The 110811-nt window shown below is 67.7% G+C and carries 109 protein-coding genes, 1 other RNA gene and 2 pseudogenes (1 of these 112 running past the window's edge); 63 read left to right on the top strand and 49 right to left on the bottom strand.

Features of this window, described 5'->3' with window-relative positions:
• Positions 1 to 16 precede the first annotated feature (16 nt).
• From AC3A6J_RS10600 to AC3A6J_RS10565, 8 genes are all read left to right on the top strand, one after another.
• A complete protein-coding gene (locus AC3A6J_RS10600; RefSeq protein WP_487859887.1) occupies positions 17 to 451 on the top strand; it encodes a winged helix-turn-helix transcriptional regulator in 435 nt (144 codons plus the stop codon).
• 96 nt (positions 452 to 547) lie between these two features.
• Positions 548 to 898: an FKBP-type peptidyl-prolyl cis-trans isomerase gene (locus AC3A6J_RS10595; RefSeq protein WP_012746856.1), complete on the top strand. Its 351-nt coding sequence runs from the start codon at positions 548 to 550 to the stop codon at positions 896 to 898.
• 141 nt (positions 899 to 1039) lie between these two features.
• Positions 1040 to 1615 (top strand): nucleotide exchange factor GrpE, encoded by a 576-nt coding sequence (gene grpE / locus AC3A6J_RS10590; protein ID WP_487859886.1) that lies wholly within the window; start codon positions 1040 to 1042, stop codon positions 1613 to 1615.
• A gap of 115 nt (positions 1616 to 1730) precedes the next feature.
• Positions 1731 to 3659, top strand: a complete 1929-nt coding sequence (gene dnaK, locus AC3A6J_RS10585) for a molecular chaperone DnaK (RefSeq protein WP_487859885.1) — start codon at positions 1731 to 1733, stop codon at positions 3657 to 3659.
• 97 nt (positions 3660 to 3756) lie between these two features.
• Positions 3757 to 4893 carry a molecular chaperone DnaJ gene (gene dnaJ, locus AC3A6J_RS10580; protein ID WP_487859884.1) on the top strand — a complete coding sequence of 379 codons (1137 nt, stop codon included), beginning with the start codon at positions 3757 to 3759 and terminating at the stop codon, positions 4891 to 4893.
• 573 nt (positions 4894 to 5466) lie between these two features.
• A complete protein-coding gene (locus AC3A6J_RS10575) occupies positions 5467 to 7389 on the top strand; it encodes a PrkA family serine protein kinase (RefSeq protein WP_487859883.1) in 1923 nt (640 codons plus the stop codon).
• A gap of 38 nt (positions 7390 to 7427) precedes the next feature.
• Positions 7428 to 8720 carry a YeaH/YhbH family protein gene (locus tag AC3A6J_RS10570; protein WP_487859882.1) on the top strand — a complete coding sequence of 431 codons (1293 nt, stop codon included), beginning with the start codon at positions 7428 to 7430 and terminating at the stop codon, positions 8718 to 8720.
• Positions 8717 to 10258, top strand: a complete 1542-nt coding sequence (locus AC3A6J_RS10565) for a SpoVR family protein (protein WP_487859881.1) — start codon at positions 8717 to 8719, stop codon at positions 10256 to 10258. The genes AC3A6J_RS10570 and AC3A6J_RS10565 overlap by 4 nt, the downstream gene beginning before the upstream one ends.
• Here AC3A6J_RS10565 and aroQ read toward each other — a convergent pair.
• Positions 10255 to 10695, bottom strand: a complete 441-nt coding sequence (gene aroQ, locus AC3A6J_RS10560) for a type II 3-dehydroquinate dehydratase (RefSeq protein ID WP_487859880.1) — start codon at positions 10693 to 10695, stop codon at positions 10255 to 10257. The two genes, AC3A6J_RS10565 and aroQ, sit on opposite strands and share 4 nt — an antisense overlap.
• Positions 10696 to 10780: 85 nt before the next feature.
• On the opposite strand from aroQ, the gene AC3A6J_RS10555 reads away from it, so the two are divergent.
• Genes AC3A6J_RS10555 through AC3A6J_RS10515 form a run of 9 tightly spaced genes read left to right on the top strand, consistent with a single transcriptional unit; the run spans position 10781 to position 17466 of the window.
• Positions 10781 to 11470 carry a Rieske 2Fe-2S domain-containing protein gene (locus AC3A6J_RS10555; RefSeq protein ID WP_487859879.1) on the top strand — a complete coding sequence of 230 codons (690 nt, stop codon included), beginning with the start codon at positions 10781 to 10783 and terminating at the stop codon, positions 11468 to 11470.
• Positions 11471 to 11477: 7 nt separating this feature from the next.
• Positions 11478 to 12344: an aromatic ring-hydroxylating dioxygenase subunit alpha gene (locus tag AC3A6J_RS10550; RefSeq protein ID WP_487859878.1), complete on the top strand. Its 867-nt coding sequence runs from the start codon at positions 11478 to 11480 to the stop codon at positions 12342 to 12344.
• Positions 12341 to 12979, top strand: coding sequence for a glutathione S-transferase family protein (locus AC3A6J_RS10545; RefSeq protein WP_487859877.1), 639 nt, complete (start codon positions 12341 to 12343; stop codon positions 12977 to 12979). Before AC3A6J_RS10550 ends, AC3A6J_RS10545 begins: the two co-directional genes overlap by 4 nt.
• Before the next feature lie 49 nt (positions 12980 to 13028).
• A complete protein-coding gene (locus AC3A6J_RS10540) occupies positions 13029 to 14147 on the top strand; it encodes an S-(hydroxymethyl)glutathione dehydrogenase/class III alcohol dehydrogenase (RefSeq protein ID WP_487859876.1) in 1119 nt (372 codons plus the stop codon).
• A gap of 17 nt (positions 14148 to 14164) precedes the next feature.
• The gene (locus tag AC3A6J_RS10535; protein WP_487859875.1) at positions 14165 to 15091 is read left to right on the top strand and encodes an alpha/beta fold hydrolase; all 927 of its coding nucleotides are present in this window, start codon (positions 14165 to 14167) and stop codon (positions 15089 to 15091) included.
• Positions 15088 to 15963: an S-formylglutathione hydrolase gene (gene fghA, locus AC3A6J_RS10530; RefSeq protein WP_487859874.1), complete on the top strand. Its 876-nt coding sequence runs from the start codon at positions 15088 to 15090 to the stop codon at positions 15961 to 15963. Before AC3A6J_RS10535 ends, fghA begins: the two co-directional genes overlap by 4 nt.
• 1 nt (position 15964) lies before the next feature.
• Complete coding sequence (locus AC3A6J_RS10525) at positions 15965 to 16459, top strand: GNAT family N-acetyltransferase (RefSeq protein WP_487860053.1); 495 nt, start codon at positions 15965 to 15967, stop codon at positions 16457 to 16459.
• A gap of 21 nt (positions 16460 to 16480) precedes the next feature.
• Positions 16481 to 16861 carry a TfoX/Sxy family protein gene (locus tag AC3A6J_RS10520; protein WP_487859873.1) on the top strand — a complete coding sequence of 127 codons (381 nt, stop codon included), beginning with the start codon at positions 16481 to 16483 and terminating at the stop codon, positions 16859 to 16861.
• Positions 16858 to 17466 (top strand): 3'-5' exonuclease, encoded by a 609-nt coding sequence (locus tag AC3A6J_RS10515; protein WP_487859872.1) that lies wholly within the window; start codon positions 16858 to 16860, stop codon positions 17464 to 17466. The genes AC3A6J_RS10520 and AC3A6J_RS10515 overlap by 4 nt, the downstream gene beginning before the upstream one ends.
• Before the next feature lie 28 nt (positions 17467 to 17494).
• On the opposite strand, the gene AC3A6J_RS10510 is transcribed toward AC3A6J_RS10515, so the two are convergent.
• Entirely contained in the window at positions 17495 to 18223 is a 729-nt protein-coding gene (locus AC3A6J_RS10510; RefSeq protein ID WP_487859871.1) for an alpha/beta fold hydrolase, read from the bottom strand.
• A gap of 124 nt (positions 18224 to 18347) precedes the next feature.
• Complete coding sequence (locus AC3A6J_RS10505) at positions 18348 to 19310, bottom strand: AraC-like ligand-binding domain-containing protein (RefSeq protein ID WP_487859870.1); 963 nt, start codon at positions 19308 to 19310, stop codon at positions 18348 to 18350.
• 118 nt (positions 19311 to 19428) lie between these two features.
• On the opposite strand from AC3A6J_RS10505, the gene gnd reads away from it, so the two are divergent.
• Positions 19429 to 20850, top strand: coding sequence for a decarboxylating NADP(+)-dependent phosphogluconate dehydrogenase (gnd, locus tag AC3A6J_RS10500; protein WP_487859869.1), 1422 nt, complete (start codon positions 19429 to 19431; stop codon positions 20848 to 20850).
• 61 nt (positions 20851 to 20911) lie between these two features.
• Here the strand turns inward: gnd and AC3A6J_RS10495 are convergent, their stop codons facing one another.
• Both AC3A6J_RS10495 and AC3A6J_RS10490 read right to left on the bottom strand, forming a co-directional pair.
• Positions 20912 to 21418 carry a gluconokinase gene (locus tag AC3A6J_RS10495; protein ID WP_487859868.1) on the bottom strand — a complete coding sequence of 169 codons (507 nt, stop codon included), beginning with the start codon at positions 21416 to 21418 and terminating at the stop codon, positions 20912 to 20914.
• Positions 21419 to 21522: 104 nt separating this feature from the next.
• Positions 21523 to 22617 carry a PA0069 family radical SAM protein gene (locus tag AC3A6J_RS10490; protein ID WP_487859867.1) on the bottom strand — a complete coding sequence of 365 codons (1095 nt, stop codon included), beginning with the start codon at positions 22615 to 22617 and terminating at the stop codon, positions 21523 to 21525.
• 114 nt (positions 22618 to 22731) lie between these two features.
• Here AC3A6J_RS10490 and AC3A6J_RS10485 point away from each other — a divergent pair, with 114 nt between their 5' ends.
• From AC3A6J_RS10485 to AC3A6J_RS10470, 4 genes and pseudogenes are all read left to right on the top strand, one after another.
• On the top strand, positions 22732 to 23331 hold the full coding sequence (locus AC3A6J_RS10485) for a GbsR/MarR family transcriptional regulator (RefSeq protein ID WP_487859866.1): 600 nt from the start codon (positions 22732 to 22734) through the stop codon (positions 23329 to 23331).
• A 55-nt stretch (positions 23332 to 23386) separates the two neighbouring features.
• Positions 23387 to 23809 carry a thiol-disulfide oxidoreductase DCC family protein gene (locus tag AC3A6J_RS10480; RefSeq protein ID WP_487859865.1) on the top strand — a complete coding sequence of 141 codons (423 nt, stop codon included), beginning with the start codon at positions 23387 to 23389 and terminating at the stop codon, positions 23807 to 23809.
• 15 nt (positions 23810 to 23824) lie between these two features.
• Positions 23825 to 24763: an SAM-dependent methyltransferase gene (locus tag AC3A6J_RS10475; protein ID WP_487859864.1), complete on the top strand. Its 939-nt coding sequence runs from the start codon at positions 23825 to 23827 to the stop codon at positions 24761 to 24763.
• Positions 24760 to 25302: pseudogene (locus tag AC3A6J_RS10470) on the top strand (DUF4166 domain-containing protein); the annotation flags it as partial. The gene AC3A6J_RS10475 and the pseudogene AC3A6J_RS10470, both read left to right, overlap by 4 nt.
• Before the next feature lie 44 nt (positions 25303 to 25346).
• Here the strand turns inward: AC3A6J_RS10470 and AC3A6J_RS10465 are convergent.
• On the bottom strand, positions 25347 to 26297 hold the full coding sequence (locus tag AC3A6J_RS10465; RefSeq protein ID WP_487859863.1) for a LysR family transcriptional regulator: 951 nt from the start codon (positions 26295 to 26297) through the stop codon (positions 25347 to 25349).
• A gap of 87 nt (positions 26298 to 26384) precedes the next feature.
• Between AC3A6J_RS10465 and add the strand changes: the two genes are divergently transcribed.
• Positions 26385 to 27491, top strand: coding sequence for an adenosine deaminase (add, locus tag AC3A6J_RS10460; RefSeq protein WP_487859862.1), 1107 nt, complete (start codon positions 26385 to 26387; stop codon positions 27489 to 27491).
• Positions 27488 to 28444, top strand: a complete 957-nt coding sequence (locus AC3A6J_RS10455) for a Bug family tripartite tricarboxylate transporter substrate binding protein (RefSeq protein WP_487859861.1) — start codon at positions 27488 to 27490, stop codon at positions 28442 to 28444. The genes add and AC3A6J_RS10455 overlap by 4 nt, the downstream gene beginning before the upstream one ends.
• A gap of 25 nt (positions 28445 to 28469) precedes the next feature.
• On the opposite strand, the gene AC3A6J_RS10450 is transcribed toward AC3A6J_RS10455, so the two are convergent.
• Complete coding sequence (locus AC3A6J_RS10450) at positions 28470 to 28910, bottom strand: CBS domain-containing protein (RefSeq protein ID WP_487859860.1); 441 nt, start codon at positions 28908 to 28910, stop codon at positions 28470 to 28472.
• Between the two features lie 146 nt (positions 28911 to 29056).
• On the opposite strand from AC3A6J_RS10450, the gene AC3A6J_RS10445 reads away from it, so the two are divergent.
• Both AC3A6J_RS10445 and AC3A6J_RS10440 read left to right on the top strand, forming a co-directional pair.
• Positions 29057 to 30367, top strand: a complete 1311-nt coding sequence (locus AC3A6J_RS10445; RefSeq protein ID WP_487859859.1) for an O-acetylhomoserine aminocarboxypropyltransferase — start codon at positions 29057 to 29059, stop codon at positions 30365 to 30367.
• Position 30368: 1 nt separating this feature from the next.
• Positions 30369 to 31184 carry an alpha/beta fold hydrolase gene (locus AC3A6J_RS10440; protein ID WP_487859858.1) on the top strand — a complete coding sequence of 272 codons (816 nt, stop codon included), beginning with the start codon at positions 30369 to 30371 and terminating at the stop codon, positions 31182 to 31184.
• 8 nt (positions 31185 to 31192) lie between these two features.
• Here AC3A6J_RS10440 and AC3A6J_RS10435 read toward each other — a convergent pair whose 3' ends face one another.
• Positions 31193 to 31576 (bottom strand): thioredoxin family protein, encoded by a 384-nt coding sequence (locus AC3A6J_RS10435; protein WP_487859857.1) that lies wholly within the window; start codon positions 31574 to 31576, stop codon positions 31193 to 31195.
• 74 nt (positions 31577 to 31650) lie between these two features.
• Positions 31651 to 32862 carry a YihY family inner membrane protein gene (locus AC3A6J_RS10430; protein WP_487859856.1) on the bottom strand — a complete coding sequence of 404 codons (1212 nt, stop codon included), beginning with the start codon at positions 32860 to 32862 and terminating at the stop codon, positions 31651 to 31653.
• Between the two features lie 67 nt (positions 32863 to 32929).
• On the opposite strand from AC3A6J_RS10430, the gene AC3A6J_RS10425 reads away from it, so the two are divergent.
• Together AC3A6J_RS10425 and AC3A6J_RS10420 are read left to right on the top strand one after the other, a co-directional pair.
• Complete coding sequence (locus AC3A6J_RS10425; RefSeq protein WP_487859855.1) at positions 32930 to 33352, top strand: DUF2069 domain-containing protein; 423 nt, start codon at positions 32930 to 32932, stop codon at positions 33350 to 33352.
• Positions 33349 to 34791, top strand: a complete 1443-nt coding sequence (locus tag AC3A6J_RS10420; protein ID WP_487859854.1) for an FAD-binding oxidoreductase — start codon at positions 33349 to 33351, stop codon at positions 34789 to 34791. Before AC3A6J_RS10425 ends, AC3A6J_RS10420 begins: the two co-directional genes overlap by 4 nt.
• 12 nt (positions 34792 to 34803) lie before the next feature.
• On the opposite strand, the gene AC3A6J_RS10415 is transcribed toward AC3A6J_RS10420, so the two are convergent.
• Entirely contained in the window at positions 34804 to 36531 is a 1728-nt protein-coding gene (locus tag AC3A6J_RS10415; RefSeq protein ID WP_487859853.1) for an N-acyl-D-amino-acid deacylase family protein, read from the bottom strand.
• Between the two features lie 17 nt (positions 36532 to 36548).
• Positions 36549 to 37553: a Bug family tripartite tricarboxylate transporter substrate binding protein gene (locus AC3A6J_RS10410; RefSeq protein ID WP_487859852.1), complete on the bottom strand. Its 1005-nt coding sequence runs from the start codon at positions 37551 to 37553 to the stop codon at positions 36549 to 36551.
• 148 nt (positions 37554 to 37701) lie between these two features.
• Here AC3A6J_RS10410 and AC3A6J_RS10405 point away from each other — a divergent pair, with 148 nt between their 5' ends.
• Positions 37702 to 38772, top strand: a complete 1071-nt coding sequence (locus AC3A6J_RS10405; protein WP_487859851.1) for a LacI family DNA-binding transcriptional regulator — start codon at positions 37702 to 37704, stop codon at positions 38770 to 38772.
• 18 nt (positions 38773 to 38790) lie between these two features.
• On the opposite strand, the gene AC3A6J_RS10400 is transcribed toward AC3A6J_RS10405, so the two are convergent.
• From AC3A6J_RS10400 to AC3A6J_RS10390, 3 genes are all read right to left on the bottom strand, one after another.
• Positions 38791 to 41037: a hypothetical protein gene (locus AC3A6J_RS10400; protein WP_487859850.1), complete on the bottom strand. Its 2247-nt coding sequence runs from the start codon at positions 41035 to 41037 to the stop codon at positions 38791 to 38793.
• A 90-nt stretch (positions 41038 to 41127) separates the two neighbouring features.
• Positions 41128 to 41850, bottom strand: a complete 723-nt coding sequence (locus AC3A6J_RS10395; RefSeq protein ID WP_487859849.1) for a nuclear transport factor 2 family protein — start codon at positions 41848 to 41850, stop codon at positions 41128 to 41130.
• A 1-nt stretch (position 41851) separates the two neighbouring features.
• The gene (locus tag AC3A6J_RS10390) at positions 41852 to 42826 is read right to left on the bottom strand and encodes a Bug family tripartite tricarboxylate transporter substrate binding protein (RefSeq protein ID WP_487859848.1); all 975 of its coding nucleotides are present in this window, start codon (positions 42824 to 42826) and stop codon (positions 41852 to 41854) included.
• A gap of 86 nt (positions 42827 to 42912) precedes the next feature.
• On the opposite strand from AC3A6J_RS10390, the gene AC3A6J_RS10385 reads away from it, so the two are divergent.
• Entirely contained in the window at positions 42913 to 43857 is a 945-nt protein-coding gene (locus tag AC3A6J_RS10385; RefSeq protein ID WP_487859847.1) for a LysR family transcriptional regulator, read from the top strand.
• Here the strand turns inward: AC3A6J_RS10385 and AC3A6J_RS10380 are convergent.
• From AC3A6J_RS10380 to nthA, 3 genes are read right to left on the bottom strand one after another with little or no spacing between them, the layout of a single operon-like run.
• A complete protein-coding gene (locus AC3A6J_RS10380; protein ID WP_487859846.1) occupies positions 43854 to 44237 on the bottom strand; it encodes a nitrile hydratase accessory protein in 384 nt (127 codons plus the stop codon). The two genes, AC3A6J_RS10385 and AC3A6J_RS10380, sit on opposite strands and share 4 nt — an antisense overlap.
• Positions 44234 to 44893: a nitrile hydratase subunit beta gene (gene nthB / locus AC3A6J_RS10375; protein ID WP_487859845.1), complete on the bottom strand. Its 660-nt coding sequence runs from the start codon at positions 44891 to 44893 to the stop codon at positions 44234 to 44236. The genes AC3A6J_RS10380 and nthB overlap by 4 nt, the downstream gene beginning before the upstream one ends.
• On the bottom strand, positions 44890 to 45528 hold the full coding sequence (gene nthA, locus AC3A6J_RS10370) for a nitrile hydratase subunit alpha (protein WP_487859844.1): 639 nt from the start codon (positions 45526 to 45528) through the stop codon (positions 44890 to 44892). The genes nthB and nthA overlap by 4 nt, the downstream gene beginning before the upstream one ends.
• Positions 45529 to 45601: 73 nt before the next feature.
• On the opposite strand from nthA, the gene AC3A6J_RS10365 reads away from it, so the two are divergent.
• The 4 genes from AC3A6J_RS10365 to AC3A6J_RS10350 all read left to right on the top strand — a co-directional run bounded on the left by AC3A6J_RS10365 (position 45602) and on the right by AC3A6J_RS10350 (position 48487).
• On the top strand, positions 45602 to 46444 hold the full coding sequence (locus AC3A6J_RS10365; protein WP_487859843.1) for a thymidylate synthase: 843 nt from the start codon (positions 45602 to 45604) through the stop codon (positions 46442 to 46444).
• Between the two features lie 16 nt (positions 46445 to 46460).
• Entirely contained in the window at positions 46461 to 46982 is a 522-nt protein-coding gene (locus tag AC3A6J_RS10360; protein WP_487859842.1) for a dihydrofolate reductase, read from the top strand.
• Positions 46979 to 48076, top strand: a complete 1098-nt coding sequence (locus tag AC3A6J_RS10355; protein WP_487859841.1) for a phosphatidate phosphatase App1 family protein — start codon at positions 46979 to 46981, stop codon at positions 48074 to 48076. Before AC3A6J_RS10360 ends, AC3A6J_RS10355 begins: the two co-directional genes overlap by 4 nt.
• Before the next feature lie 171 nt (positions 48077 to 48247).
• The gene (locus AC3A6J_RS10350) at positions 48248 to 48487 is read left to right on the top strand and encodes a hypothetical protein (protein WP_487859840.1); all 240 of its coding nucleotides are present in this window, start codon (positions 48248 to 48250) and stop codon (positions 48485 to 48487) included.
• Here AC3A6J_RS10350 and ligD read toward each other — a convergent pair.
• The 14 genes and pseudogenes from ligD to AC3A6J_RS10280 all read right to left on the bottom strand — a co-directional run bounded on the left by ligD (position 48474) and on the right by AC3A6J_RS10280 (position 63958).
• A complete protein-coding gene (gene ligD / locus AC3A6J_RS10345; protein ID WP_487859839.1) occupies positions 48474 to 51050 on the bottom strand; it encodes a DNA ligase D in 2577 nt (858 codons plus the stop codon). The two genes, AC3A6J_RS10350 and ligD, sit on opposite strands and share 14 nt — an antisense overlap.
• Positions 51051 to 51065: 15 nt before the next feature.
• Positions 51066 to 52046: a lysylphosphatidylglycerol synthase domain-containing protein gene (locus AC3A6J_RS10340; RefSeq protein WP_487859838.1), complete on the bottom strand. Its 981-nt coding sequence runs from the start codon at positions 52044 to 52046 to the stop codon at positions 51066 to 51068.
• Positions 52043 to 53593, bottom strand: coding sequence for a hybrid sensor histidine kinase/response regulator (locus tag AC3A6J_RS10335; protein ID WP_487859837.1), 1551 nt, complete (start codon positions 53591 to 53593; stop codon positions 52043 to 52045). The genes AC3A6J_RS10340 and AC3A6J_RS10335 overlap by 4 nt, the downstream gene beginning before the upstream one ends.
• Entirely contained in the window at positions 53590 to 55092 is a 1503-nt protein-coding gene (locus AC3A6J_RS10330; protein ID WP_487859836.1) for an ATPase domain-containing protein, read from the bottom strand. The genes AC3A6J_RS10335 and AC3A6J_RS10330 overlap by 4 nt, the downstream gene beginning before the upstream one ends.
• 171 nt (positions 55093 to 55263) lie before the next feature.
• The gene (locus tag AC3A6J_RS10325; RefSeq protein ID WP_487859835.1) at positions 55264 to 55446 is read right to left on the bottom strand and encodes a hypothetical protein; all 183 of its coding nucleotides are present in this window, start codon (positions 55444 to 55446) and stop codon (positions 55264 to 55266) included.
• A 78-nt stretch (positions 55447 to 55524) separates the two neighbouring features.
• Positions 55525 to 56448, bottom strand: a complete 924-nt coding sequence (locus AC3A6J_RS10320) for a cation diffusion facilitator family transporter (RefSeq protein WP_487859834.1) — start codon at positions 56446 to 56448, stop codon at positions 55525 to 55527.
• 39 nt (positions 56449 to 56487) lie between these two features.
• Positions 56488 to 56667 (bottom strand): DUF3606 domain-containing protein, encoded by a 180-nt coding sequence (locus AC3A6J_RS10315; protein WP_487859833.1) that lies wholly within the window; start codon positions 56665 to 56667, stop codon positions 56488 to 56490.
• Positions 56668 to 56766: 99 nt separating this feature from the next.
• Positions 56767 to 57909 carry an acyl-CoA dehydrogenase family protein gene (locus tag AC3A6J_RS10310; protein ID WP_487859832.1) on the bottom strand — a complete coding sequence of 381 codons (1143 nt, stop codon included), beginning with the start codon at positions 57907 to 57909 and terminating at the stop codon, positions 56767 to 56769.
• Positions 57910 to 57919: 10 nt separating this feature from the next.
• A complete protein-coding gene (locus AC3A6J_RS10305; protein ID WP_487859831.1) occupies positions 57920 to 59119 on the bottom strand; it encodes an acyl-CoA dehydrogenase family protein in 1200 nt (399 codons plus the stop codon).
• A gap of 11 nt (positions 59120 to 59130) precedes the next feature.
• Positions 59131 to 60162 (bottom strand): annotated as a pseudogene (locus AC3A6J_RS10300) (NAD(P)H-dependent flavin oxidoreductase).
• Positions 60159 to 60902, bottom strand: coding sequence for an enoyl-CoA hydratase/isomerase family protein (locus tag AC3A6J_RS10295; RefSeq protein WP_487859830.1), 744 nt, complete (start codon positions 60900 to 60902; stop codon positions 60159 to 60161). The pseudogene AC3A6J_RS10300 and the gene AC3A6J_RS10295 overlap by 4 nt, the downstream one beginning before the upstream one ends.
• Before the next feature lie 42 nt (positions 60903 to 60944).
• The gene (locus AC3A6J_RS10290; protein ID WP_487859829.1) at positions 60945 to 62171 is read right to left on the bottom strand and encodes a CaiB/BaiF CoA transferase family protein; all 1227 of its coding nucleotides are present in this window, start codon (positions 62169 to 62171) and stop codon (positions 60945 to 60947) included.
• A complete protein-coding gene (locus AC3A6J_RS10285) occupies positions 62168 to 63133 on the bottom strand; it encodes a Bug family tripartite tricarboxylate transporter substrate binding protein (protein ID WP_487859828.1) in 966 nt (321 codons plus the stop codon). The genes AC3A6J_RS10290 and AC3A6J_RS10285 overlap by 4 nt, the downstream gene beginning before the upstream one ends.
• 42 nt (positions 63134 to 63175) lie before the next feature.
• Complete coding sequence (locus tag AC3A6J_RS10280; RefSeq protein WP_487859827.1) at positions 63176 to 63958, bottom strand: TetR/AcrR family transcriptional regulator; 783 nt, start codon at positions 63956 to 63958, stop codon at positions 63176 to 63178.
• A gap of 104 nt (positions 63959 to 64062) precedes the next feature.
• On the opposite strand from AC3A6J_RS10280, the gene AC3A6J_RS10275 reads away from it, so the two are divergent.
• From AC3A6J_RS10275 to AC3A6J_RS10265, 3 genes are all read left to right on the top strand, one after another.
• Positions 64063 to 65742, top strand: a complete 1680-nt coding sequence (locus AC3A6J_RS10275) for an acyl-CoA dehydrogenase family protein (RefSeq protein ID WP_487859826.1) — start codon at positions 64063 to 64065, stop codon at positions 65740 to 65742.
• A gap of 79 nt (positions 65743 to 65821) precedes the next feature.
• Complete coding sequence (xth, locus tag AC3A6J_RS10270) at positions 65822 to 66616, top strand: exodeoxyribonuclease III (RefSeq protein WP_487859825.1); 795 nt, start codon at positions 65822 to 65824, stop codon at positions 66614 to 66616.
• Entirely contained in the window at positions 66613 to 67125 is a 513-nt protein-coding gene (locus tag AC3A6J_RS10265; RefSeq protein ID WP_487859824.1) for a hypothetical protein, read from the top strand. The genes xth and AC3A6J_RS10265 overlap by 4 nt, the downstream gene beginning before the upstream one ends.
• A gap of 20 nt (positions 67126 to 67145) precedes the next feature.
• Here the strand turns inward: AC3A6J_RS10265 and ntrC are convergent, their stop codons facing one another.
• The 13 genes from ntrC to AC3A6J_RS10200 form a co-directional block, all read right to left on the bottom strand.
• Positions 67146 to 68684 (bottom strand): nitrogen regulation protein NR(I), encoded by a 1539-nt coding sequence (ntrC, locus tag AC3A6J_RS10260; protein ID WP_487859823.1) that lies wholly within the window; start codon positions 68682 to 68684, stop codon positions 67146 to 67148.
• 25 nt (positions 68685 to 68709) lie between these two features.
• Positions 68710 to 69789, bottom strand: coding sequence for a nitrogen regulation protein NR(II) (gene glnL / locus AC3A6J_RS10255; RefSeq protein WP_487859822.1), 1080 nt, complete (start codon positions 69787 to 69789; stop codon positions 68710 to 68712).
• 2 nt (positions 69790 to 69791) lie between these two features.
• On the bottom strand, positions 69792 to 70298 hold the full coding sequence (locus AC3A6J_RS10250; RefSeq protein ID WP_487859821.1) for a hypothetical protein: 507 nt from the start codon (positions 70296 to 70298) through the stop codon (positions 69792 to 69794).
• Positions 70299 to 70428: 130 nt separating this feature from the next.
• Positions 70429 to 71844: a type I glutamate--ammonia ligase gene (glnA, locus tag AC3A6J_RS10245; protein ID WP_487859820.1), complete on the bottom strand. Its 1416-nt coding sequence runs from the start codon at positions 71842 to 71844 to the stop codon at positions 70429 to 70431.
• A gap of 147 nt (positions 71845 to 71991) precedes the next feature.
• Positions 71992 to 72792: a competence/damage-inducible protein A gene (locus AC3A6J_RS10240; RefSeq protein ID WP_487859819.1), complete on the bottom strand. Its 801-nt coding sequence runs from the start codon at positions 72790 to 72792 to the stop codon at positions 71992 to 71994.
• Positions 72789 to 73667 (bottom strand): EI24 domain-containing protein, encoded by an 879-nt coding sequence (locus tag AC3A6J_RS10235; RefSeq protein ID WP_487859818.1) that lies wholly within the window; start codon positions 73665 to 73667, stop codon positions 72789 to 72791. The genes AC3A6J_RS10240 and AC3A6J_RS10235 overlap by 4 nt, the downstream gene beginning before the upstream one ends.
• Positions 73668 to 73705: 38 nt before the next feature.
• The gene (locus AC3A6J_RS10230; protein WP_487859817.1) at positions 73706 to 74680 is read right to left on the bottom strand and encodes a sterol desaturase family protein; all 975 of its coding nucleotides are present in this window, start codon (positions 74678 to 74680) and stop codon (positions 73706 to 73708) included.
• A gap of 10 nt (positions 74681 to 74690) precedes the next feature.
• A complete protein-coding gene (locus AC3A6J_RS10225; protein ID WP_487859816.1) occupies positions 74691 to 75524 on the bottom strand; it encodes a polysaccharide deacetylase family protein in 834 nt (277 codons plus the stop codon).
• Positions 75508 to 76515 (bottom strand): YncE family protein, encoded by a 1008-nt coding sequence (locus AC3A6J_RS10220; RefSeq protein WP_487859815.1) that lies wholly within the window; start codon positions 76513 to 76515, stop codon positions 75508 to 75510. The genes AC3A6J_RS10225 and AC3A6J_RS10220 overlap by 17 nt, the downstream gene beginning before the upstream one ends.
• 79 nt (positions 76516 to 76594) lie before the next feature.
• Positions 76595 to 77326, bottom strand: coding sequence for a pseudouridine synthase (locus tag AC3A6J_RS10215; protein WP_487859814.1), 732 nt, complete (start codon positions 77324 to 77326; stop codon positions 76595 to 76597).
• A complete protein-coding gene (gene ggt, locus AC3A6J_RS10210; RefSeq protein ID WP_487859813.1) occupies positions 77326 to 79062 on the bottom strand; it encodes a gamma-glutamyltransferase in 1737 nt (578 codons plus the stop codon). Before ggt ends, AC3A6J_RS10215 begins: the two co-directional genes overlap by 1 nt.
• Positions 79063 to 79109: 47 nt before the next feature.
• Positions 79110 to 80705 carry a methyltransferase regulatory domain-containing protein gene (locus AC3A6J_RS10205; RefSeq protein WP_487859812.1) on the bottom strand — a complete coding sequence of 532 codons (1596 nt, stop codon included), beginning with the start codon at positions 80703 to 80705 and terminating at the stop codon, positions 79110 to 79112.
• Positions 80706 to 80786: 81 nt separating this feature from the next.
• Positions 80787 to 81080, bottom strand: a complete 294-nt coding sequence (locus tag AC3A6J_RS10200; protein WP_487859811.1) for a hypothetical protein — start codon at positions 81078 to 81080, stop codon at positions 80787 to 80789.
• Positions 81081 to 81209: 129 nt separating this feature from the next.
• Here AC3A6J_RS10200 and AC3A6J_RS10195 point away from each other — a divergent pair, with 129 nt between their 5' ends.
• Positions 81210 to 81623 carry a hypothetical protein gene (locus AC3A6J_RS10195; RefSeq protein ID WP_487859810.1) on the top strand — a complete coding sequence of 138 codons (414 nt, stop codon included), beginning with the start codon at positions 81210 to 81212 and terminating at the stop codon, positions 81621 to 81623.
• Between the two features lie 23 nt (positions 81624 to 81646).
• Here AC3A6J_RS10195 and ssrA read toward each other — a convergent pair.
• The 4 genes from ssrA to ompA form a co-directional block, all read right to left on the bottom strand.
• Positions 81647 to 82031, bottom strand: a transfer-messenger RNA (tmRNA) gene (gene ssrA / locus AC3A6J_RS10190).
• A gap of 18 nt (positions 82032 to 82049) precedes the next feature.
• Positions 82050 to 82712, bottom strand: coding sequence for an HAD-IA family hydrolase (locus tag AC3A6J_RS10185; RefSeq protein WP_487859809.1), 663 nt, complete (start codon positions 82710 to 82712; stop codon positions 82050 to 82052).
• The gene (gene ubiG, locus AC3A6J_RS10180) at positions 82709 to 83437 is read right to left on the bottom strand and encodes a bifunctional 2-polyprenyl-6-hydroxyphenol methylase/3-demethylubiquinol 3-O-methyltransferase UbiG (protein WP_487859808.1); all 729 of its coding nucleotides are present in this window, start codon (positions 83435 to 83437) and stop codon (positions 82709 to 82711) included. Before ubiG ends, AC3A6J_RS10185 begins: the two co-directional genes overlap by 4 nt.
• A 118-nt stretch (positions 83438 to 83555) precedes the next feature.
• Positions 83556 to 84212, bottom strand: coding sequence for an outer membrane protein OmpA (gene ompA / locus AC3A6J_RS10175; RefSeq protein ID WP_487859807.1), 657 nt, complete (start codon positions 84210 to 84212; stop codon positions 83556 to 83558).
• A gap of 225 nt (positions 84213 to 84437) precedes the next feature.
• Here ompA and gyrA point away from each other — a divergent pair, with 225 nt between their 5' ends.
• The 21 genes from gyrA (at position 84438) to mnhG (ending at position 106974) form a co-directional block, all read left to right on the top strand.
• Positions 84438 to 87083: a DNA gyrase subunit A gene (gene gyrA / locus AC3A6J_RS10170; protein WP_487859806.1), complete on the top strand. Its 2646-nt coding sequence runs from the start codon at positions 84438 to 84440 to the stop codon at positions 87081 to 87083.
• Positions 87080 to 87676: a DUF2059 domain-containing protein gene (locus AC3A6J_RS10165; RefSeq protein ID WP_487859805.1), complete on the top strand. Its 597-nt coding sequence runs from the start codon at positions 87080 to 87082 to the stop codon at positions 87674 to 87676. Before gyrA ends, AC3A6J_RS10165 begins: the two co-directional genes overlap by 4 nt.
• 70 nt (positions 87677 to 87746) lie before the next feature.
• Positions 87747 to 88814 carry a 3-phosphoserine/phosphohydroxythreonine transaminase gene (gene serC, locus AC3A6J_RS10160; protein ID WP_487860052.1) on the top strand — a complete coding sequence of 356 codons (1068 nt, stop codon included), beginning with the start codon at positions 87747 to 87749 and terminating at the stop codon, positions 88812 to 88814.
• A 26-nt stretch (positions 88815 to 88840) separates the two neighbouring features.
• A complete protein-coding gene (gene pheA, locus AC3A6J_RS10155; RefSeq protein WP_487859804.1) occupies positions 88841 to 89962 on the top strand; it encodes a prephenate dehydratase in 1122 nt (373 codons plus the stop codon).
• Positions 89963 to 89975: 13 nt separating this feature from the next.
• A complete protein-coding gene (locus AC3A6J_RS10150) occupies positions 89976 to 90860 on the top strand; it encodes a prephenate dehydrogenase (RefSeq protein ID WP_487859803.1) in 885 nt (294 codons plus the stop codon).
• A gap of 92 nt (positions 90861 to 90952) precedes the next feature.
• Positions 90953 to 92965, top strand: a complete 2013-nt coding sequence (locus AC3A6J_RS10145; RefSeq protein WP_487859802.1) for a bifunctional 3-phosphoshikimate 1-carboxyvinyltransferase/cytidylate kinase — start codon at positions 90953 to 90955, stop codon at positions 92963 to 92965.
• A 229-nt stretch (positions 92966 to 93194) separates the two neighbouring features.
• Positions 93195 to 94883, top strand: coding sequence for a 30S ribosomal protein S1 (gene rpsA / locus AC3A6J_RS10140; protein WP_487859801.1), 1689 nt, complete (start codon positions 93195 to 93197; stop codon positions 94881 to 94883).
• Between the two features lie 36 nt (positions 94884 to 94919).
• Entirely contained in the window at positions 94920 to 95282 is a 363-nt protein-coding gene (locus AC3A6J_RS10135) for an integration host factor subunit beta (protein WP_487860051.1), read from the top strand.
• Between the two features lie 51 nt (positions 95283 to 95333).
• Positions 95334 to 95672, top strand: a complete 339-nt coding sequence (locus tag AC3A6J_RS10130; RefSeq protein ID WP_487859800.1) for a LapA family protein — start codon at positions 95334 to 95336, stop codon at positions 95670 to 95672.
• On the top strand, positions 95662 to 96840 hold the full coding sequence (gene lapB, locus AC3A6J_RS10125) for a lipopolysaccharide assembly protein LapB (protein ID WP_487859799.1): 1179 nt from the start codon (positions 95662 to 95664) through the stop codon (positions 96838 to 96840). Before AC3A6J_RS10130 ends, lapB begins: the two co-directional genes overlap by 11 nt.
• Positions 96841 to 96988: 148 nt before the next feature.
• Positions 96989 to 97363 (top strand): ComEA family DNA-binding protein, encoded by a 375-nt coding sequence (locus tag AC3A6J_RS10120; RefSeq protein ID WP_487859798.1) that lies wholly within the window; start codon positions 96989 to 96991, stop codon positions 97361 to 97363.
• A 176-nt stretch (positions 97364 to 97539) separates the two neighbouring features.
• Positions 97540 to 98508, top strand: a complete 969-nt coding sequence (locus AC3A6J_RS10115; protein ID WP_487859797.1) for a TRAP transporter substrate-binding protein — start codon at positions 97540 to 97542, stop codon at positions 98506 to 98508.
• Between the two features lie 21 nt (positions 98509 to 98529).
• Positions 98530 to 99039 carry a TRAP transporter small permease gene (locus tag AC3A6J_RS10110; protein WP_487859796.1) on the top strand — a complete coding sequence of 170 codons (510 nt, stop codon included), beginning with the start codon at positions 98530 to 98532 and terminating at the stop codon, positions 99037 to 99039.
• The gene (locus tag AC3A6J_RS10105) at positions 99032 to 100333 is read left to right on the top strand and encodes a TRAP transporter large permease (protein WP_487859795.1); all 1302 of its coding nucleotides are present in this window, start codon (positions 99032 to 99034) and stop codon (positions 100331 to 100333) included. The genes AC3A6J_RS10110 and AC3A6J_RS10105 overlap by 8 nt, the downstream gene beginning before the upstream one ends.
• Positions 100334 to 100364: 31 nt before the next feature.
• Complete coding sequence (gene crcB, locus AC3A6J_RS10100) at positions 100365 to 100742, top strand: fluoride efflux transporter CrcB (protein WP_487859794.1); 378 nt, start codon at positions 100365 to 100367, stop codon at positions 100740 to 100742.
• 82 nt (positions 100743 to 100824) lie between these two features.
• Positions 100825 to 103779: a monovalent cation/H+ antiporter subunit A gene (locus AC3A6J_RS10095; protein WP_487859793.1), complete on the top strand. Its 2955-nt coding sequence runs from the start codon at positions 100825 to 100827 to the stop codon at positions 103777 to 103779.
• Positions 103779 to 104132: a Na+/H+ antiporter subunit C gene (locus AC3A6J_RS10090; RefSeq protein WP_487859792.1), complete on the top strand. Its 354-nt coding sequence runs from the start codon at positions 103779 to 103781 to the stop codon at positions 104130 to 104132. The genes AC3A6J_RS10095 and AC3A6J_RS10090 overlap by 1 nt, the downstream gene beginning before the upstream one ends.
• 22 nt (positions 104133 to 104154) lie before the next feature.
• A complete protein-coding gene (locus tag AC3A6J_RS10085; protein ID WP_487859791.1) occupies positions 104155 to 105858 on the top strand; it encodes a monovalent cation/H+ antiporter subunit D in 1704 nt (567 codons plus the stop codon).
• Positions 105855 to 106346, top strand: coding sequence for a Na+/H+ antiporter subunit E (locus AC3A6J_RS10080; protein ID WP_487859790.1), 492 nt, complete (start codon positions 105855 to 105857; stop codon positions 106344 to 106346). The genes AC3A6J_RS10085 and AC3A6J_RS10080 overlap by 4 nt, the downstream gene beginning before the upstream one ends.
• Positions 106343 to 106621, top strand: a complete 279-nt coding sequence (locus AC3A6J_RS10075; RefSeq protein ID WP_487859789.1) for a K+/H+ antiporter subunit F — start codon at positions 106343 to 106345, stop codon at positions 106619 to 106621. Before AC3A6J_RS10080 ends, AC3A6J_RS10075 begins: the two co-directional genes overlap by 4 nt.
• Positions 106618 to 106974: a monovalent cation/H(+) antiporter subunit G gene (mnhG, locus tag AC3A6J_RS10070; protein WP_487859788.1), complete on the top strand. Its 357-nt coding sequence runs from the start codon at positions 106618 to 106620 to the stop codon at positions 106972 to 106974. The genes AC3A6J_RS10075 and mnhG overlap by 4 nt, the downstream gene beginning before the upstream one ends.
• Before the next feature lie 13 nt (positions 106975 to 106987).
• Here mnhG and AC3A6J_RS10065 read toward each other — a convergent pair whose 3' ends face one another.
• Positions 106988 to 107983 (bottom strand): ABC transporter substrate-binding protein, encoded by a 996-nt coding sequence (locus tag AC3A6J_RS10065; RefSeq protein WP_487859787.1) that lies wholly within the window; start codon positions 107981 to 107983, stop codon positions 106988 to 106990.
• A gap of 111 nt (positions 107984 to 108094) precedes the next feature.
• Here AC3A6J_RS10065 and AC3A6J_RS10060 point away from each other — a divergent pair, with 111 nt between their 5' ends.
• From AC3A6J_RS10060 to AC3A6J_RS10045, 4 genes are all read left to right on the top strand, one after another.
• A complete protein-coding gene (locus AC3A6J_RS10060) occupies positions 108095 to 108775 on the top strand; it encodes a TetR family transcriptional regulator (RefSeq protein ID WP_487859786.1) in 681 nt (226 codons plus the stop codon).
• A gap of 96 nt (positions 108776 to 108871) precedes the next feature.
• Entirely contained in the window at positions 108872 to 109684 is an 813-nt protein-coding gene (locus AC3A6J_RS10055) for an ABC transporter permease (protein WP_487859785.1), read from the top strand.
• Positions 109681 to 110727 (top strand): NAD-dependent epimerase/dehydratase family protein, encoded by a 1047-nt coding sequence (locus AC3A6J_RS10050; RefSeq protein WP_487859784.1) that lies wholly within the window; start codon positions 109681 to 109683, stop codon positions 110725 to 110727. The genes AC3A6J_RS10055 and AC3A6J_RS10050 overlap by 4 nt, the downstream gene beginning before the upstream one ends.
• Before the next feature lie 4 nt (positions 110728 to 110731).
• Positions 110732 to 110811, top strand: partial view of a GNAT family N-acetyltransferase gene (locus AC3A6J_RS10045; RefSeq protein ID WP_487859783.1) — the 5' end (the start) only. The gene runs 760 nt beyond the window's last position; 80 of the gene's 840 nt are visible here — the first part of the coding sequence; the start codon lies at positions 110732 to 110734; the stop codon falls past the right edge of the window.

Genomic DNA, 110811 nt, shown 5'->3' with positions numbered 1-110811 from the left:
CGAGGAGATGATGACGATGAGTAACAAGGAAAACGCAGCCGTCAACCAGCTGCTCGCACTGCTCGAGGCGCGGTATGCAATGCGTGTGCTCTGGGCGCTGCGCGACGGCCATGCTCAGACCTTCCGGCTGCTGCAGGACAGCGTCGGCGGCATCACGCCGAACACGCTCAACACCCGCATCAAGGAACTGCGCGAAGCCGGCCTCGTGAGCCATGGCGGCGACGGCTACAGCCTTACGCTGAGCGGGCAGGACCTGCTCAAGCGGCTGTCGGACCTGCAGGCCTTTGCAGGCAAGTGGCAGCTCGGACAGGTCAAGAAGCAGGCTGCACCGGCGCCGGCGGCTTCGGAGGCGGCGGCCGCTGTGCCCGAGTCTTCCCCACCTTCCGCGCCCCCTGCCGCTCCCACCGCTTCCCCCGACACGCCTGCCCCGCCCGCCGACGTGGAGGATTGAGCGCTCGCGCGGTGACCTCCGGAGGCGTCGGTAAACTCCCCGCCTCGGTCTCTGCTTATCCATCATTCCACTCACTTGACGCAAGGAGCGTTCGACATGCCTACCACTCCCTCCGGCCTGCAATACGAAGACACCACCGTGGGCGACGGCGCCGAAGCCAAGGCCGGCCAGCACGTGCACGTGCACTACACCGGCTGGCTCTACAACGACGGCGTGCAGGGCGCCAAGTTCGACTCGAGCCGCGACCGCAACGACCCGTTCGCGTTCTCGCTGGGCGCCGGCCAGGTCATCAAGGGCTGGGACGAAGGCGTCGCCGGCATGAAGATCGGCGGCAAGCGCACGCTGATCATTCCCGCATCGCTCGGCTATGGCGCGCGCGGCGCAGGCGGCGTGATCCCGCCGAACGCCACCCTCAAGTTCGACGTCGAGCTGCTCGACGCCCACTGACCATTGCTCGCCCCTCAAGGGGGCGACCACCGCGCTCGCAGCGGCCCCGCCGGGGCCGCATTTTTTTGCTTGAAATGCCAGAAGCCAGCCCCAAGTGGCTGGCTATCGCTTGTTTCCCGGCCTCGAGCTGGTTCTTTGAAAATGTCCGATCCGCAACAACCCGAACAGAATTCCCAAATGCTGCAAGGCGAGCCGAGCCCCGAAGAACTGGAGGCCGCGCAGGCAGCCAACGAGAACGACGCGCAGAACGCCTTGGCTGCCGCCCAGTCGGAACTGGCCGCGCTGCAGGCGAAGAACGCCGAACTGGCCGACCAGTACCTGCGTGCGCAGGCCGACGTGCAGAACGCGCGCCGCCGCGCCGACGACGAGATCAGCAAGGCCCGCAAGTTCGCGGTCGAGGCCTTTGCCGAAAGCCTGCTGCCGGTGACCGACAGCCTCGAAGCCGGCCTGGCCGTGAAGGACGCCACCCCCGAACAGATGCGCGAAGGCGCCGAAGCCACGCTGCGCCAGCTCAAGAGCGCGCTCGAGCGCAACAAGGTGCTCGAAGTGGCCCCCGAACCGGGCGCCAAGTTCGATCCGCACCAGCACCAGGCCATCTCCGTGGTGCCTGCTGCCGACCAGGAACCGAACACCGTGGTGACCGTGCTCCAGAAGGGCTACACCATCAACGAGCGCGTGCTGCGCCCGGCCCTGGTCACGGTCAGCGCACCGAAGTAAACGGCGCCTCGGCCCACAAGATTCCCACAGGAAATCCCCGCTTCATCCCCTTGAATCGCACCGGGTTATCCACACGTTCATAACAACATATTTTTAGGCTTTCAGGAGTAAGAACATGGCAAAGATCATCGGCATCGACCTCGGCACCACCAACTCGTGCGTGTCGATCATGGAAGGCAACACCACGCGTGTGATCGAGAACTCGGAAGGTGCGCGCACCACCCCGTCGATCGTGGCCTACCAGGAAGACGGCGAAGTGCTGGTCGGCGCCTCGGCCAAGCGCCAGGCGGTCACGAACCCGAAGAACACGCTGTACGCGATCAAGCGCCTGATCGGCCGCAAGTTCGAGGAAAAGGAAGTCCAGAAGGACATCGACCTGATGCCCTACACCATCTCGAAGGCCGACAACGGCGATGCATGGGTGGAGGTGCGCGGCAAGAAGATGGCGCCCCAGCAGGTCAGCGCCGACATCCTGCGCAAGATGAAGAAGACCGCCGAAGACTACCTCGGCGAGCCCGTGACCGAAGCCGTGATCACGGTGCCGGCCTACTTCAACGATGCTCAGCGCCAGGCCACCAAGGACGCCGGCCGCATCGCCGGCCTCGACGTCAAGCGCATCATCAACGAGCCCACGGCGGCGGCGCTGGCCTTCGGCCTCGACAAGCAGGACAAGGGCGACCGCAAGATCGCCGTCTATGACCTCGGCGGCGGCACCTTCGACGTGTCGATCATCGAGATCGCGGACGTCGACGGCGAGAAGCAGTTCGAAGTGCTGTCGACCAACGGCGACACCTTCCTCGGCGGCGAGGATTTCGACCAGCGCATCATCGACTACATCATCGGCGAGTTCAAGAAGGAGCAAGGCGTCGACCTGAGCAAGGACGTGCTCGCGCTGCAGCGCCTGAAGGAAGCGGCCGAGAAGGCCAAGATCGAGCTGTCGAACAGCGCGCAGACCGACATCAACCTGCCGTACATCACGGCCGATGCCTCGGGTCCGAAGCACCTGAACATCAAGCTCACCCGCGCCAAGCTCGAGAGCCTGGTCGACGAGCTGATCGAGCGCACCATCGCGCCCTGCCGCGTGGCCATCAAGGACGCCGGCATCAGCGTGAGCGACATCAACGACGTGATCCTGGTCGGCGGCATGACCCGCATGCCCAAGGTGCAGGAAAAGGTGAAGGCCTTCTTCGGCAAGGAGCCGCGCAAGGACGTGAACCCCGACGAGGCGGTGGCCGTCGGCGCCGCCATCCAGGGCCAGGTGCTCTCGGGCGACCGCAAGGACGTGCTGCTGCTCGACGTGACCCCCCTGTCGCTCGGCATCGAGACCATGGGCGGCGTGATGACCAAGATGATCACGAAGAACACCACGATCCCGACGAAGTTCGCGCAGACCTTCTCGACCGCCGAGGACAACCAGCCGGCCGTGACGATCAAGGTGTTCCAGGGCGAGCGCGAGATCGCTTCGGGCAACAAGCTGCTCGGCGAGTTCAACCTCGAAGGCATTCCGCCGGCATCGCGCGGCACCCCGCAGATCGAGGTGAGCTTCGACATCGACGCCAACGGCATCCTGCACGTCGGCGCCAAGGACAAGGGCACCGGCAAGGAAAACAAGATCACCATCAAGGCGAACTCGGGCCTCTCGGAAGACGAAATCCAGAAGATGGTGAAGGATGCCGAGCTCAACGCGGCCGACGACAAGAAGAAGCTCGAGATCGTGCAGGCGCGCAACCAGGGCGAGGCCATGGTGCACAGCGTGAAGAAGTCGCTCGGCGAACATGGCGAGAGCCTCGACGCCGGCGAGAAGGAAAAGATCGAAGCCGCGATCAAGGACCTGGAAGAAGCCCTCAAGGGCGAGGACAAGGCAGCGATCGAGGAAAAGACCAACACGCTCATGACCGCGAGCCAGAAGCTCGGCGAGAAGATGTACGCCGACGCCCAGGCCGCTGCCGGTGCCACCGGTGCCCCCGACGGCGCGCAGGCCGCGAGCGGCTCGGCCGATGACAACGTGGTCGACGCCGAAGTCAAGGAAGTCAAGAAGGACTGAGCTTCGGCCCTTCTCACAAGGCTGGATCACCTGAGCGGGTGCTCCAGCCTTTCTCGCTTCAAGTTCCGGCTCCACGCCCGCCCCGACCGAACCAGCCATGGCCACAAAACGCGACTACTACGAAACCCTCGGCGTCCCCAAGAACGCGAGCGAGGAGGAAATCAAGAAGGCTTATCGCAAGCTTGCGATGAAGCACCACCCTGACCGCAACCATGGCGACACCAGCAAGGACGCCGAGGCCAAGTTCAAGGAGGTCAAGGAAGCCTACGAAATGCTCTCCGACGGCCAGAAGCGCGCGGCCTACGACCAGTACGGCCACGCGGGCGTCGACCCCAACATGCGCGGCGGCCCGGGCGCCGACGGCTTCGGCGGCTTTGCCGAGGCCTTCGGCGACATCTTCGGCGACGTGTTCGGCGGGGCCCGCGGCCGCACGAGCGGCGGGCGCCAGGTGTTCCGCGGCAGCGACCTGAGCTACGCCATGGAGATCACGCTCGAGGAAGCGGCCGAGGGCAAGGAAGCCCAAATCCGCATCCCCAGCTGGGACGATTGCGGCACCTGCAAGGGCTCGGGCGCCAAGCCCGGCACCAAGCCGATCACCTGCACCACCTGCCACGGCGCGGGCGCGGTGCAGATGCGCCAGGGCTTCTTCAGCGTGCAGCAGACCTGCCCCACCTGCCACGGCAGCGGCAAGATCATTCCCGAGCCCTGCACCACCTGCCACGGCCAGGGCAAGATCAAGAACAACAAGACGCTCGAGGTCAAGATCCCGGCCGGCATCGACGACGGCATGCGCATCCGCAGCACCGGCAACGGCGAGCCCGGCACCAATGGCGGCCCGCCGGGCGATCTCTACATCGAGGTCCGTCTCAAGAAGCACGAACTGTTCGAACGCGACGGCGACGACCTGCACTGCGTGGTGCCCGTGAGCATCACCACCGCGGCGCTGGGCGGTGAGATCAGCGTGCCCACGCTCAGCGGTGCCGCGGCCATCGACATTCCCGACGGCACGCAAAGCGGCAAGCAGTTCCGCCTGCGCGGCAAGGGCATCAAGGGCGTGCGCTCGAGCTACCCGGGCGACCTGTACTGCCACGTGCGCGTGGAGACGCCGGTCAAGCTCACCGAGCATCAGCGCAAGCTGCTGAAGGAACTCGACGAGTCGCTCAAGAAGGGCGGCGAAAAGCACAGCCCCACCGACAAGGGCTGGCTCGACAAGGCCAAGGAATTCTTCAGCTGAAGAAACGGCGGCGGCCCTGCCGCTCGCACGACCCTGGTGCGCGCCCGACCCTGATCGGTGCCGCGCATCCCCCGCCCCTGAAGCACGCCGACCGCACGTAGGCGCGCTTTCCCACGTCCACATGCGCAACCGGCGCATCACCGCATGGCGTGGCGCTTGCTTTTATATTTTTCTGGATTGAGCAATAAACCTAAACAGCACGCCGTGCGTTATTGGGTATGCACCCATTTGCAGGCCACTCAATAGGAGAAACCCAATGGATGGCGAGACCGATCGCCATAGGTAGTTTCACGGGCTGTCGCCACGGCGTGAGTCTGATTGCCGAACCTTGGAATTTAGCCGTATTGCAAAAATCGTGCGGGCCTGTGCTGGGAACTTTACTTGCGACTGTGGTTCTGATTTAACAATCAATATTTCGGGTGCACTCTTTGCTTTATGCTGGTTGTGCAGATTTTGATTTAAGGGAGTTTTCCACGGCTTGCAGCCTTGGGGCGGGCATACCTTGAAAAAGTTGCGACGCATTGCGGCTGCAGGCTTCGGGCGAATACCCGCAGACCTGATGGAGGCGTGACCATGGATGTGATCAGCAACTTTGCCGCCCGCTACGAGCGCACCCGCGAGGAAGTCCTGTCGCTGCAGGACTACCTGGACATCTGCAAACGCGATCCCACCGCGTATGCCACGGCCTCGGAGCGCATGCTGAAGGCCATCGGCGAGCCCGAACTGGTCGACACGCGCAACGACCAGCGGCTCTCGCGGATCTTCGCCAACAAGGTGATCAAGATCTACCCGGCGTTCAGGGAGTTCTACGGCATGGAGGACGCCATCGAGCAGGTGGTGTCGTACTTCCGGCATGCCGCCCAGGGCCTCGAGGAGAAGAAGCAGATCCTCTACCTGCTCGGCCCGGTCGGCGGCGGCAAGAGCTCGATCGCCGAGCGGCTGAAGCAGCTCATGGAGCAGGTGCCCTTCTATGCGATCCAGGGTTCGCCGGTCAACGAGACGCCGCTGGGCCTCTTCAGCGCGGTCGAAGACGGCGAGATCCTCGAAAAGGAATACGGCATCCCGCGGCGCTACCTCAACCGCATCCTCTCGCCCTGGGCCGTCAAGCGCCTGGAGGAATACGGCGGCGACATCCGCCAGTTCAAGGTGGTCAAGCGCTACCCGTCGGTGCTGCGGCAGATCGCCGTCGCCAAGACCGAGCCGGGCGACGAGAACAACCAGGACATCTCCTCGCTGGTCGGCAAGATCGACATCCGCAAGCTCGAGACCTATGCGCAGGACGACCCGGACGCCTACGCCTACTCGGGCGGCCTGTGCCTCGCCAACCAGGGCCTGCTGGAGTTTGTTGAGATGTTCAAGGCGCCGATCAAGGTGCTGCATCCGCTGCTCACGGCCACGCAGGAAGGCAACTTCAAGGGCACCGAGGGTTTCGGCGCCATTCCGTTCGACGGCATCGTGCTGGCGCACAGCAACGAGAGCGAGTGGAAGGCCTTCCGCAACAACAAGAACAACGAGGCGTTCCTCGACCGGATCTACATCGTCAAGGTGCCCTACTGCCTGCGCGCCTCCGAGGAAATCAAGATCTACGAGAAGCTGGTGCGCAACTCCTCGCTCTCGCAGGCGCCCTGCGCGCCCGGAACCTTGCGCATGATGGCGCAGTTCTCGGTGCTCACGCGGCTGAAGGAGCCCGAGAACTCGAGCATCTACAGCAAGATGCAGGTCTACGACGGCGAGAACCTCAAGGACACCGACCCCAAGGCCAAGTCGATCCAGGAATACCGCGACTACGCGGGCGTCGACGAAGGCATGAGCGGCGTCTCGACGCGCTTCGCCTTCAAGATCATCTCGAAGGTCTTCAACTTCGACAGCTCCGAGGTCGCGGCCAACCCGGTGCACCTGATGTACGTGCTCGAGCAGCAGATCGAGCGCGAGCAGTTCCAGCCCGAGACCGAGCAGAAGTACATCAGCTACATCAAGGAGTTGCTGGCGCCGCGTTATGCCGAATTCATCGGCAAGGAGATCCAGACGGCCTACCTCGAGAGCTACAGCGAGTACGGCCAGAACATCTTCGACCGCTACGTCACCTATGCCGACTACTGGATCCAGGACCAGGAGTTCCGCGACGTCGACACGGGCGAGGTGTTCGACCGCGCCGCGCTCAACGGCGAACTCGAGAAGATCGAGCGGCCCGCGGGCATCGGCAACCCGAAGGATTTCCGCAACGAGATCGTCAACTTCGTGCTGCGCGCACGTGCGGGCAATGCCGGGCGCAACCCCGCCTGGACCAGCTACGAGAAGCTGCGCGCGGTCATCGAGAAGAAGATGTTCTCCAACACCGAAGAGCTGCTGCCGGTCATCAGCTTCAACACGAAGAGCAGTGCCGAAGAACAGAAGAAGCACGAGGACTTCGTGACCCGCATGGTCGAGAAGGGCTACACGGCCAAGCAGGTGCGCCTGCTCTGCGAGTGGTACCTGCGGGTGCGCAAGAGTTCGTGAGGAACGCGTCCTGATTCGTCCTTGAGGGAACAGACATCGTGGCCATCCTGCAGCAGATCATCGACCGCCGGCTCTCGGGCAAGAACAAATCCATCGGCAACAGGGAGCGCTTTCTGCGCCGCTACCGCGGGCAGATCCAGGAGGCCGTGCGGCGCGCGGTGACCGGGCGCAACATCCGCGAACTGGAACAGGGCGAGGACGTGACCCTGCCGCGCCGCGACGTGTCCGAACCGGTGTTCGGCCATGCGCGCGGCGGCGACCGCGAGTACGTGCACCCGGGGAACCAGGAGTACATCAAGGGCGACCGCATCGCGCGGCCCGAGGGCCAGGCGGGCGGCGGCTCGGGCAGCGGCGAGGCCGGCGACGGCGGCGAGGGCGAGGACGACTTCGTGTTCCGCCTCACGCGCGAGGAGTTCATGCGCGTCTTCTTCGACGACCTCGCGCTGCCGCACCTGGTGCGCACGCAGATCGCCGACGTGCCCGAATGGAAGAGCCACCGCGCGGGCTTCACCAACGACGGCACGCCCAACAACCTGCATGTGGTGCGCTCGATGCGCGGCGCGCTGGCCCGCCGCATCGCGCTCGGCGGCGAACCGCGCAAGGAGCTCAAGCGCCTCGAGGCGCACCTTGCGCACCTGCAGGCGCATCCGCAGGCGGCGCAGGCCTTCATCCAGACCGAGATCCGCGAAACCGAGGAGCGCATCGCCGAACTGCGCCGCAACATGCGGCACGTGCCCTACATCGATCCGATCGACCTGCGCTACCGCAACCGCGTGAAGACGCCGGTGCCGAGCGCCAAGGCCGTGATGTTCTGCCTCATGGACGTGTCTGGCTCGATGGACGAGGCGCGCAAGGACATGTCCAAGCGCTTCTTCATGCTGCTCTACATGTTCCTCACGCGCCACTACGAGACCATCGACCTCGTGTTCCTGCGCCACCACACGCAGGCGCAGGAAGTGAGCGAGGACGAGTTCTTCCACGCCACCGAAACCGGCGGCACGGTCGTGTCGAGCGCGCTGGTGCTGATGGACGAGATCGTCAAGGCGCGCTACCCGAGCGGCGAGTGGAACATCTACGGCGCGCAGGCCAGCGACGGCGACAACTGGCATCAGGACAGCGGGCGCTGCCGCCAGCTGCTGGTCGAGAACATCCTGCCGGTGGTGCGCTACTACGCCTACGTGCAGGTCGCCGAGACCGAGCAGAACCTGTGGCAGGAATACGCGCAGCTGCAGGGCATCGAGCCCAACTTCGCGATGCGCAAGGTGTCGGAGGCGCGGGACATCTACCCCGTGTTCCGAGACCTCTTCAAGAAGGAGGGAGCCACCGCATGACCACCGCATTCGACTTCCCGCCGCAGGCGCGGCTCGAACGCCTGCCAAGCCCGTCGGACTGGACCTTCGACCTCATCGAGACCTACCACACCGAGATCGCCAAGACCGCACGGAGCTACGGGCTCGACGTGTACCCGAACCAGCTCGAAGTGATCACGGCCGAGCAGATGATGGACGCCTACGCGAGCGTTGGCATGCCCATGATCTATCGCCACTGGTCGTACGGCAAGCAGTTCATCGCCACCGAAAAGAACTACCGCCGCGGCCACATGGGGCTGGCCTACGAGATCGTCATCAACTCCGACCCCTGCATTGCCTACCTGATGGAGGAAAACTCCATGGCCATGCAGGCGCTCGTGATCGCCCATGCGGCCTACGGCCACAACAGCTTCTTCAAGGGCAACTACCTGTTCCGCATGTGGACCGACGCGTCGTCGATCATCGACTACCTCGTCTACGCCCGCCACTACATCGCCGAATGCGAAGAGCGCCACGGCGTGGATGCGGTCGAGCAACTGCTCGACTCGTGCCACGCGCTCATGAACTACGGGGTCGACCGCTATCGGCGGCCGCAGAAGCGCTCGCTCGCGCAGGAGGGCCTGCAGCGCGCCGAGCGCGAGCGCCACATGCAGCAGCAGGTCAACGACCTCTGGCGCACGCTGCCGCGCAAGAGCGAGCAGGCGACCGAAACCGATTCGTCACGGCGCTTTCCTTCGGAACCGCAGGAGAACCTGCTGTATTTCATCGAGAAGAATGCCGCACTGCTCGAGCCCTGGCAGCGCGAGGTGGTCCGCATCGTGCGCAAGATCGCGCAGTACTTCTACCCGCAGCGCCAGACCCAGGTCATGAACGAAGGCTGGGCCACCTTCTGGCACTACACGCTGCTCAACACCATGTACGACCGCGGCCAGCTCGCCGACGGCTTCATGATGGAATGGCTCAGTTCGCACACGGGCGTGATCTTCCAGCCGCCGGTCGGCCACCGCGCCTACAGCGGCATCAACCCCTACGCGCTCGGTTTCTCGATGTTCACCGAGCTGCGGCGCATCTGCGAGAACCCGACCGAGGAAGACCGCCGCTGGTTCCCCGACTTCGCGGGCACCGACTGGGTCAAGACGCTCGACTATGCGATGCGCAACTTCAAGGACGAGAGCTTCATCGGCCAGTTCCTGAGCCCGAAGACGATGCGCGACTTCCGGCTGTTCGCGATCCGCGACCACCAGAGCGATCCCGAACTCGAGGTCTCGGCCATCCACGACGACAGCGGCTACCAGGCGCTGCGCGAATCGCTGTCACGCCAGTACGACATCGGCAGCCGCGAGCCCGACATCCAGGTCTGGAACGTCAACATGCGCGGCGACCGCGCGCTCACGCTGCGGCACACGCAGCGCAACAACCTGCCGCTGCACGACAACGCAGACGAAGTGCTCAAGCACGTCGCACGGCTCTGGGGCTTCGACGTGCACCTCGAGAGCGTCGACGTGCACGGCCACATCAGCCGCAGCTGGAAGGCCACGGCGCCGAAGCAGGTCGACTAACCCGCCAGCGCGGCGATCGCCAGCGCGTAGCCCTTCACGCCCAGCCCCACGATGATGCCCTTGGCGGCCGGCGAGATGTATGAATGGTGGCGGAACGACTCGCGCGCATGCACGTTCGAGATGTGCAGTTCGATGAGCGGCACGCTCGCGCCCTTGATGGCGTCGTGCAGCGCGATCGAGGTGTGGGTGTAGGCACCCGGGTTCATCACCACGCCGAGCAGGCGGCCAGCAGCCACCTCGCGGCCGGCTTCCTGGACCCAGTCGATCAGCACGCCTTCATGGTTGGACTGGCGGCACTCGATCTCGACGCCGTGCTTCGTGCCGGCCTCCTGGCACAGGCGCTCGACGTCGGCCAGGGTGTCGCGTCCGTATTGCTCGGGCTCGCGGGTGCCGAGCAGGTTGAGGTTGGGGCCGTTGAGGACGAGGATTTTCTTCATGGCGATGGAATGGAGGAGTGGCAGGCGTCGGCGCCATTATCGGCGTGGCGCCCGCGACGCGACTTGCGCTATGGTGGCGCGCATCATGACGAGCACTGAAGACACTTCGACCTGGCATCCCGTCGCGCGCTCGGCCGAGCTGCTGCCGGGCGCCAACATCGTGGCGGGCTTCGCCTGCGGCCAGGAGCTCGCGCTCTGGCGCGCCGCCGACGGCACCGGGCAAGCCTGGGAGAACCGCTGCCCGCACCGCAGCGTGCGCTTCACGCTCGGCCAGGTGGTGGGCGGAGATCGCCTGGCTTGCGCCTACCACGGCTGGCAGTACGCGGCGGGCAGCGGCCAGTGCGTGCGCATTCCCGCACATCCTTCGATGGCCGTTCCACCCAGCGTCTGCGCCAAGACCTTCCACGCGGCCGAAGCCGCGGGCATGCTGTGGGTGAACCTTGGGGATGCGGCGCCGGCCGAGGCGCCTCCCGCCGATGCGGTGCCCGCCGGCTGGTTGTTCTGCCGCACGCTGGGCCTGCGCACCTCATCCACTGAGGCGCGCCGCGCGCTGGCGGCGCACGGCTTCGCCGCCAAAGGGCCCACCGCCCTGCGGGGCAGGCTCGGAGGCGCCGACACCGCCGCGCTGGTGCTCGACGCCCGGGCCCAGCTCGCGTTCGTTCACCTCTGGACCGATGCCGCACCGGGCAGCGAGGCCATGAAGAACCTGCACATCGCCGCGCGCGACCTGCGCAGCAGCGTCGAAGAAGCCTTGCAACCCGCACAGACTGCCTGAACCCGCCATGCCTTTCATCACGGACGATCCCAACATGCTCGACGAGTGGCTCGCCGTCGGCCCCGCCTCGGCGCTGGCCGGCTGCAGTGCCGCGCGGCCGCATGCCGTGCGCCTGCTCGGCGAAACCCTGCAGCTCTGGCGCGACGCAGCCGGTACCGTGCAATGCCGCCTCGGCGAAGAACCGCTCGCGGTGCAGTCGCGCTACGGCTATCTCTGGGTCTGCCCGAGCGGCCGGCCCGCGCGCGAGCTGTTCGACTTTCCCGAATACGGCGAAGCCGGGCGCCGCCTGGTCGACTGCGGCGGCATCGGCGTGGCGGTCTCGGGGCTGCGCGTGATCGAGAACTTCCTCGACATGGCGCACTTTCCGTTCGTGCATGCCGGCTGCCTGGGCGCCGTGCCGCACACCGAAGTGGCGAAGTACCAGGTGCAGGTCGATGCGGCCAGCGGCGAGATCTGGGCCACCGACTGCCGCTTCTGGCAGCCGCGCGCCTCGGCCGCGCACGACGGCAGCGGCAGCGAGGTGCTCTACAAGTACCGCGTGATGCAGCCCTTCTCGGCCATGCTCTACAAGTCGAGTTCCCGGGCCGGCGCGCTCGACGCCATCGGGCTTTTCCTGCAGCCGATCGACGACGAGCATGTGATCGCGCACACGCTGCTGGCCTGCTTCGACGACACATCGAGCGATGCCGAGCTCATCGCTTTCCAGCACACCATCTTCGGCCAGGACAAGCCGATCCTCGAGAACCATGCCTTCAAGCGCATGCCGCTCGAGGGGCGCGCCGAAACGCCGACGCGTGGCGACACCTCGTCGGTCACCTACCGCCGCTGGCTGCGCGAGCGCGGCATGCGCTTCGGCGTGAGGCCGGCCGCATGATCACGCTCTACGACTACGCCCTCTCGGGCAACTGCTTCAAGGTGCGGCAGCTGCTCGCCTGGCTCGGCCACGGCTGGCGCAGCGTGCCGGTGGATTTCCATCCGGGCCGCGCGCACCGGTCGGCGGCGTTTTTGGCGCGCGTCAATCCGCTCGGGCAGCTGCCGGTCATCGACGACGACGGCTTCGTGCTGCGCGACGCGCAGGCGATCCTCGTCTACCTGGCAACCCGCTACGACGCCGAAGGCCGCTGGTACCCCGACGATGCGCGGCTGCGCGGCGAGATCGCGATGTGGTTCGCCATTGCCGATGAGCTCACGCGCACCGCGTCCGCCGCGCGGCTGCACGACGCCTTCGGCTACACGCACCTCGACATCGCGGCCTGCCGCCGCGGAGCGCATGCGGTCTTTCGCCTGCTCGACGACCACCTGGCCGAGCGGGCCAGCGGCGGCGATACGTGGCTGGCCGGCCCACACGCCACGCTCGCGGACCTGGCCTGCTTTCCTTATGCCGCGCTGGCGGGGGAAGGCGGCATCGCGCTTGACGAATACCCGGCGCTGCGCCACTGGATCTGGCGCTTTCGCCACCTGCCCGGCTTCACGGGAATGTCGGGTATCTTTGCCGCTGGCCCCGCCTGAACGCAGGCCCGCTATCCTCTTTCCTTTGCCTTCCTGCCCCCCAACGCCCATGAAAACCAAAGCCGCCGTCGCCTGGAAATCCGCCGCCCCCCTGACCATCGAAACCGTGGACCTCGAAGGACCGAAATTCGGCGAGGTGCTGGTCGAGATCAAGGCCACGGGCATCTGCCACACCGACTACTACACGCTCTCGGGTGCCGACCCCGAAGGCATCTTCCCGGCCATCCTCGGCCATGAAGGCGCGGGCATCGTGGTCGACGTCGGCCCGGGCGTGACCACGCTCAAGAAGGGCGACCACGTCATTCCGCTCTACACGCCCGAATGCCGCCAGTGCAAGTTCTGCCTGAGCCGCAAAACCAACCTCTGCCAGCCGATCCGCGGTACCCAGGGCAAGGGCCTGATGCCCGACGCCACCTCGCGCTTCAGCCTCGACGGCAAGCCCATCTTCCACTACATGGGCACCTCGACCTTCAGCAACTACACGGTGGCACCCGAGATCTCGCTTGCCAAGATCCGCGAGGACGCGCCCTTCGACAAGGTCTGCTACATCGGCTGCGGCGTCACCACCGGCATCGGCGCGGTGCTCTTCACGGCCAAGGTGGAGGCCGGCGCCAACGTGGTGGTGTTCGGCCTCGGGGGCATCGGCCTGAACGTGATCCAGGGCGCGAAGATGGTGGGCGCCGACAAGATCATCGGCGTCGACCTGAACCCCGAGCGCGAAGCCATGGCGCGCAAGTTCGGCATGACGCACTTCATCAACCCGAAGCAACTCGAGGCAGCCGGCGAGAACGTCGTCGACACCATCGTGCAGCTGACCGACGGCGGCGCCGACTACAGCTTCGAATGCATCGGCAACACCAAGGTGATGCGCCAGGCGCTCGAATGCACGCACAAGGGGTGGGGCCGCAGCATCATCATCGGCGTGGCCGAGGCCGGCGCCGAGATCAGCACGCGGCCGTTCCAGCTCGTCACGGGCCGCAAGTGGGAAGGCTCGGCCTTCGGCGGCGCGCGCGGGCGCACCGACGTGCCGAAGATCGTCGACTGGTACATGGAAGGCAAGATCAACATCGACGACCTGATCACCCACACCATGCCGCTGGAAGATATCAACAAGGGTTTCGACCTGATGAAGCGCGGCGAATCGATCCGCGGCGTCGTCCTGTACTGAACGCGAAGGGGCCAGCCATGGACCGCATGGAACCGTTGCGCACCGTGCAGGCCGGCGTGCTCGACGTCGCCTACTTCGAGGCCGGCCCGGCCGACGGCCCGCCGGTAGTGCTGATGCACGGCTTCCCGTACGACATCCATGCGTATGCCGAGGTGGCACCGATGCTGGCCGAAAGCGGCTGCCGCGTGATCGTGCCGTACCTGCGCGGCTACGGCGCCACGCGGTTCCTGAGCGACGCCACGCCGCGCTCGGGCGAACAGGCCGCGCTCGGCGCCGACCTGCTCGCGCTGCTCGACGCGCTTCGCATCCCGCGCGCAGTGCTGGCCGGCTACGACTGGGGCGGCCGCGCCGCCTGCGTGGTGGCAGCGCTCTGGCCCGAGCGCTGCGCGGGGCTGGTCTCGTTCAACAGCTACAACATCCAGAACATCGCGAAGGCGATGGTGCCCGACACGCCGGCCAACGAGCACAGCCTCTGGTACCAGTACTACTTCCACAGCGAGCGCGGCCGCGCCGGGCTCGCCCGGGACCGGCGCGCGATTGCGCGGCTGCTCTGGCGCCTCTGGTCGCCGACGTGGGCATTCGACGATGCCACCTTCGAGCGCAGCGCCGCGGCTTTCGACAACCCGGACTTCGTCGAGGTGGTGATCCATTCGTACCGCCACCGCTTCGGGCTCGTCGCGGGCGACCCGGCCTGCGCCGACATCGAGCGCCGGCTCGCGGCGCAGCCGGTAATCCGCGTGCCCGCCATCACCTTCGACGGCGCCGACGACGGCGTGCGCCCGCCCGCCGAGGCCTCGGCCCATGCGCACTGCTTCAGCGGCCCGCGCTCGCACCGGCTCGTGCCCGGCGTGGGCCACAACATGCCGCAGGAAGTGCCGCGCATCTTTGCCGATGCCGTGCGCGAACTCGTGCCCCTTCTGCAGACCGCTCCTTCTTCTTCATGACCGACACCCTCACCACCCTCTCCGAGCACCATGCCTTTGGCGGCGTGCAGGGCTTCTATGAGCATGCCTCGCGCGAGATCGGACTGCCGATGCGCTTCTCGGTCTACCTTCCGCCGCAGGCCGCGCAGCAGCACGTGCCGGCCATGCTCTACCTTGCGGGCCTGACATGCAACGAGGAGACCTTTGCGGTCAAGGCCGGCGCGCAGCGCATGGCCGCGAGCCTCGGCATCGCGCTGATCGCGCCCGACACCAGCCCGCGCGGCAGCGCCGCCGAAAGCCTGCCCGGCGCCACCGCCAGCTGGGACTTCGGCATCGGGGCCGGCTTCTACCTCGACGCCACCGAAGCGCCCTGGTCCACCCACTGGCGCATGGAGAGCTGGACGATGCAGGAACTGCTTCCGCTCGTGGCGGAACACTTCGCCATCGACGGCGAGCGGCTCGGCATCTTCGGCCATTCGATGGGTGGTCATGGCGCGCTCACGCTCGCGCTGCGGCATCCGGGGCGCTTTCTGTCGGTGTCGGCCTTTGCGCCGATCTGCGCGCCCACGCAGTGCCCCTGGGGCGAGAAGGCCTTCGGCGGCTACCTCGGCGAGCCCGGCGGCGACCGCGCGCAGTGGCTCGTGTACGACGCCAGCGCACTCATGAAGTCGCAGACCGCCGCGCCCTATCCGCAGGGCATCCTGATCGACCAGGGCCTGGCCGACAAATTCCTGGCCGAGCAGCTGCATCCCGAAGCCTTCGAGGCCGCCTGCTTCGCCGCCGGCCAGCCGCTCACGCTGCGGCGCCATGCGGGCTACGACCACGGCTACTACTTCATCCAGACCTTCATGGCGGACCACATCGCGCACCACGCACAGACGCTGCGTGCATGACATGTCGGCCGCGCAGATCCCCGCCTTCCGCCTGCGCTCCCGCGACGGCAACGCCGAGGAGAGCCTGGCACTGGCCGGCATCTGGCGCCGCGCCTGGATCGCGGCGCATCGCAATACCAGCGTCGTCGAACCCATCACGCACTGGCTGCGGCGCGTGCAGGCCGAGTTCATTGCGCCGGCCGACGTGGTGCTGGCGGAGCGCGAAGGCCAGGTGCTCGCGTTCATGGTACTGCTGGGGCGGCGCAGCTACGTGGCGCAGCTCTTCGTCGAGCCCCACCTGCGCAACCAGGGCCTCGGGCAGGCGTTGCTCGACGAGGCCGGTGTGCGCATGCCGCTCGGCTGGAAGCTCCATGTGGCCGTCGGCAACACGGCGGCGCAGCGCTTCTACGAACGCTACGGCCTGGTGCGCGGCGCGGTCGACCACCATCCCGCGAGCGGACGCGAACGGGTCGCCTACCATTGGCATCCGCCGGGGCCGGCCAAGCGCCACGGCTGAGATCCCTTCATTCATCCTTTCATGAGCGCCTTCGTCGAGAGCCTGCACGAGACCTTCGAACGCATCGGCCGCATCGAGACGCGCCGCATGTTCGGCGGCCATGGCGTCTGGCACGACGGCCGCATGATCGCGCTGGTGTTCAAGGACACGCTCTACCTCAAGTGCGACGCCGAAAGCGCTGCGCATTTCGACCGGCTCGACCTGCCGCCCTTCACCTACGAACGCCAAGGCAAGGCAATGCCCATGTCGTACCGCCAGGCCCCGGCCGAGCTGTTCGAAGATCGCGAGGAAGCCGCGGTCTGGGGCCGCCGCGCCTACGAAGCCGCCCTGCGCTCGGGCCACGCGCCCAAGCCCGCCAAGAAAACCGCACCCGCCAGGAAAAAGAAAGCGCCCGCCCGTTGAACCACGACCCCGCCCTACTCCCGCCGCTGCCCGAGCGCGAACAGATCGCGCTGCTGGCGCCCTTCGAAGGGCTGGACCTCCCGCGCATCGTGGTGGTCGCGACGCGGGAAGACGCCGAGCGCGCCGCGGTGGCGTTGCTCGGCGCGCGCGTGGTCGGCTTCGACACCGAGTCGAAGCCGACCTTCGCGAAGAACGAGGTTTCGGGCGGTCCGCACGTGGTGCAGTTCGCCACGCCCACGGCCGCCTGGCTGTTCCAGCTCCATCGCACCGAATGCAACGACGTGCTCGCGGCGCTGGTCGCCTCGACCGCGCTGCAGAAGGTCGGCTTCGGCCTGTCGAGCGACCTTTCGCTGCTGCGCCGGCGGCTCGCGGTGGAGCCGCAGGCGGTGGTCGACATCGACCACGAGTTCCGCCGCCGCGCCTACCGCAAGTCGGTGGGCGTGAAGACCGCCGTCGCGCTGGTCTTCAACCAGCGCTTCATCAAGTCGCGCAAAGCCACCACCTCGAACTGGGCCAACCGGCAGCTCTCGCCGGCGCAGATCCGCTACGCGGCCAACGATGCCTATGCGTCGATCCGCGTGTACGACGCGCTGTTCAACCGCTGAGCGGCGCAGCGGCGAGTGGCCGCCAGCGCTAGTCGCGCCCCGCCTCCAGGATGGCCTGCGCCAGCCGCTTCGGGTTCGAGAAGAACATCTCGTGGCTGCCCGGGCATTCCACCAGCCTGAACAAGCCAAGCCGCTCCGACAGACGCGGATGCCATGGCAGGCTGTGCGGCATGGCCGTGTCCTGCAGGCAATTGACGTAGGACTTGCCGAGCGGCAATGCCGCCAGCGGTTGGGAAAGCCGGATCTTGTCGGTGAAGGTTCGGTAGGGGTGCGGGTTCAACCGCTCGTAGCTGGCCTGCGCGAGCGGCAGGTCGGCATCGTTGATGAAGGCTTCGCGCCAGACCTCGAATGGCAGGGTCACCGCATTGCCGTTGGCGCCGGCAATGGCATCGAACATCGCGATGTAGTGCGGCGGCACCATGTCGTTGAGCGATTCCCCGTCGAGCGGCACGAAGGCGTTGACGTACACCAGCCGCTTCAGTCGCTGCGCGATGCGGTCCGCCACACCCGAAATCACCATGCCGCCATAGCTGTGGCCCACAAGACGGACATCGCCCAGGTCCTTCTCCTCGATGAAGCGGACAGCCGATTCGATGGCATCCTCGAGGCCGATGCGCGAGCGGTCGTCGTCGGCGCGGTTGCCCGCGAGCGTGGGGCAATGCACCCCGTGGCCGGCCTCGCGCAGGCTGCCGGCCACGGCTTCCATTTCGGCGCCGGTGTGCCAGGCGCCGTGTACCAGAACATAGGTGTCCGACATATGCATGTCTCCTTCTTGGTCGTGATGAAGACGACTTTAGGCAACATGCGGCCGCCCGGATGGCCGCTCGCCGACAGGCGAATGGCCGATGCCTGCCGGGCGCCTGCTGGATGCGGCCTCTGTCTCAGCGGTGGCGCCGCAAGGCGCCTGGTGTGGCGCCGAAATGCCGGCGGCACTGGCGCACGAAGTGCGATGCGTCGGTGAATCCGACGCGGAAGCCGATCTCGGCAATGCCGAGCCGGTCGAAACGCGCATCGCACAGCATGCGTCGCGCAACCTCCATGCGAAAACTGGCGAGCGCGGTGGCGAAGGTGGTCGCGCCGCCGGCCAGGCAGCGGTGGAGGCTGCGCTCCGAAATGCCGAGCCCGCACGCCACCTTGGCGGCAGTCAGCCCCGGCTCGGCGTGGCGCTCGCGCGTGGCATCGAGCACACGCCGCCGCAGCGCGGCACGCTCGCCCTCGCACGTTGCCGAAGCCGGGTCGGCGCCTGCCGCAAGTGCGAGCAGCCCACCGAGCTGGTCGGTCAGCAAGGCTGCTGGCAACGGAGGCCTCAGCACGGCCTGCGGCGACAGCTGCTGCACGAAACCGCTCAGCACGCGACCCCAGCCCGACTGCCCGTCGATGCGCCGCACCTGATGGTCGCTTGCGCGAGGCAGCCATGACTCGACCCACGCCGTCGGCAGTTCGAGCGACAGCGTGTCGGCGCACTGCAGGAAATGAAACTCGTAGCACCGGCGCGAGTCGACGAGCACAAGATCGGCCGGCAGCAGGCGCGCCGTGCGGCCGTCCTGTGCGGCGACCCAGGGCGAATCGGTCTTGCACAGCAGGTAGTAGTAGTTGCTGCGGCTGTGGGCGATGGCGCGCCGGGTGCGGTACACGTCTTGTGCAGAACCGCGGACCCGGTTCACGCCGATCGCGCCCAGTGGCGCCGACTCGAGCGTGGCGCTGAAGCTGCCCGCGAGCGAACTGGTCACGTCCATCTCGAGGAAACCCTCGCAGACCGCGCCGACCCAGTAGTCGAGCCGCTGCGACGGCGGCGCGGCGTCGGTCGACCAGGTACGGACGGCGGGCGGGCTGTTTGCGTTCATGGCACCAACATACCCACGCCTCGGGCGCTTGCCAAGCGGGTATAGACGGCCTTCATGGCAGCGTGCCGGCACGCCCGGCACAATGCCCGTCACATCGACCGCACACGAAAGAAGGGCCATGAACGACAAGAAAAGCGATTTCGGACTGATCGGCCTGGCCGTGATGGGCCAGAACCTGGTGCTGAACGTGGAAAGCCGCGGCTTCCAGGTCAGCGTCTACAACCGCACCGAAGCCACCACCGAGGCCTTCGTCGCCGCTCACCCCGGCAAGAAGCTGGTGGGAGCGAAGACGCTCGAGGACTTCGTGCAGAGCCTGGCGCGGCCGCGCAAGGTCCAGATCATGGTCAAGGCCGGCGCGCCGGTCGACCAGGTGATCGAGCAGCTGATCCCGCTGCTCGACAAGGACGACATCGTGATCGACGGCGGCAACAGCCTCTACAGCGACACCGAGCGCCGCGACGCCTGGCTCGCCGGCGAGGGCCTGCGCTTCATCGGCGCAGGCGTCTCGGGCGGCGAGGAAGGCGCGCGCAAGGGTCCATCGATCATGCCGGGCGGCCCGCTCTCTACGTGGGAGGTGATGAAGCCGATCTTCGAGAGCATTGCCGCCAAGGTGGACGGCGAGCCCTGCGTGATCCACATCGGCCCGGGCGGCGCGGGCCACTACGTGAAGATGGTGCACAACGGCATCGAGTACGGCGACATGCAGCTGATCTGCGAGGCCTACAGCCTGTTCAAGGCAGCGGGCTTCACGACCGACGAGATGGCCGCCGTCTTCAGCGAGTGGAACGAGGGCGAGCTGCAGAGCTACCTGATCCAGATCACCGCGAAGGCGCTCGAGCAGAAAGACCCGGAGACCGGCCAGCCGGTGGTCGACGTCATCCTCGACAAGGCCGGCCAGAAGGGCACGGGGCAATGGACGCTCATCAACGCCGCGGAGAACGCGGTGGTCATTAGCACCATCAACGCCGCTGTCGAGGCGCGCGTGCTCTCGTCGCAGAAGCAGGCGCGTGTGGCGGCGAGCAAGCTGCTGCAGGGCCCGAAGGCGGAACTGTCGATCGACAAGAAGGCGCTGGTGGCCAAGGTGCACGATGCGCTCTATGCCTCGAAGGTGATCAGCTACACGCAGGGCTTCGACCTCATGAAGACCATGGGCGAGAAGAAGGACTGGAAGCTCGACCTCGGCCGCATCGCCGCGATCTGGCGCGGCGGCTGCATCATCCGCGCGCGCTTCCTGAACCACATCACCGACGCCTACCGCGGCGACCCCGCGCTCGGCAACCTGATGCTCGATCCGTTCTTCAAGGACCTGCTGAACCGCACGCAGCAGAACTGGCGCGAGGTGGTGGCGCTCGCGGTGAGCCACGGCATTCCAGTGCCGGCGTTCAGCGCCTCGCTGGCGTACTACGACAGCTACCGCACCGAGCGCCTGAGCGCAAACCTGCTGCAGGCGCAGCGCGACTTCTTCGGCGCGCACACCTACGAGCGCGTGGACAAGCCCGCGGGCGAGTTCTTCCACACGCAGTGGCCGGAAGTGATCTGACGACCCGGCCTCGTTGACCCGGCCTCATTGAACCGGCCGCATTGAACCGGCCGGGTGCGTCTCAGCCGCGCTCGGCCGACAGCGCGCACCTGACCTGCGCCACCAGTTCCTCCACGGGCGTGGTCGCATCGACCGTGATCACCCCGTCCTCGCCCACCGGCGATTCGAGTGTTTCGAACTGGCTGGCCACCAGGCTCGCGGGAAAGATGTGCGCGCCGGCGCGCGACGCGACGCGGCGCTCGCTCTCCGCGCGGTCGATCTCCATGAAGACGAACTTCAGATCGGGCACGGCCGCGCGCAATTGGTCGCGGTAGGCGCGCTTGAGCGCCGAACTGGCCAGCACCGCACCGCGCGGCTCGGCGGCGAGGGCTTGGCCCAGCGCGTCGAGCCAGCCGGCCCGGTCGGCGTCGGTCAGCGCAATGCCCTTGCTCATCTTTTCATGGTTCTCGGGGGGATGGTGGTCGTCCCCTTCGATCATCGGCAGCGACAGCGCGCTGGACAGCGCTTCGCCGAGCGTCGATTTGCCGCAGCCGGAAACACCCATCACCACCAGCCAGATTCCATCCATGCGCAACTACTCCCTGTGGTCGGTTCGCGAAGGCCCACGCCCCTTGTTTACGAATCTACCTTGATTTGGAGGCCCCCTCCCATGCAAGCCCATGGGGACTGACCCTAGAACAACAGCCCCTGCCCCGCCGCGCCCGGCGGCCGGAAGGCGTCCAGGTCGAGGGCGATGCGCTCGCGGTTGAAGCCGATGCGGCGCGTTGCCTTCTCGAAGCGCTGGTGGATCAGGTCGGCCCAGAGCCCGCTGCCTTTCATGCGCGTGGCGAAGTCGGCGTCGTAGTCCTTGCCGCCGCGCATCTCGTGGATGCGCGCCATGATGCGCTGCGCGCGCTGCGGGTAGTGCAGTTCGAGCCATTCCTTGAACAGCGGAGCCACTTCCCACGGCAGCCGGATCACCGTGTAGAACGCGCTGCGCGCACCCGCCTCCCAGGCAGCCTCGAGCACCTGCTCCATGTCCTCGTTCACGAACGGGATCTGCGGGGCCACGCTCACGCCCACCGGCACGCCGGCTTCGGCCAAGGTGCGGATGGTGCGCAGCCGCCGGTGCGGCGCGGCGGCGCGCGGCTCGAGTTTGCGGGCCAGATCGCCGTCGAGCGTGGTCACGGTGATGTAGACAGCGGCCAGCCGCTGGGCGGCCATCGGCGCGATCAAGTCGAGGTCGCGCTCCACCGTGCTCGATTTGGTGACCAGCGCGAACGGGTGCCGCGTCTCCTGCAGCAGCTCGAGCACCGCGCGCGTGAGCCGCAGCTCGCGTTCGATCGGCTGGTAGCAGTCGGTCGCGGTGCCGATCGCGATGTGGCTGGGCCGGTAGCCCTTGCGCCCGAGCTCACCGCGCAGCACCTCGACGATGTTGCGCTTGGCAATGAGCCGGGTCTCGAAGTCGAGCCCCGGCGACAGGTTGAGATAGCTGTGCGTGGGCCGCGCGAAGCAGTAGATGCAGCCGTGCTCGCAGCCGCGGTAGGGGTTGAGCGAGCGGTCGAACGAGATGTCGGGCGATTCGTTCTGGTTGAGCACCGATTTCACGTCTTCGAGGCGCACTTCGGTCGCGAGCGGCGCCAGGCCGTCGGACTCAGCCGCCTCGTCGGCGAGCGTGCCCCAGCCGTCGTCGAAGTCGTTGCGCTCGTCACGCGAGAAGCGGTGCGCCAGGCGCGTGGCCGCACCGCGGCCCTTGATGGCATGGATCGGGATGAGAGCGGCTGGCATGGCGACCTCTTGGCTGAAAACTGTATGTTTATACAGTTATTTTTGCTCCTGCACCATCCCACAGAATATGATTTCTGTATTGACAGAAATTTCAAGAACATTAGACTTTCACGCATGCAACTCACCGACATCCAGCGCAAGTTCGTTCTCCACTGGGGCGAAATGGGGTCGATGTGGGGCGTCAACCGCACGGTGTCGCAGATCCACGCCCTGCTATTCGCCTATGGCAAGCCGGTACACGCCGAGGAAATTTCCGAGACGCTTGGCGTGGCACGCTCCAACGTGAGCAACAGCCTGAAGGAACTGCAGGCCTGGAACCTCGTGCGCGTCACGCATGTGCTGGGCGACCGGCGCGACTATTTCGAGACCAGCGTCGATGTCTGGGAGCTGTTCCGTACCGTGGTGCGCGAGCGCAAGGAGCGCGAGTTCGATCCCACGGTCCGCGTGCTGCGCGAGCTCGTCGCGAGCCCCGACTTCCAGAACGAACCGGCCGACGCGCAGGACCGCATCCGCTCGACCCTCGACCTGATGAGCAAGCTCGCCACCTGGGCCGACGAGATGCTGCGGCTGTCGCCCGGCACGCTCGACAAGGTACTGAGCCTGGGCGCGAGCGTGCAGAAGTTCGTGCGCGGGGACGCGGCCCCGCCGGCGTCGGCCAGCCAGGGCAATGCCGGCGACGCCGATCCGAACCATGCCGGCCTGCCGATGATCTGAGCGGTGTTTTTTTGTCCATTCATTTCTGTTTTGACAGAAATATCGGAAACACAATATGTCGTCCACCCTCGCCTTCCCGCTGACCGTCTACTACGACGCCAGCTGCCCGCTCTGCGCCGCCGAGATGAAGACCATGGCATCCCGGGACGCAGCGGCGCGCCTGCACCTCGTCGATTGCTCGCACGCAGATTTCCATGGCGGACCCGCGCCACGCCAGGCGCTCATGACGGCGCTTCATGCGGTGGACGCCGAGGGCCGACTTCATGTCGGCGTGGCGGCCATCCGCGCCTGCCGCAAGGCCGTGGGCCTGCCGGCCGGAGGCTTCCTGCTCGACCTGCCGCCGGTGGCGCGACTGGCAGACCGCGCCTACGCCGCGCTTGCGCGCCACCGCCATCGCCTCCCGCGCCCGCTCGTGGCGCTGCTGACGCGCCCGCACACGCGCGGCGGCACCTGTGCCGACGGCAACTGCCGACTGTAGAAAGAGAGAGCCCCGATGCCCAGCATCTTCCAGCCCGACTTCCACTTGCCCGCCACGCCTGGGGCCGCAACGGTCACAAAGGCCGATACGCAGGACTACTTCACCGAAGTGGCCGACGACTACCGCGCATGGAGTCCGAGCTACAACATGCACTTCGGGTTCTGGCGGCTCGGCCTGAACCCGTTCCGGCGCGAAGCGATGCTGGTGGAAATGAACCGGGTCGTCGGCCGTGCGCTCGGGCTCGGCGAGGCCGAGGCGCAGGCGCCGCGCCGCTGCGTGGTCGACCTGGGCTGCGGCGCCGGCGCCACCACGCGCACGCTCCTCGCCGATCATCCCGCGCTCTGCGCCGTCACGGTCACCAACGTGGCGGTGCAGAACCGCATCGCCGCACGGCTCGATGCCGCGGTCGGGGTGGCCGACCGGGTAGCGCACCTCGAGGCCGACTACACGCGCACCGGCCTGCCCGGCGCGCAGGCCGACGGCGCCTGGGCCGTGGAAAGCGCCTGCTACGCCAGCGGAGCCGCCAAGGCGGATTTCGTGCGCGAGGCGGCGCGCCTGCTCAAGCCCGGCGCCCGGCTCGCCGTGGTCGACGGCTTCCTGCTGCGGCCGCGGCCGGGCCGCGTGGCCGGCTGGCTCCACCGCCTGTGGGCCGACAGCTGGGCCGTTCCGACGCTCGCGGTGCGCGACGATTTCGTTGCCGCGCTGCGCACGCACGGCTTCCACGACATCGAGGTGCGTTCGCTGCGCTGGCGCGTGGCGCCGAGCGCGCTGCACATTCCGCTGCTCGCCACGCGCTTCGCGCTGGTCGAACTCTGGAAGGCACGCGGCCGGCTCGGCCCGTGGCGCCGCAAGCACATCGTCGCCAGCTACTGCGCACTCGCGCTGGGCGTGTTCTGGCGCGACTTCGACTACTGCATGGTCACGGCCACGCGCAGCGGCCCGGCGGCGGCATGACGGACCGCCGCCCGGTTTTCCAGCAGGCGCTCGGCGTGCAGTGGGAGCGCCTCGGCGAGGTGATCCGCAGGCACTACACGATGGCGCCGTTCTCGGCCGACCACGTGTGCGTGCGCGGCACCATGGACGAAGTGCACCATGCGCCATGGGCGCGCGTGCTGCTGATGCCCTTCGGCCGATTGTTCGGCGCGCTGGTGCCCTACACCGGCGCCAACGTGCCGATCGACGTGCACTACCGCTGCCGGCCCGACAGCGCCCTGCTGTACTGGGACCGCGTCTTCGGCTTCGAAGGCCGCGCGCCCTTCCACTTCCGCTCGCACATGGCGCTCGGGCGCCGGCACGGCGAGGTGATCGAATACGTGCGCTTCGGCATCGGCATGCGCCTGGCGGTGAGCGCCGAGGACGGCGCGCTGGTGTTCCGCGACCGCGGCTACGTCTGGCGCATCGGCGGGCTGCATCTGCCGCTGCCGCTCGGCCTCCTGATGGGCACTGCCTATGTCGAGGAGCGGCCCGATCCGCAGGACCCCGAGGCGTTCGGCATGAAGATGGTGCTGCGCCACCGCTGGTTCGGCGACGTGTTCCGCTACAGTGGCCGTTTCCGGCTGCCCGCGCGCGCACCCGGCGAGCCGGCGCCACGGGGCAGCCGCTCGCCCAGCCAGGCGATCAGTTCCTGCGCCGCCACGTTGCGCATCGGCCCCGGCAGGTAGGCCAGCACCACGCGGCGTTCGATGCGCGGCTGCGTGAGCCGCACCACGGCCAGCTCGGGATCGCGCAGCGACGAGGTGTAGAGCTGCGGCATCAGGCCCAGCGCATGGCCACTGCGCACCAGCGCATAGAGCGTTTCGGAATAGCTCACGCGGTAGGGCTCCGCGCCCTGCGCGAACTGCGCCCGCGCCGGAATGCCGAGCGCCGGCATGCTGCCGCTTTCGAACATCACGAGCCGCTCGCCGCCAATCGCCTCCCAGCGCGTGCGCGCGGCGGCCGCGAGCGGATGGTCGCGGCGCACCACCAGCACCAGCGGATCGCGGAACAGGTCCACGCAGACCAGCCCGCCGGGCGGCTCGGTGATGGCCGCCACCGCCATGTCGAGCTGGCCGCCGCGCAGTTCGGCCAGCAAGGTGGTCGAGGGCGCATCGCGCCAGGCGATCTCGAGCGCGTGGCCGCCGCGCGCGAGAAACTCGCTGGCCGCGGCCGTCACGCGCGCGCTGGCCGACGGGATCACGCCCACGCGCACGAAGGCGCGGCCGCGCTGCACGGTGCTTTCGATGTCGCGCAATGCGACCTCGACCGTGTTGACGAGGAAATCGGTGCGCGCGAGCACTTCGGCGCCCACGGCCGTGAGCTCCAGCCGATGCGTGGAACGCGTCAGCAGTTCGGCGCCGAGCAGCTTCTCCATCTGCTTGATCGCGTTGCTCAATGCGGGCTGCGTGATGGCGAGCCGGCGCGCCGCGCGGCCGAAATGCCCTTCCTGCACCAGCACCGAAAAGAACTGGAGCTGTCGCAGCGTGAGTGCGCGCAGTGGCGAGGCGGCCATGGGTTTTCCTTGGTCCATCGATTGGATGAATCAAATTATAGAAATTCAAAATTTTGCTTATGGGCCTGCGCTGCCTAGACTGGCCGCATGAACGACCCCGCCGCGCCGCCCCTCACGCTCGAATCGATGCTGCGCGAGATGCCAAAGGTCGAGCTGCACTGCCACCTGTTCGGCACCGTGCGGCACCAGACCTTCAGGCAGCTCAACCAGCGTGCCGGCGCCCCGCTCGCCGACGAGGAGATCGAAGGCTTCTACACACGCGGCGAAAAGCCCGTCGGCGTGCTGCGCGTGCTGCGCGCGCTCGATGCGCAGCTGGTGCGCAGCCCCGGCGATCTCTACCAGCTCACGCACGAGTACCTGGAGGATGCGGCAGCCCACAACGTGCGCTATGCCGAGTTCTCCTGGAACCCGACCGGCACCGTGCACGCATCGGGCATCGCTTACGCCCACGCGCAGGGTGCGATCGTGCGCGCGATCCACGACGCCGAGCAGGCGTTCGGCATCACGGGCCGTCTCATCGCTGCGATCGACCGCGAGGCGAGCCCCGAGGCCGCCGTCGAGATGGTCGAGTGGCTCAAGGCCCACCGCTGCGACGAAGTGGTCGGCATCGGCATCGACTACCGCGAGGTCGACCGGCCGCCCGAATTGTTTGCGCGCGCCTACGCCGAGGCTCGGCACGCGGGGCTCAGGACCACGGCGCATGCGGGCGAGTTCGGCATGCCGTGGACCAACGTGCGCACCGCGCTCGACCTGCTGCAGGTCGACCGCATCGACCATGGCTACACGGTGGTCGACCAGCCCGATTTCGCGCGGGAGTGCGCCGAGCGCGGCGTGCTCTTCACCGTGGTGCCGACCAATTCCTACTACCTGCGCACGCTGCCGCCGGCGCGCTGGGCGCTCGACCATCCGATCCGCCGGATGCCCGGACTGGGCTTGCGCATCCATCCCAACACCGACGATCCGACGCTGCACAAGGTCACGCCCACACAGGCCTGGCTCATGATGGTGCGCGACTTCGGCTTCGGCCTGGACGACCTGCGCAGCTTCATGCACAACGGGCTCGACGGCGCATGGATCGACGACACCCAGCGCCGCGCCTGGCGCACCGAGTGGAGCGCCGCTTTCGACGCGCTGCGCGCCCGCCTTCTCGCAGAAACGCCGCCCTCCGACCCACCGCAACGAGCCACGCCATGAACACCTCCCGCCGCCTCCTTCTTCTCGCCACCGCACTGGGTTCGGTGCTTCCCGCCGCTGCCCTCGCGCAGGCGGCCTGGCCCGCTGCCCGGCCGATCACGCTGGTCGTGCCCTTCACCGCGGGCGGCAGCGTGGACGTCAACGCGCGCCTTGTCGCCACGCGGCTGGCCGAACGGCTCAAGCAGTCGGTGGTCATCGAGAACGTGGCGGGTGCGGGCGGCGCGATCGGCGTGGCCAAGGCCGTCAATGCGGCACCCGACGGCTACACGCTCGTGGTCGGCCCCGACAGCGCGATCGCGATCGGGCGGCTGGTCAATCCCGCGGCATTCAAGTTCGATCCGCTCAAGGACCTGGCGCCGGTCGGCATGCTCAACACCGCGCCCATGGTGCTGGTGGCGCGCCCGGGCCTCGAGGCCCGCAGCTACGCCGACTTCGTGAAGCTCGCCAAGGCGAAGCCGGGCACCTACAACTACGCCACCTCGGGCGTGGGCACGGTGCTGCAGCTCGCGATGGAACTTCTCAAGCAGAAGAGCGGCATCTTCGTGACCCATGTGCCCTACCGCGGCGGCGCGCAGATCGCCACCGACGTGATCGGCAACCAGGTCGACCTCGCGATGCTCGTCAGCACCAGCGCGATACCGCATGTGAACGGCAAGCGCCTGCAGGCGCTGGGCATCACCGGCAGCCAGCGCCTCGCCGCGTTGCCCGACGTGCCGACCTTCGCCGAGATGCCGGGCCTCCAGGGCTACGACATGGTGAGCTGGACCGGGATCTTCGCGCCGGCCAAAACGCCGCCCGCGGTGGTGGCGCGCCTGAACCAGGAACTGAACGCGGTGCTCGCCGAGCAGGGCGCCCTGCCCGGCAGCGGCACGCCCGAGCAGTTCGGCCAGTTCGTCCAGGCCGAATACGCGCGCAACCAGAAGATCGTGCAGTCGGCCAACATCAAGGAATGAGCAGCCGGCCGGCCCGCGGGCCGGCCTACTGTTCTTCGGGCCAGTCGCGGATGTAGGCTTTGAGCATCTTGTTCTCGAAGTTCTGCGCGTCGACCACCGCCTTGGCGACGTCGTAGAAGCTGATCACGCCCATCAGCATGCGCTTGTCCATCACGGGCATGTAGCGCGCATGGCGCTCGAGCATGATGCGGCGGATCTCGTCGAGTTCGGTCTCGAGCGTGCAGGTCACGGGCGCATCGTCCATCGCCCTTCGCACCAGCGTGCCGCCGACCTGGCCGCCGTTGGCGACGATCGCGGTGATCACTTCGCGGAAGGTGAGCATGCCGACCAGGTCGCCGTGTTCCATGACCACGAGGGAGCCGATGTCCTTTTCCGCCATGGTCTTGACTGCTTCGGCCAGCAGGTCGTCAGGCGTGATGGTGAAGAGCGTGTTGCCCTTGACGCGAAGGATGTCGCTGACTTTCATCGTGTGCTCCTCTCTCTCGGAAATCTGTCTCGGCGGCGTGCCGATTTGAATATAGCCCACAATCGGCGGCGACCCCGTCACGCCCATGACGCGCACGCATGTTTGCAGACGTCGCGGGCCTTGCGAATGAACCCAGAAAGGCCTCCATGCCCGGCTATTCCGACCCCGGCTTCGACACCCTGGCGCTGCACGCCGGCGCCGCCCCCGACCCCGCCACCGGCGCACGGGCGGTGCCGATCCATCTGAGCACCTCCTTCGTCTTCGAGTCGAGCGACCATGCGGCGGCGCTCTTCAACCTCGAGCGCGCGGGGCATGTCTACTCGCGCATCAGCAACCCGACCAACGCGGTGTTCGAGCAGCGTGTCGCCGCGCTCGAGGGCGGCATCGGGGCGATCGCCACAGCCAGCGGGCAGGCCGCCCTGCACCTCTCGGTGGCCACGTTGATGGGCGCTGGCTCGCACATCGTCGCAAGCACCGCGCTCTACGGCGGGTCGCAGAACCTGCTGCACTACACAATGCGGCGCTTCGGCATCGAGACCACCTTCGTCAAGCCCGGCGACTTCGACGGCTGGCGCGCCGCGGTGCGGCCCGAAACCAAGCTCTTCTTCGGCGAGACCGTGGGCAACCCGGGTCTCGACGTGCTCGACATTCCCGCGGTGAGCGAGATCGCGCATGCCGCCCGCGTGCCGCTGCTGGTCGACTCCACGCTCACCTCGCCGTACCTGATCAAGCCCTTCGACTGGGGTGCCGACCTGGTCTACCACTCGGCCACCAAGTTCCTGTCGGGCCACGGCACGGTGATCGGCGGCGTGGTGGTCGACGGCGGCAGCTTCGACTGGGAAGCCTCGGGCAAGTTCGCCGAGTTGACCGAGGCCTACGACGGCTTCCACAACATGGTGTTCAGCGAGGAAAGCACTGTCGGCGCCTTCCTGCTGCGCGCGCGGCGCGAGGGACTGCGCGACTTCGGCGCCTCGATGAGCCCGCACACGGCGTGGCTGATACTGCAGGGCATCGAGACCCTGCCGCTGCGCATGGAGCGCCACATCGACAACACGCAGAAGGTGGTCGAGTTCCTCGCGAGCCACCCCTTCGTCTCACGCGTGGGCCATCCGCTGATCGAGACGCACCCGAGCCACGCGCTCGCGCAGAAGCTGCTGCGCCACGGCGCGCGCGGCGCCGGCGCGGTGTTCAGCTTCGACATCCGGGGTTCGCGCGCACAAGGCAAGGCCTTCATCGAATCGCTCAAGCTCTTCAGCCACCTGGCCAACGTGGGCGACTGCCGCAGCCTGGTGATCCATCCCGCGAGCACCACCCACTTCCGCATGAGCGACGAAGCGCTCGCGGGCGCCGGCATCTCGCAGGGGACGATCCGGCTGTCGATCGGGCTCGAAGACCCGATCGACCTGATCGACGACCTGAAGCGCGCGCTCAAGGCGGCAGAAAAGGCGGGGGCCTGACATGGACTTCAGCGTCAACGGCCATCGCACCTACTGCTACACCGGCGGCAAGGCCTTCGATGCCGCCAAGCCCACCGTGGCCTTCATCCACGGCGTGCTCAACGACCACAGCGTGTGGATCCTGCAGAGCCGCTGGTTCGCCAACCACGGCTGGAACGTGCTCGCGCTCGACCTGCCGGGCCACTGCAAGAGCGAAGGGCCGCCGCCCGCGAGCGTGGAAGATGCGGCGCAGTTCGTGCTCGCGCTGCTCGATGCGGCCGGCGTGCCCAAGGCCGCGCTGGTCGGCCACAGCTTCGGTTCGCTGATCGCGCTCGAAGCCGCCGCACGCGCGCCCGAGCGTGTCACCCACCTGGCGCTGGTGGGCACCGCCTACCCCATGGTGGTGTCGCCCGCGCTGCTCGACGGCTCGCTGACCGATCCGCAGCGCGCGATCGCGATGGTCAACACCTTCTCGCACTCGCTGCTCGCGCCGCCGCCTTCCTCGCTCGGCCCGGGCACCTGGCTGCATGGCAGCTCGCGTGCACTGATGCGGCGCGTGCTCGCGAGCAACCGCGACGCGAACGTGTTCCATGTGGGCTTCAAGGCCTGCAACGACTACGCCAATGGCGAGGCCGCGATCGAGAAGGTGCAGTGCCCCGTGCTGTTCCTGCTCGGCGACGCCGACCAGATGACGCCGCCGCGTGCCACCAAGGCACTGGTGGGCAAGGCGCGGCAGGCCAGGGTGGTGACCGTGCATGCGGGCCACGCGCTGATGAGCGAGGCGCCCGACGCGGTGCTGTTCGCGCTGCACGACTTCGTCGGCGCACCGGCGCACTGACCTCGGCCTCAGACCGCGAACTCGGCCGGCCGCTTCTCGAGCACCGCCAGCAACAGGTCGACGTCGAGGCTCGAAGGCTGCGGCGCCTGCAGCGCGCCGAGCATGCGCGACAGCGTTTCGGCATGCGGCAGCAGCGGGCCGAGAAAACGCGTGCCGTCGGCGCCTGCGATCAGCAGCGTGGGGAAGGTCTCGACGTCGAAGGCATCGGCCAGTTCGGCATGGTCCTCGATGTCGACCCAGGCGAAGCGGAACTGCGGATGCGCGCGCGCCACCTGCGCCATCAGCGGCCGGTAGTCGCGGCAGGTGCCGCACCACTCGGCGCACAGGCAGACGACCCAGGGCGTGCCGCTGGCTGGCGCGGCGGATTCGGCGGCGGCGGGAAGAGCGCTCAAGGCAGTTTCGGGTGGCAAGTGAAGGGAAGGCCCTGGCTATTATGGACAAAGCGCCCTCCACGCGCAGTGCCGCCCTAGACCAGCAGCACGTCGCCCAGCCGAAGCGAGCGCAGCGGCCCTTTCTGCCACAGGTCTTCGAGCGGCTCGGCGCGCGGCATCAGCAGTTCGCGCAGCAGCGGTTCGAGCGGGGTCGACGGATCGGCCAGCAGCACGTAGCGCGGGTCGTCGGTGTCGCTCTCCTCGGCGAGCGGCGCGATCCAGTCGAGCGCCACCAGGGTCTCGAGCACCGGCACCAGTTGCAGCGCATCGACCCGCATCCGCCGCACGAGCTCGCTCGCGCCCATGCCCTTGGCCGGCATGGCGCGCGCGCGCGCCAGGTGCTGCAGCGCCTCGAGCGCGAGTTGCAGCGGCCACCCCGCACGGCCGCCGCGCCGCGCCACGCCGGTCAAAAGGCTCGGCAGGTAGGCCGCGATCACCGCGCCCAGCAGCACGATCACCCAGGCGACGTAGATCCACACCAGCAGGATCGGCACCGTGGCAAATGCCCCGTAGAGCACCGAATAGGTCGGCACCAGGCTCAGGTAGTAGCCGAGCACGCGCTTGGCGATCTCGATCGCGGCCGCCACGAAGATGCCGCCGGCCCAGGCGTGCGACCAGCGCACGTGCGTGTTGGGCACGTAGTGGTAGAGCGAGGCCATGCCCGCGGCCAGCAGCACGAACTCGAAGGTGTCGAAGAGCAGCTTGACGACGCCACCGCCCACCACGTCCCGCGAAACGGCGAACACGTACGACGTGGTCGAGAGGCTCACGGCCAGGATCAGCGGGCCGAGCGTGATGGCGGCCCAGTAGATCAGCACGCGCTGCGCGAACGGCCGCGGCGAGCGCACGCGCCAGATGTTGTTGAGCGTGCGGTCGATCGTGAGGATCAACGCGATCGCAGTGATCAGCAGCACCGCCAGGCCCGCGATGCCCAGCCCGCTGGCCTTGCTCGCGAACTGGTTCAGGTAGCCCAGAACCTGACGCGCGATGTCCTCGGGAATCAGGCTCTGGACGAACCAGCGCTGCAGCCGACCCTGCAGTTCGGCGAACATCGGGAACACGGTGAACAGCGCCAGCGCCACCGTGAAGAAGGGCACCATCGCGATGGTGGTGGTGAAGGTGAGGCTGCTCGCGGTGAGGCCGAGCCGGTCTTCGCGAAAGCGCTCGCCGAGCACCGCGGCGGTGTTGCGCCACGGAAAGCGCGAAAGATCCCTCCAGAGCTGGCGACGGTTCATGGCCGGTATCATAAGAACCGAGCCTTTTTCGCTCCTTTTCGCTCCTTCCCGAAGCCGATCCCGCGGTGCCCTCCCGTCCATGAAATCCCCTCCGCCGCAACATCATCCCGCGCCCTCGGTTGCCGCCACGCGCTGGCTCGCCGTCGGCAGCGTCGTCGGCCTGATCGTGCTGGGCCTGGCCTGGGAGCTGTGGCTCGCGCCGCTGCGGCCCGGCGGTTCGCTGCTGGCGCTGAAGGTGCTGCCGCTGGTGATCCCGCTCGCGGGCCTGTGGAAGAACCGCATGTACACCTACCGCTGGGTCAGCCTGATGATCTGGCTCTATTTCACCGAGGGCGTGGTGCGCGCCTGGAGCGACACCAATGGCGTCGGGCAGGTGCTCGCGCTGGTCGAGGTGCTGCTGTGCCTCATGCTCTTCACCGCCTGCGCGCTGCACGTGCGCCTGCGCCTTCGGCATGCCAAGGCCGCCGCGGCGGCCCGCCCCCTGGAAGCTTCCGCACCATGACTTCTTTCTCTTCTCCTTCCGACACCGCACTGCTCGACCGTCTGCGCGCCATCGTCGGCGCGGCCCATGTGCTCCACGAGGGCGACCTCGCCGCCTATGAGCAGGACTGGCGCAAGCGCGCGCGCGGCAAGTCGCTGGCCGTGGTGCGGCCGGCCGATGCCGCGCAGGTGGCCGAGGTGGTCAAGGCCTGCGCCGCGGCCGGCACCGCGATCGTGCCGCAGGGCGGCAACACCGGGCTGGCCGTGGGTTCGATCCCCGACGAGAGCGGCACCCAGGTGGTTCTGAGCCTGCAGCGGCTCAACGCCATCCGCACGATCGATGCGGCCAACCTCACGATGACCGTGGAAGCCGGTTGCATCCTGCAGACGCTGCAGGAGGCCGCCGAGAAAGAAGGCTTCCTGTTCCCGCTGAGCCTGGCGGCCGAGGGCAGCTGCACCATCGGCGGCAACCTCGCCACCAACGCGGGCGGCACGCAGGTGGTGCGCTACGGCAACACGCGCGAGCTCTGCCTCGGCCTCGAGGTGGTCACCGCGCAGGGCGAGATCTGGCACGGCACCAGCGGCCTGCGCAAGGACAACACCGGCTACGACCTGCGCGACCTGGTGATCGGCAGCGAAGGCACGCTGGGCATCATCACCGCCGCGACCATGAAGCTCTATCCGCTCCCCGCCGCACAGCTCACGGCCTGGGCCGCGGTGCCTTCGCTCGACCATGCGGTCACGCTGCTGGGCCTCGCGCACAAGCACCTGGGCGCGGGCCTCACGGGCTTCGAGGTCATGGGCCGCTTTGCGCTGAGCCTGGTCGACAAGCACATGCCGCAATTGCGCGTGCCCTTCATCGACGACGAAGCGGTGCCGTACTGCGTTCTGCTCGAGAACTCCGACAACGAATCCGAAGACCATGCGCGCGCGCGCTTCGAGGCGCTGCTCGAAACCGCCTTCGAGGACGGCTGCGTGACCGATGCGGTGGTGGCCGAGAACCTCACGCAGGCGCACCAGCTCTGGCACATCCGTGAGAGCATCCCGCTCGCGCAGGCCGAGGAAGGCCTGAACATCAAGCACGACATCTCGATCCCGGTGTCGCGCATTCCGGCCTTCGTGGCCGAGACCGACGCGCTGCTCGCGCGCGAGATCGCGGGCGTGCGCCTCGTCAACTTCGGCCACCTCGGCGACGGCAACCTGCACTACAACGTGCAGGCGCCCGAGAACATCGACACCCGCGCCTTCCTCCAGGACGAGGAAGCGCGCATCAACACGCTGGTGTACGACGCCGTCGAGCAATTCGGCGGCTCGTTCTCGGCCGAGCACGGCGTGGGCTCGCTCAAGGTCGAAAAGCTCGAGAAGCACAAGTCGCCGGTGGCGCTCGAGATGATGCGGGCGATCAAGCGCGGGCTCGACCCGAAGAACATCCTGAACCCGGGGCGGGTGATCCGCGTCTAGCCGGTCGGCAATCTAGCCGGCGCGGCGCTGCGGCCCGCGCATCAGCCTGCCGGGCAATGCCCCGGTGGGCTTGCCGTCTTCCATGATCGTCTCGCCGGCCTTGAGCGTCGCCCGGTAGCCCTCGGCGGTCTGCACCAGGCGCCGGCCGCCGGCCGGCAGGTCGAAAGCCACGTAGGGCGGCGGGATGCGCAGCCGCTCGAAATCGATGATGTTGACGTCGGCCAGGTAGCCAGGCTGCAGCAGCCCGCGGTCTTCGAGGCCGTAGATGCGCGCCGTGTCGCGGGTCTGGCGCTGCACCATCAGCTCGAGCGGCAGCGTGGGACCGCGGCGGCGGTCGCGCGCCCAGTGCGTGAGCATGTAGGTCGGCATGCTCACGTCGCAGATGTAGCCGCAGTGCGCCCCGCCATCGGCAAGGCTCATCATCGTGCGCGGATGCTGCAGCTCCTCGTGCAGCTGGCGCAGGTCGTTGTAGGCGTAGTTGAAGCTCGGAAAGTAGACAATGCCCTTGCCATCGAGGTCCATCAGCATGTCGTAGGCCACCTCGAGCGGCGTGCGGCCGTCGCGCTCGGCGATGGCGGCGATGCTGTTTTCCTGCGGCGGCTCGTAGTCGGGCTCTGCCCCCAGCGCATACATCTTGTGGAAGCTCTGCGTCAGGTAGGCGGTGCGGGTGTCGTACTGCGCCGAACCCATGAGCGCCGCCATGTCGGTGAGCTGCGCGCGCACCTGCGGATCGCGCAGCCGCGCCAGCTTCTCGGGCCATGGCAGCGGCGCGATCTGCTGCCACAGCGGGTGCGTCATGAACGGGTGCGTCGAGCCGAGCCAGGCCATCAGGATGCCGGCCGGCCGGCCCGCCACGGCGCCGTAGAGCGGCACGTTGTCCTGGTGCGTTTCGTCGAGTGCCGCGAGCAGCCGCTTCCACGTGTCGGGCGTCTGGTCGGTCTGCACCAGCGCAAAGGCCACGGGCAGGTTGTTGTCGCGCGCGAGCTGCGCCATCCACGGCAGCTCGGCCTCCATCTGGTAGTGGTTCGACGTCATCTGGAACACGCCGTGCCCGACCTCGCCCAGCACCCGCCCGATGCCGAGGATCTCGTCGGGCGACGCGAAGGTACCCGGCGGGTACTTGCGGCCCTGGTACTTGTGGATGATGGTGCGGCTGGTCGAGAAGCCGAGCGCGCCGGCGCGCATGCCTTCGCGCACCAACTGCACCATGGCCTGGATGTCGGCCGGCGTGGCCTCGTCGTGCGTGATGCCGCGCTCGCCCATCACGTAGGTGCGCAGTGCCGAATGCGGGATCTGCGCCCCCACGTCGAGCGCGCGCGGCATGCGCTCCAGCGCATCCAGGTATTCCGGAAAACTCTCCCACTGCCAGTCGATGCCTTCGGCGAGCACGGTGCCGGGAATGTCCTCCACGCCCTCCATCACGCTGATGAGCCAGTCGCGCTTGTCGGCATGCACCGGCGCGAAGCCGACGCCGCAGTTGCCCATGACGACGCTGGTCACGCCGTGGTCGGTCGAGGGGCTGAGGTACGGGTCCCAGGTCACCTGACCGTCGTAGTGCGTGTGCACGTCGACCCAGCCCGGGGTGACGATGGCGCCTTGCGCATCGATCTCGCGCCGGCCCGCGCCGAGCTTGCCGCCGACTTCGGCGATGCGGCCATCGGTGATGCCGATATCGCCCGTGAATCGGGGCTGGCCGCTGCCGTCGACGACGGTGCCGCCGCGAATGAGGGTGTCGAACATGTCTCGCTTCCTTCTCTTCAATCCAGTTTGATGCCGGCGGCCTTGATGACCTCGCCCCAGCGCTCGCTGTCGTTCTTCACGATGGCCGCGAAGGCCGGGCCCGACGCGCCGGAGGGCTCATTGCCCTGCGTCTCGATCAGCTTGAGCATCTCCGGCGAGCGCGCGATCTTCGCGAGCACGTCGCCGAGCTTCCGGGCCACGGCCGGGTCCATGCCGCCCGGGCCGAAGATGCCCTGCCAGCCCACGATGTCGAGGCCCGCCACGCCTTGTTCGGCGATGGTCGGCATCTCGGGCAGCACCGGCACGCGCATGGGTGTCGCCGTGCCGAGCCCCTTGGCCTTGCCCGCCTTGATCAGCTGCACCGCCGTGGCCGTGCCGTCGAAGTACAGCTGCACCTCGCCTGCCACGAGTGCGCGCGAGGCATCGGCCGTTCCCTTGTAGGGCACGTGGGTCATCTTGGTGCCGCTGCGCATCTGCAGCAGCTCGCCATTCAGGTGCGAGGTCGAGCCCTGCGAGAACGAAGCGTAGTTGAGCTTGCCCGGGTTGGCCCTGGCGTAGGCGACCAGTTCCTGCACGTTGTTGAAGGGCGCATCGGGCGGGGCGATCAGCACCGTGGCCGACTTGACCATCTGCGCGAGCGGCGTGAAGTCCTTCACCGGGTCGTAGGGCAGCTTCTTGTAGAGGTGCGGGTTCTGCGTGTGCGTGATGACGATGGTGTAGAGCAGCGTGTGGCCGTCGGCCGGCGCGCGCGCCACTTCCTGTGCACCGATGAACGTGCCCGCGCCCGGCTTGTTGTCGACGATGACGCTGGCGCCGCCGAGTTCGTCGGTCATGAGCTTGGCGATGACGCGCGCGGTCGCATCCGAGCCGGAACCCGCAGGAAAAGGCACCACGATACGGATCGGCTTTCCGGCCACCGGCCAGGTTGCCGGCTGGGCCACGGCGGCAGGTGCAGCCATCAGCATCAACGCCGCGGCGGCAGGAACGAACAGGGAGCGGCAATAGCGCGCAATCAGCTTCATGGCATGTCTCCAGTGGGGTGGACGGCGCTTATGCAAGCGCTTGCACAAAGCATAGGTCGAGTTCACAAATGCAAGCTATCGGGTTAGTACCAACCGGATGCATGCGGTTGCAGCGCCGTTAAGATCGTTCGCTCGACCTGCCGCAACCATGACCCCGCCCACTCGCCGCCTCTCGCCTTCGCCCAGCGGCCCCACGCCGCCACCCGCCGGCGCACGTGCGGCCTCGCTGGCCGATGTGGCCAGGCTCGCTGGCGTCTCCACCGGCACCGTCTCACGCACGCTGAGCCGGCCGGACATGATCAGCGAGGCCACGCGGCTGCGCGTGACCGAGGCGGTCGAACGGCTCGGCTACGTGGCCAATGGCGCCGCCCGCGCGCTCGCGATGCGCCGCACCATGACGGTCGGCGCCATCGTGCCGCGCTTCGGGAGCTCGTCGTTTCCGGCGCTGGTGCAGGCGCTCGAGGCCACGCTGGCGGCCGAGGGCTATACCTTGCTGTTGTCCGCGCCGGACCCCCGCCCTGCGTACGAGACGAGCATCCTGCGCGCCCTGCTCGAGCGCGGCGTCGACGCCGTGGCCCTGCTCGGCGCCGAACAGCCGCCGCAAGTGCTTGCCATGCTCGCCGCACACCGCACGCCGTTCGTCACCATGTGGGCGCCGCCGGACGACACGGGCCACAGCGTGGGCTTTGACGAGTACGCCGCGGCGTCGCTGGTGGTCGACCACCTGGCGGCGCTCGGCCACCGCCGCCTCGGCTACATCGGCGGGCGCACTGCCGACAGCGAGCGCGCGCGGCGGCGGCTGCGCGACCTGGGCCTTGCGATCTCCAAGCGCGGCTTGACCTTGTGCGAGGACGCACTCGCCGAGACGGAACACGGCTTCCAGGAAGGCTTCGATGCCATGAACGCCATCGCCCGGCGCCAACCGCCCGTGACCGCCATCGTCTGCGGCAGCGACTACCTGGCCGCCGGTGCGCTCGCCGCGCTCGACCAGGCCGGCATCGAGGTGCCGCGCCGGCTGTCGATCGCGAGCTTCAACGACAACGACTTCGCGCCCTTCGTGCATCCGCCGCTGACCACCGTGCGGCTGCCGATCCGCGAGATCGGCGAACGATCGGGCCGCTACCTGCTCGCGCAGCTGCAAGGCATTCCCGCCCCCGCTGCAGCCCCCCTGCCGGTAACACTGGTCACCCGTGCGAGCACCGGCGCGGCGCCGGGCTGAAGCGAGCCCCCTCGCCCTTCAACCGCCCTGCGACGCCACGGCCGGCGCCTGCGGCGAATGCCGCAACCCCGCCGGCAGCCGGTCGTCGAGCCAGTCCATGCGCCAGGCGAGCACCGCCAGCGAAAGCACCAGCACGGCCGCGGCGACCAGCCCCGTGACGCCATGCCGCTCGCGGTACGGATCGCGCGCGACGCGGCGGCCGTTCGGCGGCACCCGCGCCGTCTGCGACAGCATGCCGCCGAGCCGCACATTGACTTTCATTCGCCCGTTGATGGCCCAGCCGCTCGCGTCGAGGATCGGGCCCAGGCTGCGCTGGCGCAGCTTGAGCCACGCGATGAGCATGCTCGGCCCCGAGATCGCGAGCACGATGCCCAGCAGCCCGATCGGTATCCACTGGCCCAGGTCGATGAACTTGCCGAAGATGCCCACCAGCACCGCGCTGATGCTGCCCAGTGCCACCCCGATGGCCGCAACAGTGCCGACATCGACGCGCCCGCCGGGGCGCGCTGGCGCGGTCTGGCCTGCCTTGGCCGCGGCGCCGGCCTGGTCGGCGGTGGTGAGGCGGGTGGCAAAGCCCGTGAGCGAGCCCTGGCCCACAGCCTCCTGCGCGGCCGCGCGCTTGGCCACCTGCTCCTCGATCACGCGCACGAACTTCTTGTAGGGCGAAAAGAACGCCTGTGCCACGCTGGTCGGGTTCTCGATCAGCTTGGTGATTGTGGCGTCCCAGTCGCGGCCCTGGCGGTCGTAGAAGACGCCGTTGCGCCCCACGAAGAGAAAGTCCACGTCACCGGCGGTGAAGGCCGCGACGATGCTCATCTTCGCGCCCTGGCGCGTGCAGTTGCAGTAGGCCAGGCAGGTCTTCGCCAGGCCGGCGAGCACGGCGTGCTTCGCCGTGTCGTCGACCTGCACGGTGAGCTCGCAGCTGCGTCCGTCGAGGTAGAGCGTGCCGGCCTGGAAGATCGCGCCTTCGCGGTGGTAGAAGGCCTTGAACGAGACGAAGTTCTCGAGCAGCACCACGAGGTCGCGCTGCAGGCGGATGAGCTTCTCCAGGTCGACCAGCAAGGCGTTGTGCGTCTCGGCCTCCTCATCTTCACGGATCAGCGCGAGCACGGCGTCGCGGGTCTGCAGCAGTGCCTCGAGCCGTGCGAGTGGCAGCGCCGCGGCCCAGTTGTCGGGCCGCTTCGCCATCAGCGTCTGCAGCGGCGCAAGCTTTTGGCGGATGGCATGCCAATCGGCCTCGGCCAGCTCGCTGCGCGCACCCAGGAGCGGCGTGACTGCGCGGTTGGCGAACGATGCAATGGCATCGGCCCAGGCCGGGTTGAGGCTGGTGCCCTGCAGCGGCAGCACGCAATGGCGCGTTACCGGCGCGAGCGGCAGTTCGGCAATGGGCTCGGCATGCAGGTCGAGGCGACCGGCGCCGAGCGCGTCGTAGGCTTTGGCCGATGGATTGAGCGCCGCTTCGGCTTGCGCGTCGAACGCCGCCACACGGCAGCGCGCGAAGAAATCGTCGAGCTTGGCCTGCACCTTGGCGGTCGCATCCGCCGCCGCGAGCGTCGCTTCGCCGAGCGGCATCAGCTCGGCGTTGCCGGCGTCGGCCTGGGCATGCCAGTCGCGCGCAAGCTGCACTTCGGCAAAGAACGCTTCCACGCGCGCGCGGTCCACGCCGGGCGTCTGCTTGTGGCGGTCGGGCACGCTGCCATGGGTGCGGATGATCTCGGCGAGGGTGGCGCGCACCGCCTCGTCCTGCGCCGTCTCGGGCGTGACGATGCCATCGCCGTTGAAGCGCATGGCCGCGAGCAGCTCGCCGCGATTGGCGATGTCGTCGAGCGTGAGGGTGTCCGAGTCGGGCCGGCCCTGGAGGTGCAGCAGCCGCTGCGCTTCATCGCGCAGGCGCGCACCTGCGGGGTTGCGGTCGTCGAGGTCGCCAAGCGACAGCACGTCGCTGCCTTGCAGCAGCACGTCGGGATTGCGCAGGCGCGCGCAGACCCATTCGCACGCCGCCACCACCTCGGGCGGGCGCACGCGTGCATCGCGGTCGGTGTCGATCAGGTCGAGCGTGCGCGTGTCGAAGTCGATGCCACGCGTCGGGCACGCCAGCGCCACCCAGAGCTTCTGGTCCAGCTCGCCGATGCGGGCGATGTCTTCGCCGGTGCGGAAGATGACCTGGTCGGTGCCGCCGGCGCGGATGAAATGCCAGCGGTGGGGCGTGGGCGATGGGTGGGAAGCCAACGCATGCGCCGGGTTTGTCGTCGTCGTTCCTGTCATCAGCCCCAGGTTAAGGGCTTGCGCGCCCCGCGCGTGAGGACACACGGCGCACAGCCATGTGGTCTTGCGCCGACACGGGTGCGCGCTCCTTCAAGACGTCGCGTTCCTTTCCTCTTCGCGGGCAGGCGGCACCGGCGTCCAACCGCGTCCCGTGATCGGGTTCGGGTAGTGGAACGGCGGGATGTACACGCCGGGCCAGGGATCGTAGGACTCCGTGGGCGGACGATCGGGCGGGCAGTCCTGCAGCATGCCCCCGCGCGGCGACGTTGCCGTGGCCCAGCTTTCCTCGTAGGGCGTGTGGAAGGTGCGATAGAAGTGCATGCGCGAAATGCGCCATTGGCCGGCATCGTTCTTCTCGTACGCGAAGGTCTCGACGCCCTCGCCCCACCGGCCGTACTTGCCAAACTCGGCCAGTTGCATGAACGACCGCCATCGCCCCTGTGCATGCCGCCCGTCGTCGTCGACGTGCACGATCCCCTGCACCATCATGTGGTTGTACAGCTGTCCCCAGACTAGGCCATTCGGGCCGCTCTTCGCGGGACCGCGGCCAAGGAACTGCTTGAAAAGCCGCTCCAGCTGCGCCCGGCCCACGTAGACGCCGAGCGCGGAAATCTCCACCTCGCAGTCGTCGGTGAACAGCGGCAGCAGTTCGTCCCACAGCGCCTTGTCGAGGTAGTAGCCGTAGGCACGCGTGAGCTTGCCGATCAGCTCGATGTCCTCTGCCACCGTGACGCGGCGCCGCAGTTGCGCGAGGTCGGTTTCGAGGTCGGCGATGCGCTGCAGCAGTGCGGCGTCGGGGGTCGTCGTGTCCATGTCATCCATCCAGTCGAAGTCCGATGCGGCGGATCACCCGGCCCCAGTGCTGGTGATCGGCGCGAATGAGTTCCGCGAAGTCGCCGGGCGTTCCCGATGCAAGCTCGACGCCCAAGGCAGCGAATTGCGCGCGCAGCTGGGAGCTTTCCAAGGCCTGCACGATCTCCTGGTTGAGGCGCGCGACGATCGCATCGGGAAGCCGCGCCGGTCCGAAAACGCCCAGCCAGGTCCCGCGGTCGAGTCCGCTCAGGCCCTGCTCGCGCGCAGTGGGCACGTCGGGCAAGGCGGAAAGCCGCGTCGGCCCGGTGCTGGCGAGCGCCTTCAGACGGCCCGTGCGCACATGCGGCAAGGCCGTGGCCGGCGAGTCGAACAGCAAGCCGATGTGGCCCGCGAGCAGGTCCTGCTGGGCCGGGCTCGACCCTTTGTACGGCACGTGGACGAAGCGCGCCCCGTGGTCGGCATTCAGTATCTCGATGTAGAGATGGCCCGTCGTGCCCGGGCTCGGCGAGCCGAAGGCCACGGTCTGCTCGCGGCTGCGCGCGATCGCCTCCGCCAGGTTGGCGGCGGGAAACGAGGGGTGCGCCACCAGCACCGAATGCCCACGGTAGACCGGCGCAATCGGCGTGAAGTCTGCGAACGGGTCGAAAGGCACGCGGGCGTACAGGTGCGGCACCTGCGTGTGGGTGGTGTTGAGCGTCAGCAACAGCGTGTGGCCATCGGGCGCCGCCCGTGCGACGTCCATCGCGCCCGGGATGCTGGCACCGCCGGGTTTGTTGTCGACCACGACCGCCGTTTTCATGCGCTCGCCGAGTTCGCGCGCCAGCATCCGGGCCACCACGTCGCCGGGCCCGCCGGGCGGTGCCGGGACGGCCATCCGGATGGGTCGGCCCGGCACCGGCCAGGCATCCTGCGCGGCGGCGGCCTTGAGCCCGAACCCGAGGCCGGAGAGAACCAAAAGTCGTCGCAGTGCGTCCATGGCGGCCAGTCTAGGAATCACGCATTGACCTGCCAAGCGACTTTTTGGACACTTGCGTTCACCTCTGGTTGACACTCCACGCCCTCATGACTTCCCTGCAGCGCTATGCGCGGCTTCGCTTCAGCCAGCTCGACATGCTGTGCGCGGTGGCCGATGAGGGCAGCGTCCGCGCCGCTGCCGCGCGGCTGAGCCTGTCGGCCGCCGCCGTCAGCAAGGCGTTGCGCGAGATCGAATCGTCGCTCGACGCGGTGCTGTTCGAGCGCCGCCCACGCGGCATGGTCGCCACGCCGCGCGGCGAGCGCCTGATCGCGCACGGGCGGTTGCTGCTGCAGGAGCTCGAAGGACTCGCGGCCGATGATGGTGCCGCGAAGACGCTGCCCGCGGGCCGGATCACGCTGGGCGCTTCGCCCTACATCGTCTCGCGCGTGCTGCCGCAGTTGCTGGCCTGCCTGCCCCGGCCCGACGGCGCAAAGCCGCCGCTCGTGGTGCGGGTGCAGGATGGACACTTGCCGCTGCTGCTCGAGCAACTGCTGCAAGGCCATATCGAGGCACTGGTGACGCTGTATGCCGCCGGCGACCTGGCCGCAACCGACACGCAGCCGCTGGCTGTCGAGCGGCTGCGCGAGGAACAGGTAGTGGTGTTGGCGCCGCCCTCGCTGCGCCCGGGCACGCGGCGGCGCGTGGCGTGGAGCGAACTGGCGGCGCAGCCCTGGATCCTGCCGCCTGCATCCACCCACCTGCGCCGCGCGCTCGACGGCATGTTCCACCTGCAGGGGGTGCAGCCGCCGCAGCCCTTCGTCGAGGCTTCGCACCTCGACGGCAACGTGCGCCTCAGCGCGACGGGGCTGGGCCTGACGATCGCGCCGCTGGAGCTCGCGCGCGAGCACGTCGAGGCAGGACGCCTGTCAGTGCTGCGCCTGCAGCAGCCGCTGCCCGCATCGTCCCTGGCCCTGATCTACCGGCGTGCATCCGCGGCCCACCTGCCCGGGTTGCAGCACCTGCGCGCGGCGGCTCGGCTGGCCTTCGGCTAGGAATCGAAATCCGCGTCGCGCAGCGCGATTGCTTGCCCGTGCGGCGTGCGATCGGCCGCATGGTCCCAGGCATGGCGGTAGCGCGCGAGCTCGCGGTCGGTGGCCGCGCCCTTGCGGGCGACGAGTTCCTCGAGCGCGGCAAGCCAGTGGCGGTAGTAGGTCTCGCCCGTGTCGGGATCGCCCGCGGCCTGCGCCGCCTCGATCTGCCACGCCAGCGCCGCGGCCCATTCAGTCCAGCTGAAAAGGCCCTTCTCGTGCAGCGCCAGCGTCATCGCGAAGGCTTGCGCCTCCCACGGCGCACTGAACACCGGCCCGTCCGCATCGCGCGGCATGCCGGGCGCCAGTGCCTCGGACGGAAGGTCTGCGCCGGCGCCGCTCATTCGGCCGGCTCCAGGTAGCTCTCCCAGGCGTCGACCGACACCGCGAGGCGCTGCGCCTGCGCTCCCCACAGCTCGGCCTCGTCGAACACCACGGTGTAGAGCCACTGCGGCGCCTCGCCGCCATCGTGCGCATGGCTGTCGGCGAACACGTGCGCGCCATGCACCCGCTCGACGATGCCGCGCCGCCCGTGCGCGTAGCCAGGCAGGCGCGTGTGGTGGTCGACCCGGTCGCTGCGCGTGCGCACCGCCTGCCCGACCGCGAAACGCGCGGGCGCGCCCACCGGGCGCGCGGTGGGTGCGCCCTTGGCGAGCACGGCCGCGACATCGCCGGCCTGCAGCACGCGCCGCGGCGGCACCGGCGCATGCAGCATGCGGCCCTGTGCGATCTCGTCCTCGAAGAGCTGGCCGCGCTCGGCCATCAACTTCTCGAGCGCCGCGAGCCAGATCTGGTAGTAGCTCAGCTGCAGGTAGTTAGGCAGCGTTTCGCGCGCCGCCCGGCTCGCATCGATGTTCCACGAACCGGTCGCGCCCATGGCCAGCACCAGGGCCAGCGCGCGCGGCTCCCAGCCGGCGTGGAACAGCTCGCCCTCGGGCTCGGGCACCACCGCGCCGAAGCCGGGCTGGCCACCGAGGTCGGCCTGGGTGGCGTGGCTCATGGCCCGGCCTCCTCTTCGGGCACGCCGGCCAGCCGCGTGCCGATCATCGAATCGCGCGAGACCAGCGCGGCCAGCTCGGCCTCGCTCATGTGATCGGTGCCCGCGGGCCGCTCGGGAATGACGAGGTAGCGCACCTCGGCGGTCGAGTCCCAGACCCGGATGCGCGTGGTCTCGGGCAGCACCACGCCAAAGTCGGCGAGCACGCCGCGCGGGTCCTTCACGGCGCGCGAGCGGTAGGGCGCGCTCTTGTACCAGGTGGGCGGCAGGCCGAGCACCGGCCACGGATAGCAGCTGCACAAGGTGCAGACCACCATGTGGTGCAGCTCGGCGGTGTTCGCGACGGCGACCATGTGCTCGCCCTGCCGGCCGGTGTAGCCGAGCGAGGCGATCGCTGCGGTGGCATCGCGCAGCAGCCATTCGCGAAACGCCGGATCGACCCAGGCCCGCGCCACCACGCGCGCGCCGTTACGCGGGCCGATGCGGGTCTGGTAGGTGTCGATCAGCACGTCGAGCGCGGCCGGATCGATGTAGCCCTTTTCGGCCAGCACGCTCTCGAGCGCCCGCACGCGCAGGTCCATCTCACCGAGCGCGCTGTGTTCGTGGTCATGCCCTTCGTGGTGGTGTTCTTGGGTCATCCTGCGATGCTACGCGCTCCCACTTAAAATTCGAAACCCCGCCCGGCCTGCCGCCTGACCGACTTCACCGCCCATGACGCCCACATCTTCCCGCCCCGTCCGCTCCCAGTACGAAGACTTCATGCGCCACGTCGACACGCACGGCGTGCACAAGGGCGACCGCACCGGCACCGGCACCAAGAGTGTGTTCGGCTACCAGATGCGCTTCGACCTGAACGAAGGCTTCCCGCTCGTGACCACGAAGAAGGTGCACCTGAAGTCCATCATCCAGGAACTGCTGTGGTTCCTGACCGGCTCGAGCAACAACAACTGGCTCAAGGAGCGCGGCGTCTCCATCTGGGACGAATGGGCGCGCGAAGACGGCGACCTGGGCCCGGTGTACGGCGTGCAGTGGCGCAGCTGGCCCACGCCCGACGGCGGCCACATCGACCAGATCTCGGAGGTCGTCAAGACGCTGAAGGCCAACCCCGACTCGCGCCGCATCATCGTGAGCGCCTGGAACGTGGCCGAGCTCTCGAAGATGGCGCTCATGCCCTGCCATGCCTTCTTCCAGTTCTACGTGGCGCCGCCGCAGGCGAGCGGCGAGCGCGGCAAGCTGAGCTGCCAGCTCTACCAGCGCAGCGCCGACATCTTTCTCGGCGTGCCGTTCAACATCGCGAGCTATGCGCTGCTCACGCACATGATGGCCCAGCAGTGCGACCTCGACGTGGGCGACTTCATCTGGACCGGCGGCGACTGCCACATCTACAGCAACCACGCCGAGCAGGTGGCGCTGCAGCTGAGCCGCACGCCGCACCCCTACCCCACGCTCCACATCAAGCGCCGCCCCGATTCGATCTTCGACTACCGCTACGAGGACTTCGAGGTGCTCGACTACCGACACCACGAGCCCATCAAGGCGCCCGTGGCCGTGTGAGCGGAGGATTCGCGCCATGACGACACCGCGCATCAATTTGATCTTCGCCCGCGCCGCGAACGGCGTGATCGGCATCAAGGGCACCATGCCCTGGCACCTGCCCGAAGACATGGTGCACTTCAAGGCGCAGACGGCCGGCGCGCCCGTGGTGATGGGGCGCAAGACCTGGGATTCGCTGCCGCCGCGCTTTCGCCCGCTGCCGGGCCGGCACAACATCGTGATCACGCGCCAGGACGACTGGAAGGCCGAAGGCGCGCACCGCGTGGGAAGCCTCGCCGAAGCGCTCGCGCTCTGCGACGAGACGCAGGTACCCGACGTCTGGATCATCGGCGGCGCGCAGATCTATGCACTGGCCGAGCCGCTGGCCTCGCGCGTGGTCGTGACCGAACTCGCGCGCGACTACGAAGGCGATGCGCATGCGCCCGCGCTCTCGCCCGCGAAGTGGCGCGAGACCCGGCGCGAAGCGCATGTCTCGGTCAAGGAGGGCCTGCCCTTCGCGTTCGTGACCTACGAACGCATCGACGCGCCACAGGCATGAGTGCAGCGCCGGGGCGCCGCGCGCTGCTTGCGGGCGCCGCACTGGCCGTCGGCCTGGCACCGCTGCAGGGGCTCCTGGCCGCGGAGCCGCTCGAGCCCGACGAGGAAGCGCTCTTCCTGCCCGGTACCGCACGTCCCACGCCGGACGGCCGGCTCGAGGTCGACGTGCATGCGTGGGTCTACGAACCCGAGCGCCGCTGGGGCCTCAATGCCGTGTTCGCGCGCTACCTCGGCCTCGACCTGGAGAAGCTCTCGCCCGCGGCGCGGCTGCGCTTCAACCAGCGCACCGCGCTGTTCCACGCCGAGTCGGAGCAGGGCAAGGTGTTCGAACTCGATTTCGACGGCGTCGCCACGCGCGTGAGCACACGGCCCTCGGGCGCCGACGGGCGCATGAACCTGCGCGTGGTGGTCGACGTTCCCGCGGCCTCGCTGGCCGGCGAATGGCAGAAATTCCACGCCGTCACCGGCCCCGGCGAACTGCTGCATCGCTTCAGGGGCCAGGCACTGGTCGTTCCGGCCGAGGGCCTCTCGGTGATCTCAGACATCGACGACACCATCAAGCGCACGCAGGTGCGCGACCGGCGCGAGATGCTGCTGAACACCTTTGCCCGCCGCTTCGAGCCCGCGCCCGGCATGGCGGCGGGCTACCGCATGCTCGCGCAGGTGCCCGGCACGCGCTTTCACTACCTCTCGGCAAGCCCGATACAACTCTACCCGGCGCTCGCCGATTTCCTGCGCGACGCCAACTTTCCGGCCGGCAGCATGCACCTGCGCGAAAGCACCAGCTGGCGCACGTTGATTCCGGGCGACCAGGATTCGCGAGCGCACAAGCTCGCGGTGATCGAGCGTTTGCTGGCCGACTTTCCGCAGCGCCGCTTCATGCTCGTGGGCGACTCGGGTGAGCGCGATCCCGAGATCTACGGCCAGGTGGCGCGTGCGCATCCGGGCCGCATCGAGCACATCGCGATCCGCAACGTCACGCGCGAGGACGCCAGTGCCGAGCGCTATCGGGCCGCATTCGAAGGCCTCGATGTGGCGCTCTGGCAGATTTTTCCGGACGACCGGGCGCCCGCCGCCGAAAGGTTTGCGCGATAGCCGAGCAGCATGCAACAAATTCACCGCATCGGTTTCAAGGCGCAAGCAAAATGAACACTTTCCTACGCATCACAAAGGCGTATCAAAGTCGTGCGTTGGGCAGGGATTAGGCACAAGTGTGAAATCTTGCGCAGAATAATCTCCGTGCCCATCTAGACAAGGAGACGGCTCATGTCCATGGAGTTTCTTCGAGTCATTGCCGAACAGAAGCTGCCCTACGTCGTCCACACGCCTGCAGACATCGACCGCCTGCGCGTGCTGCGCGCAGCCGAATTGGTGACGGCCTTCATCCCGCCGGCAAGCCACGCGCCCGACGGCCGCGCGATACGCCAGCTCGCCCAGGTGGAGTCGATCACGGCCAAGGGCCGGCTGGCACTGAACAAGGCGACGTCGGCCTTCATCGAACTTTGATGAAGCCAAGCTTCTTCATGGCCGCGCCCGGGCTGACTGCGGCCTTCGCATAGCCTGCCCACGGCGCGTTGCCTCGGTCGAGCCGGGCATGGATGTTCCGCAGGTTCCACTGCGCGCCGCTCGTGAGCGACGGCACCTCGTCCCATGCCACCGGTACCGACACGCCCATGCCCGGCCGCGCGCGCGCCGACCACGCGCAGACCGTGGTGGCACCAAAGCCGTTGCGCAGGTAGTCGATGAAGATGCGGCCGATGCGGTTGGCCGGCCCGCTCTTGGCGACGAACATCTGCGGCACGGTGCGTGCCATGTGACGCACGATGGCCTGCGAGAAATCCTTCACCGTGTCCCAGTCGTACTGGCGCTTGAGCGGCACCACCACGTGCAGCCCCTTTCCGCCGCTGGTCTTGCAGAAGCAGGGCAGTGCCAGTTCGTGCAACACCACGCGCATCAGCTCGGCCGACTGCAGCACCAGCGGCCAGCCCACGCCTTCGCCGGGGTCGAGGTCGAAGGTCATGCGGTCGGGCTTGGCGATCAGCGTCTTCACGCCGTTCCAGGTATGGAACTCGACGACGTTCATTTGCGCCGCGCTCAGCAGCCCGAGCGGGCCCGCCACTTCGATCAGTTCGGGGTGCGAAGGCCAGAGCGCGCGATCGAGCTGCCGCACCCCGTTCATCTGGCCGGCCTCCACATGCTTCTGGAAGAAGTGCTGCCCCGCGATGCCCTGCGGCGCGCGCACGAAGGACACGGGCCGTCCCTTGAGGTGTTCCATCATCAGCGGCGCGACAAGGCCGTAGAAACGCACCACCTCCACCTTGGTGATGCCGGTGGACGGATCGACCACGCGGTCGGCATGCGAGACCTTGAAGTTCGCGGGCAGCGTGGCGGCGGGCACATGCGCTGAATCGCGTTCGGCCGCCGGCTTGGCGCCGTGCGGCTGGTGCACCGGCTTCTCTCGCACGATGGCCTTCGCCGGCTTGTCCGAGCGAACGCCGTGGAACACCGGATGGCGCACATGGCCGTCCTTGGTCCAGTCGGAGAAGCTCACCTCGGCCAGCAGCACGGGTTGAACCCAATGCGCGCGGCGGTCGTTCTCGGTCGGGTTCTTGAACGGCCGCTTGTCGATGCCGAGCGGCTCGAGCCGCTGCAGCATCTCCCTGAGGCTGCGGTCGTTGAAGCCCGCGCCCACGCCGCCCGAATAGACGAGGTCGCCCTTCTCGTCGTGCACGCCGATGAGCAGCGCGCCGATGCCGACGCGCGATCCCTTGGGATCGGTGTAGCCGCCGATGACGAACTCCTGCCGGCGCGAGCACTTGAGCTTGATCCAGTCGGGCGAGCGGCGCGACGCATAGCTGCTGTCCTTGCGTTTGCCGATCACGCCTTCGAGCCCGATCTTGCAGGCCGAGGCGACGATGTCCTCGGGCGGCGCGTCGAAGACCTCGCTGAAGCGGATTTCGGGCGGCGCCTTGGCCAGCAGCGACTGCAGCAGTGCGCGGCGCTCGACCAGCGGCACGCCCGTGAGATCGAAGCCGCCGTAGTGCGGCAGGTCGAACAGGAAGTAGACGATGTCGTTCGTCTTCGCGCTGTCGAAGGCGTTCTGCAGCGCCTGGAAGTCGGTGCTGCCCGCGTCGTCGAGCATGACGATCTCGCCGTCGAGCCAGCACGGCGCGAGCTTCATGCGCTCGATGGCGCGCACGAGGTGCGGCATGCGCGCGCTCCAGTCGTGCCCGTTGCGCGTGAAGAGCTGCACGCCCTTGACATCGACGCGCGCCAGCAGCCTGTAGCCGTCGAACTTGATCTCATAGATCCAGTTGCTGGGGTCGGGCGGCGGACCGTCGACCAGCGTCGCGAGCAGCGGCGAGAGCTTCGCGGGCAGCGCGGCCTTGACCGCATCGGCCGGCATGTTGCCCGCGGCGGCCGCCTTGCCGCGCCGCGCCTTTGCGCCGGGTTGCGCTGCCGCGGTGGCCGGCGGGGCAGCGGGCGACGGTACCGTGGGCGCCGCAGTGGGCATCGGCAGCGCCGCAACGCTGTCGGGAAACTGGTCGACCACGCTGAACTCGCTCGCGGGCCGCGCGAAGCCGTCGTGCTCCTTGATCAACAGCCAGGCGTCCTGCTTGTCGTCCTTCTTGCCATGCATGCGCACCAGTGCCCATTTGCCGCGCAACTTGTAGCCGTGCAGCTCGAGCTTGATGTTGCCTGCCCGGTAGCCCTTGCGCGGGTCGCCGATTGGCACCCAGGTGCCCTTGTCCCAGATGATCACCTTGCCGGCGCCGTACTGCTTGGCGGGTATCTCGCCTTCGAACTGGTTGTACGAGATCGGGTGGTCTTCCACATGCACGGCCATGCGCTTGTCGTGCGTGTCGTAGCTGGGCCCCTTCGGCACGGCCCAGCTCTTCATGGTGCCATCAAGCTCGATGCGGAAGTCGTAGTGCAGGCGCCGCGCCCAGTGCTTCTGCACCACGAACTGCAGCGTGCCGACGACCGAATCGCCGCCCTCTTCCGGCTCGGGCGTGACGCCGAAGTTGCGCTTCTCCTTGTAGCGTTTCAGGGGGCTTGCGCGCGCCATGGCCTGTCGTCCTTTTTATTCGTCGGGAGGATGGTTGGCCGCATGGCGCTCGAGCAGCAGGTACAGCACGAGGCCGCCGCCCAACGGCAGCAGGTAGTAGACCGCGCGGTAGGCCAGCACCGCGCCCATGAGCGTGCCCTGCCGCACGCTGCCCGACAGCAGCGCGAGGTACACGGCCTCGAGCACGCCGAGCCCGGCCGGGATCGGCGTCACCACGCCGACGATCGAGGCGGCCAGCAGCACGCCCAGCGTGGTGGCGTAGGGCACTTCCTGCCCGAGCAGCAGGTACATGGCCGAACCCATGAGTGCCCAGTTGGCACTCGAGAGCGCAAGCTGGACCAGCGCGAGCTGGGCCGACGGCAGCTCGAGGCGCCGCCCTTTCACATGCCAGTGGCGACCGTGCAGGAAATAGCAGGCCACCACGTAGGCCATCGCGAGCACGATCATCAGCACGCCGAGCGCGCGGAACGCGTCGGCCCCCATGTGCGCCTCGCGTGGCGGTGCAATGGCGCCCGACGCGAACAGGCTGCCGGCCAGCAGCCCGTAGCCGAGCCAGTTGGTGGCCAGGCTGATGCCGACGATCTGGGCGACGGTAGCCTCGTCGAGGCCGGCGCGCGCATAGAGCCGCGCGCGCAGTGCGATGCCGCCGACCAGCGAGCCAAGGTTGAGATTGAAGGCATAGCTCGCCACCGCGATGGCCCAGGTCCGCCAGCGGGGCAAGCCGTGGCGCGTGTGCCGCCTGCCGATCAGGTCGAAGCAGCCGTAGAGCGCATGGCTCATCGTGGCGAGGCCGAGCGCGGCGAGCAGCACCGTGGCGGGATAGCGCCGCAGCGCCTGCCATGCACCGGCCCAGTCGACCTTGTGCGCATGCGACAGCAGCAGGCCCAGCACCACGATGCCGAGCAGCGGCAGCGCGAAGCGTCGGCAGCGGCGCCAGAGCGCCTGTCTTCCCGTGGGAGGTACCGCCGGGGGGAGCGTGGTGGCATCGTGCGTCATGGCGGTTCCTGGAGCAGGGCGAGCAGCGCCGCCAGGTCGAGCGGCTTCAGAAGGTGGTGGTCGAAGCCCGCGGCGGCAATGCGCTCCTTGTCGCCCTGCTGCCCCCAGCCGGTCAGCGCGACCAGCACCAGCCCCCCGAGCGCAGGGTCGGCACGCAGCCGGCCCGCGAGTTCGCAGCCGTCCATGCCGGGCATGCCGATGTCGAGGATCGCCAGGCCCGGCCGCTCGCCGTCGGCCACCAAGCGCAGCGCAGCGTCGCCGCTGTAGGCCACGCAGGGCGAGGCGCCCAGCGACCGCAGCAGGTCGCCGAGCGCATCGGCCGCGTCGCGGTTGTCGTCGACGATCAGCACCGTCTCGGGCAGCGACGCGGGCCATCCGCCGATGGCGGGTGTCGGGGACGAACGCAGTCCGGCCTCGCCACGCATGAGCGGAAGCTGCACGCGGAACATGGCGCCGTGCCCGAGGCCCTCGCTGATGGCTTCGACACTGCCCCCGTGGAGCTCGACCAGGCTCTTCACCAGCGTGAGCCCGATGCCGAGCCCGCCCTGCGCCGCCTTCGAGGTGCCGCTGACCTGCACGAACATTTCGAAGATCGATTGCAGCATCTCGGGCGTGATGCCGGAGCCGTTGTCGCGCACCTCGACCACAGCGCTGCGGCCTTCCCGACGCAGCACGATCCCGACCTTGCCGCCGGGCCGCGTGTACTTGGCGGCGTTGTTGAGCAGGTTCGAGAACACCTGCGTGAGGCGAACACCATCGCCGCGCACCATGAGCGGCTCGTCGCCGAGTTCGAGCTCCAGCCCATGCTTCGCCCCCTCGAGTAGCGGGCGGCTCAGCTCGATCGCGTCCTTGATCACGGCTTCGAGCGCCACCGCCTCCATGCGCAGCTCGATCTTGCCGCGCGTGATGCGCGACACCTCCATCAGGTCGTTCACGAGCCGCACCATGTGGTCGACCTGACGCCCCATGAGCTCGTAGTAACGCAGTGCCTCCGAAGGCTCGTGGGGCTTGCGCGTCAGCAGGGTGAGCGCAGTGCTCATCGGCGCGAGCGGATTGCGCAGCTCGTGCGCCAAAGTGGCAAGGAACTCCGTCTTGCGCTGGTCGGCCTCGCGCAGGCTGTCGAGCAGGTCGCGCATCTGGTATTGACGGCTGCGCGCGCGCAGCACCGTTCGGACCGTGCTCACGAGCGAAGCCACGCGCACCGGCCGTTCGATGACCGTGACATTCGCGAGCCGGTTCATCGCGTCGGCGACGACTGCGGAGTCTGCGCCCTGGCGCGCCAGGATGAGCACCGGCAGGTCGGACCATGGTGGCTGCGTCGCGAGCGCGTCGATCAGGGCCGCGCTGGCGGGATCGGACAGCGTTTCTTCCGCCAGCATGATCGCGCCGGCGCCCTCCTGCATACCGTGCACCAGCTCGCGCAGGCTGGCGCAGCTGTGCGCCGCGACTCTCGCACGGCCCAGCACGGCAGTTGCCATGAAGGCATCCCTCGACGTGGTCGTGCGCAGCAGAATGCGCTGCTCGACGAATGCGGGTGCTGAACTCACGGCGTGCGCTGGATGCTGTCGATCGGAATGGGAATGCCCGTGAGGATGCCCCTGAAGTTGCGCAACGCCTCGCCGACCTGGAGCCCGCTGTCGGTCATTGCAAAGTCGCGGATGGTGCGCTCGTGCGCGCCGCCGCGCTTCTTCAGCACCGAGATGGCCTGGCGCACTTCTCCGTCGTGCTCGAAATAGCGCAGCATCACCACCGCATCCGCAAGGTAGCTGGCGTCCACCGGCGTCTGCATCTGCATGCCGATGAGCCCGTGCTGGGCGCCCACGAGCAGTGTCGCGACGCCTGCCTGCCCGAGGTAGGACAGCAACTCATGCAGCTGCACGATCAGGAAGCGCTCGTCGGGCATGGCGTTGAGGTAGCCGTTGAGGCTGTCGATCACCACCACGGCAGCATGCGCCTCGGTCACGGCGAGCCGGATCAGGTGCACGAATTCGCCTGGCGAGAGCTCGGCCGGATCGACCTGCCGCACGCGGATATGACCCGAATCGATGTACCGGCCAAGGTCCATTCCCATGCTGTGGCAGCGTGTGCGCAGCGTGTGGGTGCTTTCGTCGAAGATGAAGAGCGCCGCGTGTTCGTCGCGCTGCGCCGCGGCAATGGCGAACTGCACCGCCACGGTCGACTTGCCAGTGCCGGGCGCCCCGACGAACAGCGTGCTCGTGCCGCGCTCGATGCCGCCGCCGAGCAGCGTATCGAGTGCACCGATGCCGCTCGGGATGCGCACCTGGCTCGTTGCCACAGCATGCTCGGCCGCCACCAGCCGCGGGAACACGCGCAGCCCGCCGCGTTCGATGCGGTAGTCGTGGTAGCCGCCGCGGAACTGCTGGCCGCGGTACTTGCTGACCAGCAGCCGGCGCCGCGCAACCCCGTAGTCGGAATGGGACTGCTCGAGCCGCAGCACCGCATGCGCGATGCTCTGCACTTGAAGGTCGTGCTTCGTCGCCGTCATGTCGTCCAGCAGCAGCACGGTGCACTGGCGGCCTGCGAAGAACTGCTTGAGCGCGAGGATCTGGCGCCGGTAGCGCAACGAATTGCCGGCCAGCAGGCGCAGTTCCGACAGCGAATCGAAGACCACGCGGGTGGGTTTGATGACGTCCACGTCGGTCAGGATCCTCAGCGTCGTCTCGCTGAGCTCGACCTCGGAGGGGTGGAACATCGTGTACTGCTCGTCGGGCGCCAACGCGGTTTCCGACGGCAGCATCTCTCGCACCTCGATGCCGCCCAGGTCCCATCCGTGCGACCGGGCCACGCCCCTGAGTTCCTGGGCGGTCTCCGACAGGGTGACGTAGAGCACCGATTCTCCGCGCCGCGCGCCTTCGAGCAGGAACTGCATCGCGATGGTGGTCTTGCCGGCACCCGGCGTTCCCTCGACCAGGTAGAGGCGGCTCGGCGTGAGCCCGCCCCCGAGCACATCGTCGAGGCCGGGAACGCCGACCTTCATCAGGGCTTCTTCCTGCGGAGCCGTATCAGCCGCACCGTCGTGTTTCATTTTCTTTCCTCCATCGTATGGACAGACAGTCCTTTTCTGTTCTGTTTTTAGCGATCGTTCAGGCCATGCTGGCCCGAGGAGGATTTGTATCAATGGCAGCGATGCTGTGGTTGTAGGGCATCACCCTTCTTCCGCAGAAGACAACGCCACGGCGCCGCGCGGGCTGCCGGGCTACGACTTTTCCGGCGTCTTGCGTTCGGCATCGCCGGGCTCCCGGAGCTTCTCGTTGCCGACTTCCTTCATCTGCTCCTCGCCTTCGATGTCGCGCCCGTCCGTGGGCACGGACTCCTCCTGCGTGATCTCCGGTTCGTCGGGGGTGCGCTTGTGCTGCTGCGGGGGCGACGGGGTGTTCATTTTGGCGATCTCCTGGGTGAGTCGCCACAGTGGACGCGCGCCACCGGGCGCTGGCTCAGGCAAATACCGCAGCGCCCGTCAGCCAACGCCGACGGGCGCTTCTACTTCTTCGCTCGCCTCGATGAAAAGGCGCCGGATCATCGGGTAGCGCGCACGCACCTGCTGCTCGATGGCGGCGATCGCATCGGCCGCATCGCCGGTGGCGGTGCCCTCCTTGAAATTCAGGTCGACGACGACCAGCACCTCGTTCGCGCCGATGTACATCGACAGCACATGGCCGACGTCGTGCACGCTGGGCTGCTGCATCGCGAGGCTGCGGATCGTGCGCGCGGTCTCGGGGCGGATGCCTTCGCCGATCAGCAGCCCGTGCGCCTGGCTGATCAGCAGCACCGCCACGCCCGCCAGCAGCAGCCCGATCACCACCGATGCGGCGCCGTCGAGCGCCGGCATGTCGAGGCGATGGCTCAGGTAAATGCCGAGCGCTGCCACGCCCAGGCCCGCGAGGGCGGCCGAGTCTTCGGCCAGCACGGTGTAAGTGGTCGGGTCTTTGCTCTGGCCGAGCGCCTGCCAGAAAGGCGCCCCGCGCGCCTGGCGCCGGAACTCGCGCAGCGCGATGAAGAAGCTCGCGCCCTCGAACAGCGCCGCCAGGCCGAGCACGACGTAGTTCCAGGTCGGGTCCCGCATCGGCTCCGGGTAGCGGATGTGCTGGATGCCTTCGTACAGCGACACGCCGCCGCCGAGCCCGAAGATGAGCACCGCGACGATCAAGCTCCAGAAGTAGAGCTCCTTGCCGTGGCCAAAGGGATGCTCGGGCGTGGCGGGCCGCTTGCTCAGCCGGATGCCGACCAGCAGCAGCACGCCGTTGAAGGTGTCGACCGCCGAATGGATGCCTTCCGACAGCATCGCCGAACTGCCGGTGACGCCGGCGACCACGAACTTGGTGGCGGCGATCGCGACATTGGCCGCGATGGCACCATAGATCGCGATCTTCGATTCGGCCATCGGCGGATTATGCGGCCGGACCCTGGCCCGGCGCGCCCGTCAGGGCAGGCCGAGGTAGATCCGAAGATCGTCCTTCATCGTGCCCGCAGAGGCCACCGCCATGCGCAGGCGCGCCTCGTCGACCCCGAACGTCTTGGTCCAGTAGTCGACCTCCTTCAGGTCGGTGATGTCGATGCGCTCATCGTCTTGCGGAATGTGGATCTTCATGTCGTCCAGCATCGGGGCGTCTCCAGGCAGGGGGTTGAAGGTGACGGCAGTTTTCGTGCCCGCGACCCTGCGCCATGCCAGCGCGATCCCACGCTTGATGCAGGACAGCGGCTACAGCGCGGGCGGCGCCGGATCCATGGCCGCGGCGTAGCGCGCCAGGTGGAAGTCTTCATCGCCGAGCTGCAGGTTCAGCAGGCCGAGCCGCTTCGCATGGTGCGCCAGCGGCAGCTCCCAGGTCATGCCGATGCCGCCGTGCAGCTGGATGCACCCCTCGGCGAACGCCAGCGCCGCGGTGCCTGCGGTGAACTTGGCCGCGGCGAGATGGCGCTCGCGCACGCGCCCGGCCGCATCGAGGTGCACGGCCGCGTTGATCGTGGCGGAGCGCGCCTGCTCCAGGTGCAGCATGAGATCGACCATGCGGTGCTGCACCGCCTGGAAGCCGCCGATCGGCATGCCGAACTGCTTGCGCGTCCGGAGGTAGTCGAGCGTGCTGGCCAGCATGACATCCATCGCGCCGACCGCCTCGGCACACACGGCCAGAATGCCGCAGCCGATCCCGGCCTCGAGCGCCGCGGCGGCCTCGCCCTCGCGCCCAACGAGCGCGTCGCCCGGCAGCACCACGCTGCGGAGCACGGCATCGGCCGAACGGCCGCCGTCGAAGTCGGGATGCCCGCGCAGCGTCAGCCCCACGGTGAGCACCGGCACCGCGAACAGCGAGAGGCCGGTCCTGTCGCCAGGCGCACCGGCGGTGCGCGCCGACACCAGCAGCACCTGCGCCTCGCCGCCCCACGGCACGCCGGCCTTGAGGCCGTCGAGCACCCAGCCATCGGCCTCGCGGCGGGCGCTGCATTCGACCTGCAGCGGATCCCACTGGCCGCCGGGCTCGCAGTGCGCGAGGCTGGCCAGCACCGTGCCTTCTGCAATGCCCGCAAGCAGCGCCGCATGCGCCCCGTCAGCGGCATGGGACAGCGCCCGGCCAGCCATGAGGGTGGCCAGGAAAGGCTCGCAGACCAGGCCGCGACCGATCGCCTCGAACACCGCCATCAGGTCGAATGCGCTGCCGCCGAGGCCGCCGTCATCGGGGCCGAACAGTGCGCCCACGGCGCCGATCTCGGCCAGCGCCCGCCAGTGGACCGGATCGAAGCCGGTCGCCCGCGGCACCAGCCGGCGCGCAGGCTCGCCGTAGCGCTCGGCGACATAGCGCGACATGCTTTCGGCGAGCAGGCGCCGCTCGTGCGTGTGTTCGAAGTTCATGGCAGTGGCCTCACAGTCCCAGCACAGTCTTGGCGATGATGTTCTTCTGGACTTCGTTGGAGCCGCCGAAGATCGAGAGCTTGCGGTTGTTGAACCAGGTGATGGCCGCGCGCGGCGCGCTACCGGGCCCGATGCCGGCAAGGTCCAACCCGGCGGCATCGGTCATGTCGTTGGCGAAAACCGGCGCATGCGGGCCCATGGCGCGCAACATCAGTGCATTGATCTGCTGACGGATCTCGGTGCCCTGGATCTTGAGCATCGAGCTCTCGACGCCCGGGGCCGCCCCTATGGCTGACGCCCAGAGCAGCCGCAGGTTCGTCGTCTCCATGTTCTGTAGCGCGATCTCCACGCGCGCCAGGCGGGCAATGAAGTCGCGGTCCGCGAGCAGCGGCCGGCCGTTGCGCGCGAGCGTGGCCGCCGCGCGCTTCAGGCGGTGCAGCGCGGCATAGGAATAGCCGACGCCCGCCATGCCGCTGCGCTCGTGCGTGAGCAGGTACTTGGCGCAGTCCCAGCCCGCGTTCTCCTCGCCGACGAGGTTGTCGAAAGGCACAAGCACTTCGGTGAAAAAAACTTCGTTGACTTCATGCTCGCCGTCGAGCGTGATGATCGGACGCACCTCGACGCCGGGAGAGTTCATGTCGATGAGCAGAAAGCTGATGCCCTGCTGCTTGCGCGCCGACGGGTCGGTGCGCACCAGGCAGAAGATCATGTTGGCATGCTGACCCAGCGTGGTCCAGGTCTTCTGGCCGTTGACGACCCAGCCGTCGGCGGTGCGCACCGCCGTGGTCTTGAGCGAGGCCAGGTCCGAGCCCGCGCCGGGTTCCGAATAGCCCTGGCACCACCAGTCGCGGCCGTCGAGGATGCGCGGCAGCCAGCGGCGCTTCTGCGCGTCGGTGCCGAAGCGGATGAGCACCGGCCCGAGCATGTTGAGGCCGAACTGGATGATGCGTGGCGCCTGCGCGATGGCGCTCTCGAACTCGAACAGGTAGCGTTGCATCGCGCTCCAGCCCGGTCCGCCATGTTCCTTCGGCCAGCCCGCGGCGAGCCAACCGCGCGCCTGAAGGATCGCGTGCCAGCGCGCCATGTCGGCCTTGCCGAGGCGCTCGTCGAGCGCGACCTTAGCGGCGATGTCCGCGGGCAGCTCGTCGCGGAAGAAGGCCCGCACCTGTTCGCGGAACGCCTCTTCCTCGGGCGTGAAATCCATGTCCATGCAGCGCTCCTTCAGTCGGTCTCGAGCAGGTCCGCGGCGCCCGCGGCGCGGCGGTCGGTGAAAGTGGCGGAGTCGCCATAGAGCGCGACAGCGCGCCCGAGCGCGAACCGGCAGCCGGCCACCATGCGCTGGATCAGCTGTTCGCAGCTCGGCACGTCGTCGATCAGGCCAAGGCACTGGCCAGCCCAGATCAGGCCGTCGTCGACGGTGCCCTGCTCCAACGCCTGCCGGCCGCGCGCACCGGCGACCCATGGCCGCAGCTCGTTGAAGGTCGCGCCTTCTGGGCGATGCTCGAGTTCGTTCACCGCGGCCGAGACCGGGTTGCGCCACACGCGCGCGGTGTTGCGCAGCCCGCGGAAGATCAGCGTGGTGTCGCGCTCGCTGGCCGCGAGCAGCGCAGCCTTGACGCTGTCGTGCACCGGCGCCTCGCGCGTCAACATGAAGCGCGTGCCCATGTTCACGCCGTCGGCGCCCAGCGCGAGCGCGGCGGCCATGGTGCGCCCATTGGCGATCCCTCACGAGGCCACCACCGGGATCGACAGCTTGGCGCAGGCAGCAGGGATCAGAATCAAACCGGGAATGTCGTCCTCGCCCGGATGGCCCGCGCATTCGAAGCCGTCGATGCTGATCGCGTCCGCGCCGCGGCGCTCGGCCGACAGCGCATGCCGCACCGAGGTGCACTTGTGCACGATGACGAGGCCCTTGGACTTGAAGAGCTCGGTGATCGGCTCCGGCTGCAGCCCGGCGGTTTCGACGATGCGCACGCCGCTGTCGACGATGGCCCGTGCATAGTCTTCGTACGGCGGCGGCGACGCCGAGGGCAGGATCGTGAGGTTGACCGCGAACGGCGCGTCGGTCATCGTGCGGCAGCGGCGCACTTCCTCCAGCAGGGCCTCGGGGCTGGGTTGCGTGAGCGCCGTCAGGGTGCCGAGGCCGCCCGCGTTGGAGACGGCAGCCGCGAGTTCGGCGCGGCCGACCCACATCATGCCGCCCTGGATGATCGGGTAGCGGATCTGCAGCAGTTCGGTGATGCGGGTCTTCATGGGCGGTTCGCCTTCACCTGGTGGATCGCGCCGCCCTGGCTCAATGCGTCGGCCCGCGCGCAGGCGTCCATCCACTGACCGGTCGGCATCTGCATGGTGGCCGCGCGCATGCCCGACTTGACGGCGCAAACCGAATGCGTAGGAAAGGCGGCGATGGCCGCGGCCATGGCACGGGCGCGCGCCACCACAGCGGCATCGTCGACCACTTCAGTCGCGATGCCCAGGCGCAGCAGGTCGGCCGCGCCGACGCGGTCGCCCATGAGGCACACGCGGGCCGCGACCGCTTCACTGTGGCGCAGCGCCAGCCAGGCCGCGTTGCGCGGCGCGGCCATGCCGATGCCGATCTCGCCCACCTGGAGGAAGGCGCCTTCGCCGCTCACCATCAGGTCGCCGGCCAGCGCGAGCGCGGCGCCGGCATTGATCGCGTAGCGCTCGAGCGCGACGATCAGCACCTTGCGGCTCGCGAGCAGCTGGTTGTGCACCGCCTCCCAGAGCGCAGGGAAGCCGGCCTTCCAGTCGGGCGCCGGATCGACGCCGAAGGCCTTGACGTCCAGGCCCGAACAGAACACGCCATCGGCGCCTCGCAGCACCACGGCACGCACGGTGTCGTCCTCGGCGAGGCGCTCGAGCGCGGCGTGCAGGGCAGCGGCGAGCGTGCCGTCGATGGCGTTCTTGCGCTCGGGGCGGTGGAAGATCAGTTCCGCCCATCCGTCATGGACGTCGAGAAGCACGGCAGACATGAGAAGAGTCCTTTGCTGGGGAAATGGAGTGGCGCGGGCAGCTCAGTGGCCGACCGCGCCGGCGGCCTTCAGGCGCGCGATGTCGGCTTCGGCATAGCCCGCCTGCGCGAGCAGTTCGTCGGTGTGCTGGCCCAGGCGCGGCACCGCGGGCACCTGCCTGCCCCGCGGTGCACCTTCGAAGCGGAACGGCAGGCCGGGCAACTGCACTTCGCCACCCTGCCCGTCGTCGATGGTCTCGAAGACGCCGCTGGCCTGCACGTCGGCGCTCGCGAGCACCTGCGGGTAGTTGCGCACCACGCCCACGACGACGCCATGCCGCTCGAGCAGCGCACGCGCTTCTTCGCCGGTGAAGACGCCGAGCGCAGCGCTCAGCACCTCCATCAGCGCCGCGCGGTTGCGCACGCGGTCGTTGTTGGTGGCAAAGGCCTCGGCACCGGCGAGCGCGGGCTGGCCGATGGCCTTGCACAGCCGCTGCCAGTGGTCGTCGAGGTAGGCGGAAATAACGATGTGGCCGTCGCGCACGGCGATCAGGTCGGCGGCCGGCGCAACGAGCGGCTGCGCATTGCCCGCGCGCTCGGGCAGCTTGCCCGTGCACTGGTATTCGGCCCAGATCTGGGCCTGCATCGAGATGGCCACCGCGAGCAGCGAGGTCTCGATGGTGTCGCCGCGGCCCGTGCGCGCATGCCGGAACAGCGCCGCGAGGATCGCATTGGCCGTGCTGTTCGCCGTCGAGACGTCGGCCACCGGAAAGCCGGCTTTCAGCGGGGTGCCGCCGCGCTCGCCGGTGATCGACATCATGCCGCTCTCGGCCTGCGCGGCGATGTCGAGGCCCGGCCGCTCGCGCGACGGGCCCTCCGCGCCGAAACCCGAGACCGACACGTAGATCAGGCCGGGCTTGGCCGCGCGCAGCGTGGCGGCGTCCAGCCCGAGCGACTGCATCACCCCGGCACGCGCGTTCTGCACCACCACGTCGGCCTGCAGCGCAAGATCGCGTGCGACCGCCAGGCCTTCGGGCTGGCGCATGTCGACCACGATCGAACGCTTGCCGCGGTTGTAGGCCATGAAGAGGCCGCTGCGGCCCTTGGTCGAGGCGCTCACGCCGAAACGGCGGCCGTTGTCGCCGTTGGGGCTTTCGATCTTGGTGACGCTCGCGCCCAGGTCGGCCAGGATCTGCGTGGCACCCGGGCCGGCGATGAACTGGCCGAACTCCACCACCTTGACGCCCGCGAGCGGCAGGTCGTCGTGCGCGGCTTGCTGCGGATCGTTCATTGCTCCGCCTTGATGCCGGCGCTCTTGGCGACGGCGGCCCAGCGCTGCATCTCGGCCGCGAGCATCTTGCCGAATTCGTCGGCGCTGCCACCGGCCGGGCTCATGCCGAGGCCGTGCACGGCATCTGCGAATTCCTTGCTCCGGAGCGTGCGGTTGGCCGCTGCATTGAGCTTCTCCAGCACGGCGGGCGGCGTCTTGGCCGGGGCCATCAGCCCGAGGAAGCTGGCCGCGTCGAGGTCCTTGACGCCGGCCTCGCGGGCGGTGGGCACGCCGGGCAGGCCCGGCGGGCGCTCCGTGCCCGGCGTGACGATGCCGCTGAGCTTGCCTTCGCGGATCATGGTGCTGGTGATGCCTGCGACGTCGAACATCAGCGGCACGTCGCCCGCCATCACCGCCTGCGCCGCGCCGGCCGAGCCCTTGTAGGGCACATGCTCGAGCCGCAGCTTGTAGCGCTGCGCGAGCAGTTCGCCCCACAGCTGCGTGAGCGAGCCCGCCCCCGGGCTCGAATAGAGCACCGGGTTGCTCTGGTTGCGGATCCACGCGATGAGCGACGGCAGGTCCTTGGCCGGCACCTTGGGGTTGGCCGCAACCAGGATCGGCATCCACGCCGCGTTGACCACGGGCGCGAGGTCGCGCAGCGGCTCGTACGGCGCCTTGATGCCGGTGGCGCTGTTGGTGACGAACTGCGCCGCGACCAGCACGAGGCTGTAGCCGTCGGCGGGCTGGCTCGCCACGAAAGCGGTGCCGATGGTGCTCGAGGCGCCGGGCTTGTTCTCGACGATGACGGGCTGCCCGAGCTCGGCCGAGATGCCCTTGCCCACGAGCCGTGCCACCGCGTCGGTGGGGCCGCCGGGCGTGTAGGGCACCACGATCCGGATCGGCCGGTTCGGATAGTCGCCCTGTGCCTGCGCACCGGGAATGAGCGCGAGCGTGGTCAGCAGGGTCGCAAACAGCTTCTTCATGTCTTGTCTCCTTCGTTGTTTGTTCAAGGATGGCGCGCCGGATCAGCTCGCCGCGCGCCGGCGCGGCGCGGGCTTCGGCGGCGGCTCGGGGGCTTCCGGCGCGTCATGTGCCGCGAGTCGCGCATGCACTTGCAACGAGACCGGCGCGGCGATGGCGCCGCTCACCATGTCGATCAGGTTCTCGATCGCGCGCTGCAGGTCGAAGCCCAGCTGGCGCTTGCTTCGCCGCGTGCTGATGCGCTCGAAGTCGGCCAGGCTGAACATGACGAAGCTGACGCCCGCCAGGTAGCGCTGGCGCAGCAGCAGCTCGGGCATGTCTGGCAGCACACGCTGCAGCAGCTCGTGGATGCGGCGGAAACCGCGGTCTTCCTCTTCGCGCGTGGACGCGGCGAGGTCGATGTCGGGATGCACCTGCGCCGCAGCCAGGAAGCGGTTGTAGGTGTTGCCGCGGCTTGTCATCAGCCTGGAGGCGAGCGGCCACACGATCGCCTCGACCAGCCCGCGCAGCTCGCCGTGGCGCTCGCTGCTGTAGAGCTGGTCGATGTAGTCGTTGCGCAGCGCGTTGACCTCGCCCATGCCACTTTGCAGGATGGCCTGGATCAGCGCTTCCTTCGAACCGAAGTGGTAGTGCAGCGCCGAGTTGTTGCGCTGGCCCGCCTCGCGGGCGATCTCGCGCATCGACACGGCATCGATGCCCTTTTCGGCAAACAGGCGCTGCGCGGTCAGAAGCAGCACGTCGGCGCTGTCGGCGCTGCTGCGCGGCGCGGCGGCGAGCTTACGCCGGTCCTTGCCGGCGGGCGGGGGAGTGGGGGTGGTGTCGGCCATGTGGCGGATTCTGGAACCTTGCATTTGTTAAGTCAAGTGCTTTACCGACAATAAAGCATCTGATTTAATCCGGTCGGTACAAACAATCCGGACGAACCCATCCCATGACCGAAGCCACTGCCCTCGCTCCCCGCCCTGCGGCCGCCCACGGCACCCACGAGGTGTTCAACCAGCCCGCGCCCTATGGCGGCTACAACCTGCTGGCGCGCGACCATGCGCTGCGCGAAAGCCTCGAGCGCGAAGGCGCTGCGTGGGCCGCGCCGCGGCTCGATGCGCTGGCCGCCGAACTGGCCGACCCCGAGGTGATCCGCCACGGCTACCTGGCCAACCGCCACGTGCCCGAACTGCACACGCACGACAACTACGGCCACCGCATCAACGAGGTTCACCTGCACCATTCGTGGCACGAGCTCATGCGCCTGGCGCGCCGGCACGAGGTCCATTCGCTGCCGTGGCGCCAGCCGCAGGCCGGCAGCCATGTGGCGCGCGCGGCCTCGAGCATGCTGATGGCGCAGGTCGAAAGCGGCACGCTGTGCCCGCTGCACATGACTTATGCGGGCGTGCCGGTGCTGCGCAACAACCCCGCGCTGAGCGCGCAGTGGGAGCCGTTGCTCACGTCGACCGGCTATGACCCGCGCTACCGCCCTTCGGCCGAAAAGAGCAGCGCCCTCATCGGCATGGCCATGACGGAGAAGCAAGGCGGCTCCGACCTGCGCGCGAACACCACGGTGGCGCGTGCCACCCAGGAGCCCGGGGTGTACGAACTCACCGGCCACAAGTGGTTCTTCTCGGCACCGATGGTCGACTGCTTCCTGACGGTGGCACACACCGAAGGCGCGCCGGGCAGCATCTCGTGCTTCCTGGTGCCTTTCTGGCTGCCCGACGGCACGCGCAACCGCTTCTCGATCATGCGGCTCAAGGACAAGCTCGGGAACCGCTCCAACCCTTCGAGCGAGATCGAATACAACGGCACGCTCGCCTGGCGCGTGGGCGACGAGGGCAAGGGCATCCGCACGATCATCGAGATGGTCAGCCTCACGCGGCTGGGCTGCGCATCGATCTCGGCGGGCATCATGCGCCAGACGCTCTTCAGGGCGCTGCACCACACGCAGCAGCGATCGGCCTTCGGCGCCAAGCTGGTCGACAAGCCGTTGATGAGCAATGTGCTGGCCGACCTGGCGCTGGAGTCGGAAGCCGCCACCGCCCTGCTCATGCGCCTGGCCGGCAGCATCGACCGGGCGGCCACCGACGACAACGAAGCGCGCTTCTCGCGCGTGGTCACCGCCATCGCCAAGTACTGGCTCGCCAAGCGCGCGAGCGCCAACGCCTTCGAAGCGCTGGAATGCCACGGCGGCTTCGGCTACATCGAAGATTCGATGATGCCGCGCTTCTACCGCGAGGCCCCGGTGCAGAGCGTGTGGGAAGGCAGCGGCAACGTGATCTGCCTCGACGTGCTGCGCGCGGTCGACCGCGATCCCGAGGCGCTGCGGCCGGTTCTGCAGGAGATCGAGCTTGCGCGCGGCATGAACCCACACCTCGATGTGACCATCGCATGGCTGCGCGATGCAGCGTTCCGCCGCGAGCGCATGGACGGCATTGCGCGGCGCCTGGTCGAGAAGATGGCGCTCGCGCTGCAGGCCTCGCTGCTGCTGCGCTTCAGCCCGGCCTATGTGGCCGAGGCGTTCTGCGCCTCACGACTCGGCGGCGACTGGGGCTTCGCCTTCGGCACGCTCGCGCCCGAAGTCGAATTCAAGAAGATCGTCGAGCGCGCCTGGGCCGCCTGAGGGCTTGGGGTGGCAGCCAACGGAATCAATGGTAAAAATTCCGGAGAATAGCCGCTGCCCCACCCCCCTGGAGAACGCCTTGCGCATAGCCACCTGGAACGTCAATTCCCTCACCGCCCGCCTGCAGCACGTGCTCGACTGGCTGATCGCCAACCCTGTGGACGTGCTGTGCCTGCAGGAACTCAAGATGAGCGACGACAAGTTTCCGCTCGACGTGCTCAAGTCGGCCGGCTACGACTGCGCGGTGTTCGGCCAGAAGACCTACAACGGCGTCGCTATCCTGAGCCTGATGCCGATGGGCGACGTGGTGAAGAACATCGGCGGCTTCACCGACGACCAGTCGCGCGTGATCGCGGCCACGGTGCAGACGCCGACCGGTCCGCTGCGCGTGGTGAACGGCTACTTCGTCAACGGGCAGGCGCCGGGGACCGAAAAGTTCGCCTACAAGATGGGCTGGCTGCGCGCGCTGCGCGAATGGCTGCGCGAAGAGATGGCCGCGCACCCGAACCTGGTGCTGCTCGGCGACTTCAACGTCACGCCCGAAGACCGCGACAGCTACGACCCGGTGGGCCTGAAGGAAACCATCCACCACACGACCGAAGAACGCGAAGAGTTCAAGGCGCTGCTGGCGCTGGGCCTGGTCGACAGCTTCCGGCTCTTCGAGCAACCCGAAAAAAGCTATTCGTGGTGGGACTACCGGATGCTCGGCTACCAGAAGAACCGCGGACTGCGCATCGACCACATTCTGGTGAGCGAGCCGCTGGTGCCGCGCGCACGGGGCTGCGTCATCGACCGTGTGCCGCGCAAGTGGGAGAAGCCCAGCGACCATGCGCCGGTGGTGCTCGAACTCGACCAGGGAGTGCCGGCGCCATGACCATCCGTCTGCTCGCAGTCGCCGCCGTGCTGCTGACGCTCGCCGGCTGCTCGGTGCTCAAGCCATCCGACACCAAGTCCGGCGACGACGGGAAACCGGGCGCTTCGGCCTCCGACGATCTGCCCGGCGCGCGCAGCGACGTGCCGACGGTGCGCCTGATCACCGCGCAGACACCGGTCGTGCGGGCCTACCGCAAGACCGGCGCGCGCAAGATCTACAACACGTACGCCAAGCGCATCTACAAGGGCAAGATTCCGCCGCTGGTCTATGCGGTGGTGGTGGTCGAGACCGACCTCGACGCCGAGGGCAACGTGAGGAACGTGACCTTCAGCCGCGTGCCCAGCCACGCGCCCGAAGTGCCGCCGATGATCGCGAAACTCATCAGGGGCGCCTCGCCGCTGCCGAGCCCGGGGCGCCTGGGCGGCCACACCTACGTCGACACCTGGCTCTGGGACAAGAGCGGCAACTTCCAGCTCGACTCGCTGACGCTGGGGCAGCGCAGCCGGTAGGCTCGCTCCCCTTGCGGGGGCTATTCGATCCCGAGTTCCTGGATCTTGCGCGTGATCGTGTTGCGGCCGATGCCGAGCTTCTGGGCGGCCTCGATGCGCCGGCCGCGGGTGCTGGCCAGCGCCGCGAGGATCAGGCGCGATTCGAAGCGGCGCGAGAGCACGTCCCAGACGTCAGTGCGCCCGGCCGCAAGCAGCGCCTGGGCTTCCGTCTCCAGGCCGCTCTCCCAGCTGCTCGCAACGACCGGGACTTCGGCGACGAGGGTTTCGGACGCGGCGGCCATGGGCGCGGAAAACTCACGATCGCCGCCCGGCGATGCAAGCGGTGCTGCATGCAGCGGCGCGGCAGCAGCAGCAGCAGCAGCAACAGACACTTCGGCCGCGGCAGGCGCGACGGCCATGATCTCGGGTGGCAGGTCCTTGGTCTCGATGAGTTGCGCCGGCGCCATCACGGTGAGCCAGTGGCAGATGTTCTCGAGCTGGCGCACGTTGCCGGGGAAGCCGAAGGTCGCGAGCTTGGCCAGCGCAGCCTCGGAAATGCGCTTGGGCTCGACACCGAGCTGGCGCGCACTCACCTGCAGGAAGTGGCGCGTGAGGGCCGGCACGTCCTCGCCGCGTTCGCGCAGCGCCGGCAGGCGCAGCCGGATCACGTTGAGGCGGTGGAACAGGTCTTCGCGGAAGCCGCCGAGCTTGACGCGCTGCTCCAGGTCCTGGTGCGTGGCCGCAATGACGCGCACGTTGGCCTTCACCGAGTTGTGGCCGCCGACACGGTAGAAGTGCCCGTCGCTGAGCACGCGCAGCAGGCGCGTCTGCAGGTCGAACGGCATGTCGCCGATCTCGTCGAGGAAGAGCGTGCCGCCCTCGGCCTGCTCGAAGCGCCCTCGCCGCATGGTCTGCGCGCCGGTGAAGGCACCGCGCTCGTGGCCGAACAGCTCGCTCTCCAGCAGGTCCTTCGGGATGGCCGCGGTGTTGATGGCCACGAAGGGCCCGTTGGCGCGCGGCGAATGCTTGTGCAGCGCGCGCGCGACGAGCTCCTTGCCCGAGCCCGATTCGCCGGTGATGAGCACCGTGACGTTGCTCTGCGAGAGCCGGCCGATGGCGCGGAACACGTCCTGCATGGCGGGCGCCTGGCCCAGCATCTCGGGCGCGGCAGCCATGCGCTCCTCGGCCACTTCCTCGCGCTGGCTCTCGTCGACCGCGCGGCGGATCAGCTCGACGGCGCGCGGCAGGTCGAAGGGCTTGGGCAGGTATTCGAAGGCGCCGCCCTGGAACGCCGAGACGGCGCTGTCGAGGTCGGAGAACGCCGTCATGATGATGACCGGCAGGCCCGGATGCTTGGCCTTGATCTTGTCGAGCAGGTCGAGGCCCGAGCCACCGGGCATGCGGATGTCGCTCACCAGGACCTGCGGCCCCTGCTGCTCGTCGCCGCCGGCCTGCTCGAGGGCCGCCAGCACCTCGCGCGCGCTGGTGAAGCTGCGCGTCGGCAGGTCTTCGCGCAACAGAGCCTTCTCCAGCACGAAGCGGATCGATTGGTCGTCATCAACTATCCAGATCGGCTTCATGCATCTCCTTGTGGGCCGGTGGCTGCTAGGGCAGCGGGATCAGTATCTTGAAATCGGTTCGGCCCGGGACACTGTCGCACTCGATCACGCCGTGATGCTGTTGCACGAAAGTTTGCGCCAGCGTCAAACCAAGCCCGGTTCCGCCTTCCCTGCCCGATACGAGCGGATAGAAGATGCGGTCCTTGATCGCGTCCGGCACACCCGGTCCATTGTCGATGACATGCAATTCCAGTGCCAATCGATACCATTGCTTGTTGAATATCACCTGCCGGGCAATGCGCGTCTTGAAAGTGATCTGCGCGTCGCCCGCCGCGCGACGCTCGGCGAGCGCCTGCGCCGCGTTGTGCGCGATGTTGAGCGTGGCCTGGATCAGCTGTTCGCGATCGCCGCGGAACTCGGGGATCGAGACGTCGAAGTCGCGCTCGATGTGCAGGTCGCGCGGGAACTCCGCCAGGATCACGGAGCGCACGCGCTCGCAGACCTCGTGGATGTTGACGTCGCCCACGACGTGCGGACGCCGGTGCGGCGCCAGCAGGCGGTCAACCAGGGTCTGCAGCCGGTCGGCCTCATGGATGATGACGTTGGTGTATTCGATGAGGTCGCGCGACTCGACCTCCATCTGCAGCAGCTGCGCCGCGCCGCGGATGCCGCCGAGCGGGTTCTTGATCTCGTGCGCGAGGTTGCGGATGAGTTCCTTGTTGGCCTGCGCCTGGTCGAGCAGGCGCTCTTCGCGGTCTTGCCGCACCTGCTGCTCGAGCGGCGACATCTCGATGATCAGCTCGCCCGCCTTGTCGCCCTGTGCCAGCGTGACCTGCACCGGCATCAGCTCGTGGTTCACCCGGCGCAAGAAGGCCTCGTAGCGCAGCGTGGCGAAGTCGTTGCTGCGGGCGCCGTCGATCGCGGTGCGCAGCACCTGCGGCTCGTGAAAGCAGGCGCCGAACTGAGAGCCTTCGAGCGTGCGGCGCGACGTGGCCAGCGCGTCTTCGAGCGCGGCGTTGGCGAACAGCACCGACCCCTTGGTGCTGACCACGGCGATCAGCGTGGAGAGCAGGTCGAAGGACTGGAAGCGCGGTGTGGCGCTGGCCGCCTTCTTCCCGAACACCATGGCTACGGCCTGGCCGGCAAGCGGCCGAGCTCGCGGCGAATGCCCGCGATGTCGCTCTCGTTGCGCGCGAGTTCGGCCTTCATCTCAGCCACGCGGTCGAGGTACTTCTGGTAGTTGCGGCCTTCGCTGCCCTGCTTCTCGGGCTCGCCATTGTTGTACTCGCGCTGCAGCTCGGCCTGGCGCGCCTCGGCCTTGCGGAGTTCGGCCTCGAGCACCGAGCGGGCTTCGCCGTCGCGCGCACGCTGGTCGACGCCTTCGACACGCGGACTGCCGGCGGGCGAGCGCGAGGCCGATGGCGCCGGGCTGCCGCTGGCGGCGGCGCCAGTGCCCGAAGGGCGAGTGCCCTGCACGACGGTGACGTTGCCGCCTTCGATGACCTTGCAGCCCTTTTGCTGCGCGATCGTCGCGTTGTTGGTGTATTCGTTTCCGCAGCGCCACACGCGCTCCTGGGAGAGCGCGGGCAAGGCAGCAAGCGAACCGGCCAGAAAGATCAGTGAGGCAAGCTTCATGGAGGGGCGTGAGTGGCGGGATCGGGCATTTTCGTGCAATTCGACGCTGCCGATGACACGATGTTCCCGGCCCAGAAAAAAGGACGGCCGCAGCCGTCCTTTTGGGTGTCGTGCCCGCAAGGGCCCGCGATCAGAGCGAATAGTACATGTCGAACTCGACCGGATGGGTCGCCATGCGGAAGCGCGTGACTTCCTGCATCTTCAGCTCGATGTAGGCATCGATGTAGGCATCGGTGAACACGCCGCCCTTGGTCAGGAACGCACGGTCCTTGTCGAGGTACTCGAGCGCCTGGTCCAGGCTGTGGCAGACGGTCGGGATCAGCGCGTCTTCTTCGGGCGGCAGGTGGTACAGGTCCTTGCTGGCGGCTTCGCCCGGATGGATCTTGTTCTCGACGCCGTCGAGGCCCGCCATCAGCAGCGCGGCAAAACCGAGGTACGGGTTCATCAGCGGATCCGGGAAGCGCGCCTCGACGCGGCGGCCCTTCGGGTTCGACACGAACGGAATGCGGATCGAGGCCGAGCGATTCTTGGCCGAATAGGCCAGCTTCACCGGCGCTTCGAAGCCGGGAACCAGGCGCTTGTAGCTGTTGGTGCCGGGGTTCGTGATGGCGTTCAGCGCACGGGCGTGCTTGATGATGCCGCCGATGTAGTGCAGCGCGAAGTCCGAGAGGCCCGCATAGCCGTCGCCGGCGAACAGGTTCTTGCCGTCCTTCCAGACCGACTGGTGCACGTGCATGCCCGAGCCGTTGTCGCCGACGATGGGCTTGGGCATGAAGGTGGCGGTCTTGCCGTAGGCGTGGGCCACGTTGTGGATCACGTACTTCTGCAGCTGTACCCAGTCGGCGCGCTGGATCAGCGTGCTGAACTTGGTGCCGAGCTCCATCTGGCCGGCGTTGGCCACTTCATGGTGATGCACTTCGACCGGGATGCCGAGCGATTCGAGCACCAGGCACATTTCGGAGCGCATGTCCTGGAAGCTGTCGACCGGAGGCACCGGGAAGTAGCCGCCCTTGACCGCCGGGCGATGGCCGGTGTTGCCGTGCTCGTATTCCTTGTCAGTGTTCCACGAGGCTTCTTCGGAGTCGATCTTGACGAAGCAGCCCGACATGTCGTTCTTCCAGCGCACGCTGTCGAACACGAAGAATTCCGGCTCCGGACCGAAGAAAGCGGTGTCGCCCAGGCCCGACGCCTTCATGTAGGCCTCGGCGCGCTTGGCGAGCGAACGCGGGTCGCGCTCGTAGGGCTTGCCGTCGGTCGGGTCGATCACGTCGCAGGTCAGGATCAGCGTCGTCTCTTCGAAGAACGGATCGATGTTAGCGGTGTTGGGGTCGGGCATGAGCTGCATGTCCGAGGCTTCGATGCCCTTCCAACCGGCGATGGACGAACCGTCGAACGCGTGGCCCGAAGTGAATTTGTCTTCATCGAAATGCGACACGGGCACGGTCACGTGCTGCTCCTTGCCGCGGGTGTCGGTGAAGCGGAAGTCGACGAACTTGACCTCGTTTTCCTTCACGAGCTTGAGTACGTCGGCGACGGTCTTTGCCATCAGTTTCTCCTGGTTGGATGGGTGGTTGGAATGACAGGGTCGGGGAATGCAGGTTCTGTGCCATTGTCGCCCCGTCTTGGGGAGGCTCCGGGCACGGCGCCCGCCCCCAAATGATGAAGATGATTCACCAAACTGGTGCAAACGAGATCAGCGCACCAATTCTGGGCCCAACTTCGCTTCAAAGGCGTGCAACCCTTCAATCAGCTGGGCATAGGCGGCATCGAGCTGCAGCGGATCGCCCTTGACGCCGAGTTCGATGTGCCGCCCGTATTTTGGATGGTCGACGCTCGGCAGGCTGAACACCTTGACGCCGGCATGCGCCGCCTCGACGGCCAGCATCAGCGGCGTGAGCGTGGCTTCCATGGCGCCGAAGACGATGACCGACTTCTCGGCCGACTGGCCGGTCGTGAACAGGTCGGGGTAGCGGCTCTCGAGCACCGATTCGATCATCGGCCACGCCATGACGGGAAAGCCCGGGACGAAATGCACATGCTCGACGCTGAAGCCCGGGATCTTGTTGTACGGGTTCCGGATGATCGTCGCGCCCTGAGGAAACACGCCCATGTTGAGGCGGTGGATGTTGTCGGGCCGGTCGGGCTCGTAGACCGTGCCCTGCTCGCGCGCGGTGTCCTGCATGCGTTCGCGGATCAGCGCCTCGGCCTCGGGATGCAGTTCGAGCGGCCGCCCGAGTGCCTGGGCGGCGCACTGCCGTGTGTGGTCGTCGGGCGTGGCACCGATGCCACCGGTCGAAAAGACGACATCGCCCGAGGCGAAGGCACGCGCCAGCGCCGCCGTGATGCGCGCGGGCACATCGCCTACGTACTCGGCCCAGCCGAGCTGAAGGCCACGGGCGGCCAGCAGCTCAATGACCTTGGGCATGTGCTTGTCGGCACGCTTGCCAGAAAGGATCTCGTCACCGACGACGATCAGGCCAAAAGCGCGGGTCATGGGGATTTCCATTGAGAAAGAACGGCCCGGTCGGCCTCGTCCGCAGAAGGGTTTGCGCCGGCCAGCGTCGCCGCGGCCTCGCGCTGCGCGCGCAGTTTCGCGAGCGCGTCGAGGCAGTAGTGGGCGAACCAGAGCGCGGAAAACGCGAACACCAGCGTGTAGATCCAGATCGCGAGCGGCACCAGCACGAAGAAAGCGGCGGCGAACAGCAGGCCCGAGGCCCAGACGATGCTCGGTGCCGCGCCGAGGTAGCCGCAGAACACGCCGATGCACAGCAGCGGCACCCGGTGCGTGCGCAGCAGCGTGGCGCGCTCCTCGGGGCTGGCGTGGTCCGCCAGCGCATCGAAGCTCATCACGCGGTAGGTGAGCCAGCCCCAGATCAGCGGCGGCAATATCAGCACCAGCGGCGGAATGAGCCAGAGCGGCATGGACACCACGAGCGCTAGCAGCGCCAGCACGGTGACGCCGAGTGAGCGCGCCACGCTGCCGATGAACGAGGCGCCCTTCTTGCGCTCGAGCACCGGGAAGCGGCGGTTCGCCACCAGCGTGGTGAGCGGCGGGGCCATGAGGCCCGCCACCACGATCAGCGAGACCACCACGATCAGCGGCGTGGCCGCAAAGACCACCACCATCGGCGCGAGCACCGAGGTGACGTCGCTCGAGAACAGCCGGCCGATCCAGCTCCAGAAGCTCGACAATAGCGGCCAGGCATCGAGCGCCTCGCGCGTCCATGCCACAGCCGCGTCCCAGAAGAAATAGCCGAAGCCCGCGGCCAGCAGCACCATGAGGGCCAGCGGCAACAGCGACAGCACGATCACGCGCGGCAGCATGCAATAGGCGACCGCGCGCCAGAAGGAGTCGATGAGCAGGCGCATTGGGTGGGAAGGATAACCGCCCCGGGAGGCGCCGAGGCTCAGTGCCGGCCGACCAGGCGCTTCAGGCCGAGCCATTGCTGCGACCAGAAGCCCTGGCCGTAATCGCGCAGGCGTCCGTCGGCGCCGGGCTCGACCTGGTCGCGGATGCCGGTCGGGTCGTAGCGGTTCTCGAAGTTCGCGGTGCCGAACAGCAGGTCCCAGCACGGCAGCAGCACGCCGAAGTTGCAGCCGCCCAGCGTGTGGGCGCCGCGCGATTCGTGGCCCAGGCCGATGCTGTGGTGCAGGCGGTGGAAGCGCGGGCTGATCCAGAGCCGCTCGCCCACGGCACCGAAGCCGAGCCGGAGATTGGCATGCTGCAGGCTCTCGCTGAGCTGGGTGAAGGCCACGAAGGCGATGAACTGGCCCGGCGCCACGCCGATCAGCTGTGCGACCAGCACGATCAGCGTGCCGTGCAATACGTCGTCGAGCAGGTGGTTGCGGTCGTCGCTCCACATGGTCATCTGGCGCTGCGAATGGTGCAGCGAATGCAGGCCCCACCACCACCTGAAGCGGTGCTGGCCGCGGTGGATCCAATAGCCGACGAAATCGAGCACCACGAGGTAGACCACGAACGCGACCAGCGGCACGTCGGTCACGCCGGGCCAGAGCCCGTCGAGGTGCAGGGTGCCCCAGCCCGCGGCGCGCAGGCTGCCGAGGGCGTCGTCGAAGACGGGCTCGAGCGTGAAGAACATCGCAAGCCGGAACAGGCCCAGCCGGTGGATCAGCGTGTAGAGGATGTCGGTGCGGATCGCGCGGCGATCGGCCACCGGCTCGACTGCGCGCCAGCGCTGCAGCGGCCCGATGACGGCGAGCAGCACCAGCACCTGGATCAGGCCGACCAGCAGCCAGCCGGTGGCGTCGAACGCGTCCTCGGTCCAGCCGCCGAAGCCGGCCGCATACACCAGCGGCTGGACCAGTGTTTCGAAGAACCAGCCCTGCAGCGCGGAAAAAACATCGGTGAACCCGTCGATCATCTCGGCCTGTTCAAGGATGCGATGCGATCCAGTCGCGGTACTGGGGATGCTGGCGCAGTGTTTCGAAGCAGAAGCCCTTCGCCTTCAGGCCCACGATCAGTGACTCGAGATTGGCCGGCGCCCAGGGGTCCTTGCGCGACCAGATGCCCAGGTGCGCGAGCAGGATGTCGCCGGGGCGGATGCTGCCGAGCGCCTGCTTCAGAAGTTTCTCGTTGCTGAACTTCTCGCTCGGCAGCTCGTCGCCGAGGAACCCGGCCGGCGACCATCCCACATGGGCGAAGCCGCAGGCCTTGGCGGCCGCGAGCAGCCGCGCAGAAGTCTTGCCGCCGGGCGCGCGGAACAGCGGCAGGGGCTTTTTGCCGGTGACGAGTGCGAGGCGCTCCGAGGCCTTGGCGATGTCGGCGCAGTATTCGGCGGCGCTCCAGGTGAATTCGCGCCCCGCCAACGCACCGGCCGATGGCTTGATGCGAAAGCGCGGTTCGGGGCCCTCGAGGTCGGCGCGCCAGTAGGCATGGTCGTAAGTGTGCGATGCGAACTCGTGGCCTTCGGCCGCGCGCGCCTTCCACCAGGGCGCCCAGTGCCGGTCGAGGCTGTCGCCGCCGTCCAGCGTGCGCTCGGCGGCGCCGAAGAAGGTCACGCGCACGTCGTGGCGCCGGAGCACGTCGGCCACAAGCTCGGCCACGCCCATGTGGCCGGTGTCGAAGGTCAGGTAGAGGGGTTTTGCGCAGGCGCCCCCGGTGCCGGCCGCTGCCGCCAGCGTGGTGCCGAAGGCGGCCGCGACCCCCATGGCCGCGGCCAGCCCGCGCAACGCATGCCGGCGCGCCGGCTCAGGTCCTCTTCGCATGGTCCAGGGTCCAGACGCCGTGCGGGGACCGGCCGACGTTGATCTGACGCACGACCTTCTGGCTCGCAAGGTCGACCACGCTGAGCTTCTTGGCCCAGCGCGAGGTGACGTACAGCGTCTTGCCGTCGGCGGACACATCCATGCAGTCGGGGCCGCCGGGCACGGCATAGGTCGCCGTGACCTTCAGCGTCGCCAGGTCGATGCGGCTGATGGAGTTGGCGACGCGGTTGCTCACGAACACGCTCTTGCCGTCGCCGGCCGCGCGGAACGCGTGGGCGCCCTTGCCCGTCGGAATCTGGCCGACCAACTTTGGCTGGGGGCCGGCCACGTCGAACACCTGCACGCCATCGCTGCCGGTCAGGCCGACGAGCAACGTCTGGTCGTTGTGCGCACCGTAGACGTCAGCCGGCATCGGGCCGGTCGCGATGCGCCAGCGGATGGTCTGCGTCGGCAAGTCGACGGCGATGAGTTCGTCGCTGTCCTGCATCGTGACGTAGGCGACGGTGCTGGTCCGGTCGATCCAGATGTGGCTCGGCGTCTTGCCCGTGGCAATGCGCTTGGCGAGCTTCAGGTCGTGGCCGTCCCAGTGGTAGACGTCGACGTGGTTCAGCCGGTTGGCCGCGGTGACGAACCACTTCATGTCGCGCGAGAACTGGAGGTGGTACGGATCGATGATGCCGTACACCACGCGCTGGACCTCGGCGGTGCGCGGGTTCACGAAAGTCAGGGAGTCGCCGGCCGAGTTGGCCACGATCACCGACTTCTCGTCCGGCGTCATGTAGATGTGGTGCGGCTCCTTGCCGGTCGGGATGCGCAGCTTCTCGGTCCAGTCGACCGGGCTGATCACGCTCACGCTGGCATCGAGCGAATTGAGCACGAAGATCGGCGGCGGCGGCTCCGGTGGCCCGGCGCTGGCGGCCGCGCAGCTCAGCAAGGCGTACAAAAGAACAAGGGCCGCGGCGCGGCCGGGCTGGCGGGCAGGAAGACGCAAGTGAAATTCCGGAGAAGTGCTTCGGATGGTAACGATCGTATGCGCCCGCCGGCTGACCGCCGGCATAGGAAATCGCCGCTTATTTGGCGGGCGCGCGCAGCGCGGCGACCTCGGCCGCATCAAGCCAGCGCCACTGCCCGGGCGCCAGATCGTCAGGCAGCGCCACCGTGCCGATGCGCGAACGGCGCAGCGCCTCGACCCGGTTGCCCACCGCGGCCAGCATGCGCTTGACCTGGTGGTACTTGCCTTCGGTGAGCGTCAGCCGCAGGTGCAGCGGGGCGTCGGATTCGCAGGCGGCGGCGCGCACCGGCTTTGGATCGTCGTCGAGCACCACGCCGGCCAGCAGGCGCGCGATCTGCGCCGCGTCCACCGGGTGCTTGGCGGTCACTTCGTAGACCTTCGGCACATGGTGCTTCGGCGAGCCCATGCGGTGGATGAACTGGCCGTCGTCGGTCAACAGCAGCAGGCCGGTCGTGTCCTGGTCGAGCCGTCCGATCGCCTGCACGCCCTGCACCGCCGCCTTGTTGGGCCGCAGCCGCAGCGGCGATGGCAGCAGCGTGTAGATGCTCGGGTAGGTCGACGGCTTCTGCGAGCACTCGGTGCCGGCCGGCTTGTGCAGCATCAGGTAGGCCTTCTCGAAATAAGCCCATTCGGTGCCCTGCACCGTGAACCGCAGGCCTTCCGGTTCCAGGTCGGCGGCAGGGTCGTCGACCACCGCGCCGGCAATGGTGACGAAGCCTTGCTGGACCAGCCCCGCGCAGACGCGCCGCGTGCCGAAACCCTGGGTGTAGAGGATGTCTTGCAGGTGCATCAGTACCCTGCCGCCAGGCCCGTGTTGCGGCGCGGATCGTTGGCGCCGTAGAAGCGGTTGTTGCCGACGGGCTTGCCGCCGAGCGACGGCGCGCCCACGATGATCGCCGCCATGTGGTTGGCGGGCTGCGGCACGCCCAGGTTGTGGCCCATGTCGGTCAGGATCTTGCGGGCGTCGGGGCTGAGCGCGTAGGGCTCGACGTTAGTGACATCGGGCAGCCATTGCTGGTGGAAGCGCGGCGCGTCCACCGCCTCCTGCACGTTCATGCCGTAGTCGACCACGTTCAGGATGGTGTGCAGCACGGCCGTGATGATGCGGCTGCCGCCGGGCGTGCCGACCACGAACACCGGCTTGCCGTCCTTCGAGACGATGGTCGGGCTCATCGAGCTCAGCGGGCGCTTGCCCGGCGCGATGGCGTTGGCCTCGCCCTGCACCAGGCCGTAGAGGTTGGGCACGCCGACCTTCGAGGTGAAGTCGTCCATCTCGTTGTTCAGCAGCACGCCGGTCTTGTCGGCCGTGACCTTGGCGCCGAACCAGTCGTTGAGCGTGTAGGTCACCGACACCGCGTTGCCCCATTGGTCGGTGATCGAGTAGTGGGTGGTGTTGCTGCCCTCGTGGGGCGCGACACCCGGCTTGATGTCCTTGGAGACGCCGGCCTTCTGCGGATCGATGGCGGCGCGGATCTTCGCGGCATAGCCCTTGTCGAGCAGGCGCTCGAGCGGGTTCTTAACGAAGTCGGGGTCGCCCAGGTAGCTGTTGCGGTCGACGTAGGCGTGGCGCATCGCCTCGATCTGGTAATGCACCGCCTCGGCCGAGCGGAAGCCGAGGTCCTTGAGCGGATAGCCCTCGAGGATGTTGAGCATCTCGCAGATGACGACGCCGCCCGAACTCGGCGGCGGCGCCGACACGACGCGGTAGCCGCGGTAGTCGCACTCGATCGGGGCCAGCTCGCGCGTCTTGTACTGGTCGAGGTCGGCCTGCGTGATGATGCCCTTTCCGGCCTGGCTCGACGCCACGATGGCGGCGCCGACCGGTCCCTTGTAGAAACCGTCCACGCCCTTGGCGCTGATCGCGCGCAAGGTCTTGGCCAGGTCCTTCTGCACCAGCTTCTGGCCCACGGCGAAGGGTTCGCCCTTGTTCAGGAAGATCGCAGCCGACGCCGGATCTTTCCTGAAATGGTCGGTCGACGTCAGCAGCATGTCGACGTCGCCCTGCTGGAGCGCGAAGCCCTTGTCGGCGAGCTGGATCGACGGTGCGATCAGGTCGGCCCGCTTCATCGTGCCGTACTTCTCGCGCGCGTATTCCATGCCCGAGACCGTGCCGGGCACGCCGACCGCAAGGTGGCCGAGGGTGCTCAGGCCCTTGATGACATTGCCGTCCTTGTCGAGGTACATGTTGGCCGTGGCGGCCAGCGGCGCCTTCTCGCGGAAGTCGAGGAAGGTCTTGCGCCCGTCGGCCAGTTGCAGGGTCATGAAGCCGCCGCCGCCGAGGTTGCCCGCGGCCGGATACACCACCGCGAGCGCATAGCCCACGGCGACGGCGGCATCCACCGCATTGCCGCCGCGCTGGAGCACATCCACGCCGATCTTCGTGGCGAGATGCTGCGCGCTCACGACCATGCCGTGCTCGGCCGCGACCGGCGCCTGCGAAGCCGCGTGCGAGGCACCCGCGCCTCCCAGCATGAGCGCGGCCGCCACCGCGGCGCGCAGTCTCGGGGTCCAACGGAATTGCTGCATGGGAAGCCTCCTGTGTGTTTGATGACGAGAGAGAGATTGTGCGTGGGTCAGCCGACCAGCAGCGCCTTGCGCTGCAGCGCCTGCAACCCCAGGGCCACCTGGCCGAGCGCAAACGCCTCCAGCGCCGAAGGATCGATGAGCGGCTTGTCGCGCAGCACGAAGCGCAGCCGGTCGGCGCGAACTTCGGCCGCGAGATGGTCGGCCAGCATCTCGTGCGAATGCGTGCCGTCGAGCAGCGGCAGCAAGGCACGTTCGAGCGGCGTCAGCGCCACGGATTCGTGCCACTGGTTGCAGGCGCTGGCGGTGTCGCCGGCACTCAACGCCAGGCCCGGCGCACTGCGCACCGCGGCCAATGCGCGCGGGAATGCGGACACCTCCGCGGCGGCCTGCACCGGTGAACGGCGGAACCGCACCGCGCCCATGATCGCGAGTTCTTCGAGCATCGACATCACGATCGGCTCGATCGAAGCCAGAGGCTCGCGCGTGCGCTCGGCCACCGCGGCAATCAATGCCTCTGCCGGCATGCTCGAGGGATAGCGCGCATCGAGCAGCTGCGCCAGCGCCTTCTGCGCAGGCAAGCGCAGCGTGAGCGTCACGCCGCGCTGCGCCGTGCACTGCTGCTCGCGCGCGTCGAGCGTGAACGGCCCGCCGTCCGCACTGCCGAACGCGCCTGCGAATTCGAGCGCGCGGATGCGCGCGGGATCAAGCCGCAAGCGGATGCTGCCGGCGCGCGCCTGCGGCACGAGCAGCGTCTGGCGAAAGGTGCGGTTGACCAGGAAATCGAGGTACTGCTCCATCAGGATCTGGCTGCCGCCGCATTCGCGCAGCAGCGGTTCGCGCACCGTCTCGCCGTAGTTCTGAACGAACATCGTCGAGGGTTCGGCATCGCCCAGGTAGGCGAGTCCTTTCGCGGCAGCACGCGCCGCGAACTCCTTGAAGTAGCAGGGCGAATTGCAGGGTTCGAGAAACTCGTGCAGCAAGTAGTAGCCGCTCGCGTTGCGCACGATCGGCATCGTTTCCTCGAGCGTCTTCTTCAGCACGCTGCCGGGCCGGGCCGACTGCTCCAGAAATTCGAGCATGCCGCGCGCATAAGCCAGCTTTTCGTCGGGCGTGTCGCGCGGGCCGCCGCGCAGCATCATCGCGTCGCGCACGATCTCGCGCGCCTTCCAGCCCGGATAGACGTTGTAGCTCACGTAGGCCACGCCATCGGGCGCCAGGTTCTCGGCGCACACGCGCAGGATCGCGTCCTGCACCGGCCCCGGCACCCAGCTGTAGACGCCGTGGCAGACGATGTAGTCGAACTGGCCGAGCGATGCATCGACGTCCGCCAGGTTGAAGGCCCGCAGCGCGACGTTCGAAAGGCTCGTACGCGCAATCGCGCCAAGTCCCTGTTCGACCTGCACCCGCGAGAGGTCGAGCCCGAGTGCGCTGGCCCCAGGATGGCGCGCCGCATACGGAATCAGGTTGCCGCCGGCCGCACAGCCGAGTTCGAGCACGCGCGCACGCGACGGCGGTGGCGTGTCGAGGCCGAACAGGAAGGCGATCGCCTCCAGGTGCTCGATCGCGGATTGCGGGAACGGATGCGACTCATAGGGCACCGTGTCGTAGTAGCTCGTGAGGGTCGAAATCGATGGATCGGGCACGGCGTCCTTTGGTGGGATCGAGGCGGCGACTGCGCTCGTCGACTATAGCTTCGCGCCCCGGCCGAAAACACCGCCGACCGGTCACTCGACCTTCGGCAGCCCGAAGCCAAAACCAAAGGCGGAACCGCCCTTGCCTGCTTGGGTCTGCTCGGCCTTCCCGTCTGGCTCAGCCTCGCGTGGGCCCGCGTCGAGGTCGTCGACCATGCCTTGCAGTTCGAGCAGGCCCGCAGCCATCGCTGCCTTGTAGGTCTCGATGCCGCGAGGCGACTCTCTCAGCATTTGCCAACTTTCGTCCCGGAGTTCGACCAGGCGCCAGCGGTAGGCGCCCTCCTCGTCCTCGGACACGGTCACGGCGATTTGCCTGAGCAATGGCATGGGCCGACCTTGGCCTGCCGGTGCGCGATACCGGGTCGGACAGTCGCCACTTCTAGCGCAAGACGGTCCTGGATGCACCGATTGACTGTATATTCATACAGCAACTTGCAGGCCACGCCATGACCCACCATGAACCAAGCTGAACTTTTCTACCGCGCGGCGGAAGTGCCGGTGTTCGATGTCTCGATGCCGTCCGCACCCGTGCAATCCGAGCCACTGCAGGCCGAATACAACGACAGCACCGACTTCGAGGTGCAGGCCCTCTACACCGTCAGACTCGCCGACTACGCTTACGCAGGGTCCGATGCGATCCGTGTGGCGGAGCAGCGCTTTCGCCGCGAAATCGACAAGCAGCTCGGCTGCGAGGTGATCGCGGCCCTGCGCGCATTTCAGAACGCAAGCGAGTCGGCCGAGAGCGATCTTGCCAAGGAGGAATTGGCCCTGGCCAAACGATGGGCCAAGGCGTATGACGGGGCCAGGACCGCGGGCTTTCGCGACCTCGGCGATACGGACGAAGCGTATTTCGAGGTGCGGCTGCTCTAGATCGGAGCGGCCTTCGATGAATATGGTGGAGCTGGGGGGATTTGAACCCCCGTCCGCAAGCCTTCTTCGCGCAGTTCTACATGTTTAGTGATCTGATTTAAGTCTCGCTTCCGGAGTCGCGCAGTCACACGCTAAACCGGACGCCAGTACCCTATTTTCTCGCCCCGACCCAAGGTACCCGGATCGGAGCCAGCCCATGTAATTATCCTTGCGGCCGGGAGGTCAGGATTGCTCCAGACCCCCTTGCCCAGCCCATCGGCCAACTGTTGCAAGGCTCACTGGCAATTAAGCAGCGAGTGCGAAACGTTCGTCGTTTGCAGTTAGTTTGTTTGAATCTGTTTTACGAGCGCATTCAGCTCGACATGCCCCGCTGCGATTCCGAACCCACGTCGAAACCAGTGCAGCCCCAAGCGACTCATTTTAGGCCTAATCGAGTAACTTCAAGAGCGCCAGGGGCGTTGAAATCGTGGCATCGGCATTCCAGAGGGTCGCGTCGGCCTGCGGCCCCATGTAGCCGTAGGTCGCCGCGACTGTCCGCATGCCCGCGGCGCGACCGGCGATGATGTCGCGCTCGTCGTCGCCCACGTAGATGCAGGCGCCGGACGGTACTTCAAGGCGTCGCGCAGCTTCGTGCAGCGGCTCCGGGTGCGGCTTCGAATAGGGCGTGGTGTCGCCGCTCACGATGGCGCCGGCGCTCGCGAAGAGCGGGATGGCGCGCGTCAGCGGGTCGGTGAAGCGCTTCGACTTGTTGGTGACCACGCCCCAGGCCAGGCCCCGTTCATGGATGGCCTCGATGAGCGCCTGCACGCCATCGAACACCTGCGTGTTGAGCAGCATGCGTTTTTCATACGCCACGAAGAACTCTTCGCGCAGTTCGGGGAACTCCGGCGCGTCAGGCGTGATGCCGAACGCGACGCCGAGCATGCCACGCGCACCGGCACCGGCCATGAAGCGGTAGCGCTCCAGCGGATACGACGGGAGCCCGCGGTCGGTGCGCATCTTGTCGGCCGCCGCGCCGAGGTCGGGCGCGCTGTCGACCAGCGTGCCGTCGAGGTCGAACAGCACGGCCTGGATGGGAGCGCGCGTCACGCTTGCGGCCCCGGCACAGCCGGCTTCTGCGTGGCGAACATGTAGTTGACGCTCGTGTCGGCGCTGAGCCAATAGCGGCGCGTGAGCGGGTTGTGCTCCATGCCGCGGGTCTGCCGCAGGTCGAGCCCCGCGGCGCGGCAGTGCGCGGCGAGTTCGCTCGGGCGGATCAGCTTCGCGTACTCGTGCGTTCCGCGCGGCAGCATGCCCAGCACGTATTCGGCACCCACGATCGCGAACGCGAAGGACTTGAGGTTGCGGTTGATCGTCGAGAAGAACACCCAGCCGCCGGGCTTCACGAGCGTGGCACAGGCCTGGACCACCGACGCGGGCTCGGGCACGTGCTCGAGCATCTCCATGCAGGTGACGACATCGAAACCGCCCGGCTGCTCGGCCGCCAGCGCCTCGGCGCTGACCTCGCGGTACTTGACGCCGCTCGTGCCGGCCTCGAGTGCATGAAGGCGCGCCACCTTGAGCGCCTTGCCGGCAAGGTCGATGCCGAGCACGTCGGCACCCTTCCTCGCCATCGAATCCGCGAGGATGCCTCCGCCGCAGCCGATATCGAGCACTTTGCGACCCGAGATCGGCGCAATGGAATCGATCCATTCAAGTCGCAGCGGATTGATTTCATGGAGCGGCCGGAATTCGCCGTCCATATCCCACCAGCGATGGGCCAGTTCAGAAAACTTGGCGAGTTCGGCCGGGTCGGCATTCACTTGGTCTGTCATGCCACGATTATGAAACGGAGAACGGTCGCGGGAGCCCGGGCCATTCAGCGCCTGCGAGAAACAGACGGGCATAAAAAAACCCCGCCGAAGCGGGGTTCTTTTGAGCGATTCAATCGAATCAGCGGGTGGCGCGGGTGCCGACCACTTCGATTTCCACGCGACGGTTCTTGGCGCGGCCTTCCTTGGTGCGGTTGTCAGCCACTGGCTGCTTCTCGCCCTTGCCTTCGGTGTAGACGCGGTTGCGTTCGATGCCTTGCGAGACCAGGAAGGCCTTCACGGCTTCGGCGCGGCGCACCGACAGACGCTGGTTGTAGGCGTCCGAACCGATCGAGTCGGTATGGCCCACAGCGATGATCACTTCGAGGTTGACGTCGCGGATCTTCGAAACCAGGTCGGTCAGCTTGGCGCGACCTTCAGGCTTGAGGACCGACTTGTCGAAGTCGAAGAAGGCGTCGGCAGCGAAGGTGACCTTCGAAGCGGCGACTTGCGGTGCAGGCGCAGGAGCGACCGGAGCAGCCGGGGTGGGCGCAACGGCTGCAGGTGCAGCAGGAACCAGAGCACCGTCGCAACCAGCAGCGGCAGTGGCGGGCGTCCAGTTGGCATCGCGCCAGCACAGTTCGTTCGTGCCGTTTTTCCAGACGAGTTCGCCGGTGCCGTTCTGCCAGTTGTCAATGGTAGGGCCGCCATTCGCAGCGGTGACACGGGTCTGCGCGCCGGCGGCAGTGGCGAGCGCAGCGACTGCAAACATCATCGCCACTTTATTCAGTTTCTTCATGGTTCTCCTCTTGGGGAAAAAGCCGCAGCCGCGCTGCGAATCAAGGACGCTTTAAGTGACCACCACCCAAAACGTTGAGGCGATTGTGCCATAGGGTCTTTGGCAAACAGGCCGCTGGGCGCCCCGGAAGCGTAGGACGGAGGCGGAATAGCCGCCTTGTGTTGCGGCGGAGCGACACCCCTCAGAGCGTAAAATTCCGCCTTCTGCCGCCAGCCTCTCGCCTCAATGACCTCCTTCGCCAAAGAAACCCTGCCCATCAGTCTCGAAGAGGAAATGCGCAGCAGCTATCTCGATTACGCCATGAGCGTGATCGTGGGCCGAGCGCTTCCCGACGCGCGGGACGGCCTGAAACCTGTGCATCGGCGCGTGCTCTTCGCGATGCACGAGCTCAACAACGACTGGAACCGCGCCTACAAGAAGTCCGCCCGCATCGTGGGCGACGTGATCGGTAAGTACCACCCGCACGGCGACCAGTCGGTCTACGACACGATCGTGCGGCTGGCGCAGGATTTCTCCATGCGCCACATGCTGGTGGACGGCCAGGGCAACTTCGGGTCTGTGGACGGAGACAACGCGGCCGCAATGCGGTATACGGAAATCCGGCTGGCCAAAATTGCGCACGAAATGCTGTCCGATATCGACAAGGAAACGGTCGATTTTCAGGACAATTACGACGGCTCCGAAAAAGAGCCGAAGGTTCTGCCGAGCAAGGTGCCGAATTTGCTGGTGAATGGCTCCGGCGGTATTGCAGTCGGCATGGCCACCAATATTCCGCCGCACAACCTCAATGAGGTAGTCGACGCCTGTCTGCACCTGCTGCGTCATCCGGAGGCGAGCATCGACGAGCTGATGGAGATCATGCCGGCGCCCGATTTCCCGACCGCCGGCATCATCTACGGCATCAATGGCGTGCGCGACGGCTACCGCACCGGCCGCGGCAAGGTCGTGATGCGCGCCAAGTGCCACTTCGAGGACATCGACCGCGGCCAGCGCCAGGCGATCATCGTCGACGAGCTCCCCTACCAGGTCAACAAGAAGACGCTGCAGGAGCGCATGGCCGAGCTGGTGCACGAGAAGAAGATCGAGGGCATCAGCCACATCCAGGACGAGTCCGACAAGTCGGGCATGCGCCTGGTGATCGAACTCAAGCGCGGCGAAGTGCCCGAAGTGGTGCTGAACAACCTCTACAAGCAGACGCAGCTGCAGGACACCTTCGGCATCAACATGGTGGCGCTGGTCGACGGCCAGCCCAAGCTCTGCAACCTCAAGGACCTGATCCAGGTCTTCCTGCAGCACCGCCGCGAGGTGGTCACGCGGCGCACCGTGTTCACGCTGCGCAAGGCGCGCGAACGCGGCCACGTGCTCGAGGGCCTGGCTGTGGCGCTCGCCAACATCGACGAGTTCATCTCGATCATCCGCAACGCGCCCACCCCGCCGGTGGCCAAGGCCGAGCTCATGACCCGCAGCTGGGACAGCAAGCTGGTGCGCGAGATGCTCACGCGCACGCGTGCCGACGGCGGCGTGATCAACGCCGACGACTACCGCCCCGAAGGCCTCGAGCGCGAGTTCGGCATGGGCGGCGACGGCCTCTATCGCCTCTCGGAAACCCAGGCGCAGGAGATCCTGCAGATGCGCCTGCAGCGCCTGACCGGCCTCGAGCAGGACAAGATCGTCGCCGAGTACAAGGACGTCATGGCCGAGATCGACGACCTGCTCGACATCCTGTCCAAGCCCGAGCGCGTCTCGGTCATCATTGGCGAGGAACTCGGCGCGATCAAGCAGGAGTTCGGCCAATCGAAGCTCGGCGCGCGCCGCAGTCTGGTCGAGCACAGTGCCTTCGACCTCTCGACCGAAGACCTGATCACGCCCACCGACATGGTGGTCACGCTGTCGCACAGCGGCTACATCAAGAGCCAGCCGCTCCACGAATACCGCGCCCAGAAGCGCGGCGGCCGCGGCAAGCAAGCCACGGTGACCAAGGAAGACGACTGGATCGACCAGCTCTTCATCGCCAACACGCACGACTACATCCTGTGCTTCTCCAACCGCGGCCGCCTGTATTGGCTCAAGGTCTGGGAAGTGCCGGCAGGCTCGCGCGGTTCTCGCGGGCGTCCCATCGTCAACATGTTCCCGCTGCAGGAAGGCGAGAAGATCAACGTCGCGCTCGCGCTCACCGGCGAGAAGCGCAACTTCCCGGCCGACCAGTACGTCTTCATGGCGACTTCGATGGGCACGGTCAAGAAGACCACGCTCGACGAGTTCAACAACCCGCGAAAGGGCGGCATCATCGCGGTGAACCTCGATGAGGGCGACTACCTCATCGGCGCCGCGCTCACCGACGGCAAGCACGACGTGATGCTGTTCAGCGACGGTGGCAAGGCCGTGCGCTTCGACGAGGAAGACGTGCGCCCGCTGGGCCGCAATGCGCGCGGCGTGCGCGGCATGTCGCTCGAGCCAGGCCAGGGCGTGATCGCGATGCTGGTGGCGGAGGACGAGCAGCAGAGCGTGCTGACTGCCACCGAAAATGGTTACGGTAAACGCACAAGCATTACCGAGTACACGCGGCATGGTCGCGGAACCAAAGGCATGATTGCGATTCAACAGAGTGAGCGCAACGGCAAGGTCGTTGCCGCCACCCTCGTGCATGCGGACGACGAGATCATGCTCATCACCGACAAGGGCGTGCTCGTGCGCACCCGTGTTGCCGAAATTCGTGAACTAGGTCGCGCAACGCAGGGCGTCACGCTGATCGGGCTCGACGAAGGCGCAAAACTCAGCGGGCTACAGCGTATCGTCGAGAACGACGCAAACGGCGACATCGAGCCGGACGCGGACGACACTTCCACATCTTCAACGGAGAATCCTCAGTGAAAAAATTCAAGCTCGCACTTCTGACGGTCGCACTGGCCGGCAGTTCGATGGCCGCCATGGCCCAGGACAAGGCCGCGCTCATCAAGCAGTTCATCGACGTGCAGCGCCCCGGCATCGAATCGCTCGCGCGTGGCCTGATCGAGCAATCGAGCGCCCCGATCGCGCAGGCCGGCTCGCAGTACCTGCAGACGCAGGTGCCCGAAGCCAAGCGCGAAGCTGCCGCCAAGGCCGCCGACGCCGAGCTCAAGAAGTACTTCGACGAGTCCTATCCGATCGTGCGCGACAAGGCCGTGCAGCTCGCACCTGGCGCGCTGACCCCGATCCTCGAGCAGAACTTCAGCGAAGACGAGCTCAAGCAGCTGCTGGCCTGGATCAACTCGCCGCTCAGCAAGAAGTACCAGGACCTCAATCCGAAGATGCAGACCGCGCTGACCGAGAAGCTCGTGACCGAAACGCGCGCCACCATCGAGCCCAAGATGCGCGCGCTCGACGAGAACGTGGCCAAGGCACTCGGTGCCCCCACGGGCGGCTCGCAAGGCGCGGCGCCCGCCAAGGCCCCGGCCAGGTCCTCTTCCAACAACAACAAGAAGTGACGTGACGCCCCAGCAGCAGCCCACGCCCGCCGGCACGCGCCCGTACAACTTCTCGGCGGGCCCGGCCGCCATGCCGGAGGCGGTGCTGCAACGCGCTGCCGCCGACATGCTCGACTGGCAAGACAGCGGCATGAGCGTGATGGAGATGAGCCATCGAGGCAAGGAGTTCGGCGCCATCTGCACGCAGGCCGAAGCCGACATCCGCCAGCTGCTGGCCGTTCCAGAACACTTCCACATCCTCTTCATGCAGGGTGGCGGGCTCGGCGAAAACGCCATCGTGCCGATGAACCTGTCGCGCGGCACCACCGCCGACTTCGTCATCACGGGCAGCTGGAGCATCAAGTCGCAGAAGGAAGCCCAGCGCTATTGCACCGCGCACGTCGCGGCCAGCAATGCCGGCGACCAGCACACGCGCCTGCCCGATCCTGCAACCTGGCAACTCGGCAACGATGCCTCGTACGTGCACGTCTGCACCAACGAGACCATCAACGGCGTCGAATTCCACGAACTTCCCGATCTCGCGGCGCTCGGCAGCAGCGCGCCGCTGGTGATCGACTTCTCCTCGCACGTCGCATCGCGCAGCGTCGACTGGCGCCGCGTCGGCCTCGCCTTCGGCGGTGCGCAGAAAAACCTCGGCCCGGCCGGGCTCACGCTCGTGATCGTGCGTGACGACCTGCTGGGCCGTGCGCTCGAGATCTGCCCGAGCGCGTTCAACTACAAGACCGTGGCCGACAACAAGTCCATGTACAACACCCCGCCGACCTGGGGCATCTATATGGCAGGGCTCACGTTCCAGTGGCTCCTGCAGCAGACCGAAGGCACGCTGAGCGGGGTGGCCGCCATGGAGCAGCGCAACATCGCCAAGGCGAAGCTGCTGTACGACTTCATCGACGCCTCCTCGTTCTACGTCAACAGGATCGATCCGGGCTGCCGGTCACGCATGAACGTGCCGTTCTTCCTGCATGACGAAAGCCGCAACGACGCCTTTCTGGCAGGTGCGCGCGAAGCGGGCCTGCTGCAGCTCAAGGGCCACAAGTCGGTGGGCGGCATGCGCGCGAGCATCTACAACGCGATGCCGCTCGAAGGCGTGCAGGCACTCGTGGGCTACATGCGAGAATTCGAGCGATCGCATGCCTAGGGCATGCCCAGCCGCTGCTCGCCACGATGACCGCCTCCGCACCCACACCGCCCTCTTCCCCCGAAAATTCCGACAGCCTGTCCGATCTGCGTGTGCAGATCGATTCGCTCGACCAGCAACTGCTCGCCCTGCTCAACGAGCGCGCCCATGTGGCCGAACAGGTCGGCGAGGTCAAGAAGCGCGAAGGCACCCCGTTCTTTCGCCCCGACCGCGTGGCGCAGGTCATCGAGAAGATGCAGAAGAGCAACGGCGGTCCGCTCAAGGACCTGCACGTGGCCGCCATCTGGCGCGAGATCATGTCGGCCTGCCTGGCACTCGAATCGCCGCAGCGCGTGGCCGTGCTCGGGCCCGAAGGCACCTTCTGCGAACAGGCCGCGATCGAATACTTCGGCGGTGCCGCCGACCTGGTCTATTGCGCCAGCTTCGACGAGGTGTTCCACGCCACGGCCGCAGGCAGCGCCCAGTACGGCGTGGTCGGGGTCGAAAACTCCACCGAAGGCGTGGTCACGCGCTCGCTCGACCTGTTCCTGCACTCGCCCACCCATGTGGTCGGCGAAGTCAGCCTGCTCGTGCGCCATCATCTGCTGCGCACCAGCAACACGCTCGAGGGCGTCGAGGCCGTGCTGGCCCATCCGCAGGCGCTCGCGCAGTGCCAGACCTGGCTCTCGAAGCACCTGCCGAATGCCGAACGGCGCGCCGTCTCGAGCAACGCCGAAGGCGCCCGGCTCGCCGCATCGAACCCGGCATGGGCCGCACTGGCGGGCGAGCGGGCGGCCACGCGCTTCGGCCTGCACATCGTCGCGCACGCTATCCAGGACGACTCGTACAACCGCACCCGCTTCTCGGTGATCTGCCTGCCGCAGACGCTCGCCATGCCGCCGGCATCGGGGCGCGACTGCACCAGCCTGATCGTCTCGGTGCCCAACCGACCGGGCGCCGTGCACGACCTGCTCGTGCCGCTCAAGGTCAACAACGTCTCGATGACCCGCTTCGAGTCACGGCCCGCGCGTACCGGCCAGTGGGAGTACTACTTCTACATCGACCTCGATGGCCATCCTTCGCAGCCCAACGTGGCGGCGGCGCTGGCCGAGCTTCGCGGCCTCTGCGCTTTCTACAAGGTGCTCGGCGCCTATCCCGTCAAAGCCTGACCGGACGCGCACCATGTTCGAGCAATTGGGATTGATCGGCTGCGGGCTCATCGGCGGCTCCTTCGCGCTCGCGCTCAAGCGCGCCCGGCTGGTGAAGCGCGTGGTGGGCTACAGCAAGTCGCCGTCCACCACCGAGCGGGCGCGCCAACTCGGCGTGATCGACGTCGCCGCGCCGTCAGCGCTGCTGTCGGTCTCGGGCTCCGACCTCGTGCTGCTGGCGGTGCCGGTGGCGGCGTCCGAGGCCACATTCAAGGCCATCCGCCACGGCCTTTCTAGCGACACGCTCATCATGGACGTGGGTTCAACCAAGGGCGACGTGATCGAGGCCGCGCGCCATGGCCTGCAGAACCACTTCGCGAATTTCGTTCCGGCGCATCCGATCGCGGGCAAGGAAGTGTCGGGCGTCGAGCATGCCGAGGCCTCGCTCTTCACGGGCCGCAAGGTGGTGCTGACGCCGGTCAAGGCCACGCTGCGCTCGAACGTGCAGCGCGCCTCGCAACTCTGGAGCGGCATCGGCGCCAACGTGCTCACCATGACCCATGAGGAGCACGACAGCGCCTTCGCGGCCGTGAGCCACCTGCCGCATCTGCTGGCCTTTGCCTACACCAACGCCCTGCTCTCCCAGTCGCAGGGCGACCGTTTCCTCCGTCTCGCGGGTCCCGGGTTCCGAGATTTTTCTCGCATCGCGGCCAGCGACCCGGTCATGTGGCGCGATGTGCTGCTCGCCAACCGCGAGCAGGTGCTGCAGCAGTCGCAGGCCTTCCGCCAGGCACTGCTCGATCTGGAGGCGCTGATGGCCGCGGCCGACGGCAACGCGCTGGAGCAGGCGATTGCATCGGCAAGCAAGGCCCGCGCGGCCTGGCAGCCGGGCAGCGACACCTCCGCCCTGGACGCCTGAAATGAAACTGCCCCCACGCTCATCGCTTTGCGTATCGCTGCCCCCCGAGGGGGCGCGTCAGCGGCTTCGGGCGGCCGGGGGGCGCCACTGACATGTTTTCGACCGCCTTCCTCGACCTACCCGCCCTCGTGTCCGCCGCCGGCACGGTGCAGCTGCCGGGCTCCAAGAGCATTTCGAACCGCGTGCTGCTGCTGGCTGCACTCGCGAACGGCACCACCACCGTTCACGACCTGCTCGACTCGGACGACACCCGCGTGATGCTCGATGCGCTGCGCGCGCTCGGCTGCGGCGTCGAGGCCTCGGGCAAGGCGCTGCGCATCACCGGCATCGGCGGCCAGTTCCAATCCGGCGGCGCGCTGTTGTCGCTTTTCCTGGGCAACGCGGGCACCGCGATGCGGCCGCTGACCGCAGCGCTGTCGCTGCTCGGCGGCGACTTCGAACTCAGCGGCGTGCCGCGCATGCACGAGCGCCCGATCGGCGACCTCGTCGATGCGCTGACCCAGCTCGGCTGCCGCATCGACTACCTCGGCAACCCCGGCTATCCGCCGCTGCGCATCCACCCGGTCGACCGCGACGCGCTGGTGCTCGATGCGCCGATCCGCGTGCGCGGCGACGTGTCGAGCCAGTTCCTCACGGCGCTGCTGCTCGCACTCCCGCTGGCGGCGGAACGCGATGTCGTGATCGAAGTGGTCGGCGAACTCATCTCCAAACCCTATATCGAGATCACGCTGAACCTGCTGGCGCGCTTCGGCATCGCGGTGCAGCGCGACAACTGGGAACGCTTCACCATTCCCGCGGGCAGCAGCTACCGCTCGCCCGGCGACATCCACGTCGAGGCCGACGCCTCGTCGGCCAGCTATTTCATCGGCCTTGGCGCGATCGCCACGGGCGATGCCGGCGCCAGCGGCATCCGCATTGAAGGCGTGGGTGCCGACTCGATCCAGGGCGACATCCGTTTCATCGACGCCGCCCGCCAGATGGGCGCGCAGGTCGACAGCGGGCCCAACTGGCTCGAAGTCCGGCGCGGCGCGTGGCCGCTCAAGGCCATCGACCTCGACGCGAACCACATCCCCGATGCCGCCATGACGCTCGCGGTGATGGCGCTCTACGCCGATGGCCCAAGCACCCTGCGCAACATCGCGAGCTGGCGGGTCAAGGAAACCGACCGCATCGAGGCCATGGCCAACGAGTTGCGCAAGCTCGGCGCCACGGTCGAGTCCGGCCCCGACTTCCTCCGCGTGCATCCGCTGGCTGCGGCGCTCTGGCGGCCGGCGAGCATCCGCACCTACGACGACCATCGCGTGGCGATGTGCTTCTCGCTCGCGGCGTTCAATCCGGCCGGCCTGCCGGTCCGCATTCTCGAGCCGCACTGCGTCGCCAAGACCTTTCCCGACTACTTCGAGACCCTGTTCTCGGTCGCACGGGCCGCGGAGATCCCGGTGATCTGCATCGACGGCCCCACGGCGTCGGGCAAGGGCACGCTCGCGGCAGAGGTCGCGCGCCTGCTGGGCTACCACTACCTCGATTCGGGATCGCTCTACCGCGTGACCGGCCTCGCCATGCGGCGCGCCGGGCTCGAGGCCGAGCCGGCGCAAGAGGCGCGCATCGCCGCACTCGCGAGCACCCTGCCGCTGCACTTCGCCGAGGGCAAGGTGCTGCTCGGCGGCGAGGACGTGAGCGACGAGATCCGCACCGAAGCCGCGGGCATGGACGCCTCGCGCGTCTCGACGCTGCCGGCCGTGCGCGAGGCGCTGCTGGGCCTGCAGCAGCGCTTCCGGCAGCTGCCGGGCCTGGTCGCCGACGGGCGCGACATGGGCACCGTGATCTTTCCCAACGCGGCGCTCAAGGTCTTTCTCACCGCCAGCGCCGCCCAGCGCGCCGAGCGGCGGCATAAGCAGTTGATTTCAAAGGGTATTTCGACTACACTCGACAGTCTTCGCTCCGACCTGGAGGCGCGCGACGCCAGGGATTCGTCCCGCAGCGTGGCCCCTCTGAAGCCGGCGCACGACGCCCGCCACCTCGACAACTCCCAGCTGTCCATCGCGCAATCGATCGATCAGGTGTTGGCATGGTGGCAGCAGATCCAGCCGTTCGAGCCCACTTGAACGACTGAACCGACGGCCTTTCAAGCCCGCTTGAAAGGCTCGCGCCAGCCGGGTTCCGGATGGCGCCCACCGCTCCGGCAGGCTCTTCTCGCGCGACAGCGCACTGGCCCGCCGGGATGTTCAACCAACCGGGCAACCGCCCAAACAACCGCCGTCTACAGACCTCAGCGCAGTCGCACGCAATTCCGCATGAGCGCCTGCCAACCCTGCCTGACGGAAGGAACCATCAATGTCTGAATCTTTTGCCGATCTGTTCGAAGAGTCCCTGAAGCGTTCTGAAATGCGCACCGGCGAGGTCATCACGGCCGAAGTCGTGCGCGTCGAGCACAACCACGTCGTCGTCAACGCCGGTCTCAAGTCCGAAGCGTATGTGCCGATCGAGGAGTTCAAGAACGACAAGGGCGAACTCGAAGTCCAGGCCGGCGATTTCGTTTCCGTTGCCATCGGCAGCGTCGAAAACGGCTACGGCGACACCATCCTGTCGCGCGACACCGCCAAGCGCCTCGCTTCGTGGCTCGCGCTCGAGAAGGCCCTGGAATCGGGCGACTTCGTCACCGGCACCACCAGCGGCAAGGTCAAGGGCGGCCTCACGGTGCTCGTCAACGGCATCCGCGCGTTCCTGCCGGGTTCGCTGATCGACACGCGTCCGATCAAGGACCTGACCCCCTACGAGAACAAGACCCTCGAATTCAAGGTCATCAAGCTCGACCGCAAGCGCAACAACGTCGTGCTGTCGCGCCGTGCCGTGGTCGAAGCCAGCATGGGCGAAGAGCGCGCCAAGCTGATGGAAACGCTGAAGGAAGGCGCAGTCGTGCGCGGTGTGGTCAAGAACATCACCGAATACGGCGCGTTCGTGGACCTCGGCGGCATCGACGGCCTGCTGCACATCACCGACATGGCATGGCGCCGTGTCCGCCACCCGAGCGAAGTCGTTCAGGCCGGCCAGGAAATCACCGCCAAGATCCTCAAGTTCGACACCGAGAAGAACCGTGTCTCGCTGGGTCTGAAGCAAATGGGCGACGACCCGTGGATGGGCGTTTCGCGCCGCTACCCGCAGTCGACCCGCCTGTTCGGCAAGGTCACGAACATCGCCGACTACGGCGCGTTCGTCGAACTCGAGCCCGGCATCGAAGGCCTGGTGCACGTCTCCGAAATGGACTGGACCAACAAGAACATCGCTCCGAACAAGATCGTCTCGCTGGGCGACGAAGTCGAAGTCATGGTCCTCGAGATCGACGAAGAGAAGCGCCGCATCAGCCTGGGCATGAAGCAGTGCAAGGCCAATCCATGGCAGGAATTCGCGCAGAACACCAAGCGCGGCGACCGCGTCAAGGGCCCGATCAAGTCGATCACCGACTTCGGCGTTTTCGTGGGCCTGGCTGCCGGCATCGACGGCCTGGTGCACCTGTCCGACCTCTCGTGGAACGAAGCCGGCGAAACCGCCGTTCGCAACTACAAGAAGGGCCAGGAAGTCGAAGCGATCGTGCTGGCCGTCGACGTCGACCGCGAGCGCATCAGCCTGGGCATCAAGCAGCTCGACGGCGACCCGTTCACCACGTTCACCACGGTGAACGACAAGGGCCAGATCGTGACCGGCAAGGTCAAGACCGTGGACGCCCGCGGCGCTGAAATCGACCTCGGCGAAGACATCATCGGCTACCTCCGTGCTTCGGAAATCTCGCGCGATCGCGTCGAAGATGCCCGCAACGTGCTGAAGGAAGGCGACGAAGTCACCGCCATCGTCGTGAACGTGGATCGCAAGACCCGCAACATCCAGCTGTCGATCAAGCAGAAGGACATGGTCGACGAGCAAGGCGCCATGGCCAACCTGAGCCAGCAGTCGTCACGCGAGAACGCGGGCACGACGAGCCTGGGCGCCCTGCTGCGCGCCAAGCTGGACAACAACGACAGCAAGTAAGTCGAGTCCGAAGACAGAGCAGGCCCTGGGGCCGCTCTGTCTTTTTTTTCGTCCCCGTTTTTTGCCCGGCCTATGACCCGCTCCGATCTTGTCGAAGAACTCGCAGCCCGCTTTGCGCAGCTGACGCACCGCGATGCCGAATACGCCGTCAAGACCATCCTCGACGCGATGAGCGACGCACTGGTTCGCGGCCACCGCATCGAGATCCGCGGTTTCGGCAGCTTTTCCGTCACGCGGCGTCCGCCGCGCATCGGGCGCAATCCGCGCTCGGGCGAGAGCGTGCAGATTCCCGAGAAGCGGGTGCCGCACTTCAAGCCCGGCAAGGCCCTGCGTGAGGCCGTCGATGCACGCACCGCCGAACTCGGCACCAGCGCGCTGCCTCCCGACCGGAAGCCCTGAGCCGCACATGGCGGCGGCAACCGTAAAATGCCCCCGGCAACGGGAATGGCTATGAAATACATCCTGTGGCTGCTCAAGGCAGCCATTTTTTTTACGCTCTTCGCTTTCGCGCTGAACAACCAGCACGACGCCACGGTGTACTTCTTCTTCGGCACGCACTGGCGCGCGCCGCTGGTGCTGGTCGTGCTCGCGGCCTTCGCGGGCGGCCTCGTGGTCGGTGCGCTCGGCATGCTGCCGGGCTGGTGGAAGCATCGCGCCGCCGCGGCGGCGCAGCCGGCTTCCGCCGCGCCGCAGGTCCAGCCCATGCCGGGCCCGCCCGCCACGGCGCCCGCGCCGGCGCCATCCCTCTCCGCCACCGACCTCCCGGCCGCACGTCAACATGGACTTTGATCCCAGCTGGCTGCTGATCAGCCTGCCCGTCGCCTTCGTGCTGGGCTGGCTCGCATCGCGCTTCGACCTCCGGCAGCTCAAGCTCGAGAACCGGCAGGCGCCCAAGGCCTACTTCCGCGGCCTCAACTTCCTGTTGAACGAGCAGCAGGACCAGGCCATCGATGCCTTCATCGAAGCCGTGCAGAACGACCCCGACACGCAGGAGCTGCACTTCGCGCTCGGCAACCTGTTTCGCCGGCGCGGCGAATACCAGCGCGCGGTGCGGGTGCACGAACATCTGCTCGGCCGCGGCGACCTGAGCCGCGCCGACCGCGAGCGCGCGCAGCATGCGCTGTCGCAGGACTTTCTGCGCGCCGGGCTGCTCGACCGCGCCGAGGCCGCGCTGCAGAAGCTCGAAGGCACGCGTTACGAGAACGAAGCACGGCTCGCCCTGCTGGCCATCTACGAGCGTTCGCGCGAATGGACGCAGGCGGCCGATGTGGCGCGCAAGCTCGACGAGTCCGACCAGGCGAGCTACAGCACGCGCCGCGCGCACCACCTCTGCGAGCAGGCTGCCGAGCAGGCGGCGGCAGGCGACCTCGCCGCGGCCGCCCGCCTTCTCGACGAAGCCGTGGCACAGGCGCCGCAGGCGCCACGCCCCGCCATCGACACCGCCACGCTGCAATTGCGCAATGGCGATGCGACTGCGGCCTTCGACACGCTGCTGGAGCTCGGCGAAACCGCGCCGCTCGCACTACCGCTCTATGCCGCCACGCTGCAGCAGGCGGCCGTCGCGGCGCACCGCGAGTCCGAGGCGCTGGCACTGCTGCAACGGCGCTATGCCGAGTCACCCTCGATCGACGTGCTCGAGGCGCTGATCGCACTCGGCGGTGCGCCCCACGCGGCCACGCCGGCCGCCGACGACCAGCCGCTCGCGCCACGCGACGGCTACATCGCGCACCTGGCACAACAACCCTCGCTCGTGGCCGCGTCGCGCTGGCTCGCCGGCGAACGCTTCGAGCACGAGCAATTCCATCCGCAGGTCCAGCGCGCGCTCGACCAGGCCACGCGGCCCTTGATGCGCTACCGCTGCGCCGCCTGCGGCTTCGAGGCGCACCAGTACTTCTGGCACTGCCCCGGATGCCAGGCCTGGGACAGTTATCCCCCGCGCCGCGTCGAGGAACTCTGAGCCACATTCCGACCACGGTTGGGAACAATGGTCACCTGGGCGGCTGCCAGCCACAGCGCCGTCAACGCAGATCTTCCTGGGCCGTTGAACGCGCGCCGGCACCTCTGCCGGCAAGAAGTTCGATCAACCATCAGGGAGTTCAAAAATCATGCTGAAGAAAATCTTCGCCGCACTGGCGATGCTGTGTGCCGCCGCTTCGTTCGCCGCGGTCGACGTCAACAAGGCCACGGCGGCCGATCTCGATGGCATCAAGGGCGTGGGCCCGGCCATGTCGACGCGCATCCTCGATGCGCGCAAGCAGGGCGAGTTCAAGGACTGGGCCGACCTGATGCAGCGCGTCAAGGGCGTGAAGGACAAAACCGCCGAGAAGCTCTCGGGCGAAGGGCTCACGGTCAACGGCAAGGCCTTCAGCGCACCAGCGGCCGCGCCGGCGACCACACCCGCGGCAACCCCGCCCGCGAGCATGGCGAAGCCGGCTGCCGCGTCGGCCGAGGCCAAGCCTGCGAAGCCAGCCAAGCCTTGAGCCCACCGCAGCAGCCGCTGCGAACCGAGCCGCCCTCCGGGGCGGCTTTTTCATGCCCGGCCGCACGGCGCGCCAGCGCGCACATGGCATCGCGTGGCAGGGAAATGCCTCACAAGTGGCCCGGAATTTGCACGTATGCTGGCCTTCGTTTTTCACTTCATACGTCCGGAGAGCCCATGAATCACAAGTTCGGCATCGCCCTCGCTGGCCTCACCCTTGGCGCCGCAGCATTCGCGCAGACCAAGTGGGACCTGCCCACCGCCTACCCGGCGAGCAACTTCCACACCGAGAACAACATGCAGTTCGCGAGCGACGTCGACAAGGGCAGCGGCGGCAAGCTCAAGATCACGGTGCACGCCAACGCTTCGCTGTTCAAGGCGCCCGAAATCAAGCGCGCGGTGCAAGGCGGCCAGGCGCAGCTCGGCGAGATCCTGCTGGTCAACTACCAGAACGAGTGGCAGATGTTCGGTGCCGACGGCATTCCGTTCCTGGCCGACAGCTACGACGCGGCGTGGAAGCTCTACCAGGCGCAGAAGCCCGCGCTCGAGAAGAAGCTCGCCGAACAGGGCATCGTGCTGCTCTACACGGTGGCCTGGCCGCCGCAGGGCATCTTCGTGAAGAAGGAGATCGCATCGGCCGCCGACCTCAAGGGCGTCAAGTGGCGCGCCTACAGCCCCGCCACCGCGCGCATCGGCGAACTCGTCGGCGCCCAGCCCGTCACCGTGCAGCAGGCCGAGCTGTCGCAGGCCATGGCCACCGGCGTGATCGAGTCGTACATGTCGTCGGGTTCGACCGGCTACGACACGAAGACCTTCGAATACATCAAGAACTTCTACGACACGCAGGCCTGGCTGCCGAAGAACGCGATCCTCATGAACAAGAAGGCCTTTGATGCGCTCGACAAGCCCGTACAGGACGCCGTGCGCAAGGCCGCAGCCGACGCCGAGAAACGCGGCTGGGAACTCTCGAAGAAGAAGAACGTCGAGTACCTCGACCTGCTCAAGAAGAACGGAATGGCCGTGCACGTGCCCTCGGCCGCACTCAAAACCGACATGAAGAAGATCGGCGACACCATGATCAAGGAATGGCTCGAGAAGGCCGGGCCCGAGGGACAGGCCGTGGTCGACGCCTACAAGAAGATGTGAGCCGAGCCCGCACCGCGCCCGATGCGAAAAGCCCTCGACTTCCTCTACGACAGCGCCGCCGCCCTGGCGGCGCTTTTCATGATCGGCTTGCTGGCGATGGTGCTGCTGTCGATCGTCAGCCGGCAGCTGCATTTCAACGTGCCGGGCATCGACGCCTATGCGGGCTACCTGATGGCCGGTGCGGGTTTCCTGGCGCTGGCGCACACACTCAAGCGCGGCGAGCACATCCGCGTGACCTTGGTGCTGCAGCACCTGCCGCCCACGGCGCAGCGCTGGCTCGAGCGCTGGGCCATGGGTGCCGGTGCGGTGCTCGCGCTGCTGTTCGCCTGGTACAGCGCGCGGCTGGTACTGCAGTCGCATGAATTCCACGACATCTCGACCGGCAACGACGCCACGCCGCTGTGGCTGCCGCAACTCTCGATGGCGCTCGGCGCGCTGGTGTTCGCCATTGCGGCGCTCGACGAGTTCGTGATCGAGTGGCGCGGCCGCCCGGCCAAGGCCGAGGGTGCGGAGGCGCTGCGCCATGAATGACATTGCCGTCGCAGCGCTGCTGATCGCGGCGCTGTTCCTCATTCTCGGCAGCGGCGTCTGGATCGGGCTCACGCTTTCGGGCGTCGCATGGATCGCCATGCAGGTCTTCTCGTCGCGCCCGGCCGGCGACGCAATGGCCGTGACCATCTGGGGCTCGGCCTCGAGCTGGACACTGACCGCGCTGCCGCTCTTCATCTGGATGGGCGAGATCCTCTTCCGTACCCGGCTCTCGCAGGACATGTTCAAGGGTCTCGCGCCCTGGATGCAGAGCCTGCCGGGGCGGCTGCTGCACACCAACGTGGTGGGCTGCGCCGTGTTCGCAGCAGTCTCGGGATCGAGCGCGGCCACCTGCGCCACCATCGGCAAGATGAGCCTGCCCGAACTCAAGCGGCGCGGCTACCCCGACGACATGGTCATCGGCACGCTGGCGGGCGCGGGCACACTGGGCCTCCTGATCCCGCCGTCGATCATCATGATCGTCTATGGCGTGAGTGCCGACGTTTCGATCGCACGCCTGTTCATCGCGGGGGTGGTGCCGGGCATCGTGCTCGGGCTGCTGTTCTCGGGCTACATCATGGTCTGGGCGCTGCGGCATCCCGAACGCGTGCCGCCGGCCGACCTGAAGCTGCCGCTGCTGGAGAAGCTCAAGGCCTCGCTGTCGCTGATCCCGGTGGCGCTGCTGATCCTGTCGGTGCTCGGCTCCATCTACGCCGGCATCGCCACCGCCACCGAGGCGGCGGCGCTGGGCGTGGTGGGCGCGCTGGTCATCTCTGGCACGCAGGGGTCGCTCAGTTGGCACAGCTTCAAGGAAGCGCTGCTCGGCGCCACGCGGCTCTACTGCATGATGGCGCTGATCCTCGCCGGCGCCGCTTTCCTCACGCTCGCCATGGGCTACATCGGCCTGCCGCGCCACCTGGCCGAATGGATCGGTTCGCTCGGCCTCTCGAAGTTCCAGCTGATCGCGATGCTCGCGATGTTCTTCATCGTGCTGGGCTGCTTCCTCGACGGCATCTCGATGGTGGTGCTGACCATGGGCGTCATCATGCCGACCGTGCACGCGGCCGGCATCGACCCGATCTGGTTCGGCATCTTCGTCGTGCTGGTGGTCGAGATGGCGCAGATCACGCCGCCCGTGGGGTTCAACCTGTTCGTTCTGCAGGGAATGACCGGCAAGGACCTGCTCTACATCGCGCGCGTCACGCTGCCGATGTTCCTGCTGATGGCAGCGGCCGTGCTGCTCATCTACTTCGTGCCGCAGCTCGTCACCTGGCTGCCGCAGCAGATGGCGCCCTGAGCCACAGATCCGCGCCACCGACAATAGGCCGATGCTGCTTCCGATCATCGCCATCTGCATGGGTGCTTCCGTGGGTGCGCTCGCGCGCTGGGGCCTCGCACTCTGGCTGGGTAGCGGCGGACTCATGCCCTGGGGCACGCTGGCCGCCAACCTGATCGGCGGCTACCTGATCGGTGTGGCGATCGCTGCGTTCCAGCTGCTGCCCGACCTCGACCCCGTCTGGCGGCTGGCGCTGGTGACCGGCTTCCTCGGCGGGCTCACCACCTTCTCGAGCTTCTCGGCCGAGGTGGTGACGATGCTGCTCGAGGGCCGCGTGGGCGTGGCCCTGCTCACCGCGTCCGCCCACCTCGGCGGCTCGCTCGTCGCGACCTGGCTCGGCATCCGCAGCGTGCAGGTGCTGGCCGGCTGACCGCGATCGGGGCTGTAAAACCGGCCGACGGCACCGGCTTTGGCGGGGCCGGCCGGGGGTGCGGTCGATAGAATCGACCGCAATGCCCCTGGTCTTCCTCGTCGCCCTCCCCTTCATTGCCAGCGTGCTGGCCGCGTTGTTGCCGTCCAATGCGCGCAATCGGGAGTCGACGCTGGCTGGGCTGGTGGCGCTCGGCTGCGCGGTGCAGACCGCGTGGTTCTTTCCGCAGATCGCCCAGGGCAACGTGCTGCGCCAACACATCGAGTGGCTGCCCGAACTGGGCCTCGACCTGGTGTTTCGCATGGACGGCTTCGCGTGGCTCTTCTGCATGCTGGTGCTCGGCATCGGCGCGCTGGTGGTGCTCTATGCGCGCTACTACATGTCGCCATCCGACCCGGTGCCCCGCTTCTTCTCGTTCTTCCTCGCCTTCATGGGCGCGATGATCGGCGTGGTGCTCTCGGGCAACCTGATCCAGATGGTGCTGTTCTGGGAGCTCACCAGCCTGTTCTCGTTCCTGCTGATCGGCTATTGGCACCATCGGCGCGATGCACGCCGCGGTGCCCGCATGGCGCTCACCGTCACCGGTGCCGGCGGGCTCTGCCTGCTGGCCGGCGTGCTGGTGCTGGGCCGCATTGCTGGCAGCTACGAGCTCGACGTGGTGCTCGCCTCGGGCAACGAGATCCGCGCCCACGCGCTCTACCCCGTGGCGCTGGTGCTGATCCTGCTCGGCGCCTTTACCAAGAGCGCGCAGTTCCCGTTCCACTTCTGGCTGCCGCGCGCCATGGCAGCGCCCACGCCGGTGTCGGCCTACCTCCACTCGGCCACCATGGTGAAGCTCGGCGTGTTCCTGATGGCGCGCCTGTGGCCCGTGCTCTCGGGCACCGAGCAGTGGTTCTGGCTGGTCGGCGGCGCGGGTGCGATCACGCTGCTGCTCGGCGGCTTCATCGCGATGTTCCAGCGCGACCTGAAGGCACTGCTGGCGTACTCGACCATCTCGCACCTCGGGCTCATCACGCTGCTGCTGGGACTCAACAGCCCGCTCGCCGCGGTAGCGGCGGTGTTCCACATCATGAATCACGCGACGTTCAAGGCGTCGCTCTTCATGGCGGCCGGCATCATCGACCACGAGACCGGCACGCGCGACATCCGCAAGCTCAGCGGCCTGATGCGGTTGATGCCGATCACGGGCACGCTGGCGATCATCGCCAGCGCCGCGATGGCAGGCGTGCCACTGCTCAATGGCTTCCTGTCGAAGGAGATGTTCTTCGCCGAGACCGTCTTCATCCAGTCCACGCCCTGGATCGACTTCAGCCTGCCGGTGATCGCCACGGTCGCGGGCATCTTCAGCGTGGCCTATTCGGCGCGCCTCGTGTTCGATGTGTTCTTCGGCCCGCCCTGCGGCCCCGACGTGCCCAAGCAGCCACACGAGCCGCCGCACTGGATGCGCGTGCCCGTCGAGCTGCTGGTGCTGGTCTGCCTTGTCGTGGGCGTGGCGCCGGCATGGTCGATCGGCGCGCTGCTCGCGGCCGCCGCGCAACCGGTGGTGGGCGGCGTGCTGCCGGCCTACAGCCTCGCGGTGTGGCACGGCTTCAACCTGCCGCTCGCGATGAGCTTCGTCGCGCTCGCCGGCGGCGCAGCGCTCTACCTGTCGCAGCGCAGCCGCCGCGCACGCGGCGCGCTCGAACACACGCCGCTGCTGCACCGCTTCGACGGCCAGCTGATCTTCGAGCACCTGCTCGCGCAGCTCAGCGAGGCCGGCCGCCGCAGCCGCCGCGTGCTCGGCACCCGGCGCATGCAGTCGCAGTTGCTGCTGCTGGTCGTGGTGGCGGCCGCCGGCGCCGCGGCCGCGCTCTGGACCGCACCGGTGGCACGCGGCAGCCGCGAACCGCTGCCGTTCTCGCCGATGTTCGCCATGACCTGGCTCATCGGCGGCGTCTGTGCGCTGGCCGCGGCATGGCAGGCCAAATTCCACCGGCTCGCCTCGCTGATGCTCGCGTCGGCGGCGGGCCTCGTTGCCTGCATCACCTTCATCTGGTTCTCGGCGCCCGATCTCGCGCTCACGCAGCTCGTGGTGGAAGCCGTCACCACAGTGCTGATCCTGCTCGGCCTGCGCTGGCTGCCGATGCGCAGCAAGGACGCAGTGCAGCCCGCCCGCGCGCGGCTCAGGCCCTGGGGCCGGCGCGGGCGAGACCTGCTGGTGGCCGCGTGCGCCGGCAGCGGCATGGCGGCGTTGGCCTGGCTCATGATGACGCGCCCGTTCCCGCAGAGCATCTCGCCGTTCTTCCTCGAACGCGCGCTCACCGAGGGCGGCGGCACCAACGTGGTCAACGTGATGCTGGTCGACTTCCGCGGCTTCGACACGTTCGGCGAGATCACGGTGCTCGGCGTGGTGGCGCTCACGGTGTATGCATTGCTGCGCCGCTTCCGGCCCGCGCCCGAATCGATGGCGCTGCCCCCGCAGCAGCGCGCGCAGACCGACGACGGCAGCAGCGACCTGCTGAACCCGCGGCTCGCGAAGGACACCGCGGTCGGCTACCTCATGGTGCCGGCGGTGCTGGTACGGCTGCTGCTGCCGCTCGCGGTGCTCGTGTCGGTGTATTTTTTCATGCGCGGGCACAACGCGCCGGGCGGCGGCTTCGTCGCCGGCCTCGTGATGTCGGTCGCGCTGGTGCTGCAGTTCATCGTGTCGGGCACCGAATGGGTCGAAGAGCACCTGCGCATCTATCCGCGCCGCTGGATCGCGGTCGGGCTGCTGCTTTCCATGGCCACCGGCAGCGGCGCCGTGCTGCTCGGCTATCCGTTCATGACCACGCACACCGCGCACCTGCATGTCCCGATCCTCGGCGAACTGCACGTGCCCAGCGCCCTCTTCTTCGACATCGGCGTGTTCGCGCTGGTGCTCGGCGCCACCATGCTGATACTCACCGCGCTCGCGCACCAATCGATCCGGAGCCACCGCTGGGCCGCCGAGCAGGACGAAAAGGCGGCCGAGGCCGCAGCAGCCGCCGCCGCATTGGCCGCGGAGGGCGCGCGCTGATGGAAGCCGTGCTCGCCATCGCCATCGGCGTGCTCTCCGGCTCGGGGGTGTACCTGCTGCTGCGTCCACGCACCTTCCAGGTGATCATGGGCCTCACGCTCATCTCGTATGCGGTCAACCTGTTCATCTTCAGCATGGGGCGGCTCAAGGTCGACAGCGAGCCGGTGCTCATCGAAGGCTTCACCGCCACGCTCGCCAACACCGCCGACCCGATGCCGCAGGCCCTGGTGCTTACGGCGATCGTGATCGGCTTCGCGATGACCGCATTGTTCCTGGTGGTGATGCTGGCTTCGCGCGGCCTCACCGGAACCGACCACGTCGACGGCGAAGAGCGGCAGGGGACGGCGGAATGAGCGCAGCGCCTAGGAAGCACCAATGACCGGCCTCGTGCACCTGCTCGACCGGCTGCTCGAGTTCGGCATGCCGCACCTGGTGGCGGTACCGATCCTGCTGCCGCTGCTCACGGCCGCGCTGATGATGCTGCTCGGCGAGCGCCGCCGCCGCACCAAGTCGGCGCTGAGCGTGATCTCCGGCCTCGCCGGCCTCCTGGCCGCGCTGGCGCTGCTGCGCTGGGTGAATGCGCCCGACACCGGCGACGGGCCGGGCTCGGTCGGCATCTACCTGCCGGGCAACTGGCAGGCGCCGTTCGGCATCGTGCTGGTGGCCGACCGGCTCTCCAGCATGATGGTCGCGCTCACCGGCGTGGTGGCGTTCGCGGCCTCCATCTACTCGACCTCGCGTTGGGACCGCGCGGGCGTGCACTTCCATCCGCTGCTGCAGCTGCAGCTCATGGGCCTGAACGGCGCCTTCCTCACGGGCGACCTGTTCAACCTGTTCGTGTTCTTCGAGGTGATGCTGGCGGCCTCCTACGGCCTGCTGCTGCACGGCTCGGGCCGGCTGCGCGTGCAGGCCGGACTGCACTACATCGCGATCAACCTCGCCGCCTCGGCGCTCTTCCTGGTCGGTGCGGCGCTGCTCTACGGCGTGACCGGCACGCTCAACATGGCCGACCTCGGCATGCGCATCGCGCAGCTCGATGCGGGCGACCGCGGCCTCGTGCATGCGGCCGCGGCCATCCTCGCGACCGCCTTCTTCGCCAAGGCCGGCGCCTGGCCGCTCAACTTCTGGCTCGTGCCGGCCTACAGCGCCGCGGTGTCGCCGGTGGGCGCGGTCTTCGCGCTGCTCACCAAGCTCGGCGTCTACACGCTGCTCCGGCTCTGGACCGTGCTCTTCGCGCCCGACACCGGCGCCTCGGCCGGGCTCGGGCAATCGGTGCTGATCGCGATCGGCCTCGCTACGCTGTTCGCGGGCGCGCTCGGCATCGTCGGCACGCAGCGGCTCTCCAACCTCGCGGGCTTCAGCGTGCTGGTGTCGGCCGGCACGCTGATCGCGGCCATCGGCCTCGGCGAAACCGCGGTCTGGGCGGGTGCGCTCTATTACCTGCTGAGCTCGACGCTCGCGGTCAGTGCCTTCTTCCTGCTGGTCGACATGATCGAGCGCTGGCGCAATGCCGGCCTGAGCGTCGCGCCGCACGAGCAGGCGGGCAACGCCCCGTTTCTTGCCGAAGACCTGCGCGTGGTCGACGACGTGAACCTCGACGACGAGGCGCAGGCACTCTACGGCCGCGCCATTCCGGCCGGCGTCGCCTTCCTGGGCCTGAGTTTCATCGGCTGCACGCTGCTGCTCGCGGGGCTGCCGCCGCTGTCGGGCTTCGTGGGAAAGTTCGCGATGCTGTCGGGCGCCTTCGTGACCAGCGGCACCTCGACGCCCGCCTGGATCTTCCTTGCGCTGCTGCTGGCGTCGGGCTTCCTGGCGCTGATCGCGCTGAGCCGCACCGGCATCCGGCATTTCTGGACCCAGCCGCATCCCGTCATGCCCGCGCTGCCGGCGCTCGAGGTGCTGCCCGTGGCCGGGCTGCTCGCGGCCTGCGTGGCGCTGACGGTCTGGGCCGGCCCGGTCATGCGCCACGCCACTGCCACGGCCGAGAACCTGCGCACGCCCACCGCATACCGCAAGGCCGTGATGGATGCGCGGCAGGTGCCCAACCCGCCGCGGCCGGCCAAGGGGGGCACCCCATGAAGCGATGGATGCCGTCGCCGCCGCTCTCGCTCGCGCTGTTTGCGGTGTGGCTGCTGCTGAGTCAGTCGCTCGACGCCGCCACATTGATGTCGGCGGCCGTGATGGCCATTGCCGTGCCCCTGCTCACGCAGGGCCTGCGCCCCGCCCCGGTTCGCATGCGCCGGCCCGGCCTGGCGCTGCGGCTGGCGTTCGTCGTGCTCTGGGACATGCTCAAGTCGGCCTACGACGTGTCGCGGCTGCTCCTCACGCGCCGCACGTCGCGCATCGCCTCGAAGTTCGTGCAGGTCCCGCTCGAACTGCGCGACCCGAACGCCCTCGCCGTGCTGGCCATGATCATGTGCCTGACGCCGGGCACCGCCTGGGGCGAGATCGCGTTCGACCGCAGCACGCTGCTGATCCACCTGTTCGACCTTGACGACGAAGCCGCCTTCATCGAGATGATCAAGACGCGCTACGAACGCCCGCTGATGGAGATCTTCGAATCATGACGCCCGTTCTTTTCTGGGCCCTCAAGGCCGCGCTTTTCCTGCTGGCGGTGGCCATGCTCTGTGCGCTCTGGCGCCTGCTGATCGGACCGACTGCGCAGGACCGCGTGATGGCGCTCGACTGCCTCTACATCAACGGCATGCTGATGATGCTGGTGCTCGGCATCAACTACGCGAGCAACGTCTACTTCGAGGCCGCGATGCTGGTCGCGATCTTCGGCTTCGTGGGATCGACGGCGATGGCCAAGTTCCTGTTGCGCGGGGAGGTCATAGAGTGAATGATTTCATCGTCGGCCCCCTGCCGCTGTGGGCCGAGATCGCGACCGCGGTGTTCGCGGTGCTCGGCGCTGTTTTCGCGGCCATCGGTTCCTTCGGGCTCGTGCGCCTACCGAGCTTCTTTCGCCGCATCCATGCGCCCACGCTGGGCGCCACCGTCGGCGTATGGTGCATGACGATCGCGATGATCGTCTACTTCTCGGTGCAAGGCTTCAGCCTGTTCCTGCACGCCATCCTGATCGTGCTGTTCATCGCGCTCACCGCGCCGATCACCACCATCTTCCTGATGCGCGCCGCGCTGTTCCGCGAACGGCAAAAGGGCGGCGACGTGCCGCCCCAGGCCAAGTCGGGCTGAAGCCGGCTCGGCCTCAGTTGGGCGCCATGCGCACGCCCTTGTCGAGGAACTCGTTGGTGAAGAGTGTCGCCGGGTCGTAGGGCTTGTCGATGCCGATCAGCGAAGACACCAGTTCGTAGTCGGCCTTCACGCGCTGGCCGTCGAAGGCGCCGAGCGCCACCTTGGTGGTGGTGTCGTCGCGCATCAGCTGCTTGATGCGGCTCCACTGGTCGCGCTGGTTGTCGGGCGTGAGGCCGCTCACGCTGGCCGTCAGCGCCTGCAGACAGGGATCGAAGCTCTTCACGCAGGCGTCGTAGGCGCGCTGCGTCACCGCCACGAACTTTTTCACCTGCGCCGCGTTCTTCGCCAGATACGCGCCGTTCACGATCAGCGAGTTGCCATACACGTTCACGCCCGCGTCGCGCCAGGGCTGGAAGCCGAGGTCGCTGCCGAACTCGCGCACCTTCAGGTCGTGCTCGTTGTAGAAGTCGCTGATGATGTCGACCGACTTGCTCTTGAGCGCCGCAACCTTGGCTTGCGGGCTCACGTTGACGAAGCCCACGCTCGCCGGATCGAGCCCCACCTTCTTGGCGAACGCGGGCCACATGAGGCGCGCCGCATCGCCAGGAGGGTTGCCGATCTTGCGGCCCGCGAAGTCCTTGGGTCCGGTGATGCCCGAAGACTTGAGCCAGTAGAAGCCTTGCGGACTGTTCGCGTAGATCACCATCACCGCCTTCACGTCGGCACCCTTGCCCTTCGCCTGGATGGCGGTGGGCAGGTCGGCGATGCCGAGCTCGGCGCCGCCCGTGCCCACGCGCTGCGCCGAAACCGCCGAACCCTTGCCGGCCTCGATGCTCAGGTCGATGCCGGCCTCGGTGTACCAGCCCTTCGACTTCGCGAAATAGATCGGCGCATGGTCGGCCGTCGGCGTCCAGTTGAGCATCAGGCTCATGGAATCGGCCGCGAAGGCGGCGGGGATCGAGGCCATCAGCAGCGCGGTGGCGCCGAGTGCCGGCAGCAGCTTTTTCATGCGGGTCGCTCCAAAAGAGGGTAAAAACAGATTCTGCAATTCATCGTACCAACTGTTTGGTTGACAGGCAATCCAGACACGCCCACCCATGGGGCCAGAATTCATCCCACCATGCCCGCAGCAACCTCCTCCCTCTCCCGCCGCCCTGCATCCGCACCTGCACCTGCACCCGCGCGCCGCGAGCGCGACCCGGCCGCCGCCAAGCAAGCGCTGATCGCGGCCGCCGTGGCCGAGTTCGCCGGCAAGGGCTTCGCCGGCGCGCGTGTCGACGAGATCGCCGCGACCGCGGGCGTCAACAAGCAGCTCGTCTACCACTACTTCGACAACAAGCAGGGCCTGTACCTGGTCGCGCTCGAATCGGTCTACGCCGAGATCCGCGAAAAGGAAAAGAAACTCACGCTCGATGCGCTCGAACCGATGGAGGCCATGGCCAAGCTGGTGGCGTTCTCCTTCGACTACCTCGCCGAGCACCCCGAATTCATCGCGCTGCTGGCGGACGAGAACCGCAACCAGGGCGCCCACCTGCGCGCTTCCGAGCGGCTGCAGAAGATGCATTCGCCGTTCATCGACATGCTCGAGGCCACGCTCAAGCGCGGCGTGGCAGCGGGGGTGTTCCGGGCCGACTTCGACGCGATCAACCTCTACATCTCGATCGCGGGCATCTCGTACTTCTTCTTCTCCAACAACCACACGCTGTCGGCGATCTTCGGCAAGGCGCTCGACGCGCGCGGCGCATTGCGCAAGCGCCGCAAGCACGTGGTCGAGTTCGCACTCAACGCGTTGAGGCCCTGAGGGTTTCCTCGCCCGCTTTTTATCAACCGGTTGGTTGACTCGGTCCGGTGCGGGTCCTATGATCCGCCGCATTGCTTGCCCAGACCAGGAATCGAGATGACGGCACCCGAGGGCGCACTCGCGCCAACCGCCCCCGCGCCCTTCGCGGGCGAGCGCCCCGACTGGCAGCGCTGGGCCATCGTGGTCGCGGTGCACGTCGCGGCCGTCGTGCTGTGGGAAATCGTCGTGCGGGTGTTCGAGGTCCAGTCCTTTGTCTTGCCCGCGCCGTCCAAGGTGCTGGCCACGCTGGGCAACCCCAACTACAGCTGGCTCATGAACACCGGCGTCACCGCGCTCGAGGTGTTCGGTGGCTATGCGCTCGGGCTGGTGCTCGGCATTCTTTCGGCGCTGCTCTTCATTACCAGCCGCCGGCTCATGCTGCTGGTGTTTCCGCTCCTGGTCACGCTCAACATGATTCCCAAGGTGGCGATGGGCCCGCTCGTGATCGTGTGGTTCAGCTACGGCATCGGGCCCAACATCCTGATCACCTTCAGCCTGTGCTTCTTTCCAATCCTGCTGACCACCATTCGCGGCCTCAACGAGGCCGAGCCCGAGATGCTCGACCTGGTGCGTGCGCTCAAGGGTTCGCGCTGGCAGTTGTTTCGCTACATCCAGCTGCCGGGCTCGCTGCCCTACGTGTTCTCGGGCATGAAGGTTGCCACCATCCTCGCGGTGGCCGGCGCAGTGGTCGGCGAGTTCATTGCCTCCGAACGCGGGCTGGGCTACCTGATGATCCAGGTCCAGGCCTCGCTCGACACGCCCGCGGTCTTCATGGCCGTGCTGCTCATCACGGGCCTGGGCGTTCTGCTCTACCTGCTGGTGCTCCTGCTCGAGCGCCTCTTCATCACCCAGGACGCAAGAATCCAATGACCGCACCTGTGCTCGACGAGCTTCCCTTTCCCGATCGCTTCGAGACCGAAGCTGCACTCGAAGACTACCTGGCCACGCCCTCGCACGACCTCGTGCGCGACATGGCGCGCATCGACGGCGACCTGATGATCCTCGGCGTGGGCGGCAAGATGGGCCCGACGCTCGCGCGCCTCGCAAAGAACGCGATGCCGGGCCGCCGCGTGATCGCCGTGGCGCGCTTCAGCGAAGCCGGCGTACGCGAATCGCTCGAAGCACACGGCATCGAGACCATCGCCTGCGACCTGCTCGACCGCGCCGCGATCGCCGCGCTGCCGCCGTGCGCCAACGTGGTCTTCATGGCCGGGCGCAAATTCGGCGCCGATGCGAACAACCCGCTCACCTGGGCCATGAACGCGCATGTGCCGGCGCTGGTGGCGGAGCACTTTCGCGCGTCGCGCATCGTGGCCTTCTCGACCGCTTGCGTGTACCCGTTCGTGCCGGTGATCGGCCAGGGCGCGAGCGAAGGCGATGCGCCCAATCCGCCCGGCGAATACGCCAACTCGTGCGTGGGCCGCGAACGCATGTTCGAGTATTTCTCTCAGCAGCACGGCACGCCCGGGCGGCTGTTTCGCCTGAGCTATGCAATCGACCTGCGCTACGGCGTGCTGGCCGACGTGGCGCTCAAGGTCTGGCGCGGCGAGCCGGTCGACGTGACGATGGGCCACGTCAACGTGATCTGGCAGGGTGATGCGAACGCGCAGGCGCTGCGCTGCCTGTCGGTGGCCACGGTGCCGACCTCGCCGCTCAACGTGAGCGGCCCCGAGACGACCTCGATCCGCTGGCTCGCCGAAGAATTTTCGCGTCATTTCGGCAAGCCCGCGACGATCACCGGCCAGGAGGCCCCCACCGCATGGCTCATGAACACCGGCGAGGCGGAGCGCCTGTTCGGCTATCCGCGCGTGCCGCTCGCCCAGCAGATTCGCTGGGTGGCCGACTGGATCTCGCGCGAGCAGCGCCAGTACGGCAAGCCGACGAAATTCGAATCGCGCGACGGAAAGTACTGAAGCCGTGGCCACGCCCGCCGTCGAAACGCTCGCGTCGATCACGCCCGGCACGCAGCCGATGCTCGACGCGCTGGTCGCCGCCAG

This window comes from Variovorax sp. Soil_C_39 (assembly GCF_057656815.1).
This window is presented reverse-complemented; position numbering and strand designations above follow the sequence as displayed.

What these genes read in the sequence shown, in the direction of transcription:
- AC3A6J_RS10535 (WP_487859875.1), top strand. Translation starts at nt 14,165, where the DNA reads ATGGACCGCATGGAACCGTTGCGCACCGTGCAGGCCGGCGTGCTCGAC.
- ompA (WP_487859807.1), bottom strand. Translation starts at nt 84,212, where the DNA reads ATGAAGAAACTGAATAAAGTGGCGATGATGTTTGCAGTCGCTGCGCTC.
- AC3A6J_RS10430 (WP_487859856.1), bottom strand. Translation starts at nt 32,862, where the DNA reads ATGATACCGGCCATGAACCGTCGCCAGCTCTGGAGGGATCTTTCGCGC.
- AC3A6J_RS10340 (WP_487859838.1), bottom strand. Translation starts at nt 52,046, where the DNA reads ATGACGCACGATGCCACCACGCTCCCCCCGGCGGTACCTCCCACGGGA.
- AC3A6J_RS10130 (WP_487859800.1), top strand. Translation starts at nt 95,334, where the DNA reads ATGAAATACATCCTGTGGCTGCTCAAGGCAGCCATTTTTTTTACGCTC.
- AC3A6J_RS10150 (WP_487859803.1), top strand. Translation starts at nt 89,976, where the DNA reads ATGTTCGAGCAATTGGGATTGATCGGCTGCGGGCTCATCGGCGGCTCC.
- AC3A6J_RS10405 (WP_487859851.1), top strand. Translation starts at nt 37,702, where the DNA reads ATGACCCCGCCCACTCGCCGCCTCTCGCCTTCGCCCAGCGGCCCCACG.
- AC3A6J_RS10325 (WP_487859835.1), bottom strand. Translation starts at nt 55,446, where the DNA reads ATGAACACCCCGTCGCCCCCGCAGCAGCACAAGCGCACCCCCGACGAA.
- AC3A6J_RS10215 (WP_487859814.1), bottom strand. Translation starts at nt 77,326, where the DNA reads ATGCACCTGCAAGACATCCTCTACACCCAGGGTTTCGGCACGCGGCGC.
- AC3A6J_RS10050 (WP_487859784.1), top strand. Translation starts at nt 109,681, where the DNA reads ATGACCGCACCTGTGCTCGACGAGCTTCCCTTTCCCGATCGCTTCGAG.
- AC3A6J_RS10315 (WP_487859833.1), bottom strand. Translation starts at nt 56,667, where the DNA reads ATGCTGGACGACATGAAGATCCACATTCCGCAAGACGATGAGCGCATC.
- AC3A6J_RS10490 (WP_487859867.1), bottom strand. Translation starts at nt 22,617, where the DNA reads ATGCCAGCCGCTCTCATCCCGATCCATGCCATCAAGGGCCGCGGTGCG.
- AC3A6J_RS10445 (WP_487859859.1), top strand. Translation starts at nt 29,057, where the DNA reads ATGCCCGGCTATTCCGACCCCGGCTTCGACACCCTGGCGCTGCACGCC.
- AC3A6J_RS10360 (WP_487859842.1), top strand. Translation starts at nt 46,461, where the DNA reads ATGACGACACCGCGCATCAATTTGATCTTCGCCCGCGCCGCGAACGGC.
- AC3A6J_RS10420 (WP_487859854.1), top strand. Translation starts at nt 33,349, where the DNA reads ATGACTTCTTTCTCTTCTCCTTCCGACACCGCACTGCTCGACCGTCTG.
- AC3A6J_RS10505 (WP_487859870.1), bottom strand. Translation starts at nt 19,310, where the DNA reads ATGAACGCAAACAGCCCGCCCGCCGTCCGTACCTGGTCGACCGACGCC.
- AC3A6J_RS10090 (WP_487859792.1), top strand. Translation starts at nt 103,779, where the DNA reads ATGGAAGCCGTGCTCGCCATCGCCATCGGCGTGCTCTCCGGCTCGGGG.
- AC3A6J_RS10425 (WP_487859855.1), top strand. Translation starts at nt 32,930, where the DNA reads ATGAAATCCCCTCCGCCGCAACATCATCCCGCGCCCTCGGTTGCCGCC.
- glnL (WP_487859822.1), bottom strand. Translation starts at nt 69,789, where the DNA reads ATGGTGTTCGGGAAGAAGGCGGCCAGCGCCACACCGCGCTTCCAGTCC.
- ubiG (WP_487859808.1), bottom strand. Translation starts at nt 83,437, where the DNA reads ATGACAGACCAAGTGAATGCCGACCCGGCCGAACTCGCCAAGTTTTCT.
- AC3A6J_RS10055 (WP_487859785.1), top strand. Translation starts at nt 108,872, where the DNA reads ATGACGGCACCCGAGGGCGCACTCGCGCCAACCGCCCCCGCGCCCTTC.
- AC3A6J_RS10480 (WP_487859865.1), top strand. Translation starts at nt 23,387, where the DNA reads ATGTCGTCCACCCTCGCCTTCCCGCTGACCGTCTACTACGACGCCAGC.
- gyrA (WP_487859806.1), top strand. Translation starts at nt 84,438, where the DNA reads ATGACCTCCTTCGCCAAAGAAACCCTGCCCATCAGTCTCGAAGAGGAA.
- AC3A6J_RS10600 (WP_487859887.1), top strand. Translation starts at nt 17, where the DNA reads ATGAGTAACAAGGAAAACGCAGCCGTCAACCAGCTGCTCGCACTGCTC.
- fghA (WP_487859874.1), top strand. Translation starts at nt 15,088, where the DNA reads ATGACCGACACCCTCACCACCCTCTCCGAGCACCATGCCTTTGGCGGC.
- AC3A6J_RS10380 (WP_487859846.1), bottom strand. Translation starts at nt 44,237, where the DNA reads ATGAGCGGCGCCGGCGCAGACCTTCCGTCCGAGGCACTGGCGCCCGGC.
- AC3A6J_RS10390 (WP_487859848.1), bottom strand. Translation starts at nt 42,826, where the DNA reads ATGGACGCACTGCGACGACTTTTGGTTCTCTCCGGCCTCGGGTTCGGG.
- AC3A6J_RS10450 (WP_487859860.1), bottom strand. Translation starts at nt 28,910, where the DNA reads ATGAAAGTCAGCGACATCCTTCGCGTCAAGGGCAACACGCTCTTCACC.
- grpE (WP_487859886.1), top strand. Translation starts at nt 1,040, where the DNA reads ATGTCCGATCCGCAACAACCCGAACAGAATTCCCAAATGCTGCAAGGC.
- AC3A6J_RS10510 (WP_487859871.1), bottom strand. Translation starts at nt 18,223, where the DNA reads ATGTCGGACACCTATGTTCTGGTACACGGCGCCTGGCACACCGGCGCC.
- AC3A6J_RS10550 (WP_487859878.1), top strand. Translation starts at nt 11,478, where the DNA reads ATGCCTTTCATCACGGACGATCCCAACATGCTCGACGAGTGGCTCGCC.
- AC3A6J_RS10595 (WP_012746856.1), top strand. Translation starts at nt 548, where the DNA reads ATGCCTACCACTCCCTCCGGCCTGCAATACGAAGACACCACCGTGGGC.
- AC3A6J_RS10250 (WP_487859821.1), bottom strand. Translation starts at nt 70,298, where the DNA reads ATGAAGCTTGCCTCACTGATCTTTCTGGCCGGTTCGCTTGCTGCCTTG.
- rpsA (WP_487859801.1), top strand. Translation starts at nt 93,195, where the DNA reads ATGTCTGAATCTTTTGCCGATCTGTTCGAAGAGTCCCTGAAGCGTTCT.
- crcB (WP_487859794.1), top strand. Translation starts at nt 100,365, where the DNA reads ATGCTGCTTCCGATCATCGCCATCTGCATGGGTGCTTCCGTGGGTGCG.
- AC3A6J_RS10555 (WP_487859879.1), top strand. Translation starts at nt 10,781, where the DNA reads ATGACGAGCACTGAAGACACTTCGACCTGGCATCCCGTCGCGCGCTCG.
- AC3A6J_RS10240 (WP_487859819.1), bottom strand. Translation starts at nt 72,792, where the DNA reads ATGACCCGCGCTTTTGGCCTGATCGTCGTCGGTGACGAGATCCTTTCT.
- AC3A6J_RS10465 (WP_487859863.1), bottom strand. Translation starts at nt 26,297, where the DNA reads ATGGCCGCCTCGCCACTGCGCGCACTCACGCTGCGACAGCTCCAGTTC.
- AC3A6J_RS10355 (WP_487859841.1), top strand. Translation starts at nt 46,979, where the DNA reads ATGAGTGCAGCGCCGGGGCGCCGCGCGCTGCTTGCGGGCGCCGCACTG.
- AC3A6J_RS10290 (WP_487859829.1), bottom strand. Translation starts at nt 62,171, where the DNA reads ATGAACGATCCGCAGCAAGCCGCGCACGACGACCTGCCGCTCGCGGGC.
- AC3A6J_RS10200 (WP_487859811.1), bottom strand. Translation starts at nt 81,080, where the DNA reads ATGCCATTGCTCAGGCAAATCGCCGTGACCGTGTCCGAGGACGAGGAG.
- AC3A6J_RS10385 (WP_487859847.1), top strand. Translation starts at nt 42,913, where the DNA reads ATGACTTCCCTGCAGCGCTATGCGCGGCTTCGCTTCAGCCAGCTCGAC.
- gnd (WP_487859869.1), top strand. Translation starts at nt 19,429, where the DNA reads ATGAACGACAAGAAAAGCGATTTCGGACTGATCGGCCTGGCCGTGATG.
- AC3A6J_RS10400 (WP_487859850.1), bottom strand. Translation starts at nt 41,037, where the DNA reads ATGACAGGAACGACGACGACAAACCCGGCGCATGCGTTGGCTTCCCAC.
- AC3A6J_RS10320 (WP_487859834.1), bottom strand. Translation starts at nt 56,448, where the DNA reads ATGGCCGAATCGAAGATCGCGATCTATGGTGCCATCGCGGCCAATGTC.
- AC3A6J_RS10495 (WP_487859868.1), bottom strand. Translation starts at nt 21,418, where the DNA reads ATGGATGGAATCTGGCTGGTGGTGATGGGTGTTTCCGGCTGCGGCAAA.
- AC3A6J_RS10575 (WP_487859883.1), top strand. Translation starts at nt 5,467, where the DNA reads ATGGATGTGATCAGCAACTTTGCCGCCCGCTACGAGCGCACCCGCGAG.
- add (WP_487859862.1), top strand. Translation starts at nt 26,385, where the DNA reads ATGAACGACCCCGCCGCGCCGCCCCTCACGCTCGAATCGATGCTGCGC.
- AC3A6J_RS10085 (WP_487859791.1), top strand. Translation starts at nt 104,155, where the DNA reads ATGACCGGCCTCGTGCACCTGCTCGACCGGCTGCTCGAGTTCGGCATG.
- dnaK (WP_487859885.1), top strand. Translation starts at nt 1,731, where the DNA reads ATGGCAAAGATCATCGGCATCGACCTCGGCACCACCAACTCGTGCGTG.
- AC3A6J_RS10305 (WP_487859831.1), bottom strand. Translation starts at nt 59,119, where the DNA reads ATGGACATGGATTTCACGCCCGAGGAAGAGGCGTTCCGCGAACAGGTG.
- serC (WP_487860052.1), top strand. Translation starts at nt 87,747, where the DNA reads ATGCCGGAGGCGGTGCTGCAACGCGCTGCCGCCGACATGCTCGACTGG.
- nthA (WP_487859844.1), bottom strand. Translation starts at nt 45,528, where the DNA reads ATGACCCAAGAACACCACCACGAAGGGCATGACCACGAACACAGCGCG.
- AC3A6J_RS10455 (WP_487859861.1), top strand. Translation starts at nt 27,488, where the DNA reads ATGAACACCTCCCGCCGCCTCCTTCTTCTCGCCACCGCACTGGGTTCG.
- ligD (WP_487859839.1), bottom strand. Translation starts at nt 51,050, where the DNA reads ATGGCGCGCGCAAGCCCCCTGAAACGCTACAAGGAGAAGCGCAACTTC.
- pheA (WP_487859804.1), top strand. Translation starts at nt 88,841, where the DNA reads ATGACCGCCTCCGCACCCACACCGCCCTCTTCCCCCGAAAATTCCGAC.
- AC3A6J_RS10235 (WP_487859818.1), bottom strand. Translation starts at nt 73,667, where the DNA reads ATGCGCCTGCTCATCGACTCCTTCTGGCGCGCGGTCGCCTATTGCATG.
- AC3A6J_RS10330 (WP_487859836.1), bottom strand. Translation starts at nt 55,092, where the DNA reads ATGAAACACGACGGTGCGGCTGATACGGCTCCGCAGGAAGAAGCCCTG.
- dnaJ (WP_487859884.1), top strand. Translation starts at nt 3,757, where the DNA reads ATGGCCACAAAACGCGACTACTACGAAACCCTCGGCGTCCCCAAGAAC.
- AC3A6J_RS10525 (WP_487860053.1), top strand. Translation starts at nt 15,965, where the DNA reads ATGTCGGCCGCGCAGATCCCCGCCTTCCGCCTGCGCTCCCGCGACGGC.
- AC3A6J_RS10565 (WP_487859881.1), top strand. Translation starts at nt 8,717, where the DNA reads ATGACCACCGCATTCGACTTCCCGCCGCAGGCGCGGCTCGAACGCCTG.
- AC3A6J_RS10310 (WP_487859832.1), bottom strand. Translation starts at nt 57,909, where the DNA reads ATGAACTTCGAACACACGCACGAGCGGCGCCTGCTCGCCGAAAGCATG.
- AC3A6J_RS10145 (WP_487859802.1), top strand. Translation starts at nt 90,953, where the DNA reads ATGTTTTCGACCGCCTTCCTCGACCTACCCGCCCTCGTGTCCGCCGCC.
- AC3A6J_RS10080 (WP_487859790.1), top strand. Translation starts at nt 105,855, where the DNA reads ATGAAGCGATGGATGCCGTCGCCGCCGCTCTCGCTCGCGCTGTTTGCG.
- AC3A6J_RS10065 (WP_487859787.1), bottom strand. Translation starts at nt 107,983, where the DNA reads ATGAAAAAGCTGCTGCCGGCACTCGGCGCCACCGCGCTGCTGATGGCC.
- AC3A6J_RS10275 (WP_487859826.1), top strand. Translation starts at nt 64,063, where the DNA reads ATGACCGAAGCCACTGCCCTCGCTCCCCGCCCTGCGGCCGCCCACGGC.
- AC3A6J_RS10120 (WP_487859798.1), top strand. Translation starts at nt 96,989, where the DNA reads ATGCTGAAGAAAATCTTCGCCGCACTGGCGATGCTGTGTGCCGCCGCT.
- AC3A6J_RS10395 (WP_487859849.1), bottom strand. Translation starts at nt 41,850, where the DNA reads ATGGACACGACGACCCCCGACGCCGCACTGCTGCAGCGCATCGCCGAC.
- AC3A6J_RS10485 (WP_487859866.1), top strand. Translation starts at nt 22,732, where the DNA reads ATGCAACTCACCGACATCCAGCGCAAGTTCGTTCTCCACTGGGGCGAA.
- AC3A6J_RS10225 (WP_487859816.1), bottom strand. Translation starts at nt 75,524, where the DNA reads ATGCGAAGAGGACCTGAGCCGGCGCGCCGGCATGCGTTGCGCGGGCTG.
- nthB (WP_487859845.1), bottom strand. Translation starts at nt 44,893, where the DNA reads ATGAGCCACGCCACCCAGGCCGACCTCGGTGGCCAGCCCGGCTTCGGC.
- aroQ (WP_487859880.1), bottom strand. Translation starts at nt 10,695, where the DNA reads ATGAAGAAAATCCTCGTCCTCAACGGCCCCAACCTCAACCTGCTCGGC.
- AC3A6J_RS10410 (WP_487859852.1), bottom strand. Translation starts at nt 37,553, where the DNA reads ATGAAGCTGATTGCGCGCTATTGCCGCTCCCTGTTCGTTCCTGCCGCC.
- AC3A6J_RS10280 (WP_487859827.1), bottom strand. Translation starts at nt 63,958, where the DNA reads ATGGCCGACACCACCCCCACTCCCCCGCCCGCCGGCAAGGACCGGCGT.
- AC3A6J_RS10365 (WP_487859843.1), top strand. Translation starts at nt 45,602, where the DNA reads ATGACGCCCACATCTTCCCGCCCCGTCCGCTCCCAGTACGAAGACTTC.
- lapB (WP_487859799.1), top strand. Translation starts at nt 95,662, where the DNA reads ATGGACTTTGATCCCAGCTGGCTGCTGATCAGCCTGCCCGTCGCCTTC.
- AC3A6J_RS10075 (WP_487859789.1), top strand. Translation starts at nt 106,343, where the DNA reads ATGACGCCCGTTCTTTTCTGGGCCCTCAAGGCCGCGCTTTTCCTGCTG.
- AC3A6J_RS10440 (WP_487859858.1), top strand. Translation starts at nt 30,369, where the DNA reads ATGGACTTCAGCGTCAACGGCCATCGCACCTACTGCTACACCGGCGGC.
- AC3A6J_RS10195 (WP_487859810.1), top strand. Translation starts at nt 81,210, where the DNA reads ATGAACCAAGCTGAACTTTTCTACCGCGCGGCGGAAGTGCCGGTGTTC.
- AC3A6J_RS10475 (WP_487859864.1), top strand. Translation starts at nt 23,825, where the DNA reads ATGCCCAGCATCTTCCAGCCCGACTTCCACTTGCCCGCCACGCCTGGG.
- AC3A6J_RS10115 (WP_487859797.1), top strand. Translation starts at nt 97,540, where the DNA reads ATGAATCACAAGTTCGGCATCGCCCTCGCTGGCCTCACCCTTGGCGCC.
- AC3A6J_RS10295 (WP_487859830.1), bottom strand. Translation starts at nt 60,902, where the DNA reads ATGTCTGCCGTGCTTCTCGACGTCCATGACGGATGGGCGGAACTGATC.
- AC3A6J_RS10545 (WP_487859877.1), top strand. Translation starts at nt 12,341, where the DNA reads ATGATCACGCTCTACGACTACGCCCTCTCGGGCAACTGCTTCAAGGTG.
- AC3A6J_RS10060 (WP_487859786.1), top strand. Translation starts at nt 108,095, where the DNA reads ATGCCCGCAGCAACCTCCTCCCTCTCCCGCCGCCCTGCATCCGCACCT.
- AC3A6J_RS10095 (WP_487859793.1), top strand. Translation starts at nt 100,825, where the DNA reads ATGCCCCTGGTCTTCCTCGTCGCCCTCCCCTTCATTGCCAGCGTGCTG.
- AC3A6J_RS10285 (WP_487859828.1), bottom strand. Translation starts at nt 63,133, where the DNA reads ATGAAGAAGCTGTTTGCGACCCTGCTGACCACGCTCGCGCTCATTCCC.
- AC3A6J_RS10350 (WP_487859840.1), top strand. Translation starts at nt 48,248, where the DNA reads ATGTCCATGGAGTTTCTTCGAGTCATTGCCGAACAGAAGCTGCCCTAC.
- AC3A6J_RS10105 (WP_487859795.1), top strand. Translation starts at nt 99,032, where the DNA reads ATGAATGACATTGCCGTCGCAGCGCTGCTGATCGCGGCGCTGTTCCTC.
- ggt (WP_487859813.1), bottom strand. Translation starts at nt 79,062, where the DNA reads ATGCAGCAATTCCGTTGGACCCCGAGACTGCGCGCCGCGGTGGCGGCC.
- AC3A6J_RS10415 (WP_487859853.1), bottom strand. Translation starts at nt 36,531, where the DNA reads ATGTTCGACACCCTCATTCGCGGCGGCACCGTCGTCGACGGCAGCGGC.
- AC3A6J_RS10520 (WP_487859873.1), top strand. Translation starts at nt 16,481, where the DNA reads ATGAGCGCCTTCGTCGAGAGCCTGCACGAGACCTTCGAACGCATCGGC.
- AC3A6J_RS10230 (WP_487859817.1), bottom strand. Translation starts at nt 74,680, where the DNA reads ATGATCGACGGGTTCACCGATGTTTTTTCCGCGCTGCAGGGCTGGTTC.
- ntrC (WP_487859823.1), bottom strand. Translation starts at nt 68,684, where the DNA reads ATGAAGCCGATCTGGATAGTTGATGACGACCAATCGATCCGCTTCGTG.
- AC3A6J_RS10265 (WP_487859824.1), top strand. Translation starts at nt 66,613, where the DNA reads ATGACCATCCGTCTGCTCGCAGTCGCCGCCGTGCTGCTGACGCTCGCC.
- AC3A6J_RS10110 (WP_487859796.1), top strand. Translation starts at nt 98,530, where the DNA reads ATGCGAAAAGCCCTCGACTTCCTCTACGACAGCGCCGCCGCCCTGGCG.
- glnA (WP_487859820.1), bottom strand. Translation starts at nt 71,844, where the DNA reads ATGGCAAAGACCGTCGCCGACGTACTCAAGCTCGTGAAGGAAAACGAG.
- AC3A6J_RS10540 (WP_487859876.1), top strand. Translation starts at nt 13,029, where the DNA reads ATGAAAACCAAAGCCGCCGTCGCCTGGAAATCCGCCGCCCCCCTGACC.